This window comes from Oscillibacter valericigenes, from assembly GCF_021531915.1.
Classification (GTDB): Bacteria; Bacillota; Clostridia; order Oscillospirales; family Oscillospiraceae; genus Oscillibacter; species Oscillibacter valericigenes_A.
Window position 1 is genome coordinate 55814 of sequence record NZ_JAFBIV010000002.1, and the last position, 111474, is coordinate 167287.

General features: G+C 60.6%; 114 protein-coding genes, 6 tRNA genes and 1 riboswitch (2 of these 121 only partly in view). Of the genes, 37 read left to right on the forward strand and 83 right to left on the reverse strand.

Annotation, left to right across the window (positions count from 1 at the left end; translation table 11 throughout):
- The 9 genes in view from cobK to JQM66_RS01915 are tightly spaced (at most 33 nt apart) and all read right to left on the reverse strand, a layout consistent with a single transcriptional unit that may run on beyond the window.
- On the reverse strand, positions 1-625 hold the 5' portion of the coding sequence (gene cobK / locus JQM66_RS01875; RefSeq protein ID WP_235228113.1) for a precorrin-6A reductase. 122 nt of this gene lie to the left of the window's left edge; only the first 625 of its 747 coding nucleotides appear in the window; the start codon lies at positions 623-625; the stop codon falls past the left edge of the window.
- Entirely contained in the window at positions 622-1353 is a 732-nt protein-coding gene (gene cobJ, locus JQM66_RS01880) for a precorrin-3B C(17)-methyltransferase (RefSeq protein ID WP_235228114.1), read from the reverse strand. Before cobJ ends, cobK begins: the two co-directional genes overlap by 4 nt.
- A gap of 9 nt (positions 1354-1362) precedes the next feature.
- On the reverse strand, positions 1363-2376 hold the full coding sequence (locus JQM66_RS01885) for a cobalt-precorrin 5A hydrolase (protein WP_235228115.1): 1014 nt from the start codon (positions 2374-2376) through the stop codon (positions 1363-1365).
- Complete coding sequence (gene cobM, locus JQM66_RS01890) at positions 2373-3128, reverse strand: precorrin-4 C(11)-methyltransferase (protein ID WP_235228116.1); 756 nt, start codon at positions 3126-3128, stop codon at positions 2373-2375. Before cobM ends, JQM66_RS01885 begins: the two co-directional genes overlap by 4 nt.
- Before the next feature lie 33 nt (positions 3129-3161).
- Positions 3162-4295, reverse strand: a complete 1134-nt coding sequence (cbiD, locus tag JQM66_RS01895; protein WP_235228117.1) for a cobalt-precorrin-5B (C(1))-methyltransferase CbiD — start codon at positions 4293-4295, stop codon at positions 3162-3164.
- A gap of 24 nt (positions 4296-4319) precedes the next feature.
- Positions 4320-5144: an energy-coupling factor ABC transporter ATP-binding protein gene (locus JQM66_RS01900; RefSeq protein ID WP_235228118.1), complete on the reverse strand. Its 825-nt coding sequence runs from the start codon at positions 5142-5144 to the stop codon at positions 4320-4322.
- A complete protein-coding gene (gene cbiQ / locus JQM66_RS01905; protein ID WP_235228119.1) occupies positions 5141-5962 on the reverse strand; it encodes a cobalt ECF transporter T component CbiQ in 822 nt (273 codons plus the stop codon). Before cbiQ ends, JQM66_RS01900 begins: the two co-directional genes overlap by 4 nt.
- Positions 5962-6264 (reverse strand): energy-coupling factor ABC transporter substrate-binding protein, encoded by a 303-nt coding sequence (locus JQM66_RS01910; RefSeq protein ID WP_235228120.1) that lies wholly within the window; start codon positions 6262-6264, stop codon positions 5962-5964. The genes cbiQ and JQM66_RS01910 overlap by 1 nt, the downstream gene beginning before the upstream one ends.
- Positions 6261-7028 carry an energy-coupling factor ABC transporter permease gene (locus JQM66_RS01915; RefSeq protein ID WP_235228121.1) on the reverse strand — a complete coding sequence of 256 codons (768 nt, stop codon included), beginning with the start codon at positions 7026-7028 and terminating at the stop codon, positions 6261-6263. The genes JQM66_RS01910 and JQM66_RS01915 overlap by 4 nt, the downstream gene beginning before the upstream one ends.
- 95 nt (positions 7029-7123) lie before the next feature.
- Positions 7124-7301: riboswitch (cobalamin riboswitch) on the reverse strand.
- A gap of 153 nt (positions 7302-7454) precedes the next feature.
- On the opposite strand from JQM66_RS01915, the gene JQM66_RS01920 reads away from it, so the two are divergent.
- Positions 7455-9233: an ABC-F family ATP-binding cassette domain-containing protein gene (locus tag JQM66_RS01920; protein ID WP_235228122.1), complete on the forward strand. Its 1779-nt coding sequence runs from the start codon at positions 7455-7457 to the stop codon at positions 9231-9233.
- Positions 9234-9270: 37 nt separating this feature from the next.
- Here the strand turns inward: JQM66_RS01920 and JQM66_RS01925 are convergent, their stop codons facing one another.
- Positions 9271-10098, reverse strand: coding sequence for a TrmH family RNA methyltransferase (locus tag JQM66_RS01925; RefSeq protein WP_235228123.1), 828 nt, complete (start codon positions 10096-10098; stop codon positions 9271-9273).
- A gap of 114 nt (positions 10099-10212) precedes the next feature.
- Between JQM66_RS01925 and JQM66_RS01930 the strand changes: the two genes are divergently transcribed.
- From JQM66_RS01930 to JQM66_RS01970, 9 genes are all read left to right on the forward strand, one after another.
- The gene (locus tag JQM66_RS01930) at positions 10213-11139 is read left to right on the forward strand and encodes an RluA family pseudouridine synthase (RefSeq protein WP_235228124.1); all 927 of its coding nucleotides are present in this window, start codon (positions 10213-10215) and stop codon (positions 11137-11139) included.
- A gap of 21 nt (positions 11140-11160) precedes the next feature.
- The gene (locus tag JQM66_RS01935; protein ID WP_235228125.1) at positions 11161-11445 is read left to right on the forward strand and encodes a putative quinol monooxygenase; all 285 of its coding nucleotides are present in this window, start codon (positions 11161-11163) and stop codon (positions 11443-11445) included.
- Between the two features lie 118 nt (positions 11446-11563).
- Entirely contained in the window at positions 11564-12346 is a 783-nt protein-coding gene (locus tag JQM66_RS01940) for a sulfite exporter TauE/SafE family protein (RefSeq protein WP_235228126.1), read from the forward strand.
- A gap of 16 nt (positions 12347-12362) precedes the next feature.
- The gene (locus JQM66_RS01945; protein ID WP_235228127.1) at positions 12363-13148 is read left to right on the forward strand and encodes a hydroxypyruvate isomerase family protein; all 786 of its coding nucleotides are present in this window, start codon (positions 12363-12365) and stop codon (positions 13146-13148) included.
- 117 nt (positions 13149-13265) lie between these two features.
- Entirely contained in the window at positions 13266-15308 is a 2043-nt protein-coding gene (locus JQM66_RS01950) for a YgiQ family radical SAM protein (protein WP_235228128.1), read from the forward strand.
- Positions 15309-15519: 211 nt separating this feature from the next.
- Entirely contained in the window at positions 15520-17415 is a 1896-nt protein-coding gene (locus tag JQM66_RS01955) for an OPT family oligopeptide transporter (protein WP_235228129.1), read from the forward strand.
- Between the two features lie 75 nt (positions 17416-17490).
- Complete coding sequence (locus tag JQM66_RS01960; RefSeq protein ID WP_235228130.1) at positions 17491-17850, forward strand: PqqD family protein; 360 nt, start codon at positions 17491-17493, stop codon at positions 17848-17850.
- Positions 17847-18191, forward strand: a complete 345-nt coding sequence (locus JQM66_RS01965) for a hypothetical protein (RefSeq protein ID WP_235228131.1) — start codon at positions 17847-17849, stop codon at positions 18189-18191. Before JQM66_RS01960 ends, JQM66_RS01965 begins: the two co-directional genes overlap by 4 nt.
- A gap of 28 nt (positions 18192-18219) precedes the next feature.
- Positions 18220-19659, forward strand: coding sequence for an aminoacyl-histidine dipeptidase (locus JQM66_RS01970; RefSeq protein ID WP_235228132.1), 1440 nt, complete (start codon positions 18220-18222; stop codon positions 19657-19659).
- A gap of 43 nt (positions 19660-19702) precedes the next feature.
- Here JQM66_RS01970 and JQM66_RS01975 read toward each other — a convergent pair whose 3' ends face one another.
- The gene (locus JQM66_RS01975) at positions 19703-20698 is read right to left on the reverse strand and encodes a metal ABC transporter substrate-binding protein (protein ID WP_235228133.1); all 996 of its coding nucleotides are present in this window, start codon (positions 20696-20698) and stop codon (positions 19703-19705) included.
- A 167-nt stretch (positions 20699-20865) separates the two neighbouring features.
- Here JQM66_RS01975 and JQM66_RS01980 point away from each other — a divergent pair, with 167 nt between their 5' ends.
- Positions 20866-21474, forward strand: a complete 609-nt coding sequence (locus JQM66_RS01980; protein WP_235228134.1) for an HdeD family acid-resistance protein — start codon at positions 20866-20868, stop codon at positions 21472-21474.
- Between the two features lie 56 nt (positions 21475-21530).
- Here the strand turns inward: JQM66_RS01980 and JQM66_RS01985 are convergent, their stop codons facing one another.
- The 5 genes from JQM66_RS01985 to JQM66_RS02005 form a co-directional block, all read right to left on the reverse strand.
- On the reverse strand, positions 21531-22661 hold the full coding sequence (locus JQM66_RS01985) for a 5-bromo-4-chloroindolyl phosphate hydrolysis family protein (RefSeq protein ID WP_235228135.1): 1131 nt from the start codon (positions 22659-22661) through the stop codon (positions 21531-21533).
- Positions 22662-22664: 3 nt separating this feature from the next.
- Positions 22665-22874 carry a DUF896 domain-containing protein gene (locus JQM66_RS01990; RefSeq protein WP_235228136.1) on the reverse strand — a complete coding sequence of 70 codons (210 nt, stop codon included), beginning with the start codon at positions 22872-22874 and terminating at the stop codon, positions 22665-22667.
- Positions 22875-22886: 12 nt separating this feature from the next.
- Positions 22887-23684, reverse strand: coding sequence for a YlmH family RNA-binding protein (locus JQM66_RS01995; RefSeq protein WP_235228137.1), 798 nt, complete (start codon positions 23682-23684; stop codon positions 22887-22889).
- Positions 23677-25428, reverse strand: coding sequence for an ABC transporter ATP-binding protein (locus JQM66_RS02000; RefSeq protein ID WP_235228138.1), 1752 nt, complete (start codon positions 25426-25428; stop codon positions 23677-23679). Before JQM66_RS02000 ends, JQM66_RS01995 begins: the two co-directional genes overlap by 8 nt.
- A 111-nt stretch (positions 25429-25539) precedes the next feature.
- Positions 25540-26481, reverse strand: coding sequence for an SH3 domain-containing protein (locus JQM66_RS02005; protein WP_235228139.1), 942 nt, complete (start codon positions 26479-26481; stop codon positions 25540-25542).
- A 201-nt stretch (positions 26482-26682) separates the two neighbouring features.
- On the opposite strand from JQM66_RS02005, the gene udk reads away from it, so the two are divergent.
- Entirely contained in the window at positions 26683-27300 is a 618-nt protein-coding gene (udk, locus tag JQM66_RS02010; protein WP_235228140.1) for a uridine kinase, read from the forward strand.
- Between the two features lie 136 nt (positions 27301-27436).
- Here udk and JQM66_RS02015 read toward each other — a convergent pair whose 3' ends face one another.
- From JQM66_RS02015 to JQM66_RS02030, 4 genes are all read right to left on the reverse strand, one after another.
- Positions 27437-29083 (reverse strand): ABC transporter ATP-binding protein, encoded by a 1647-nt coding sequence (locus tag JQM66_RS02015; protein ID WP_235228141.1) that lies wholly within the window; start codon positions 29081-29083, stop codon positions 27437-27439.
- Positions 29070-30806 carry an ABC transporter ATP-binding protein gene (locus JQM66_RS02020; protein ID WP_235228142.1) on the reverse strand — a complete coding sequence of 579 codons (1737 nt, stop codon included), beginning with the start codon at positions 30804-30806 and terminating at the stop codon, positions 29070-29072. Before JQM66_RS02020 ends, JQM66_RS02015 begins: the two co-directional genes overlap by 14 nt.
- Positions 30803-31267 carry a MarR family winged helix-turn-helix transcriptional regulator gene (locus tag JQM66_RS02025; RefSeq protein ID WP_235228143.1) on the reverse strand — a complete coding sequence of 155 codons (465 nt, stop codon included), beginning with the start codon at positions 31265-31267 and terminating at the stop codon, positions 30803-30805. The genes JQM66_RS02020 and JQM66_RS02025 overlap by 4 nt, the downstream gene beginning before the upstream one ends.
- A gap of 116 nt (positions 31268-31383) precedes the next feature.
- Positions 31384-31749 (reverse strand): VOC family protein, encoded by a 366-nt coding sequence (locus tag JQM66_RS02030; RefSeq protein ID WP_235228144.1) that lies wholly within the window; start codon positions 31747-31749, stop codon positions 31384-31386.
- 199 nt (positions 31750-31948) lie between these two features.
- On the opposite strand from JQM66_RS02030, the gene JQM66_RS02035 reads away from it, so the two are divergent.
- The 12 genes from JQM66_RS02035 (at position 31949) to JQM66_RS02085 (ending at position 42105) form a co-directional block, all read left to right on the forward strand.
- Positions 31949-32179, forward strand: a complete 231-nt coding sequence (locus tag JQM66_RS02035; RefSeq protein ID WP_235228145.1) for a FeoA family protein — start codon at positions 31949-31951, stop codon at positions 32177-32179.
- Positions 32176-34182 (forward strand): ferrous iron transport protein B, encoded by a 2007-nt coding sequence (gene feoB / locus JQM66_RS02040; RefSeq protein WP_235228146.1) that lies wholly within the window; start codon positions 32176-32178, stop codon positions 34180-34182. The genes JQM66_RS02035 and feoB overlap by 4 nt, the downstream gene beginning before the upstream one ends.
- A 12-nt stretch (positions 34183-34194) precedes the next feature.
- Positions 34195-34317, forward strand: a complete 123-nt coding sequence (locus JQM66_RS12535; protein WP_268824283.1) for a FeoB-associated Cys-rich membrane protein — start codon at positions 34195-34197, stop codon at positions 34315-34317.
- A gap of 241 nt (positions 34318-34558) precedes the next feature.
- Complete coding sequence (locus JQM66_RS02045) at positions 34559-34825, forward strand: hypothetical protein (RefSeq protein WP_235228147.1); 267 nt, start codon at positions 34559-34561, stop codon at positions 34823-34825.
- Positions 34826-34910: 85 nt separating this feature from the next.
- Positions 34911-36107, forward strand: a complete 1197-nt coding sequence (locus tag JQM66_RS02050; RefSeq protein ID WP_235228148.1) for an ABC transporter substrate-binding protein — start codon at positions 34911-34913, stop codon at positions 36105-36107.
- A gap of 168 nt (positions 36108-36275) precedes the next feature.
- Positions 36276-37178 (forward strand): branched-chain amino acid ABC transporter permease, encoded by a 903-nt coding sequence (locus JQM66_RS02055; RefSeq protein ID WP_235228149.1) that lies wholly within the window; start codon positions 36276-36278, stop codon positions 37176-37178.
- A 10-nt stretch (positions 37179-37188) separates the two neighbouring features.
- Complete coding sequence (locus JQM66_RS02060) at positions 37189-38259, forward strand: branched-chain amino acid ABC transporter permease (RefSeq protein WP_235228150.1); 1071 nt, start codon at positions 37189-37191, stop codon at positions 38257-38259.
- Positions 38260-38281: 22 nt separating this feature from the next.
- On the forward strand, positions 38282-39094 hold the full coding sequence (locus JQM66_RS02065; protein ID WP_235228359.1) for an ABC transporter ATP-binding protein: 813 nt from the start codon (positions 38282-38284) through the stop codon (positions 39092-39094).
- A 12-nt stretch (positions 39095-39106) separates the two neighbouring features.
- A complete protein-coding gene (locus tag JQM66_RS02070; protein ID WP_407945997.1) occupies positions 39107-39808 on the forward strand; it encodes an ABC transporter ATP-binding protein in 702 nt (233 codons plus the stop codon).
- 99 nt (positions 39809-39907) lie between these two features.
- On the forward strand, positions 39908-40423 hold the full coding sequence (locus JQM66_RS02075; RefSeq protein ID WP_235228152.1) for a transcription repressor NadR: 516 nt from the start codon (positions 39908-39910) through the stop codon (positions 40421-40423).
- Positions 40424-40526: 103 nt separating this feature from the next.
- A complete protein-coding gene (locus JQM66_RS02080) occupies positions 40527-41627 on the forward strand; it encodes a PTS transporter subunit IIC (RefSeq protein ID WP_235228153.1) in 1101 nt (366 codons plus the stop codon).
- Between the two features lie 58 nt (positions 41628-41685).
- Positions 41686-42105, forward strand: a complete 420-nt coding sequence (locus tag JQM66_RS02085; RefSeq protein WP_235228154.1) for a PPC domain-containing DNA-binding protein — start codon at positions 41686-41688, stop codon at positions 42103-42105.
- Between the two features lie 36 nt (positions 42106-42141).
- Here JQM66_RS02085 and JQM66_RS02090 read toward each other — a convergent pair whose 3' ends face one another.
- The 13 genes from JQM66_RS02090 to JQM66_RS02150 all read right to left on the reverse strand — a co-directional run bounded on the left by JQM66_RS02090 (position 42142) and on the right by JQM66_RS02150 (position 47886).
- Positions 42142-42465 (reverse strand): hypothetical protein, encoded by a 324-nt coding sequence (locus tag JQM66_RS02090; protein WP_235228155.1) that lies wholly within the window; start codon positions 42463-42465, stop codon positions 42142-42144.
- Position 42466: 1 nt separating this feature from the next.
- Positions 42467-42760 carry a DUF2089 family protein gene (locus JQM66_RS02095; RefSeq protein WP_235228156.1) on the reverse strand — a complete coding sequence of 98 codons (294 nt, stop codon included), beginning with the start codon at positions 42758-42760 and terminating at the stop codon, positions 42467-42469.
- A 111-nt stretch (positions 42761-42871) separates the two neighbouring features.
- Entirely contained in the window at positions 42872-43837 is a 966-nt protein-coding gene (locus tag JQM66_RS02100) for a tRNA dihydrouridine synthase (protein ID WP_235228157.1), read from the reverse strand.
- Complete coding sequence (locus tag JQM66_RS02105; protein ID WP_235228158.1) at positions 43834-44184, reverse strand: arsenate reductase family protein; 351 nt, start codon at positions 44182-44184, stop codon at positions 43834-43836. The genes JQM66_RS02100 and JQM66_RS02105 overlap by 4 nt, the downstream gene beginning before the upstream one ends.
- Positions 44185-44205: 21 nt before the next feature.
- Positions 44206-45078 (reverse strand): SPL family radical SAM protein, encoded by an 873-nt coding sequence (locus tag JQM66_RS02110; RefSeq protein WP_235228159.1) that lies wholly within the window; start codon positions 45076-45078, stop codon positions 44206-44208.
- Between the two features lie 106 nt (positions 45079-45184).
- Positions 45185-45604, reverse strand: coding sequence for a YjdF family protein (locus JQM66_RS02115; RefSeq protein WP_235228160.1), 420 nt, complete (start codon positions 45602-45604; stop codon positions 45185-45187).
- Positions 45605-45785: 181 nt separating this feature from the next.
- Complete coding sequence (locus JQM66_RS02120) at positions 45786-46289, reverse strand: GreA/GreB family elongation factor (RefSeq protein WP_235228161.1); 504 nt, start codon at positions 46287-46289, stop codon at positions 45786-45788.
- A 386-nt stretch (positions 46290-46675) separates the two neighbouring features.
- Positions 46676-46751: transfer RNA gene (locus JQM66_RS02125), tRNA-Lys, on the reverse strand.
- 37 nt (positions 46752-46788) lie between these two features.
- A tRNA-Gln gene (locus JQM66_RS02130) sits at positions 46789-46863 on the reverse strand.
- Between the two features lie 50 nt (positions 46864-46913).
- Positions 46914-46989 (reverse strand) — tRNA-His (locus JQM66_RS02135).
- 46 nt (positions 46990-47035) lie between these two features.
- Positions 47036-47112: transfer RNA gene (locus tag JQM66_RS02140), tRNA-Arg, on the reverse strand.
- 9 nt (positions 47113-47121) lie between these two features.
- A tRNA-Gly gene (locus tag JQM66_RS02145) sits at positions 47122-47196 on the reverse strand.
- A gap of 93 nt (positions 47197-47289) precedes the next feature.
- Positions 47290-47886: a gamma-glutamyl-gamma-aminobutyrate hydrolase family protein gene (locus JQM66_RS02150; protein ID WP_235228162.1), complete on the reverse strand. Its 597-nt coding sequence runs from the start codon at positions 47884-47886 to the stop codon at positions 47290-47292.
- A 100-nt stretch (positions 47887-47986) separates the two neighbouring features.
- On the opposite strand from JQM66_RS02150, the gene JQM66_RS02155 reads away from it, so the two are divergent.
- Positions 47987-48077 (forward strand) — tRNA-Ser (locus JQM66_RS02155).
- A gap of 75 nt (positions 48078-48152) precedes the next feature.
- Here the strand turns inward: JQM66_RS02155 and JQM66_RS02160 are convergent.
- On the reverse strand, positions 48153-49046 hold the full coding sequence (locus JQM66_RS02160) for a DUF2935 domain-containing protein (protein WP_235228163.1): 894 nt from the start codon (positions 49044-49046) through the stop codon (positions 48153-48155).
- A 152-nt stretch (positions 49047-49198) separates the two neighbouring features.
- Positions 49199-49861 (reverse strand): acyltransferase, encoded by a 663-nt coding sequence (locus JQM66_RS02165; protein WP_235228164.1) that lies wholly within the window; start codon positions 49859-49861, stop codon positions 49199-49201.
- A 130-nt stretch (positions 49862-49991) separates the two neighbouring features.
- Between JQM66_RS02165 and yfcE the strand changes: the two genes are divergently transcribed.
- Positions 49992-50534 (forward strand): phosphodiesterase, encoded by a 543-nt coding sequence (yfcE, locus tag JQM66_RS02170; protein WP_235228165.1) that lies wholly within the window; start codon positions 49992-49994, stop codon positions 50532-50534.
- Between the two features lie 25 nt (positions 50535-50559).
- On the opposite strand, the gene JQM66_RS02175 is transcribed toward yfcE, so the two are convergent.
- Positions 50560-51468, reverse strand: coding sequence for a TIGR01212 family radical SAM protein (locus tag JQM66_RS02175; RefSeq protein WP_235228166.1), 909 nt, complete (start codon positions 51466-51468; stop codon positions 50560-50562).
- Complete coding sequence (locus tag JQM66_RS02180) at positions 51446-51763, reverse strand: hypothetical protein (RefSeq protein WP_235228167.1); 318 nt, start codon at positions 51761-51763, stop codon at positions 51446-51448. The genes JQM66_RS02175 and JQM66_RS02180 overlap by 23 nt, the downstream gene beginning before the upstream one ends.
- A gap of 99 nt (positions 51764-51862) precedes the next feature.
- Here JQM66_RS02180 and JQM66_RS02185 point away from each other — a divergent pair, with 99 nt between their 5' ends.
- Together JQM66_RS02185 and JQM66_RS02190 are read left to right on the forward strand one after the other, a co-directional pair.
- Positions 51863-53293 carry an FAD-dependent oxidoreductase gene (locus JQM66_RS02185; RefSeq protein WP_235228168.1) on the forward strand — a complete coding sequence of 477 codons (1431 nt, stop codon included), beginning with the start codon at positions 51863-51865 and terminating at the stop codon, positions 53291-53293.
- A 63-nt stretch (positions 53294-53356) separates the two neighbouring features.
- Complete coding sequence (locus JQM66_RS02190; protein ID WP_235228169.1) at positions 53357-53824, forward strand: metallophosphoesterase; 468 nt, start codon at positions 53357-53359, stop codon at positions 53822-53824.
- Between the two features lie 39 nt (positions 53825-53863).
- Here JQM66_RS02190 and nifU read toward each other — a convergent pair whose 3' ends face one another.
- The 6 genes from nifU to JQM66_RS02220 form a co-directional block, all read right to left on the reverse strand.
- Positions 53864-54310 (reverse strand): Fe-S cluster assembly scaffold protein NifU, encoded by a 447-nt coding sequence (gene nifU / locus JQM66_RS02195; protein WP_235228170.1) that lies wholly within the window; start codon positions 54308-54310, stop codon positions 53864-53866.
- A gap of 17 nt (positions 54311-54327) precedes the next feature.
- Positions 54328-55515: a cysteine desulfurase NifS gene (gene nifS, locus JQM66_RS02200; protein ID WP_235228171.1), complete on the reverse strand. Its 1188-nt coding sequence runs from the start codon at positions 55513-55515 to the stop codon at positions 54328-54330.
- Between the two features lie 114 nt (positions 55516-55629).
- Positions 55630-55911, reverse strand: a complete 282-nt coding sequence (locus JQM66_RS02205) for a Dabb family protein (protein WP_235228172.1) — start codon at positions 55909-55911, stop codon at positions 55630-55632.
- A 1-nt stretch (position 55912) separates the two neighbouring features.
- The gene (locus JQM66_RS02210; RefSeq protein ID WP_235228173.1) at positions 55913-57115 is read right to left on the reverse strand and encodes a pyridoxal phosphate-dependent aminotransferase; all 1203 of its coding nucleotides are present in this window, start codon (positions 57113-57115) and stop codon (positions 55913-55915) included.
- 329 nt (positions 57116-57444) lie between these two features.
- Positions 57445-60069 carry an FtsK/SpoIIIE family DNA translocase gene (locus tag JQM66_RS12650; protein WP_235228174.1) on the reverse strand — a complete coding sequence of 875 codons (2625 nt, stop codon included), beginning with the start codon at positions 60067-60069 and terminating at the stop codon, positions 57445-57447.
- A gap of 18 nt (positions 60070-60087) precedes the next feature.
- Complete coding sequence (locus JQM66_RS02220) at positions 60088-60927, reverse strand: undecaprenyl-diphosphate phosphatase (RefSeq protein ID WP_235228175.1); 840 nt, start codon at positions 60925-60927, stop codon at positions 60088-60090.
- Positions 60928-61049: 122 nt separating this feature from the next.
- Between JQM66_RS02220 and JQM66_RS02225 the strand changes: the two genes are divergently transcribed.
- Positions 61050-61586: a BUD32 family EKC/KEOPS complex subunit gene (locus JQM66_RS02225; protein WP_235228176.1), complete on the forward strand. Its 537-nt coding sequence runs from the start codon at positions 61050-61052 to the stop codon at positions 61584-61586.
- Positions 61587-61629: 43 nt separating this feature from the next.
- Here JQM66_RS02225 and rnc read toward each other — a convergent pair whose 3' ends face one another.
- The 15 genes from rnc to JQM66_RS02300 all read right to left on the reverse strand — a co-directional run bounded on the left by rnc (position 61630) and on the right by JQM66_RS02300 (position 77439).
- Positions 61630-62313, reverse strand: coding sequence for a ribonuclease III (gene rnc, locus JQM66_RS02230; protein WP_235228177.1), 684 nt, complete (start codon positions 62311-62313; stop codon positions 61630-61632).
- Positions 62314-62364: 51 nt separating this feature from the next.
- A complete protein-coding gene (acpP, locus tag JQM66_RS02235; protein WP_235228178.1) occupies positions 62365-62610 on the reverse strand; it encodes an acyl carrier protein in 246 nt (81 codons plus the stop codon).
- Positions 62611-62694: 84 nt separating this feature from the next.
- Positions 62695-63741 carry a phosphate acyltransferase PlsX gene (plsX, locus tag JQM66_RS02240; protein ID WP_235228179.1) on the reverse strand — a complete coding sequence of 349 codons (1047 nt, stop codon included), beginning with the start codon at positions 63739-63741 and terminating at the stop codon, positions 62695-62697.
- Positions 63738-65045 (reverse strand): methylenetetrahydrofolate--tRNA-(uracil(54)-C(5))-methyltransferase (FADH(2)-oxidizing) TrmFO, encoded by a 1308-nt coding sequence (gene trmFO, locus JQM66_RS02245; RefSeq protein WP_235228180.1) that lies wholly within the window; start codon positions 65043-65045, stop codon positions 63738-63740. The genes plsX and trmFO overlap by 4 nt, the downstream gene beginning before the upstream one ends.
- Before the next feature lie 50 nt (positions 65046-65095).
- Positions 65096-67444: a type I DNA topoisomerase gene (gene topA, locus JQM66_RS02250; protein WP_235228181.1), complete on the reverse strand. Its 2349-nt coding sequence runs from the start codon at positions 67442-67444 to the stop codon at positions 65096-65098.
- Between the two features lie 40 nt (positions 67445-67484).
- Complete coding sequence (dprA, locus tag JQM66_RS02255) at positions 67485-68672, reverse strand: DNA-processing protein DprA (RefSeq protein ID WP_235228182.1); 1188 nt, start codon at positions 68670-68672, stop codon at positions 67485-67487.
- 16 nt (positions 68673-68688) lie between these two features.
- Positions 68689-69450 carry a TrmH family RNA methyltransferase gene (locus JQM66_RS02260; protein WP_235228183.1) on the reverse strand — a complete coding sequence of 254 codons (762 nt, stop codon included), beginning with the start codon at positions 69448-69450 and terminating at the stop codon, positions 68689-68691.
- A gap of 64 nt (positions 69451-69514) precedes the next feature.
- On the reverse strand, positions 69515-71020 hold the full coding sequence (gene lysS, locus JQM66_RS02265; protein WP_235228184.1) for a lysine--tRNA ligase: 1506 nt from the start codon (positions 71018-71020) through the stop codon (positions 69515-69517).
- Between the two features lie 10 nt (positions 71021-71030).
- Positions 71031-71504: a transcription elongation factor GreA gene (gene greA / locus JQM66_RS02270; RefSeq protein WP_235228185.1), complete on the reverse strand. Its 474-nt coding sequence runs from the start codon at positions 71502-71504 to the stop codon at positions 71031-71033.
- 137 nt (positions 71505-71641) lie between these two features.
- Positions 71642-72385 carry a hypothetical protein gene (locus JQM66_RS02275; protein ID WP_235228364.1) on the reverse strand — a complete coding sequence of 248 codons (744 nt, stop codon included), beginning with the start codon at positions 72383-72385 and terminating at the stop codon, positions 71642-71644.
- A 53-nt stretch (positions 72386-72438) separates the two neighbouring features.
- Positions 72439-73662 (reverse strand): murein hydrolase activator EnvC family protein, encoded by a 1224-nt coding sequence (locus JQM66_RS02280; protein ID WP_235228186.1) that lies wholly within the window; start codon positions 73660-73662, stop codon positions 72439-72441.
- 10 nt (positions 73663-73672) lie between these two features.
- Positions 73673-74560 (reverse strand): permease-like cell division protein FtsX, encoded by an 888-nt coding sequence (gene ftsX / locus JQM66_RS02285; RefSeq protein ID WP_235228187.1) that lies wholly within the window; start codon positions 74558-74560, stop codon positions 73673-73675.
- Complete coding sequence (gene ftsE, locus JQM66_RS02290) at positions 74553-75245, reverse strand: cell division ATP-binding protein FtsE (protein WP_235228188.1); 693 nt, start codon at positions 75243-75245, stop codon at positions 74553-74555. Before ftsE ends, ftsX begins: the two co-directional genes overlap by 8 nt.
- A 224-nt stretch (positions 75246-75469) precedes the next feature.
- Positions 75470-76561 (reverse strand): PucR family transcriptional regulator, encoded by a 1092-nt coding sequence (locus tag JQM66_RS02295; RefSeq protein ID WP_235228189.1) that lies wholly within the window; start codon positions 76559-76561, stop codon positions 75470-75472.
- A 158-nt stretch (positions 76562-76719) separates the two neighbouring features.
- On the reverse strand, positions 76720-77439 hold the full coding sequence (locus tag JQM66_RS02300; protein WP_235228190.1) for a pseudouridine synthase: 720 nt from the start codon (positions 77437-77439) through the stop codon (positions 76720-76722).
- A gap of 76 nt (positions 77440-77515) precedes the next feature.
- Here JQM66_RS02300 and JQM66_RS02305 point away from each other — a divergent pair, with 76 nt between their 5' ends.
- Positions 77516-77986, forward strand: a complete 471-nt coding sequence (locus JQM66_RS02305) for a DUF4830 domain-containing protein (RefSeq protein ID WP_235228191.1) — start codon at positions 77516-77518, stop codon at positions 77984-77986.
- A 413-nt stretch (positions 77987-78399) separates the two neighbouring features.
- Here the strand turns inward: JQM66_RS02305 and tuf are convergent, their stop codons facing one another.
- The 12 genes from tuf to JQM66_RS02365 form a co-directional block, all read right to left on the reverse strand.
- The gene (gene tuf, locus JQM66_RS02310) at positions 78400-79602 is read right to left on the reverse strand and encodes an elongation factor Tu (RefSeq protein ID WP_235228192.1); all 1203 of its coding nucleotides are present in this window, start codon (positions 79600-79602) and stop codon (positions 78400-78402) included.
- A 143-nt stretch (positions 79603-79745) separates the two neighbouring features.
- On the reverse strand, positions 79746-81851 hold the full coding sequence (gene fusA, locus JQM66_RS02315; RefSeq protein WP_235228193.1) for an elongation factor G: 2106 nt from the start codon (positions 81849-81851) through the stop codon (positions 79746-79748).
- A gap of 15 nt (positions 81852-81866) precedes the next feature.
- A complete protein-coding gene (rpsG, locus tag JQM66_RS02320; RefSeq protein ID WP_235228194.1) occupies positions 81867-82337 on the reverse strand; it encodes a 30S ribosomal protein S7 in 471 nt (156 codons plus the stop codon).
- 148 nt (positions 82338-82485) lie between these two features.
- Entirely contained in the window at positions 82486-82902 is a 417-nt protein-coding gene (rpsL, locus tag JQM66_RS02325) for a 30S ribosomal protein S12 (RefSeq protein ID WP_235228195.1), read from the reverse strand.
- 97 nt (positions 82903-82999) lie between these two features.
- Positions 83000-83239, reverse strand: a complete 240-nt coding sequence (locus JQM66_RS02330) for a ribosomal L7Ae/L30e/S12e/Gadd45 family protein (RefSeq protein ID WP_235228196.1) — start codon at positions 83237-83239, stop codon at positions 83000-83002.
- A 242-nt stretch (positions 83240-83481) separates the two neighbouring features.
- Positions 83482-87264, reverse strand: coding sequence for a DNA-directed RNA polymerase subunit beta' (gene rpoC / locus JQM66_RS02335; protein WP_235228197.1), 3783 nt, complete (start codon positions 87262-87264; stop codon positions 83482-83484).
- A 55-nt stretch (positions 87265-87319) separates the two neighbouring features.
- Complete coding sequence (rpoB, locus tag JQM66_RS02340) at positions 87320-90997, reverse strand: DNA-directed RNA polymerase subunit beta (RefSeq protein ID WP_235228198.1); 3678 nt, start codon at positions 90995-90997, stop codon at positions 87320-87322.
- Positions 90998-91318: 321 nt separating this feature from the next.
- The gene (locus JQM66_RS02345) at positions 91319-91504 is read right to left on the reverse strand and encodes a hypothetical protein (RefSeq protein ID WP_235228199.1); all 186 of its coding nucleotides are present in this window, start codon (positions 91502-91504) and stop codon (positions 91319-91321) included.
- A gap of 58 nt (positions 91505-91562) precedes the next feature.
- Positions 91563-91808, reverse strand: a complete 246-nt coding sequence (locus tag JQM66_RS02350) for a permease of phosphate ABC transporter (RefSeq protein ID WP_235228200.1) — start codon at positions 91806-91808, stop codon at positions 91563-91565.
- A 189-nt stretch (positions 91809-91997) separates the two neighbouring features.
- On the reverse strand, positions 91998-93068 hold the full coding sequence (locus JQM66_RS02355) for a GGDEF domain-containing protein (RefSeq protein WP_235228201.1): 1071 nt from the start codon (positions 93066-93068) through the stop codon (positions 91998-92000).
- A 72-nt stretch (positions 93069-93140) separates the two neighbouring features.
- On the reverse strand, positions 93141-94502 hold the full coding sequence (gene rlmD, locus JQM66_RS02360) for a 23S rRNA (uracil(1939)-C(5))-methyltransferase RlmD (RefSeq protein ID WP_235228202.1): 1362 nt from the start codon (positions 94500-94502) through the stop codon (positions 93141-93143).
- A gap of 27 nt (positions 94503-94529) precedes the next feature.
- On the reverse strand, positions 94530-96134 hold the full coding sequence (locus tag JQM66_RS02365) for an MBL fold metallo-hydrolase RNA specificity domain-containing protein (protein ID WP_235228203.1): 1605 nt from the start codon (positions 96132-96134) through the stop codon (positions 94530-94532).
- 134 nt (positions 96135-96268) lie between these two features.
- Between JQM66_RS02365 and JQM66_RS02370 the strand changes: the two genes are divergently transcribed.
- The 5 genes from JQM66_RS02370 to JQM66_RS02390 all read left to right on the forward strand — a co-directional run bounded on the left by JQM66_RS02370 (position 96269) and on the right by JQM66_RS02390 (position 103371).
- Positions 96269-97474 (forward strand): hypothetical protein, encoded by a 1206-nt coding sequence (locus JQM66_RS02370; RefSeq protein WP_235228204.1) that lies wholly within the window; start codon positions 96269-96271, stop codon positions 97472-97474.
- 195 nt (positions 97475-97669) lie between these two features.
- Positions 97670-100423: a preprotein translocase subunit SecA gene (gene secA, locus JQM66_RS02375; RefSeq protein ID WP_235228360.1), complete on the forward strand. Its 2754-nt coding sequence runs from the start codon at positions 97670-97672 to the stop codon at positions 100421-100423.
- Positions 100424-100795: 372 nt separating this feature from the next.
- Entirely contained in the window at positions 100796-101017 is a 222-nt protein-coding gene (locus JQM66_RS02380) for a hypothetical protein (RefSeq protein WP_235228205.1), read from the forward strand.
- Positions 101018-101029: 12 nt separating this feature from the next.
- Positions 101030-101845 carry a peptidoglycan editing factor PgeF gene (gene pgeF / locus JQM66_RS02385; protein ID WP_235228206.1) on the forward strand — a complete coding sequence of 272 codons (816 nt, stop codon included), beginning with the start codon at positions 101030-101032 and terminating at the stop codon, positions 101843-101845.
- Positions 101842-103371: an ABC transporter substrate-binding protein gene (locus JQM66_RS02390; RefSeq protein ID WP_235228207.1), complete on the forward strand. Its 1530-nt coding sequence runs from the start codon at positions 101842-101844 to the stop codon at positions 103369-103371. The genes pgeF and JQM66_RS02390 overlap by 4 nt, the downstream gene beginning before the upstream one ends.
- Before the next feature lie 39 nt (positions 103372-103410).
- Here the strand turns inward: JQM66_RS02390 and JQM66_RS12655 are convergent, their stop codons facing one another.
- Positions 103411-104130, reverse strand: coding sequence for a pyridoxamine 5'-phosphate oxidase family protein (locus JQM66_RS12655; protein WP_328284102.1), 720 nt, complete (start codon positions 104128-104130; stop codon positions 103411-103413).
- Between the two features lie 112 nt (positions 104131-104242).
- On the opposite strand from JQM66_RS12655, the gene sigK reads away from it, so the two are divergent.
- Entirely contained in the window at positions 104243-104950 is a 708-nt protein-coding gene (gene sigK / locus JQM66_RS02405) for an RNA polymerase sporulation sigma factor SigK (RefSeq protein ID WP_235228208.1), read from the forward strand.
- A 44-nt stretch (positions 104951-104994) separates the two neighbouring features.
- On the opposite strand, the gene lexA is transcribed toward sigK, so the two are convergent.
- Complete coding sequence (gene lexA / locus JQM66_RS02410; RefSeq protein WP_235228209.1) at positions 104995-105585, reverse strand: transcriptional repressor LexA; 591 nt, start codon at positions 105583-105585, stop codon at positions 104995-104997.
- Between the two features lie 309 nt (positions 105586-105894).
- Here lexA and secG point away from each other — a divergent pair, with 309 nt between their 5' ends.
- Positions 105895-106134, forward strand: coding sequence for a preprotein translocase subunit SecG (secG, locus tag JQM66_RS02415; RefSeq protein WP_235228210.1), 240 nt, complete (start codon positions 105895-105897; stop codon positions 106132-106134).
- A 64-nt stretch (positions 106135-106198) separates the two neighbouring features.
- On the opposite strand, the gene JQM66_RS02420 is transcribed toward secG, so the two are convergent.
- From JQM66_RS02420 to map, 11 genes are all read right to left on the reverse strand, one after another.
- Positions 106199-106918, reverse strand: a complete 720-nt coding sequence (locus tag JQM66_RS02420; RefSeq protein WP_235228211.1) for a polysaccharide deacetylase family protein — start codon at positions 106916-106918, stop codon at positions 106199-106201.
- Between the two features lie 123 nt (positions 106919-107041).
- Positions 107042-107431, reverse strand: coding sequence for a hypothetical protein (locus JQM66_RS02425; RefSeq protein WP_235228212.1), 390 nt, complete (start codon positions 107429-107431; stop codon positions 107042-107044).
- A 151-nt stretch (positions 107432-107582) separates the two neighbouring features.
- Positions 107583-107927, reverse strand: a complete 345-nt coding sequence (gene rplQ, locus JQM66_RS02430; RefSeq protein WP_235228213.1) for a 50S ribosomal protein L17 — start codon at positions 107925-107927, stop codon at positions 107583-107585.
- A gap of 64 nt (positions 107928-107991) precedes the next feature.
- Entirely contained in the window at positions 107992-108942 is a 951-nt protein-coding gene (locus JQM66_RS02435) for a DNA-directed RNA polymerase subunit alpha (RefSeq protein WP_235228214.1), read from the reverse strand.
- An 84-nt stretch (positions 108943-109026) separates the two neighbouring features.
- On the reverse strand, positions 109027-109653 hold the full coding sequence (gene rpsD, locus JQM66_RS02440) for a 30S ribosomal protein S4 (protein WP_235228215.1): 627 nt from the start codon (positions 109651-109653) through the stop codon (positions 109027-109029).
- Positions 109654-109676: 23 nt separating this feature from the next.
- On the reverse strand, positions 109677-110084 hold the full coding sequence (rpsK, locus tag JQM66_RS02445; protein WP_235221237.1) for a 30S ribosomal protein S11: 408 nt from the start codon (positions 110082-110084) through the stop codon (positions 109677-109679).
- Positions 110085-110099: 15 nt separating this feature from the next.
- Positions 110100-110465, reverse strand: a complete 366-nt coding sequence (gene rpsM / locus JQM66_RS02450; RefSeq protein WP_235228216.1) for a 30S ribosomal protein S13 — start codon at positions 110463-110465, stop codon at positions 110100-110102.
- Positions 110466-110491: 26 nt separating this feature from the next.
- The gene (gene rpmJ / locus JQM66_RS02455; protein ID WP_014116882.1) at positions 110492-110605 is read right to left on the reverse strand and encodes a 50S ribosomal protein L36; all 114 of its coding nucleotides are present in this window, start codon (positions 110603-110605) and stop codon (positions 110492-110494) included.
- 54 nt (positions 110606-110659) lie between these two features.
- Positions 110660-110878, reverse strand: a complete 219-nt coding sequence (gene infA / locus JQM66_RS02460; RefSeq protein WP_235228217.1) for a translation initiation factor IF-1 — start codon at positions 110876-110878, stop codon at positions 110660-110662.
- A gap of 3 nt (positions 110879-110881) precedes the next feature.
- A complete protein-coding gene (locus JQM66_RS02465; protein WP_235228218.1) occupies positions 110882-111166 on the reverse strand; it encodes a KOW domain-containing RNA-binding protein in 285 nt (94 codons plus the stop codon).
- Positions 111167-111176: 10 nt separating this feature from the next.
- Positions 111177-111474 carry the final stretch of a type I methionyl aminopeptidase gene (map, locus tag JQM66_RS02470; protein WP_235228219.1) on the reverse strand. The gene runs 455 nt beyond the window's last position, so only the last 298 of its 753 coding nucleotides appear in the window; its start codon lies beyond the right edge, outside the window — the gene reads right to left on this strand; the stop codon is at positions 111177-111179.

Consider the following 111474-nt stretch of genomic DNA (forward strand, 5'->3'; position numbering starts at 1 on the left):
CAAAGCCGCCGGGACGGCCCGTATCCTTGGTCACCAGGACCTTGCCATCCATGACCCGCAGGGTGGCGGCGTTCATCTCCTGGGAAAAGGGGCCCTGCATGCAGATGATGTGAGCCGCGGGATACCCCAGGTCCAGAGCGGCCCGCAGGCTGTCCAGGCTGGGCAGCACCCGGACCCAGATGCGCTCCGCAAAACCGGGCACCTGGGCAAAGGTAGCCAGGTCCTTGCTGCCGGTGGTCAGCAGCACATTGCCCGGCAGGTCCGCCAGCAGTTCCGCCGCATGGACGGGGCTGTCAGCCCAGAGAACATCCTCCGCTTCCTCCCGGGGCCGCACCAGCCGCTCACAGGGCACACCCGCCCTCTGGGCCGCCGTCCGGATGCTGACGCTGACCTGGGCGGCATAGGGATGGGTGGCGTCCACCACCCAGTCGTAACCGTCCGCCATCTCCGCCGCCATGGCGTCCTGGCTCATACGGCCCATCCGTACCGTCAGATTGGGCTGGGGCTCCAGCACGTCCCGGCCGTAATCCGTAGCCACGCAGCAGGTCACCAGATGGCCCGCATCCGCCAGCCGCCGGGCCAGGGTGTGGCCCTCCGCCGTGCCGCCAAACAACAGAATTTTCATCGCTGCAAATACCCCCGGGGCGTCACCAGCCGTCCGCCGATGACCTGGGTCTGGCTGTTGCCCACAAAGACAGTGGTGAACATGTCCACCTGGGCCTCCCGCAGCTCCGCCAGGGTGAGAATGGTGCAAGCTTGGCCCTCCCGTCCGATCTGGCTCACATAGCCGCAGGGGGTCTCGGGGGCCTTGGCCTCCAGCAGGATGTCGCAGGCCTTCTGCAGGTAATCTCTCCGCTTGTGGCTGGAGGGGTTATACAGGCACAGGACGAAGTCCGCCTGGGCCGCCGCCCGGAGGCGGGCCTCGATCTTCTCCCAGGGGGTCATCAGGTCCGACAGGGAGACCAGGCAGAAGTCGTGCATCAGCGGTGCGCCCAGGACAGCCGCTCCGCCGCAGGCCGCCGTGATACCGGGGATCACCTCCAGCTCCACCTGGGGCCACTGGGGGGACAGCTCATAGCAAAGGCCCGCCATGCCGTAGACGCCGGGGTCCCCGGAGCAGACCATGGCCACGGTCTTGCCGGTGTCCGCCAGTTCCAGGGCCATCTTGCACCGCTCCGTCTCCTTCCGCATGGGGGTGGAGCGCAGTTCTTTATGGGAATAGGCCTCCCGGATCAGGTCGATATAGACCGTGTAGCCCACGATCACATCGGAGGCCTCCAGGGCCTCCGCCGCCCGGACCGTCAGGTCCCGGCCGCCGCCGGGGCCCAGGCCGATGATATATAATCTCTTCATGGGTTCCTCCTATTTCTCCCAGGACAGATGGACCGGGCCCATAGCCGCGGCAAAGGTCACGCCCTGGCAGACGGTTTTGGGAATCACGATGTGCCCGCCCGCCCGCTGGGCGGCCCGCTGGCACACATTGTCCACGCCGGTGGTCTTTTCCACAAAGGCGGAGGGGGGAAAGTCCCCCATCTCGGCGGCCAGCTCTTGGGCTGTAAAAAAGGTGATGGGCCAGTCGTGGGCCTGGGCCAATGCCAGCAGTCCCGGCTCGTCCCGCTTCAGATCAATGGTGGCAAGTCCCCGGACCGCTTCTGCCGGAATGGCCGCCCGATCCAGGAATTCCTCCAGCGCTGCTTCCAGCACCGCCTGCGTCGTGCCCCGGCGGCAGCCGATGCCCAGAGTCACGGCTCCGGGCACCAGATGCAGGGTTTGGGCAAAGGGCCGCTCCGCCGTGGTGGGACCGATGCAGATGCCGGTCTCCGCCATCTCCGCTCCCAGCCCCTGGGGCATGGTCCCGGAAATAGGCCAGACGGATCGAACGCCCACCGGCTTGCCCTCCAGCAGGGCCGCCGATACCGCCTTGGCCGCCGCCCGGCCGCACAGCACCAGGTCCTGTTCTCTGGCCCACTGGTCCACAGCGAACAGGCCGTTGACATCCGTGGCGGTGGAGACCGCTGCCTGTCCGCCAGTTATCACTGCCACACGGCGGGCCAGGTCGTTGGCGCCGCCCACATGGCCAGAGAGGAGCGGCACCGCAAACCGTCCCGCCTCGTCCACGGACACCACGGCGGGGTCGTAAAACTTGTCCTTCACAAAGGGGGCGATGGCCCGAACGGCAATGCCCGCCGCCGAGACGAACACCAGGGCCTCGCTGTCAGCAAACCGACCTTCCGCCCAGTCCTGCAGTTTCCCGCAGGCAGGCAACCCTGTCTCCGGCGCCAGCCGGTCCGTGGTCCACAGCCGTCCACCCAACTCTTCCGCCAGACGCTCCCCCAGCAGGCAGCCCCGGCGGGTAAAGGCGATCAGGGCGATCACTTGGAAGCCTCCCGGCAGCCATGAGAGAAGCCCGGATCATACAGCAGGGAGCGGTCATACCGGTCCCCCAGGAAGCCGCCCACGGTGACGAGGGCCGTCTTGGTGATGTGGTTCTCCCGGGCGGTCTGGGCCAGGGTGGACACCGTACAGCGGAACACCTTCTCGTCGGGCCAAGTGGCCTTGTAGACGATGGCCGCCGGGGTATCCGGGCTGTAACCGCCCTCCATCAGGTCCTGCTGGGCCTTTTCCAGCAAACTGGAGGACAGGAACAGCACCATGGTGCTGCCGTGGGCGGCCAGCTTTTTCAACTGCTCCCGCTCGGGGACCGGCGTGCGGCCCTCCGCCCGGGTGATGATGACCGTCTGGCTCACATTGGGCAGGGTGTACTCCGCCTTCAACGCCGCCGCGGCGCCGCAGAAGGAGGAGACACCGGGTGTCACGTCATAGGCATAGCCCCGGGCTTCCAGAGCGTCCATCTGCTCCCGGATGGCGCCGTAGATGGAGGGGTCACCGGTGTGCAGGCGGACGGTAGTCTTGCCCGCCGCCTCCGCCCGGTCCATGACCGCCAGAACTTCCTCCAGGGTCATGGAAGCGGAATCGTGGATCTTGCAGTCCGCCCGACAGTTTTTCAGCAGGGCGGGATTCACCAGGGAACCAGCGTAGATCACCACGTCCGCCTCCGCCAGATATCTTGCGCCCCGCAGGGTGATCAGGTCCTCCGCACCGGAACCGGCGCCAACAAAATGGATCATAGAAACCTCCTGAATCAGGTTGAACTTTCAAAGTCAAAGATATTCTATCCTGTGCTTTTCCAACAGCTCCGCCGCGCCGTCCGTCATGGCGCTGAGGCCGACGGCCTGGGAAAAGAGGATGGCCTGGGTGTTCATGGCCCCCGTCCGGTGCCGCAGGTTCTCTCCCACGGCCCGGGCGATGGAGTCCAGTACCGTCTCAGCCAGACCCGCCTGGGTCAGCAGCTCCAGGGCGGCGTCGGTGGTGACAGCTTCATAAAGTTTTTTCAGCAGGGGCCCAGACCCGCCGCACAGGGCGGCGTGGGTCACAAAGACCTCCCGGCGGCCGTCGGCGGTGCGGGAATGGGTGTCCATGACTCCGGCGGCCAGCTTGCACAGCTTGCCGATATGGCCCACCAGCAGCACTGAGGAAAAGCCCAGGTTCACCGCATGGTCCAGGGCTTCCCCGATGAAGTTGGAGCACTGGACCGCCCGGCCCATGTCCAGTCCCAGCTGGTGGGCTGCAAAATCCGCCCCGTAGTTGCCGGGGGTCATCAGCAGATCGGTAATGCCCTCGGCCCGGTGGACCTCCATCTCCACCCGGGTGGTGTCCACCAGGGCCTGACGGCTCATGGGCCGCACGATGCCGGTGGAACCCAGGATGGAGATGCCGCCTTCGATACCCAGCCGGGGGTTGAAGGTCTTTGCGGCCAGCAGGGACCCCTCCGGCACGGAGATCACCGCCTCCAGGCCCCCCTGTTCCCCCGTCTCGTCCAACGCCTGCCGCAGTTGGTCCCTGATCATCTGCCGCGGGCCAGAATTGATGGCAGCAGCCCCTACCGGCTGGTTCAGGCCCGGTCGGGTCACCCGGCCCACGCCCTGCCCGCCGTCAATGCGGATGTCTGTTTCGGTCCTGCGGACCGTGGCTACCACCAACGCGCCGTTGGTCACGTCGCAGTCGTCACCGCCGTCCTTCCGGATACCGCAGGAGGCCCAGTCCGGCCCCCGCCGCATGTCCTCCGGCTCCAGCAGTACCGGAATGCCCGCCGGGGTCTCCACCCGGACCTGGGCCGGGAAGTCGCCCCGCAGCAGGGCTTCCGCCGCCGCCCGGGCCGCACCTGCGGCGCAGGTGCCCGTGGTATAGCCGCAGCGCAGCCGCTGCTGCCCCACAGAAATATAGTGTTCCAGCATGGACGGCTCCTTTCCTGACGCAGCTCAGCCGACGGTCTCCCGCCAGTGGGAAAACTGCTCCATGGTCATGGGATACGATGCTTCTCCGGGCCGCAGCGTCTCCGCCGCCTGCCAGAGCCAGGGCTTCCGCAGCCCCGCCTCCTCCAGCAACTCCTGCCGGGAGAAGATGGACTCCAGAGAACCGTCGGCCACCAATTTGCCCCGGGAGAACACCAGTCCCCGCCGGGCAAACCGGGCCGCGAAATCCACATCGTGGGTGCTGACCACCAGGGCGATACCCGCCCGGGTCAGCTGGTCCAGCGTCTCCTCCAACCGAGCCACATTTTCCGGGTCCAGAGACGCCGTGGGTTCATCCAGCAAGATCACATCCGGCTCCATGGCCAGGATGTCCGCAATGGTCACCCGCTTCTTCTCTCCGCCGGAGAGATATTGGGGAGAACGGTCGCCGTACTCCCCCAGGCCCATGCGGTCCAGGGCCTCAACCGTTCTGCGCTCCACCTCTTCCATAGGCAGTCCCAGGTTCATGGGGCCGAAGGACACCTCGCCCTCCACGGTGACAGCCAAAATCTGGTTCTCCGCCTCCTGGAACACGATGCCCACCCGGCGGCGCAGCTCCGTCAGGTCCTTCTTTTTCCGGGTCAGCGGTTTGCCGCCGCAGCGGATGGTGCCCTCCGAGGGCTCCAGAATGCCATTGCACAGCAGGAAGAAGGTGGATTTTCCGGCGCCGTTGCGGCCCAGCACCGTCACCCGCTCTCCCTTTTCGATGGAGACGCTCAAGTCCTCCACAGCCAGGGGACCATCGGGGTACGTATAAGAGATATGCTCCAGTTGCAGGATCGGTTCTGTCACAGGGCGATCCCCCTTTTTCGAATCAAAATCAGCAATCCCAGCAGCAGAAGATAGGCCGTCGCAGCCAGCACATGGCAAAGGCGCAGCTTGGGCGTGCGGCACAGAAAGGCCAGCCTGCCCTCGTAGCCCCTGGCCTCCATGGCGTCGTAGCAGGCGCTGCTGCGGCGGAAAGAGGAGGCCAGCAGTCCTCCGCTGATCTTCCCCGCCGTGGTCAGGGACCGCCGCCAGCCGTCATAACCCAGCCGGGCCGAAGCCGCCACGGTCATCTGCCGCTGGACCTCCAGCAGCACGAACAAATACCGGTAAATGAGATACATCAGCTCGATCATCAGCTCCGGCAGACGGCATTTCCGCAGCACCTCGATCAGCTGGGGCATGGGGGTGGAGGTGCTGAGGAAAAACAAGCAGCACACGGCGCCCATGGCCTGGAAAAACAGCGTGGCCGCCCGGTTCAGGCTCTGTGCCGTCACGCACAGCCATAGGCTGCCCAGGCGCAGCTGCCACAGGCCCATGGGGACTCTGGTGCATTCCAGCAGGATCACCAGACAGCTGACTGCCAGAAACAGAAGGGGAAGACGAAGCAGCCGCAGCAGATGGTCCAGCGGGACTTTGCCCAGCAGCCAGATGATGACCGCCATAGAGCAGGCTGCCGCCGCGCCCACAACGGCGTCGGCGGCGCCCACACACAGCACTAAACTTCCCGCGCTGAAAACCATCTTCAATCCGGGGCTGACGCCCCGGAGCCCCGAGCAGGCCGCCAGGGCGTCCAGCGTCAATATCCCTCCGGTATGCGTATGATGGTGATGTCCGTGGGCCATTATGCCGCTTCCTCGCCGCGGAACTTCTTCCTGGCTACCAGATACCCGAAGCCGAAGCCGATCACCACGGCGCCCAGCGCCGTCTGCAGGCAGAACAGCAGAGACTCCGTCTCGCCGCCGGGCAACTCCACGATGCTCTCCGCCCAAGGCTCGTAATCCGGGTCCACCTGGGCGATGAGCTCCTCCGCCGCGCCGTCGGCACCGCCGAATTCGCTGTCACGGATGGTCATCAGCGGGAAGATCAGGATCGCAGCGCAAACCAATACCAGAACCAAAATGGTCGTTACCTGTTTCTTGCTCATACCTTGGCAGCCTCCTTATTCAAAAAGCCGATCTCCCGCAGCTCGGGCTTGGCAAAGGATTCCAGCATCATGATGACGATGGCAGACAAAATGCCCTCCACGATCGCCAGAGGCACCTGGGTCAGGGCAAAGACGCCCATGAACTGCGCCATGGAGGAAAGGACTCCCTCCTGTCCCGGATGGGCCAGGGCCAGCTGGACGGAGGTGACGCAATAGGTGAACAGGTCGCCCAGGGCGCAGGCCACGCCCACGGACACCATGCGGTTCACTTTCAGCTTCTGGCAGAGCTGATACACGCCAAAGCTGACAAAGGGTCCGGCGATAGCCATGGAGAAGGTATTGGCGCCCAGGGTGGTCAGGCCGCCGTGGGCCAGCAGGATGGCCTGGAACAGCAAAACGATCATGCCCAGAACCGCCATGGGGGCAGGTCCGAACAGCACGGCCCCCAGGCCGGTGCCGGTGGGATGGCTGGAGGAACCGGTGACGCTGGGCATCTTCAGGGCGGACAGAACGAAGGCATAGGCCCCCATCATGGCCAGCAGCAGCACGGCCTTACGGTGCTGAGAAACGATTTTCTTCATAGAGAGCAGACCCCAGACTACAAAGGGAACACAGACCGCACCCCAGACGATGGCATGGCCCTGGGGAAGGAAACCCTCCATAATGTGCATGGCCCCGGCGGGAATACATAGTGCCGCCGTCAGCGGCACAGTGCAGGACACAGCCAATATCCTGCGCTCCAGTTGGGTAAATTCGGTTTTCATAAAAACCTCCTGAAATAAAAAATGAGCAGCCTTCTGGCTGCCCGACAATAGGACATTTCTGTCCGATCATCCATGGACTGAACACCGCAGCCTTGATTCAAAAAGCGACATGAGCAGGTTTCCTGGCTCCAGATCACAGCTTGGCGCGCCTTCTCAGGATCATCATCCCAATGGCATACCGCGCCTTACTCCCTGTTACAGTGACGGGTTCGCTTCGGACTTGCACCGAATTCCCTTTATCCCCTCGAGGGGACTCACGCCGATACAAGATTTGATATAATATAAATAAAATATGCCTTTTTTTGCGGTATGTCAATGACTTTCCCCTGCTTTTCCCCTCATATTGTCCCATGTGATATGGCTTGTATATGGAAAGGAACCGTGGTATATTATATTTGTTATACCGTCTGTCATCAGGAGGCTTTTATGCTGTTATCCGCGGAACATCTTTCCATCAACTTCGGCAGCCGCCAGCTGCTGGACGATGTCAATTTCTATCTGAACGAAGGGGACAAGACCGGCATCATCGGCATCAACGGCACCGGCAAATCCACCTTTCTGAAGGTCCTGGCCGGGGTCATTGAGCCGGATGCCGGAGTCATCTCCCGGAACCCCAATGTGCAGGTGAGCCTCCTGTCCCAGAACCCGGCCATGGACGATGACGCCACGGTGCTGGAGCAGGTGTTCCTCCACTTCCCCGCAGAGTTCCGGGAATTGAATGACTACGAGGCCAAGTCCATGCTGAATAAGCTGGGCATCACGGACCACAGCCAGAAGGTGGGCACCCTCTCCGGCGGCCAGCGAAAGCGGGTGGCCCTGGCGGCGGCCCTGATCCACCCGGCGGACGTGCTGGTGCTGGACGAGCCCACCAACCACCTGGACGCTGAGATGACCGCCTGGCTGGAGGACTGGCTCCGCCGGTTCAAGGGCGGCCTGGTGATGGTGACCCACGACCGCTACTTCCTGGAGCGGGTGGTGAATCACATCACGGAGCTGAGCCGTGGTAAGCTGTACCACTACGAGGCCAACTACTCCAAGTATCTGGAGCTGAAATCCCAGCGGGCGGAGATGGCGGAGGCCAGTGAGCGCAAGCGTCAGTCCATTCTGCGGGTGGAACGGGAGTGGATCATGCGGGGCTGCCGGGCCCGGACCACCAAGTCCAAAGACCGCATTGAGCGCTATGAAGCTCTGAAAAGCCAGGACGCCCCGGAGACCGACGACACGGTGCAGCTGGCGGCAGCCTCCAGCCGACTGGGCAAGAAGATCATCGAGCTGCAGGACGTATCCAAGTCCTTTGACGGCCATGCTATCATTAGTCACTTTTCCTACAACCTGCTGCGGAACGACCGCATCGGCATCGTAGGCCGCAACGGCGCGGGCAAATCCACCCTGCTGCATACCATCGCCGGGGAGCTGACTCCGGATTCCGGCACTGTGGAGATTGGCGCCACGGTGAAGATTGGTCACTTCTCCCAGGAAGGCCGGGAGCTGGACCTGAACCAGCGGGTCTACGACTTCATCCACGACATCGCCGACGAGGTGCGGACCGACGAGGGCACCTTCACCGCCAACCAGATGATGGAGCGGTTCCTGTTCCCCGGCGACTTGCAGTCCGTGCCCATCGGGCGGCTGTCCGGCGGAGAGCGGCGGCGGCTGTACCTGCTGTCGGTGCTGATGGAGGCCCCCAATGTGCTGCTGCTGGACGAACCCACCAATGACCTGGATGTCATGACCCTGTCTATTCTGGAGGACTACCTCCAGAGCTTCCCCGGCCCCATCCTGACGGTGTCCCACGACCGTTTCTTCCTGGACAAGCTGGCGGAGTCCATCTTCGAGGTCCGGGGCAATGGCGAGATCCTGCGCTACACCGGCAACTGGACGGACTGGCAGCGGAAGCGGCAGGAGGAGGAAGCCCCCGCCAGGGCGGAAAAGCCCAAAACGGCGACAGAGCGGCCCCGGGAGCGGAAGCTGAAATTCTCCTACAAGGAGCAGTTGGAGTTCGAGACCATCGACAGTGAGCTGGCCGCCCTGGAAGAGCAGATCGCGGCTTGCGAGGCAGCCCAGGCCCAGTGCGGCAGTGACTACGTGAAGCTCCAGGAGCTGCAGGCCCAGCAGGCGGAGCTGGAGGCAAAGCTGGAGGAAAAAACCGAGCGCTGGATGTATCTCACGGAACTGAAAGAGAAGATCGACGCGCAGAACGGATAATCGAATGCCGTCCCCGCACACAGGGGACGGCATTCTTTTATCTTGCTCTCAATTCCCAGAAGGCCACCGCGCTGGCAGCCGCCACATTCAGGGAGTCCACCCCGTGGGTCATGGGGATGCGGACGGTATAGTCGCAGTCCGCGATGGTGGCGGACGCCAGGCCGTCCCCCTCGGTGCCCAGGACGATGGCCAGCTTCTCCTCCACCCGGAGTTGGGGATCGTCAATGCTGACAGAATCATCCCGGAGGGCCATGGCAGCGGTTTTGAAGCCCAGTTCCCGCAGCCGCTCCAATCCCGGCTGGGGCCACGCCTCCGGTGTATCGCCGATGCGGGTCCAGGGTACCTGAAAAACCGTACCCATGCTGACCCGCACCGCCCGTCGGTACAGAGGATCACCACAGGTAGGCGTAACCAGCACGGCGTCAATGCCCAGGGCCGCAGCGGAACGGAAAATGGCCCCTATGTTGGTGGAGTCCACGATGCCCTCCAGCACGGCTACCCGCCGGGCATTGGCGCACAGGTCCTCCACCGACGGCAGCCGGGGACGCCGCATGGCGCACAGCACGCCCCGGGTCAGGGTATACCCGGTGAGATCCGCCAGCAGCTCCCGGTCCGCTGTATAAACCGGGAGCCCTTCGCACCGGACGATGATGTCCCGGCCCTGGCCCTCCAGGTGCTTCCGCTCCATCAGCAGGGAAAGGGGCTCATACCCCGCATCCAGGGCCCGCTCAATGACCTTGGGGCTCTCCGCGATGAAGATGCCCTTCTCAGTCTCCGCCCGGTTTCGCAACTGGGCCTCCGTCAGGCGGGCGAATACATCCAGTTCCGGCGCCGCCAGGTCCGTGATCTCCACAATGTTAGCCATCACGCCCTCCTTGTATTTCCACGATCATAAAATCCTGGACCCAGTTTACCACGAACCGCAGTCCTGCACAAGCGTTCCGCTATTCCCACGGTCCATCTATGCAAACGCCGATTTTTGTGCTATGCTGAAAACCGAAAGGGGGCCAAGCCTCTGGAAACCGTTTCTTACACCGTCTCCCCCCAGGAGGACGGCGCCACCGTCCGCCATATTCTGAAAGCCAAGCTGCATTTCTCTTCCCACGCCATCTCCCGTCTGACCCGGGCGGAAAACGGCATTCTGGTGAACGGGCAGCACACCCGGACCACCTTCGTTCTCCACACCGGGGACGTGGTAACGGCGGAAGCCGGGGACCACCGGCCGCCCAAGGTCCTGCCCACGCCCGGTGACTGGCCTCTGCCCATCGTGTGGGAGGACGGCTACCTGCTGGTGGTAAACAAGCCCGCCGGCATGACGGCCCACGCCTCCAACTTCCTGCCGGATACCCCCACCGTGGCAGGGGCCCTGGCCTGGAGCCGGGGCACGGACTTCATCTTCCATTCGGTGAACCGGCTGGACAAGGGCACCACCGGATTGATGGTGGTAGCCAAAAGCGGCTACGTCCACGACCTGCTGCGCCGCAGCCTTCATACGGACCGCTTCCGCCGGGAGTACCGGGCCGTCTGCTTGGGCTGTCCGGAGCCGGAGATCGGCACCATCGATGCCCCCATCGGCCGGGACGAGACCTCCACCGTGGCCCGGATGGTGCGGCCCGACGGCCTGCCCGCCGTGTCCCACTACGAGGTGCTGTCCAAACGAGGAGGCTTGTCCCTGGTGAAGCTGCTCCCGGAGACGGGACGCACCCACCAGCTGCGGGTCCATATGGCCTCCATCGGCCACCCCCTGGCGGGGGACTGGCTCTACGGCACCGAGGACCCGGCCCTGATTCCCCGTCCCGCTCTTCATTCCTATGCCCTGACCCTGACCCACCCCGTCACCGGGGAGGTACTGCGCCTGACGGCCCCCCTCCCGGAGGACATGGCTCAACTGGTACCGGAACCCTAAACTACAAAAAGGAGTTTTGTTATGTTAACTTGGAATGTCACCTATCACTGCAAGCCCGGTCAGCGGGAAGACTTCTACCACGCTCTGTGCGATCTGGGCGTCCGGGAAAACTCCATCCACGAGGAGGGCAATCTGAAATACGATTACTTCTTTGCCGCCGAGGCGCCGGATGACCTGCTGCTGGTGGAGACCTGGACGGAGCAGCGTTTACAGGACGCCCATTGCAGCACGGAGATCTTTGCCCAACTGCAGGCTTTGAAGGCCCGGTACTGCGACTCCGTCAGCATCGACAAGTTCAACTACTGAATCAGAGCTGTCGGCGCCGTCTCCCCTGTTCCCGTCGGCGATTGACCCCATCCCCAAACTCTGCTATGATAATGCAAGCGTTATGAACTGTCATTCTATCTGAAAAGAGGTCCTTCCCATGGGCGTTCTCATTTTTATCATCTGTCTGGCCGCCTCCGTCATCGGCGGCATCTGCGGCATCGGCGGCGGCGTCATCATCAAGCCGGTGCTGGACGCCATGAACATCATGAGCGTCAGCGCCATCAGCTTCCTGTCCGGCCTGACAGTGCTGTCCATGTCCGTCATCTCCGTCTTCCGTCAGCGGAAGGCCCATCTGGTGGAGCTGCGGACCGGCAGCCTGCTGGCCATAGGCGCCGTGGTGGGCGGCATCGTGGGCAACGCCCTGTTCCAGGCGGTGAAGGCCGCCGCGGGCCAGGACGATCTGGTGGGCATGGTGCAGGCCATCGTGCTGGCCATTGTGACCCTGCTGACTCTGGTATACAGCGCCTTCCTCCGCCAGCGCATCCCCTCCTATCAGGTGAAGAATCCCGTGGCCTGCGCCGCCATCGGCGGCGTCATGGGCATCCTCTCCTCCTTCCTGGGAATCGGCGGCGGGCCCATCAACCTGGCAGTGCTGTACTTCGCATTTTCCATGGACACCAAGAAGGCCGCTGCCAACTCCCTGTACATCATTATGTTCTCCCAGCTCGCCAGCTTCCTGACCTCCTGCGTCAAGGGCACCATCCCGGAGTTCCCCTGGGCCTACTTGCTGCTGATGGTCCCGGCGGGGGTGCTGGGCGGCATCATCGGCTCCAAGGTCAACAGAAAGATCTCCGCCGCCACCACGGACAAGCTGTTTGCCGGCCTGCTGTGCCTTATCATCGCCATCTGCATCTACAACGCCTGCCGCTTCGCGGGCTGATTCGGGAGGAACTATCATGTCTTTGCAAAAATGTGCCTGCATTGAAACCCTGTATACCGAGCTGCCCTTCCTGGAGCGCTTCGGAGCCGCCAAGGCGGACGGCTTTGCCTTTGTGGAATTCTGGAGCTGGGAGGACAAGGACCTGGACGCCCTCCGGGCCGCCGCCCGGCAGGCGGGCATCGGCATTGCCGGCTTCAACGGCGACGCCGCACTCTCCCTGGTGGACCCCGCTCAGAAAAAGGACTATCTGGCCTTTCTGCGCCGTTCCGTGGATGCCGCCAAGCGGGTGGGCGCCCGGTCCCTCACCATCCACTCCAACGGTCTGGGTGAGGGCGGCGTGGTGCTGAACGCCTATTCGGAGCTGAGTCACACGGTCAAGCTCTGCGCCATGTTCGATACCCTGCGGAACTGCGCCAGGCTGGCGGAGGAAAGCGGCATCCGCATGAACCTGGAGGCTCTGAACATCGTCACGGACCACCCGGGCAATTTCCTCCAAACCACTCAAATGGCCGCCGAACTGACCCGCCTTATCGGCTCCCCCATGCTGAAAATTCTGTACGACGCCTATCACATGCAGCTGAACGAAGGTGATCTCTGCGGCAATATCCAGGCCTACGGCGACCAGATCGGCCATGTCCACATCGCCGATGCCCCGGGCCGCCACGAGCCGGGCACCGGCGAGATCAACTACCGGACCGTGTACACCTGCCTGGAGGAGACCGGCTACACCGGCCTGCTGGGCTACGAGCTGTTCCCCAAGACGGACACCGCCTCCGCAGTCCGGGCCATCATGGCAGACTGACGGTTACCGCATTTCCATAAGGCCGCTCCGGCATTTGCCGGAGCGCCCTTTTCTTGGATATCGACATTTTTCGCGTCATCTGTTATACTGTTTCCATCAACCCGAAGAGGTAGTGCTATGGAACGAGATTTTCTTCCCATTTCCCGGTCGGACATGAAGCGCCGGGGCTGGGACCAATGTGATTTTGTATATGTGATCGGAGACGCCTATGTGGACCACCCCACCTTCGGCCACGCCATCATCTCCCGGGTGCTGGAGGACGCGGGCTATAAGGTGGGCATCATCTCCCAGCCAGACTGGAAGAACCCCGCCAGCATCCAGGCCCTGGGGGAGCCCCGTCTTGCCTTTTTGGTGATGGGCGGCAACATGGACTCCATGGTGAACCACTACTCTGTGTCCAAGAAGCGCCGCAAAACCGACGCCTTTACCCCCGGCGGCGTCACTGGCAAGCGGCCGGACCACGCCGCCACTGTCTACTGCAACCTGATCCGCCAGCGGTATCCCCACAAGCCCATTGTGGTGGGCGGCATTGAGGCCAGCCTCCGCCGCCTGGCCCACTACGACTACTGGTCCGACGCCATGAAGCGCTCCCTGCTGCTGGACGCCCAGGCGGACCTGCTGCTCTACGGTATGGGCGAGCGCAGTATTCTGGAGGTGGCGGAGGCCCTGGACAGCGGTCTGGCGGTGTCTGACATCACCTACATCCGGGGTTCTGTCTACAAGACCGACAGCCTGGAAAGCGTGTACGACGCCCTGACCCTCCCCTCCTGGGAGGCCCTGAACGCCAGCCGCCGCACCTATGCCGAGAGCTTCTACAAGCAATACTGCAACACGGACCCCTTCGTAGCCAAGCGACTGGTGGAACCCTACGAACAGGCGCACTGCTATGTGGTGCAGAACCCACCCCAGGAGCCCCTCTCCACCGGAGAGATGGACCATGTCTACGCCCTGCCCTACATGCGGACCTACCACCCCTCCTATGAAAAGGCCGGGGGCGTCCCCGCCATTGAGGAGGTCAAGTTCAGTCTGACCTCCAACCGGGGCTGCTTCGGCGGCTGCTCCTTCTGCGCCCTGACCTTCCACCAGGGCCGCATCATCCAGGTCCGCAGCCACGAGGCCATCATGGACGAGGCCAAGCAGGTCATCGCGGAGCCGGACTTCAAGGGCTACATCCACGACGTGGGTGGTCCCACCGCCAACTTCCGCCATCCCAGCTGCCAGAAGCAGCTGACGAAAGGCGTTTGTCCCAACCGCCAGTGCCTGTTCCCCACCCCCTGCAAAAACCTCCAGGTGGATCACATGGACTATCTGGAGCTGCTTCGGAAGCTCCGGGCGCTGCCGGGGGTGAAAAAAGTGTTCATCCGCAGCGGCATCCGTTTCGACTATCTGCTGTGCGACAAAAACGAGACCTTCCTGCGTGAGATGGTGGAGCACCACATCTCCGGTCAGCTGAAGGTGGCCCCGGAGCACATCGCGGACCCGGTGCTGAAGATGATGGGCAAACCCCCCAACGCCGTCTACGAAAAATTTCTCACCAAGTACCAGCGGCTCAATGAGCGGCTGGGCAAAAAGCAGTTCGTGGTGCCCTACCTCATGAGCAGCCACCCCGGCTCCACGCTGAAGGAAGCCGTGGCCCTGGCGGAGTACCTGCGGGACCTGGGCTACATGCCGGAGCAGGTGCAGGACTTCTATCCCACCCCCTCCACCATCTCCACCGTCATGTACTACACCGGTCTGGACCCCCGGACCATGAAGCCCGTGTATGTGGCCACAGACCCCCACGAGAAGGCCATGCAGCGGGCCCTGATTCAATACCGAAACCCCAAGAACTACTATCTGGTGCGGGAGGCCCTGGAAAAGGCCGGACGGGAGGACCTGATCGGCTTCGGAAAAGAGTGCCTGATCCGGCCCCCGGGTGGGAACCGTCCCTACGCCGGACAGAAGTCCGTTTCCGGCGGCGGAAAGCCAGGCAAAAAGGTCTCCTCAGGGCAGAAGAATGTCCGGGGAAAGGACCGCAAGCCCGCAGGCGGTAAAACCGGGAAAACCCCTGTCTCCAAAGAACGCCGCCCCACCTCCGGTCAAAAGGGACGTGGGTCCGCCTCCGGAGGGCATTCCTCTCCCCGGAAACCCTCCACCCCCTCCCGCCGGGGCAAACGCTGACAGAAAAAGGAACGTTCCTTGCGGACGTTCCTTTTTTTCGCAAATAACACAAAAACACCCGGGAAAATATCTGAAAATCATGTCGTTTTTCCTTGACTTCGGTGTGCTTTTCCCGTATAATGCCCTTTGTGTGCGTCTATGGTGGACACATATGCGGCAGTATCACGGTAAAGCGCTGCCGCAGGAAAGAAAAAGAAAGAGGAGAAAAAACGTGGAAGAGAAGAAATTCCAACCCTACATTCCGGCGGACAAGGTCGTGCCTGAATTCACCGTGTTCTCTGTGATCCTCGGTGCATTGCTGGCTGTCCTGTTCGGCGGCGCCAACGCCTATCTGGGTCTGCGCGTTGGCATGACCGTTTCCGCATCCATCCCCGCGGCGGTCATCTCCATGGGCGTCATCCGTTTCATTTTCAAGCGGGACTCCATTCTGGAGAACAACATGGTCCAGACCATCGGCTCCGCCGGTGAGTCCCTGGCAGCCGGTGCCATTTTCACCATGCCCGCCCTGTTCATGTGGGCTGCCGAGGGCCTGTGCGACGTGCCCTCCATGGTGGAGATCGGCCTGATCGCCCTGTGCGGCGGCGTGCTGGGCATCATGATGATGATCCCCCTGCGCTCTGCTCTGATCGTCAAGGAGCACGGCACCCTGGGCTATCCCGAGGGCAAGGCCTGCGCCGAGGTCCTGATGGCCGGCGAAGAGGGCGGCGCCAAGGCCTCCACCGTGTTCTGGGGCCTGGGCATTGCCGCCATCTACAAGTTCGTGGCCGACGGCCTGAAGCTGTTCCCCAGCGAGGTGGACTACACCATCGACGCCTATAAGGGCTCCGGCTTTGGCGTGGATGTACTGCCCGCCCTGGCCGGCGTGGGCTACATCTGCGGCCCCCGCATTTCCTCCTACATGTTCGCGGGCAGCACCATTGCCTGGTTCGTGCTGATGCCCATGATCGCCCTGTTCGGCAGTGACCTGGTCATCTATCCCGCCACCATGAGCGTGGCCGAGCTGTGGGCCGACGGCGGCACCTGGAACCTGTGGAGCAAGTTCATCCGCTACATCGGCGCCGGCGCTCTGGCGGCCGGCGGCATCATCAGCCTGATCAAGTCCCTGCCTATGATCGTCCGTACCTTCGTGGCGGCCTTCAAAGATTACGGCAAGGGCAGCGCCGGTGTGCTGCGCACGGAGCAGGACATCTCCATGAAGGTGGTCCTGGTGGTGTGCCTGGCCATCGCCGTGTTCATGTGGCTGTTCCCCAGCATCCCCGTCAGCTTCATCGGTGCCCTGATCGTCCTGATCTTCGGCTTCTTCTTCGCAACCGTTTCCTCCCGCATGGTGGGCCTGATCGGCTCCTCCAACAACCCCGTCTCCGGCATGGCCATCGCCACCCTGCTGATCGCCACCATCATCCTGAAGGCCACCGGCTCCACCGGTGCTTCCGGCATGGTGGGCGCCATCGCCATCGGCTCCGTGATCTGCATCATCGCCGCTATTGCGGGCGATACCTCTCAGGACCTGAAGACCGGCTTCCTGCTGGGCGCCACCCCCAAGAAGCAGCAGTACGGTGAGCTGATCGGTGTCTGCGTCTCCGCCGTCGCCATCGGTGCCATCCTGTACCTGCTGAACGCCGCCTGGGGCTTTGGCTCCGAGGAACTGGGCGCTCCCCAGGCCATGATGATGAAGATGGTCATCGAGGGCGTCATGGGCGGCGAGATGCCCTGGGCTCTGGTGTTCACCGGCGTATTCATCGCTGTGGCCATCGAGATCCTGGGCCTGCCTGTTCTGCCCGTGGCCATCGGCATCTACCTGCCCATCCACCTGAACGCCGGCATCATGCTGGGCGGCCTGGTGCGGCTGTTTGTGGAGAAGCGAAAGTACGCCTCTGAGAAGGAGAAGAACGACAGCATCCAGTCCGGCATCCTGTACACCTCCGGCATGATCGCCGGTGAGGGCGTGGTGGGCATCCTGCTGGCTGTCTTCGCCGTGCTGAACATCAACACCGATATCTCCGGCATCATCAGCCTGGGCAACATCGGTGGTCTGGCGTTCTTCGCCGTGCTGCTGGCATCCATCATCTTCTTCTGCAACAAGGGCAAGAAAGCCGCCAAAAATTGATGGAATATTCATTGTAAAATGAAGAACTGGGCTATATACTATGGTATATAGCCCAGTTTTTACAGGAGGGCCGTTATGGCGAAAAAACAGGAAAACTATTTGGACTTCATCCCGGCCATCTCTGAGAAAAACAGCTGGGACAGGGATGAAACCGGCAAAGTCACCATCCACATGGTCCACCGGGGCTTTTACGCCTGGATCGCCCAGAAGTTCTTCCACCGCCCCCGGGTCAGCCACATCGACCTGGACACCATGGGCAGCTTCATCTTCCCCCTGATCGACGGCAGGCGGACGGTGGGCGACATCGCGGAGCTGGTGAAGGCGGAGTTCGGCAAGGACGCCGAGCCCCTGTACGAACGGCTGGCGAAGTATATGCAGATCCTGCGGAACAACGGGTTCATCTATTATGCCGGAAAGGACAGGATGCCGAAATGACCACGGGACAAATCATTCTTGGCATCCTCCTGTTTGCCGTGGCCGCTGCCATCCTCTACGCCTGGGGCCTGAAAAAATCCATGGACCAGCGGGAAGACCTGCAGCGGAGCCTCATGAGTGCCTGCGGCAGCCGGGTGGTAAAGCATCTGAAAAAGCACGGCACCGTCACGAAAGCCGAGATCGCGGCGCTGGTGGATGGCATAACGGTGGGCCCCTTTTGGTCCCGCCACAAGGTCCGGGTGCAGGACGGCAACAAAGTGGCCGGTCAGGTCATCGACTTTCTGCTGGATCAGCAGTATATGGAGCCTATTAACGGCGGAAGCTACCGCCTGAAGAAATAAATCATCAACCTGTAAAGGAGCAATTACCATGTCGATTTTGGAAAACCTGGAGCCCAAGGGCGTATTCCGCTTCTTCGAAGAGATGTGTGCTATCCCCCACGGCTCCGGCAATACCAAGGCCGCTAGCGACTGGCTGATGGCCTTCGCCCGGGAACGGAAGCTGGAGGCCTATCAGGACCAGCTGAATAACGTCATCATCATCAAGAAAGCCACGCCCGGCTACGAGGACGCGGAGCCGGTCATCCTCCAGGGCCACATGGACATGGTCTGCGAAAAGGCCCCCGACTGTGCCAAGGATATGGATATGGAAGGGCTGGACCTGGCCGTAGAGGGCGACACCGTCTATGCCAGGGGCACCACTCTGGGCGGCGATGACGGCATTGCGGTCGCCATGGCCCTGGCGATCCTGGACGCGAACGATATCCCCCATCCCCGGCTGGAGGCGGTCTTTACCGTGGACGAGGAGATCGGCATGCTGGGTGCCGTGGGTATGGAGGACGTTTCCATGCTCCATGGCCGGCGGATGCTGAATCTGGACTCCGAGGTGGAGGGGGTCTTTACCGTCAGCTGTGCCGGCGGCAATGTGACCCGCTGCACCCTTCCCGTCCGCCGGGAAGATTTCGGCGGCGAAAACCTCACCATTACCGTAGGTGGCCTGCGGGGCGGCCATTCCGGTGTGGAGATCGACAAGGGGCTGGGCAACGCCTGCATGCTGCTGGGCCGTGTGCTGAATGCCTGCGGTCTGGAGAGCGAGCTGCGCCTGATCTCCGCTGACGGCGGCCTGAAGGACAACGCCATCCCCCGGGAGGCCTCTGCCGTGGTGTCCGCCGCGGACGCCCAGGAGGCAAAGGCCGTCTGCGCCCGGTTGGACGCCGAGCTGAAAAACGAGTACCGGACCACGGACCCGGCGGTGTTCGTCTCCGTTACTGACGGCGGTGCCGGTTTGCCCATGGACGAAGATTCCTCCCGCCGTATGCTGGCCTTCCTCACCTGCGCCCCCAACGGCATCCAGGCCATGAGCGCCGACATTTCCGGTCTTGTGCAGACCTCTCTGAATCTGGGCATCCTGACCACGGAGGAGAGCACTGTGTACGCCTCCTTCTGTGTCCGCAGCAGCGTGGACAGTCAGAAGCAGATGCTGGTGGAACGACTGGTTTGTCTGACAGAGACCCTGGGCGGCACCGTGGAGGTCTTCGGTGATTACTCCGGCTGGGAGTACCGCCCCGACTCTCCCCTGCGTGAACTGCTGGTGGAGGTCTTCACCCAGCAGTACGGCCACGAGCCCAAGATCGAGGCCATCCACGCCGGTGTGGAGTGCGGCATCTTCGCCGGGAAACTCCCCGGCCTGGACTGCGTCTCCATGGGCCCAGACCTGACGGAGATCCACACCTGCCGGGAACGGCTGCACATCGCCTCCGTGCAGCGCCTGTGGACCATGGTGCTGGAGACCCTGAAGCGCATGAAATAAGCCAAAACTCCCCACAGCCAAAGGGCTGTGGGGAGTTTGTATATCAGGTAAAGTATTGTTGAAGCGTCTCCAGATTTCCCTCCATCAGGGAGAGATAGGTGGCGCCGCTTTCGATCTCCGCCTTGGATACGTTGTGGCAGGTGTGGAACATGGCGGTCCGGGTTTCGGTGGCCTCCGCGATGCAGTCCGCCACCAGATGGTTGGAAAACTCGATATACCAGACGGTAGGGAGCTGTTCCGTCCGCACCTTCTCCGTCAGGTAGGCAATGGTGGCCGCAGAAGGCTCCGTCTGGGTCCCACAGCCGGGGAAAGCCGCGTAATAGTCCAGGTCATACCGCTCCGCGAAGTACCGCAGGGGGAAACGGTCGCCGAAGACGATGGTCCGGCTGGGCTGAGCATCGAAAAACACCTCAAACTGCCGGTCCAGGTCCATCAGCTCCGCCGCATATCCTTCGGCATTCTTCCGGTATGTCTCCCCGTGGGTGCCGTCCAGTTCCGCTAATTTTTCGCCGATGGACAAAGTGATTGCCGCCGCATTGGCAGGGGAGGTCCAGACATGTTCGTCCATACCCGTCACCTCTCCCAGACCGTGGCCGTCCTCCAGTTCCTCATGGGGTTCGTGTTCGTCCTCGTGGTGGTCATGATCGTGTCCCCGCTCCTCCTGCATGCCCTCCACATGCTCCTCCTCCAGCAGGTCCACGCAGTCCACCATCCGCAGGGTCTCTCCCCTGGGCTGGACCGCCGTCAGGATGGTGTCCACCCAGGCGTCGCTCTCGCCGCCGAGGTAAATGAACAGGTCGCAGTTCTGCACCGCCAGGATATCCGCCGGAGTGGGCTCGTAGGAGTGGCTCTCCACGCCCGGGGGCAGCAGCAGCGTCACATCCGCCCGGTCTCCGGCGGCGGCACGGGCAAAATCATAGGCCGGAAATACCGTGGCCACAATCCGGAGCCGCCCGTCGTCCCTCTCCGGGGCGGGCTCCGTCGGGGCGCAGCCCGCCAGCAACAACATACAGCAAATACACAGCAAAAGCTTTTTCACAGAATGGTCCTCTTTCAATTTGAGAATGATTTTCAGATGTACATGATACCACGGGGCGGTGCAAAATGCAACCTTTGAAAATTCCGCAGTTTTTGGCGGGAAACCCTTTCAAAACCACAAAAACAGGCGTATACTAATGATACTTATAACAGTTAGGAGCGGTGACCATGACAAATCTGCTGAAACGCATCAAGGCAAACGCTCTCTTCTCCGCCATCCTGTATATCCTGCTGGGCCTGGTACTGCTGCTGTGGCCGGAGCGCTCCACCAGCGCCCTGTGTCTGCTGCTTGGGGCAGTGCTGGTGCTGTGCGGTCTGTCGGATATCTTCAAGTTCCTCCGCAACCGGGACGGCACCCTCTACTCCGCTGCCCATCTTCTGACCGGCGTCATTCTGGCCGCTGTTGGCGTCTGGCTCATGGCCCGCCCCACTTTGATCGCCGTCATCATTCCCCGGATCATCGGCGTGCTGATCTGCTTCCACGGCATCAGCAATCTGGGCGGTGCCCTGACCCTGCGGAAAAACCAGTCCGCCCGTTGGGGAGCCGCTGCCATCCTGGGCGCCGTCACCCTGGCGTTGGGCCTGCTGCTGGTGCTGGCACCCTTCCAGGCCTTCACCACCGTGGTCCGCATCATCGGCGCCGTGCTGATCTACGACGGCGTCAGCGACATCTGGATCTCCACCCAGGTCACCCAGGCCATCAGGCAGGCTGAAAAGGCCGCCGATGTCCAGCAGGACGCTGTGGATGTGGACTTCCGGGACGCTTCGGAGCAGTAAATATTCTAAAAGAAAACGACTCTCGTTACTCTACGGTAATGGGAGTCGTTCTTTTTTCACTTTTCCGGCATTTTTTCGTTCAGATGGAAGTCCTCCGCAGTGCTGGCGGTGTCCCATCGCAGCATGGTCTCCAGCACCCGGATGTCACTGTCCACGTCCAGGGCGTCGGGCTTGTACAGTTCGTCCAGCTGATGCTCAAAGCCCTTGACGATGGTGTCCATGGTGGTCTCGATCCGCTGCTTGGCCTGCCGCAGGTTCTCTCCCTCCACCCCGGCCTGCTCAAACTGGGCGTAGGAGTCTAGCAGCTTCTGGGTGGTGGGCAGATAATAATTCAGGAAGGTATCGATGCGGGTTCGCTTTTTGGGGTCCGCCTCCACCACCTGAAAAATTCTGGCGGTGATCTCCTCGATGCGGTCAATCTTGGCGGACAGCACCGGGTCCGCAATGCGGTCATTGGCCCGCCGGATATTCCGCAAGATGCCGGAATAGCCCTCCTCCGTCTCCTTGGGCGGCTCTATTGGAGTCTGTGCCGCCTGCCGCTGCCGCAGCAGGGCCTCGGCGCCATCCTTGCCCCGCAGCAGATATCCCAGTTCCGCGTGAAGGTACGCCTTCCCGCCGAAATATCCCTTGTCGATCATCTTCTGCAGGTCCTTCTCCACCCGGCGTCTGGGATAGCCCAGAGTCCGGGCCAGTTCCTCCACCGGAACGGCGTCCCGGTCGCCCATCACCGTCAGATATTTGCCGTAGCGCTTCACAGCCTTATCCATGGAGGTACCGGCACCAAACAGCGCCCCGCCGGCAGCAGCGACGCACAGAGCCTGCACCAGGTCCCCGATCCAGCCGGCCACGTAGCCCGACAGGATCATGTCCAGCGGGGACATGGCGCTCATAAGACCCAGGGCGAAGATCACGGCACCGGCGATCTCCAGCTTTCTGGCGTTGGATTTCTTCACCGCCGGGGAGCGGGTCACCTTGCTGACCGCCTGTCGTGCCCGACTGGCCTGTCCCGAGTCCACCCGCTCCGGCTCACGGGACTTTTTCTCCGGCAGTTCCTTCTTTTTATCGTCGCCCTTGAAGAGCTTCAAAAACAGCAGCAACAGCGCCAGCGGGGAAAGCCCCACCGCAAACAGGAAGACGATGAGCGCCCAGGCGACCCAGTCGTTGTCCTTTTTGGGTCTTTCCGCCATGGCTCACTCCCCCTTTTTGCCCAGCTTCCGCTTGTTGCCCTTTTCGTCCACAAGATAGGTGTTGTCCAGCTGTCCCCGCAGGCTGCCCAGTACGGAATCCACATATTCCCGGCGCAGGGCGGCCCGTTCGGCCTCCTCCCACTCTGTCAGGCCCTCCGGGCTCTTGGCCTTCCGGGCCAGCTCGTTGATGCGGTCGATCTGCTTCTGATCCATTGGTATCACTCCTCAAACGTATCGTTTCAGCACAATGGCGGTACGGCCCTTTTTGGTGACGCCGCCCACCTCGGTCAGTTCAAATTTGCCAAAGCCCCGGGCGGAGACCGCGTCCCCCGCCGAGAGCAGCTTGTCCGGCTTGGTACACTCCCGCCAATTCACCTGGACCCGGCCGGAGGTGATCAGGTCCGCCGCCTTGCCCCGGGCCATTTTGAAGCCCGAAGACACCACCGCGTCCAGCCGCAGGGAGGAGACGGTGTCCCGCACCTCCTGACATTGGACCTGGGGGATGTGGATGTGGGCAGGGTCGATCTCCTTGACGGTCAGCTTCGCCCGTCCGGCGGAGGTCCAGCTCTGTAACAGGAAATCAGCCACGCTGTCCAGCACCACCAGGTCCGCGCTGTCAGGGCCCACCAGGATATCTCCCAGCTTCTCCCGGACGATTCCCATGCCCATGAGGCTGCCCAGGAAGTCCCGGTGCGTCAGCTTTTCCTCCGCCCGGAAGGCTGCCCGCAGGCAGCGGATGGGGCTCTGGGAGGCGGCATCCTCCGGCTCCAGCCAGTCCGGGAGAAACAGAAACAGGTTTCGTTCCGCTCCCTCATAGCCCCCCAGGCGAACATATCCCGTCTCCGGGATGCCCGCCAGCCGCAGCAGATCAAAGGTCTGCATCTGCTGCTGAGGGCTCAGGAAATCCGTGGCCGCCGGGATATTGCGGTCACTGGCCTGCCGGGCCCGATCCAGGACCTTGGCCAGCAGCAGCCGGTCCTCTCCCACGGCCCCTAGCCGGTCCAGCAGCGTTGTTTTATCCATGGCGCAGCTCCTGTGTCCGGACCAGTGCGGCGTAGGCGCCGTCCTTTGCCATCAGCTCCTCGTGGCTGCCCAGCTCCGCAATGCGGCCATCCTCCACCACAGCGATGCGATCAGCATTGCGGACGGTGGAAAGCCGGTGGGCGATGATGATGGTGGTACGCCCCTGGGACAGCTTTTCAAAGGTCTCCTGGAGCTTGGCCTCCGTCACGCTGTCCAGGGCAGAGGTAGCCTCGTCCAGGATCAGCACCGGGGGATTTTTCAGGAAGATACGGGCGATGGAGATGCGCTGCTTCTGGCCGCCGGAGAGCAGGGTGCCCCGCTCACCCACATAGGTGTTGAAACCGTCGGGCATGGCGACGATATCATCATAAATTTCAGCCAGCTTCGCGGCCTCCGCCACCTCTTCCTCAGTGGCCCCGGGACGGCCGTAGCGGATATTCTCCAGAATGCTGGCGGCAAACAGGAACACATCCTGCTGCACCACACCCACATTCTGCCGCAGGGACTCCTGCGTCACGTCCCGCACATCGTTCCCATCAATGCGAATAGCGCCCTTCGACACATCGTAAAAACGGGGGATCAGCTGACAGAGGGTGGACTTGCCGCCGCCGGAAGGGCCCACCACCGCCACGGTCTCACCGGGCTGAATATGCAGGTCCACGTCGTGGAGCACCGCCAGGTCATCCTGGTAGGCAAAGCTGACGTGGTCCACGTCGATGCGGCCCTCCACCTTGGAGAGCATTCTGGCGTCAGGGGCGTCCTGCATGGCAGGCTCCGTCCGCATCAGTTCAATGAACCGGCCCAGGCCTGCCGTGCCGTTGGCGAACATCTCCGCAAAGTTGGACAGCTTGCGGACCGGGTTGACGAAAGCGGTGATATACAGGCTGAAGGTGATCAGGTCCACGGTGGTCATCCTGTTCTTCATGATCAGGAATCCGCCCACCGCGATCACCACCGCGGACAGGGCGCACAAAAAGAACTCCATGGTGGCATTGAAGCGGCCCATGGCCTTGTGAAACTGGCGCTTGGAGGTTTTGAAGCTGTCATTGGAGGACTCGAACTTCTTCAGTTCCGCCCGCTCGTTGGCGAAAGCCTTGGCAGTCCGGATGCCGGAGAGGCCGGACTCGATGTCGGCATTGATGGTGGCGGTTTTCTGTTTCACCCGCCGGGAGGCCTCCTGCATGGAGGCGCGGCACTTCCACACCACCAGGAAGAAGATGGGCAGGATGCAGGCGATCACCAGTGCCAGCCGCCACTGGATGGTGAACATCACAACCAGCGCACCTACAATGGTAACGCCGGAGATGAAGATGTCCTCCGGGCCGTGGTGGGCCAGCTCTGTAATGTCAAAGAGGTCCGCTGTCAGGCGGCTCATGAGCTGGCCGGTGCGGTTGCGGTCAAAGTAGTCAAAGGACAACTCCTGCATGTGGCGGAACAGGTCCCGGCGGATATCCGCCTCCACCAGGATACCGAAGGTATGGCCCCAGTAGCAGATGATATAGGTCAGCAGCGCCCGCAGCGCAAAGGCTGCCAGCACCACCGCCATGACGGCGAAGAAGGTCTTGTAGGCGCTTTGGGGAAGCAGCTCATACATGCACCAGCGGGATACCGCCGGGAACGCCAGATCGATGACCGAGATCATCAGGGCGCAGCACAGGTCCATGAGAAAGAGTTTTTTGTGGGGCCTGAAATAGGACAGGAAAATCTGCAGAGCCGATTTTTCCTGAAATTCTCTGGTGGTCATAAGGGCTCTCCTTTATCTTCATAACGATCCAGGGTATATGATACCACGTTTTCCGCCGCCGCGCAACGAAATATCCCCGGATGCCGTGCATCCGGGGATATGGGATCATCGTCAGCTGTTTTTCAGGAAGTCGCCCTTCATGTAACCGGTGGTCGCTTTACCGCCCACGCCGGAGAAGGTGATCTTGTACCAGCCGTTTCCGGCGCTTTCCACAATTTGGATATCCGCGCCGTTGGGCACCGTAGCCAGGATCTCATGGTCCGTGCTGGGACCGGAGCGCACGCGGACACCGTTGCCGCCGTTGACGACCACCGCGGGTCCCGCTTTCAGGGAGCCGCTCTCCGCAGGAGCAGTCGGCGTGGTGGCCGTGGTACCGCCGGGAGCATTCACCCGGACGATGCAGACGGCCTTCTTGCTGCCGTCCGTCACCAGCACGTTGACGGTGCCGTTGGAGACAGCCACCACCTTGCCGCTCTGGTCCACGGAGGCGATGCCATCGTCCTGGCTGATCCATTGATAGGTGCTGCTGCCGCCGGAGACCCGGATGGTGTGGCTCTCGCCCAGGGATTTCAGCGTAAAGTCCTTGGTGCTCAGGCTCAGGCCGTCAGGCAGCTTGGCCGCCGTCTCATAGTCGCTGGACTCCTGCTCCGCCGGCTGTTCCGGCTCCTGGACCGGGGCATCCGGTTCGTCCGGAGTCTCGGGCATGACGCCGCTCTGGCTGTCATCCGGCTCCTGGGTGTCCGGTTCCTCGGGCATGGTCCCGGGTGTCACGTCCTCCACAGGGGTTTCCGGGGTCTTTTCCCCGCCGAATTTCTCCGACAGCTTGTCTCCATACAGCAGGTAGATCAAAAGGCCCGCCATCAGAAGGATCAGGACGATCAGGGTGGGGGTGATCAGATTGAATTGCCGGCTGTGGGCCGCCCGTCTGCCCCGTCTGGGGCTGCGGCGGATCTCCTCTCCGTCCAGCAGGGCCTCCTCCTCTTCACAGAAGGGACATTCTCTATATGTATCGGAGTATTTCTCCCCGCACTTGGGGCAGTGGATCATGGCCATGACATATCCTCCCGTGTTTATTCTATACTTTACATAATATCGGTTTTTTCCCATGCCGTCAAGACCGCACCGTCGAATTTTCGGGAAATTCACACTTTGCCTACCCTGTCTCTTGCTTTTGCTCTTTTCCGCTTTTATAATGAGGTCAAAAAGAGGCCCGTATCTTCACATCCGGGCAGAAGCATGGGAGGAAAGCGACCTATGGGCACGATTCTGATCGGCATCGCCGGCGGCACCGGTTCCGGCAAAACCACTCTGACCCGGCACTTGAAAGAACACTTCGGGGACAGCGTCACCGTCATCGGCCATGACAGCTATTACAAGCGCCAGGAGGGCAAGACCTACGAAGAGCGGGCCAAGGTGAATTACGACCACCCCAATGCTTTCGATACGGAGCTGCTGATCCATCATCTGCAGGAGCTGAAGGAAGGCCGCTCCATCCAGTGCCCGGTATACTCCTACTCCGATCATAACCGCACCGACGAAACCATGACGGTCTGGCCCAACAAGGTCATCATCGTGGAGGGCATCCTGATCTTCCAGAATCCCACCTTACGGGATATGTTCGACATCAAGATCTTCGTGGAGACTGACGCGGACGTTCGCATCCTCCGCCGGGCACTGCGGGACGTGGAAGAGCGGGGCCGGACTCTGCAGTCCGTGGTGACTCAGTATCTCACCACGGTCAAGCCCATGCATGAGCAGTATGTGGAGCCCTCCCGGAAATACGCGGATATCGTGGTGCTGGAGGGCGGTCACAATCTGGTGGCCCTGGAGATGATCATGCAGCGCATCCAGAACCATATTGACCTCGATTGAGCCCTGCGGCGTCCCCCAATTTCAAAAATGCAAAAATGCCAGGCACGACTGTGCCTGGCATTTTTGCTGCACTTTCCGTGATCCATTTCAGAGAGATGATATTACAGATACATCTCCTCGTTTTTTCTGCGCTCCATTATGTCAGGCTGAACTGGCGGCCGCCGGTCTCCCGGTACAGCCGATGGGAAATAGAGAGCACCGTCCGGTGGGCAGCGGCCCGCCGCAGAGCCTCCAGCACCCGGGCCTCCGTGGCCGTATCCAGGCTGGCGGTGATCTCGTCCAGCAGCAAAATGGCGGGGTCGGCAGCCACCGCCCGGGCGATAGCCAGCAGCTGAAGCTGCCCTTGAGAGAACAGTCCCTCGGCGCAGGGGGTGTCGTATCCCCGGTCCAGGGCCAAAATGGTGTCGTGCAGGCCCACCATTCTGGCGGCGTTCTCCATCTGCTCCCGGCTGATGGCCGCATCCCAAAGGGTGATCTGGTCCGCCACCGTGCCGGGCACCAGACGGAAGGACTGCTCCACATAGCCGAACAGCCGTCGCCGGACAGCAGGTGGTAGATCTGCCGCCTTTGTGCCGAAGATCCGGACGCTGCCGTCTCCCGGCGGGTACAGTCCCAGCACCAGCCGGAACAGGGTTGTCTTGCCCGCACCGGTACGGCCGGTAACGGTCACGGTCTCCCCCGGTTCCACCGTCAGGTCACAGCCGGACACCACCGGATGCTGGCCGTCATAGCTGAAGGACACATCCTTCAGCTCCACTGCCGGCTGGCCGCTGGACAACAGCGCCTCCAGCGTCACCCGCTCGTCAGCGGGCGGCTGCTCCGGCTCCGCCAGGAAGGCCTGGATGCGGCGCACACCGGCCACGGCGGACTGGATACTCTGGATCTCCATGCCGATGCTCTCCAGCGGCTCGAAGACCTTGGATATGTACGCAATGATAGCCACAGCAGTGCCCACAGACATGCCGAAGAACTCCCGCAGGCCGCCGCCCATGGCGGACAGGGTCATCACCAGCGCCACCATGACGGCGCTGACCGTCACGATGATGGGAGAATACAGGGCCTGATAAAAGTTGGTGCGCTCCATGGCCCAGTAGCCTGCCTGGATGGCATCATCATAGCGCCGGGCCATGTACCGCTCCTTTCGCAGAGTATGGACCGTGCGGATGCTGCGGATGGTCTCCGGCACCTGCTGGCTGGCCTTGGCCACTGCCGCCCGGTGCTCCAGCTGAGCCCGCAGCATCCGCTTCTGGAACACCCGGGTCATGATGAACAGCAAGGGTGTTACCAGCAGCATCAGGATCCCCAGGCCCCGGCTCTTTACCCAGATCACCGCCAGGATGCCCACGATCTTGCAGATATCCGCCGCCATGCTGACCACGCCGGAGGCAAACAGAGCCTCCACCGTGTCCACATCGCCCACGAAGCGGGAGGCGATGGCACCGGGGTCCTGTCTGGAGAACCAGGCCGCCGGCATCCGGGACAGCTTGGCGCACATGGCATGGCGCAGTCCACGGGTCAGCTTCTGGCCCAGAACCGTGATGAGAGTCTCCTTTCCCGCGTCCACAATGCCGGACAAGGCCAGAGTCAGGAAATAGAGCAGGGCCAATGCAAAGGACACCATCTCCCCGTTGGTGAGCCGGTCCACCACCCGCTCCAGCACCAGAGGCGGCACCAGAGCCAGGACCACGGAACCGGCCACCGCCAGCAGCAGGCCGGCGGTCAGCAGCCGCTGATGCCACAGTACCCGGCCCAGAATACCCAGCAAGGTCTCATTCCGCTTCATGGCTGCCTCCCTTCTGCGCCCGGAACGCCTGGGCGTATGCATCACAGGTCTTCAGCAGTTCCCTGTGGGTGCCCACCCGGCACCGCCCCTCCTCCATCCAGATCACCTGGTCGCACCGGTCAAACAGGTCCAGCCGGTGGGACAGCAGAAGGATGATACCGTCCCCCGCCAGAGTTTCCAGATGGTCCATGATCTGTGCTTCTGTGGCCTTGTCCACGGCGGAGAAGGGATCGTCCAGGATCAGCACCGGCCGCCGGTGGCACAGGGTCCGGGCCAGAGCCAGTCGGGCCTGCTGTCCGCCGGAGAGTCGGATGCCGCCGCTGCCCACCTGGGTGTCCGCCCCATCGGGCATCGCAGCCACTTCCTCCTCCAGGCAAACTGCCCTGAGCCAGGGGTCCGGACTGCCGGAGCTGCCCAGCAGCACATTTTCCCGGACACTGTCTCCCAACAGCTCCGGCTGGTGGCCCAGATAGCCCACCACTCCGGTGCGCTCCGCCGCCGTCATGTCCCGCAGTTCTTTTCCGCCGAAGCGAATGCTGCCCTGGTAGGGATATTCACAGAGAAATGCCTTGCCCAGAGTGGACTTCCCGCAGGCCACCGGCCCCGTGACGCCCACGATCTGGCCGGGAGCGGCAGTAAAATTCACATCCCGCAGCACCGTCTCCCCCTGGGGATAGGCGAAGGTCAGTCCCTCCACCTCCAATGCAGCCGGGGCGGCGGGGGCCGTCTCCTCCGGCAGGCTGCCGCTCTTCAGCAGGGGTTTGACCCGCACCCAGGAGACCTGGGCCTTCTGAACGGCGTTGAACAGCTTTGCCGCCTTGGACACCTTCACCGACAATTTTGTAAAGCAGGCCAGGAAGGTGGTGAACGCCGCGATATCCCAGGACACCCAGCCGGTGCCCATGACGTTGCGGCTGCCCAGCCAGACGATCATCAGCGCACCGGCCATGCTCAAGGCGCGGTACAGCGGCTGCATGATGCCCTCCCACAGGTGGGCCGCCACGGCCCGGTGCTCATAGTCTGCCAGCCGCTCCTCGTAGGCCTCGTTCCGCTTCTCCTCCAAACCGAAGACCCGGTAGGTCACGGCGCCGGAGACCCGGTCCAGCGTGGCCTCGTTCAGCCGCCCCGCACTCTCCTTCCAGGCTGCCGCGCACCGGGCAACAGGCTTTTTCATCCGGCTTGCCAGGAAAAAGGCCGCAGGCGGAAACAGGCAGGCCAGAATGGTCAGCCGCCAGTCATAGGACGCCAGCAGCCCCACATATGCCACCATGGCCACACCGGTATCAAAGATCTCAGTGGTGAATTTCCGCATACCCTCGGCACAGGCGTCCACATCGGAGATGGCCCGGGTCAGCAGGCTGCCCACGCTTTCTTCCTGAAGCTCCGGCCGCTGCCGCCGCAGCAGGCCGGCGTAAAGCACCGCCTTCATCCGGCGGTTCACGTTGTTGGCGAAGCGGCGAATGAAAAATCGTTTTCCATACCGGAGCGCCTGGACCACTGCCGTCACCACCGCGTACAGCGCCGCCAGCTTCGCCATGACGGGCCAGACAGTCTCTCCCCGCAGGACCTCCAGCAGGCACTGGGCCAATCTGCCCTCGAATAGCGGTCCGGTCACCAGGCCCACATTAAATAAGACACCTGTCACCGTTACCAGGACCAGCGGCCTCCACTCCCGGCGGAAGTAGAAGGTCACCTGGTCCGGCCGGTCTCCGCCGGGCCTCACAGAAGTCCCTCCAGCCGGGAAGACATGCTGGGAAAGCCGCTGCGGCTCTCCGTCTTGGTCCGGCGGTACAGCCGGTCCAGCAAATCGGCGCAAGTCTCCCGCTCTTCCTCCGTCAGTTCCTCCAGCAGCCACTCGTAAAAAGCGGTCTCCACGGCGGCCTTGGAGCACTTCAGGCTCTCTGCCTTCTCCGTGGCATACAGCATCTGGACCCGGCCATCCTCGGGGCTGGAACGGCGAATCAGATACCCCTTGCTCTCCAGGCTGGCCACCCGGCGGGCCACCGCCCCCTTGTCCATGTTCAGCTGCTCCCCGATCTCCCGCTGGGACGCCCCGGGACTGTGTCGGACTGCGTGAAGCAGATCCAGTTCCCCGGAGCCGATGCCGGTCTCCTTCATGGTCCGGATGACCAGCTTGTTTACCTCCCGGGCGATCTTGGTAATCCGCCGATTCGTCACATCCATGTTGCACCTCCAAATAGTTGTATCATCAACTAATTAGAGAATAATCTCCTGTCCTGCTCCTGTCAAGACCAAAAACAGGAAAAACCTCCCGGACAAACTCCGGGAGGTTTCCAGATTTACCGGGTGGGGATGACCTCGATCCAGTAGCCGTCGGGGTCACTGATGAAGTAGATGCCCATTTTGGGATTTTCGAAGCAGATGCAGCCCATCTCCTCATGCTTTTTGTGAGCGGCCTCATAATCCTCCGCCTGCATGGCCAGGTGGAACTCACATTCGCCCAGGTCGTACTTCTGGGGATGGTCCCGCAGCCAGGTCAGCTCCAGACGGAAATCCGTCTTACCGTCCCCCAGGAACATGATGATGAAGCTGTCGTCCTCGGCGTCCTTCCGGCGCACCGGCTCCAAGCCCAGGGCCTCCTTATAAAAGGCCAGGGATTTGTCCAGATCGGATACATTAAAATTGAAATGGTTGAATGTCAGCATAAAAAATCACCTCGGACTCAGTATACCATGTCCGGCTTGCCGGAGCAAGCCGAGAAGTCTGCCCGCTGCTCTCTGCGACTTATACAATCCGCACCCTGTTTTTTTCTGCAGATTTTTGTCAGTTTTGCATTTGACGCCAGGAGTTAGTTGTGTTAAACTCTCGATAGTTAGAAGAGGCTAACTCTTGGAGGTAACTGATATGACACTAGACACTTTACCCATCGGCCAGCAGGCCGTTATCACCGCCGTGGGGGGCGAGGGTGCCCTCCGCTGCCGTCTTCTGGATATGGGGCTGATCCCCAAGACCACCGTCCGGGTGGAGAAGATCGCGCCACTGGGGGACCCCATTGAGCTGCGGGTACGGGGCTACGCCCTGTCCCTGCGAAAAGAGGACGCCCGCAATATCTCTGTGGAGGTGAAGGACCTATGATCTTTGCACTGGTCGGCAATCAGAACTGCGGCAAGACCACGCTGTTCAACCAGCTCACCGGCTCCAACCAGCATGTGGGCAACTTTCCCGGCGTGACCGTGGATCAGAAGTCCGGTGCCGTCCGGGGCCAGAAGGACTGTACAGTGGTGGACCTGCCGGGCATCTACTCCATCCGGCCCTACACGCCGGAGGAGATCGTCACGCGGGACTTCATCATCAATCAGAAGCCCGACGGCATCATCAACATCGTGGACGCCACCAACATCGAGCGGAACCTGTACCTGACCCTGCAGCTCCTGGAAATGCGCGTCCCCATGGTGCTGGCCCTGAACATGATGGATGAGGTGAGCGCCAACGGCGGAACCATCGACATCAAGGGCATGAGCAAAGCGCTGGGCATCCCGGTGGTGCCCATCTCCGCTGTGAAGAACCAGGGTGTGGACGAGCTGATCCGCATTGCCGTGACCACCGCCAGAAGCCGGACCTATCCCACGGTCTACGACTTCTGCTCCCCCGGTCCCGTTCACCGCTGCATCCACGCGGTAGTCCACCAGATTGAAGACCACGCAGAGGCCGCCGGTCTGCCGGTACGCTTCGCCGCCACCAAGCTCATTGAGGACGACCAGGATATCCGGGAGCGGTTGGAGCTGGACCAGAACGAGCTGGAGCTGATCGAGCACAGCGTTCAGGAGATGGAGACCGAGCACGGCATGGACCGCAACGCTGCCCTGGCGGACATGCGGTACGACTTTATCGAGGGTGTCTGCCGGGACACGGTGGTGAAATGCCGGGAATCCAAAGAACGTGCCCGCAGCGAGGCCATTGACCGGGTGGTCACCAACAAGTATCTGGCTCTCCCTCTGTTCTTCGGCATCATGCTAGGCATCTTCTATCTGACCTTCAACGTGATCGGCGCCTTTCTGTCCGACCTCCTGGCGGCGGGCATCGACGCCCTCACTGCCACTGTGGACGCGGGCCTGACAGCCTACGGCCTGAACCCGGTGGTCCACAGTCTGGTCATCGACGGTATCTTCGCCGGTGTGGGCAGCGTGTTGAGCTTCCTGCCCATCATCGTGGTGCTGTTCTTCTTCCTGTCCATTCTGGAGGATACCGGATACATGGCCCGGGTGGCCTTCTTCATGGACCAGCTGCTGCGGAAAATGGGCCTGTCCGGCCGCAGTATCGTGCCCCTGCTGATCGGTTTCGGCTGTTCCGTGCCCGCCATCATGGCCACCCGGACCCTGGCCTCGGAGCGGGACCGCCGCATGACCATTCTGCTGACGCCCTTTATGAGCTGCTCCGCCAAGATCCCCATTTACGGCGTGTTCACCGCCGCCTTCTTCCCGGAGCATGCGGCCCTGGTGATGATCACCCTGTATCTGGGCGGTATCCTGGTGGGCATCATCGCCGCCAAGGTCCTGGGCGCCACGGCTTATAAGGGCAACCCGGTCCCCTTCGTCATGGAGCTGCCCAACTATCGCTTCCCCTCCGCCCGCAGCGTGGGGCAGCTGTGCTGGGACAAGGCCAAGGACTTCCTGACCCGGGCCTTTACCGTCATTTTCGTGGCTACCATCATCGTCTGGTTCCTCCAGACCTTTGATACCCGGCTGAATCTGGTGACGGACAGTGCCAACAGCCTGCTGGCCACCGTGGGTGCCTGGATCGCGCCCCTGTTTGCCCCTCTGGGCTTCGGAGACTGGCGGGTATCCACCGCCCTCATCACCGGCTTCATTGCCAAGGAATCCGTCATTTCCACCCTGGGTATCCTCACCGGCGCCGGGGCCGATGTATCCGCAGCAGCTCTGGGCACCCTGTTCACTCCTGTCACCGCCGCCAGCTTTCTGGTATTCACGCTGCTGTACACCCCCTGTGTGGCTGCCATCTCCGCCGTCAAGCGGGAATTGGGCTCCGGCTGGAAGGCCGCCGGTGTGGCACTCAGCCAGTGCGCCATTGCCTGGGTGGCAGCTCTATTGGTCCACCAGATCGCCCTGCTGCTGGCGTAAGGAGGTGCCGCCATGCTGGAACTGCTGATTCTGCTGCTGGTGGGCAGCTGGCTGGTATTGGCTCTGCGCTTCTGCCGCCGTCGCAAGAGTGGCTGCTGCGGCGACTGCGCCAACTGCTCAAAACACTGCTCCTGAACCGCTGCTCCCCGGCTTGCTGCCGGGGAGCCTTTACGTGGTCTGGTCTTTTTTTCAGACAACGCAGGCCCATTATTCTCCCGTATTTTGGGCACTTTTGTATGTATCCGACAGTTGCTTACGTTTTAACAAGTCATTTCTGTTGATTTTACCGTCAATGTGACGGTTGACTTTTCGACACTAAACCGCTAGAATTAAAAACAATCAAAGGCGGGCAACCCGCGGAAAGGAGCTGAACACCATGATGAAGTCCATGTATACCACTCAGATGTCTCACGGTGCGTCCGCTCCCTGCGCGAACGCCGCTTCTTCCTGCGCCCAGGCCGCTTCCATGCGGTCTGCCAATATTGCTCTGATTCTGGACGCCATTATCATGGCGTCCATTATTATTTGCGGCCTGAACGTGCGCCTGTCCATTCTGGCCGGCTCCCTGCTGGTACTGGTACTGCTGGTAGTCCTGCTGGTATGCGAAAACATGAACGCGCCAAGGATGCGAAAGTCCGCCTGACTGTTTGATACAGCAAAGCGGCTCCGCTTCATGGCGGAGCCGCTTTTTTGTATGATATACCCTATTTCAAAAAGGAGAAATCAAGATGAAAAAGAAGTTTTTCGCACTCATGATGGCCATGGTCATGGTCCTCAGCCTGGCTGCCTGCGGCGGCAAGTCCGAAACCTCTGCCCCCGCCAACAACGACGCCCCCGCCCAGAGCGGTGAGACCGCCGAAGGCGGCAGCACCTTCAAGCTGGGTACCATCGGCCCCCTGACCGGTGACGCCGCCATCTACGGCCAGGCCGTGGCCAACGGCGCCAAGATCGCCGTGGACGAGATCAACGCCAGCGACAGCGCCATCAAGTTCGAGTTCCAGTCCGAGGACGACGTGGCTGACGGCGAGACCTCCGTCAACGCCTACAACACCCTGATGGACTGGGGCATGCAGGTCATGGTCGGCCCCACCACCACCGGCGCCTCCATCGCCGTTGCCGCCAAGGCCGCTGAGGAGCGCACCTTCATGCTGACTCCCTCCGCCTCCTCCACCGACGTCATCGCCCCCGGCGACAACGTCTTCCAGGTCTGCTTCACCGACCCCAACCAGGGCATCGCCTCCGCCGACTACATGGCTGCCAACATGGCCGGTGCCAAGATCGCTGTGATCTACCGCAACGACGACGCCTATTCCCAGGGTATCCGCGACACCTTCGTCTCTCAGGCCAAGGCCAACAGCCTGGAGCTCGTCTATGAGGGCACCTTCACCGCTGACACCGCCACCGACTTCTCCGTGCAGCTGACCGCTGCCCAGGCCGCCGGCGCCGACACCGTGTTCCTGCCCATCTACTATCAGCCCGCCTCCGTCATCCTGACCCAGGCCGCCGCCATGAACTATGCTCCCACCTTCTTCGGCGTGGACGGCATGGACGGCATCCTGACCATGGAGGGCTTCGACACCGCTCTGGCTGAGGGCGTTATGCTGCTGACCCCCTTCTCCGCCGACGCCACTGACGAGCGCACCCAGAACTTCGTGAAGGCCTATCAGGCCGCTTACGGCGAGATCCCCAACCAGTTTGCCGCCGACGCCTATGACGGCGTGTACATCGTCAAGGCCGCTCTGGAAGCCGCCGGCTGCACCGGCGACATGTCCTCCGCCGACATCTGCGAGGCTCTGGTGGGCGTCATGTCCTCCATCTCCGTGGATGGCCTGACCGGCCAGGGCATGACCTGGTCCGCCAATGGCGAGGTCTCCAAGGCCCCCATGGCCGTTGTCATCGAGAACGGCACCTACGTTCTGCCCTGAGTTTTCTGTTCCAGACAACAGCGATCCGCCGGAGGGGGGCAGCCCCCTTCCGGCGGTCCCCCGCGTTCCGCGTTCTATGGCGGAAACAGGGGCAGAAGGACGCTTTCTGTCCGTTTTTCTGCCATAGAAATTCAGAAGATCGAATGAAAGAAAAAGAGGTGTGTCCCTATGGAATTTCTCTCCTATCTGATCAGCGGCATCAGCCTGGGGAGCGTATACGCCATCATCGCCCTGGGCTACACCATGGTGTACGGCATTGCCAAAATGCTGAACTTCGCCCACGGCGATGTCATCATGGTGGGTGGCTATATCTCCTTCTGCGCCATCAGCTATCTGGGCCTGCCCGGCTGGCTGGCTCTCATTCTGGCCATGGTGGTCTGCACGGTGCTGGGCATCGTCATTGAGGGCCTTGCCTACAAGCCCCTCCGCAGCGCCCCCTCCCTGGCCGTGCTGATCACCGCCATCGGCGTCAGCTATTTCCTGCAGAACACTGCCCTGCTGATCTGGAAGGCGGCCCCCAAGGTCTATCCCTCCCTGATCCCCACCACCAACGCCCAGGGCGAGTCCAACGCCCTGCAGCTGTTTGGCGGTCAGCTCTCCATCTCCTACATCTCTCTGCTGACCATGGCCTCCTGCATCGTCATCATGATCGCCCTGACCCTCTTCACCAGCAAGACCAAGATGGGCAAGGCCATGCGGGCCTGCTCCGAGGATAAGGGCGCTGCCCAGCTCATGGGCATCAACGTCAACGCCACCATCTCCACCACCTTCGCCATCGGCTCCGCTCTGGCGGCCATCGCCGGCGTGCTGCTGTGCTCCTCCTATCCCACGCTGCAGCCCACCACCGGCTCCATGCCCGGCATCAAGGCCTTCACTGCCGCCGTGTTCGGCGGCATCGGCTCCATCCCCGGCGCTTTCCTGGGCGGTTTGCTGCTGGGCGTCATCGAGGCCATGGCCAAGGCCTACATCTCCACCAACCTGGCCAACACCATCGTGTTCGCCGTGTTGATCATCGTCCTGCTGGTGAAACCCGCAGGCCTGCTGGGCAAGTATGTCCCGGAGAAAGTGTAAGGTGAGGGACATGAAAAAACTGCGTATCAAACAGCACACCCGCACGGATTTCCTGACATATCTGGGGGTCATCATCCTCTTTGTGGTGATGAACGTCCTCAAGTCCAACGGCAGCCTGAGCCGCTCTCTCACCGGCCAGCTGGTCCCCATCTGCTGCTATATGTCCATGGCCGTGTCCCTGAACCTGACGGTGGGCATCCTGGGCGAGCTGAGCCTGGGCCACGCGGGCTTTATGAGCGTGGGCGCCTTCTCCGGCATCGTGGCCGCCATGAGCCTGCAGAACATCATTCCCGCCGCGCCGCTGCGTCTGGCGGTAGCCATGGTCATCGGTGCCGCCGCCGCTGCCATCGCCGGTGCCATCGTGGGCACCCCTGTGCTGCGTCTGCGGGGCGACTATCTGGCCATCGTGACCCTGGCCTTCGGCGAGATCATCAAGGACCTGGTGAACTGCCTGCTGGTGGGCTATGATGCCAAGGGCCTCCACATGGCCTTCAACCTCACCGGCAGCAAGACCATCGACGACCTGGGCATGAAGGAAGGCGGCATCGCCATCATCAAGGGCGCCCAGGGCGCTACCGGCACCACCACCATCGCCAGCTTCACCGCCGGCTTCATCCTGGTGATGGTGACCCTGTTCGTGGTGCTGAACCTGAAGCACAGCCGTGCCGGCCGGGCCATCATGGCCCTTCGGGACAACGCCATCGCCGCCGAGAGCGTGGGCATCAACATCACCAAGTACAAGATGATGGCCTTCGTCACCTCCGCCGCCCTGGCCGGTGCCGCCGGTGCCCTGTACGGCCTGAACTTCTCCTCCCTGCAGGCCACCAAGTTCAACTTCAACACCTCCATCCTGATCCTGGTGTTCGTGGTGCTGGGCGGCCTGGGCAACCTGTGGGGCTCCCTGATCGCGGCCGCCGCCCTGACGGTCCTGCCGGAGCTGCTGCGTGCCTTCTCCGACTACCGGATGCTGGTGTACGCCATCGTGCTGATCCTGGTGATGCTGGCCACCAACAACCCCACCCTCAAGACATTCTTCAGCCGCTTCAAGCTGCACAAGCCCACCGGAAAGGAGGCCGTCTGACATGTTCCCGAAACTGGTTCCCATGCCCTCTCCCAACCTGCTGACGGAGCGGGACGCTGACAAGACGCCCATCCTGGAGTGCATCAACCTGGGCATCAACTTCGGCGGTCTGGCCGCCGTGGAAAACTTCAACATGGCCATCGGCCGCACGGAGATCACCGGCCTCATCGGCCCCAACGGCGCCGGCAAGACCACCGTCTTCAACCTGCTGACCAAGGTCTACCAGCCCACCAAGGGCACCATCCTGCTGGACGGCAACGACACCCACAACATGACCACCGCCCAGGTGAACCGGGCCGGTATCGCCCGTACCTTCCAGAACATCCGCCTGTTCAACGACCTGACGGTGGAGGAGAACGTCACCGTTGCCATGAACGCCCACATGCGCTACAACATGTGGACCGGCATCTTCCGCCTCCCCGCCTTCTGGAAGGAGGAACGGGTGGCCCACGAGCGCGCTCTGGAGCTGCTGTCCATCTTCAACATGGCGGACCTGGCGGACACCAAGGCCGGCTCCCTCCCCTACGGCGCCCAGCGCCGTCTGGAGATCGTCCGTGCCCTGGCCACCAATCCCAGCCTGCTGCTGCTGGACGAGCCCGCCGCCGGCATGAACCCCTCCGAGACCGCCGAGCTGATGGAAAACATCCGCAAGATCCGGGATACCTTCCAGATCGCCATTCTGCTGATCGAGCACGACATGAACCTGGTCATGAACATCTGCGAGGGCATCGCCGTGCTGAACTTCGGCCGTATCATCGCCAAGGGCACCCCCGAGGACATTCAGTCCAACCCGGCGGTCATCGAGGCGTATCTGGGCAAACAAAAGGAGGCGTGATCCATGGCATCTATTCTGAAAGTTGACGACATCAACGTCTATTACGGCAGCATCCATGCCATCAAGGGCATCTCCTTCGAGGTGAACGAGGGTGAGATCGTCACTCTGATCGGCGCCAACGGCGCCGGCAAGTCCACCACCCTGAACACCATCTCCGGCCTGCTGCACAGCCGCACTGGCTCCGTCACCTTCATGGACGAGAACCTGGGTAAGATCCCCTGCCACAAAATCGTCTCCAAGGGTCTGGCCCTGGTCCCCGAGGGACGCCGGGTGTTCTTGCAGATGACCGTCCAGGAGAATCTGGAAATGGGTGCCTACACCCAGAGCGGCAAGGCCATCGACCAGGACCTGGCGCATGTCTATGAGCTGTTCCCCCGGCTGAAGGAGCGTATGAAGCAGGTGGCCGGTACCCTCTCCGGCGGTGAGCAGCAGATGCTGGCCATGGGCCGCGCCCTCATGAGCCACCCCAAGCTGCTGATGCTGGACGAGCCCTCCATGGGCCTGGCCCCTATCCTGGTGGAGCAGATCTTCGAGATCATCCAGAACCTCCACAAGGAGGGCACCACCATCCTGCTGGTGGAGCAGAATGCTGCCGCGGCCCTGAGCGTAGCTGACCGTGGCTACGTGCTGGAGACCGGCAAAATCGTCACCTCTGGCTCCGGCAAGGAGCTTCTGGCCTCCCCTGCCATCAAAAAAGCATATCTGGGCGGCTAAAGCCCTGCGAAAAGGAGAGCGCAGTACGCTCTCCTTTTTGTTTGCAATTTCCCCGCAATGTGGTATACTGCTGACATGACACAAAGGAGGGATCTGCCCATGCGCGCCGAGGAACGCCGCCAAGCCATTCTGGACATTCTGAATCAATCCGGCCTTCCGGTCAGCGCCGCATCCCTGGCCCGGCAGTTCTCCGTCAGCCGGCAGATCATTGTGGGGGACATTGCCCTCCTGCGGGCCGCAGGAGCGGACATCTCTGCCACGCCCAGGGGCTATGTGGCGCACCAGCCCTCCCCGGCAGGTCTGGTGCGGCAGGTGGCCTGCCGCCACGACGCCCTTGGCATGGAGACGGAGCTGAACGCCATGGTGGACCAGGGCTGCACCGTGTTGGACGTGATCGTAGAGCATCCCATCTACGGCCAGCTTACCGGCCCTCTCCAGCTTTCCAGCCGGTACGATGTGACCCAGTTCATCGTCCGCTGCACCCAGGCAGATGCCCGGCCCCTGTCGGACTTGACGGAGGGCATCCACCTCCACACCCTATCCTGCCCCAGTGAAGACGCTTTCCAGCGGGTCCGGACGGCCCTCCGGGATATGGGGGTTCTGGTAGAAGGCTGAAAATCCCTGTTGACAATCCCAATATTTCCATGTATAGTGTGGTAGACAGGTGTCAAGACACCTGTCTACCACTTTTATTTAACAAAGGAAACAGGTGCTCTCCATGGAAAATGTCAAAACTTTTCTGAAACGCAAAAACATCATTTTCTCTGCCAAGCGGTACGGCATCGACGCTCTGGGCGCCATGGCCCAGGGCCTGTTCTGCTCTCTGCTGATCGGCACGATCCTGAACACCATCGGCGCTCAGTTCCACATTGGCTTCCTCACTGCCCAGATTGCTGAAAAGGTCCCCTACACCGTAGGCGGTCTGGCTTCCTTCATGAGCGGTCCCGCCATGGCTATCGCCATCGGCTACGCCCTCCAGGCTCCGCCGCTGGTGCTGTTCTCCCTGGCCGCCGTGGGCTATGCCTGCAACCTGCTGGGCGGTGCGGGCGGTCCCCTGGCAGTGCTGTTCGTAGCCATTATCGCCTCCGAGTGCGGCAAGGCCATCAGCAAAGAGACCAAAATTGACATTCTGGTGACACCCATCGTCACCACCCTCATCGGCGTTGGCGCCGCCTATATCATCGCACCTCCCATCGGCAAGGTGGCCAGCGCCTTCGGCCAGCTCATCATGCACGCCACGGAGCTGCAGCCCTTCCTGATGGGGATTCTGGTATCCGTACTGGTAGGCGTGGCTCTGACGCTGCCCATCTCCTCCGCCGCCATCTGCTCCGTGCTGGGCTTGACGGGTCTGGCGGGCGGTGCCGCTGTGGCGGGCTGCTGTGCCCAGATGGTGGGCTTCGCCGTCATGAGCTTCAAGGAGAACGGCTGGGGCGGCCTGGTGAGCCAGGGCCTGGGCACCTCCATGCTGCAGATGCCCAACATCGTGAAAAATCCCCGGATCTGGATCGCTCCCACGCTGGTCTCTGCCATCACCGGCCCCATCGCCACCTGCTTGTTCAAGCTGGAAATGAACGGAGCCGCCATCAACTCCGGCATGGGCACCTGCGGTCTGTGCGGCCAGTTGGGCGTGTGGACCGGCTGGGTGGCCCCCAGCGAACAGGCCATTTCCAACGGCGCTGCTGCTCTGTCCCCCACAGCCTTTGACTGGGTGGGCCTGATTCTGATCTCCTTCATTCTCCCTGCCATCCTGGCCCCTGCCATCAACCAGGTGTGCCGCAAGCTGGGCTGGGTGAAAGACGGAGACCTGACTCTGTCTTGAGTTTTCTCTGGAGTTGTGGTATCTTAATGGAAAATCTGCCCTCAAAAAGGAGAAGACTATGGAATACCGCAAGTTTGACAATACCTACATCGTCCGGCTGGACCCGGGCGAAGAAATATTGGAGCAGGTGAAGGTCCTGTCCCTCAAGGAGGGCATCCAGCTGGCTACCGTGCAAGGGCTGGGTGCGGTCAACGACCTGACCCTGGGCATCTTTAAGCCCGACGAGAAGAAATACTACGCCAATAGCTTCCAAGGCTATTATGAGATCGTCTCCCTCACCGGCACCGTCAGCACCATGGACGGCGAATTCTACTGCCACCTGCACCTGAGCGCCGGGGACGCGACCGGCCATGTGGTGGGCGGTCATCTGAACAAGGCCGTCATCAGCGCCACCGCCGAGCTGGTAGTAACGGTCATCCCCAGCACCGTGGACCGGGCATACAGCCCGGAGATCGGCCTGAATCTACTGAAGTTCTAAAGAAAAGACATCCACCGACCCGGTGGATGTCTTTTTTCACAGGTCTTTGATCTGCATTTTATCCAGTTCGCCCCGCTTGCGGCGCTTTTCCCGGCATGCTGCATAGATAGCCAGCAGGATCACCGTGGGGATATTGCCAAGAATCAGGGACGCCAGAATAGGCCCCCAGATGGTTTTCTCGCTGTAGGCTACCGCGCTGCACGCCATCAGCAGGGAGTACAAAAAGGGCAACAGCGGCAGAATGAGCCCCGGCCACTTGCTCTCCCGTTTGGAGAGGAAAATCTGCAAAAGAATGCCGCCTGCTACAAAAACGATTAAAAAGATAAATAACATGATGGTGATATTAGCTGTAATTTCCATCTCACTCCGCCTCCTTCGTTTTCCGGTATTCCGTGATCAAACGCTTGGCCGTGTCAAAGTCCAGCTTGTCATCCACCGCCAGCCGCTTCACCAGAGACACATAGGGGTCCGCTTCCACCGTCGCACTGAGGTGTATCTTCTGGATGAGCCGATCCAGCCGCAGCCGCACCGTGGGGTAGCTGACGCCGTATACCGACGCCATTTCTTTCAGGGATCCGGAGGCCAGGATAAACTTTTTCACGAAAGCCAGGTCCTCGTCCTCCAGCTCCGCCACCCAGGGAGGGATATTGGTCATAGCGTCGCGCCTCCTTTCATAAAATAAATATAAATTTTAATTTTATGAAAGTTAAGTTGAATTTTATTTTAAATAAAATTACCCATGTCCATTGGACATGGGTAATTTCTCTCATATCAAATCTCCCTCGGAATGGTCCCGCAGGGGCAGCTCCGCGAAGATGGCGGCCTCAATGGCCTCGTACTCGCCAGGATTTTTGAAGCGCCGCAGCTTTTTATTTAGCCGCTCCGCGTCGTCAAAGAGATGGATCAGATAGAACCAGACCTCCCGCATCCGCTGGGCGGCGGTGCCCACCTGACCGTAAAAGGCCTGGTACTCCCGGTACAGGTCCTGCATAAAAGCCTGCAGCTCCTCCCGGGTGGCGGCGGGACCGCCCCGGAGCTTCCGCAGCAGCGCCGGGTCCGCCACGGCGCCCCGGCCAATCATCACGGACTCCACACCGGGAAACCGCTCCTCAAGAGTCCGCACCTCCGCCACGGTCCGTAGGTCGCCGTTATAGCAGACCGGGTTACGGCTGTTCTCCAGCGCCCGGCCGAACTCCTCCAGATGGACCGGCCCCCGGTACTTCTCCTTCTGCACCCTGGCGTGGATGGTGAGGCAGGCAATGGGATAGCGGTTATAAATTTCCAGCAGCCGCTCAAATTCCGCCGGGTCCGAGATGCCCAGCCGGGTCTTGACGGACACCGGCAGCTTCACCTGGGAGAACACCTCGTCAAAAAAGCGGTCCAGTTCTTCGGGCTTTGCCAGGAATCCGGCCCCCTTTCCCTTGGCGGTAACGGTGCCGGAAGGGCAGCCCAGGTTCAGATTCACCTCAGTGTAGCCCAGGTCCCCCAGCACCTCCGTTGCCCATACAAAATCCGGCGCCTTGCAGCTCATGACCTGGGGCACCGAGGGCAGGTCCCGGTTCTGGGCAGGGTCCAACTCCCGGAAGTCCCGGGCCGTCATCACATGGTGGTCCGTAGGTGAGAAAAAGGGGATGAAGCAACGGTCCGCGCCGCCGAAGTGCCGGTTCCACACCCGGCGGAACACCACCTTGGTGATGCCGTCCAAAGGCGCAAGGTCGTATCGTTGGATCATTTCAGCTTCTCATCCCACTCCGCCTGACGGAAGCCGGTCAGCACGAAGCCGTCCCCCACCAGGATGGGCCGCTTCACCAACATTCCGTCGGTGGCCAGCAGCGCCAGCTGCTCCTCCTCACTCATGGCGGGCAGCTTGTCCTTCAGATTCAGCGCTTTATACTGCAATCCGCTGGTGTTGAAAAATTTCTTCAGGGGCAGGCCGCTGGCCTTCCACCAGGTCGTCAGCTCCTCCAGCGTGGGGTTCTCCAATTTGATGTCCCGGAATTCATAGGCAATGCTGTTGGCGTCCAGATAGGCCTTGGCCTTCTGGCAGGTGGTGCACTTGGGATAACAGAGAAATAACATATCCGTTCCTCCTTAATCATTTTATGTAAACAAGTTCAGCTGTTGTCCGGCCTGTCGGTCCTCAAATTTCATCAGCCAGGCCATGGCCTTCTCTGGCTCCCAGATCACACCCCTGTCTTCACACTCTGCCCGGAAAATCTTCCATAGAGCCGCATGGTTGGGACTGGAGCACTGATAGCTGTCCCCAAATTGTCGTATATATTGGTCTTTTAGGCCGAGAAAGTGTTTATCCAGCTGCTGATAAAAGTACTGCCGGTCCCCGTCCCGCAGGGTGACGCCAAAGCCGAAGTTCACAATGACCTCCACCCCTGCTGCGAAGCAATAGTCCAATAGCCCCCGAAGGTTTTCCTCCGTGTCGTTGATGAATGGCAAGATGGGACACAGCCACATGCCGGTGTGGATGCCGTTTTCCCGCATGGTCCGCAGCATCTCAAAGCGCTTTCGGGTGGTGCAGACGTTAGGCTCCAGAATGCGGCACAGGTCCTCGTCAAAGGTGGTCAGGGTGGTGCAAATCACCGTCTTTGTTTTCTCATTGATGCGTTTCAGCACATCCAGGTCCCGTAGGATCAGGTCCGACTTGGTGAGAATGGACACGCCAAAGTCATACCGGTCGATGATCTCCAGACACTGCCGTGTCAGCCGCAGGTCCTTTTCCAGCGGCAGATAGGGGTCGCACATGGAGCCGGTGCCGATCATACACCGCCGCCGCTTTCGCCGCAGGGCTTCCTCCAGCAGCTCCGGGGCGTTGTTCTTCACCGCCACATCCTCAAAGGGGTGGTCCATCTGGTAGCAGGTGCTGCGGGAGTCGCAGTAGATGCAGCCGTGGGTACAGCCCCGGTAGAGATTCATGCCGTTCTGGGCAGAGAGAATACTCTTGGCCTGGATGAAATGCATGCGCACCGCCCCCTCTCCCAACGTACCGCCAGTATAACAAAAATCAGGGCATCGGACAAGCCTGGAAACAGGAAAATCCCCGGAGCGTGACGCTCCGGGGCTCGGCTCAATGGCCCTTATGCTTCTCCCGCCGTTTTTCCCGGCGCAGGGCAAACTGGCGATCCGCTTCCGCCTCCCGTTCCTCCCGGGAGGTCTTTTTGCGGGCCTCCTTCCCCTGCTCCCGCTGAAGCTGCAGCGCCTGCTGGGCCTTGGTTCCGATCCCAGTGTTCTGCAGCGACTTTTGGATCTGCCGCTGCATCCGCTTGGGATTGATCCGCCGCTCCTCCGGCGCTGCCGCCTCCATGGATGGGCTGAATGGCAAATGCCGCCAATGTTCCAGTAGAAGGGCATAGACCTCATAGTCCTTCGGCTCAGCGCCGAAGGTGATCTTGCAGACCTGGTAGGTCCGACCCTCCCTCCGTTCGTAGATCCCCACCCAAAAGGGGTCCTCAAACAAGACGGTCAACTCTGCGTATCCCTGTTCCATGTGCGTGTCCTCCTTAAAAAAGCATCCGGAGAACGGACAACCAAGGAGGCAGGTTACTGATCCCCTTCCGGGGACGCCCGGACTACCAACCGGGCCGTGTTTTTATCTCCGCTCTTTCATCATAGCGGGCCTTTATCGCAACGTCAAGAAAAACCGCCGGACTTCGGTCCGGCGGTGGTACTTAATATGCGCTGATCTCCAGGGATTCGTCGTCCTGGCCCTTCTCGATGGCCCGGATCTCCACAAAATACTTCAGAGCGGGGTTCACCTCCACCTGGACCCGGTCACCCACCTGATGACCTATCAGTGCCTTGCCCACCGGGGATTCCTTGCTGATCAGGCCCTTCAAAGCGTCCTGCCGCAGAGTGGTGACGATCTGGATGGTCATCTCCTTCTTCACCATCTCATTGAAAATAGTCACCTTGTCAAACAGGCCCACCGTATCTTCCTGTTCCTTCACCTCGATGACCTTGGCGGTGCGGATCATCCGCTCCAGGTAGCGGATACGGCTCTCGTTGCGGTTCTTGGCCTGCTTGGCACACTTATATTCAAAGTTCTCGCTGAGATCGCCAAAGGCCCGGGCGGTCTGCACCTCCTCGATCAGCTGAGGCCGCAGGACCCGTATCCGGTGGTCGATCTCCTCCTGCATTTTCCTGATATCAACTTCCGTCAGTTCGTCGTACATGAACAGCACCTCTCGCGTTTGAATTCTTCCTTATCATACCACAATTCCGCCGCCTGGTACAGTTTTTTGATTCTGCCGCAGTTCTTCACCTCTAAAACAGCCGCAGAAATCAGGAGAAGTGAATCCTGTTCGGAAGCGAGGAGCAGCAGGATGTGCGCTGAATGTGTTTTTAACGCGGAGCATAAAAAATGCGTCGCAAGCGATATGGCGCTTGCGACGAGCTGGAAAGCGTGAACGCTTTCCAGGCAGAGGCTTCCAAATCTGCACAAAAAACCGAATCGAAGCCTAGCGCAGCGGGTTCGATTCGGAAAGGAGGAGCAGCGGAATGTGCGCGCTCTGACTTTTGTAAAAAAGTCGGAGCAAGCGATATGCAGCTTGCTCCGACGTGGTGACCCGGCGGGGATTCGAACCCCGGACCCACTGCTTAAAAGGCAGTTGCTCTGCCGACTGAGCTACCGGATCGGGTATTTTATGGTAACGTCCGTGACGAAAAAGGGCGTGGCTGGGACGGCTGGACTCGAACCAGCGGATGAGGGAGTCAAAGTCCCTTGCCTTACCACTTGGCGACGCCCCAATGTGGAAAGAAGCAGGGGACCGGGGCAACCCCGATCCCCTACCATTGTCTGGGGTGGGTGATGGGACTCGAACCCACAACGCCCGGAACCACAATCCGGTGCTCTGCCAATTGAACTACACCCACCACATATGACGCGGATTACAGGCTGACTATCGCTCCAAAAGAGAGCTGGTACGCCAGAAGGGACTCGAACCCCTGGCCTACTGCTTAGAAGGCAGTTGCTCTATCCAGCTGAGCTACTGGCGCGAATAAAAATGGAGCAGGTGACGGGAATCGAACCCGCATCCCCAGCTTGGAAGGCTGGTGCCCTGACCATTGTGCTACACCTGCGTATGCCCTCCGTGGAAATCGTCAGCTTTGTTATGATAGCATGAAACCGCATATCTGTCAAGGCGTTTTATTTCAATTTTTCACAATTTTCTCCTATTGAGATAAAAACGCCCGCAGTAGCGTCTCGCCAACGGTGCTATCCAGTCTCTCCGGATGCCACTGAACCCCCCAGACCGGCAGTGTTTCATGGCAAACCGCCTCCGGGACCCCATCCGGTGCCCACTGGATGACCCGCAGGCCCACCCCGATGCGGTCCAGAATCTGGTGGTGGGCGCTGTTCACTATGCACCGGTCTCCGCAGATATCCCGCAGTGGAGAGGCGGTGGTGCAAACGCTGTGACAGCGGTCCGCCCTGGAAACTGCGCTGTGCCCCGGCCAATCCTGGACCAACGTGCCGCCGAAATAAACGTTGATGGTCTGGATTCCCCGACAGATACCCAGAACCGGCCTTTTCCAGGCCAGGAAACGGTCCAGCAGTTCCAGTTCCGCTGCGTCCCGGTCAGGCTCCAGGCCCCGGGAGGCGATGTTCGCCTGCCCGTACCTCCAGGGTTCCACATCTCCGCCGCCCGGAAGCAGCAGCGCACCGCACTCCGCGGGGTCACCATGAAACTGTACGGTTCCTCCGGCAGCCTCCACCGCCCGCCGATAGTTTCCGTATCGCTCCGGCTCTCCCCAAATGTATACCCGCATATCTCTCCCGCCTCCCTGCATTTTCTGCACCGCAAACGCGGATTGCGCTTGCAACCAAGGAAAAACTATGGCATAATAGCTGTCGTAACCGTTGCTGTATGGAGATGTACCCAAGTGGCTGAAGGGTCCGGATTCGAAATCCGGTAGGCGCCGCAAGGCGTGCGGGGGTTCAAATCCCTCCATCTCCGCCAAATCGCCGCAAGCGTCCTATCGCTTGCGGCGATCTTTTATTTTGCAGAAGCATACGCTCTGCGCCCGCTCTTTTTCTAAGCACGCAGCAGGCGGATATAGTGGTTGGCCTCCCGCAGAACGTGGTCTGCCAACAGGGGAAGGATGACAGACCGAATCTCGCAGTCTGCGATTCCCTGGACCCCGGCGGTCTTGAACTCCCGGAAACGCAGAGTCTCCTTCAGCGCCTCCTGCCGCATCAGCGCCGCGTTGTTCACCTCTCTGGTCCTGGCCAACAGCGTAGCATACTCCTGGGCAAAAGTATCCGAAGTCCTGATGAGAGTATCCTCCACCGGATCCAGCAGTCCCCGGATGAACTGGGCATGCTCCATCATGATCCGGTTCCAGAAGATCTCCGTCTCCCGCATGGACTGGCCGTCTAGGTCGCCCTTTTCCAGGTCCCGTACAAAGCTCCGGTAGAGCTTTGCCTCCCGGATGATATGCTCGATCAGCAGGGGATAGTTCATAGTGAACATCCGGCAGCTGAGTACGCCTTTCAAAATGCGCTCCTTGAAGCCGATCAGGCCATCCAGCAGCCGGATAGCCGCCCGGTTCAGCTGCCGGACCTGCCGCCACAGCGCCGGCGGGACGCAGCAGGGTGTCCCGCAGCGCAGGCCTGCTTCCATTATGGTAATGGCCTGGTCGATCTGGATGCCGGTGAAGCATTGGGTCTGCCGCTCCGCATTGGCGGTGAATTCCGTGAAAAGTTCGCCGGAATCCAGCACGCACCGGTCCAGCAAACCGTTGCTCAGGCAGATAGCCCGGCGCAGAATCGCCTCAAATTCCCGTTTATAAAGCTCCGCTTCCCTGGCAAAGTCCCCATTCACAGGCGTAAAGCCCGCCTCCAGGAACAGTGCATGCTCCTTCATGATGCGGGCAAAAAACAGGTGCAGCTCCAGGGACAGGGAGACATATTTTGTCTCTTCAGCCAAAATGATCTCTCCTCTCATGGTACTGCACCAGTATATGCTTCCGGACTTTTCCCGGTGCGGACTTTTGCTTTCCAAATAAGGGTGTACACACGCAAACAGGCCCCTCTTTTCGAACATCCTGCCGAAAAGAGGGGCCCGCTGTGGTCCGTTTCTTATGTCCGGATCACGATATCTCCCGTCTTTTTGAAAATGCTGCCCGCCGGAATGGCGCCCCGGACGCAGGAGGTGGGATAGACGCTGGTGCCCCGGCCCAGGATGGTGCCCGGATTCAGCACGCTGTTACAGCCGACTTCCACATGGTCTCCCAGAATGGCGCCGAATTTCTTCCGGCCGGTCTCGATGCGCTCGTCGCCATTCTTTACCACCACCAGGGTCTTGTCGGACTTTACATTGGAGGTGATGGAACCGGCGCCCATGTGGCTCTTGTAGCCCAGGATGGAATCGCCCACATAATTGTAGTGGGGCGTCTGGACATTGTCGAAGAGAATGACGTTCTTCAGCTCCACGGAGTTGCCCACCACGCAGTTGGCCCCCACCAGGGCGCTGCCCCGGATAAAGGCGCAGTGACGGACCTCCGTCTCCGGTCCGATGATGCAGGGGGCACCCAGGTAGGCGGATGGGAACACCTTGGCCGTCTTGTGGACCCAGACATTGGGGGACGGCTGGTCATACTCCTCCGGGGAAAGGCCGGCGCCCAGCTCCAGGATCAGGTCCTTAATGCCGTCCAGGGCCTGCCAGGGATATTCAAATCGTGCCAGATACTCTCCCGCCAGGGTGTGGGACAGGTCCAGCAGCTCAGTTACCTTCAATTCCATTGCTGTCAGCTCCTCAATAAAATGATCGTACCGCATTATATACCAGAATGTACGCCGTTGCAAGATTCCTCGTTGCTTTTGCGGCCCCGGCGCGGTACAATGGGGATACTTCAACAAAGGAGACCCTGCCATGAAACTGCTGATCGCGTCGGACCTCCACGGGTCCGCCTATAACTGCCGCTTGCTGCTGGAGGCCTTTGCCCGGGAACAGGCGGACCGCCTGGTGCTGCTGGGGGACCTGCTGTACCACGGTCCCCGGAATCCCCTGCCTCAGGAATATGACACCAAAGCTGTCACTGCCCTGCTGAACGGCATGGCGGACAAGCTGCTGTGCGTCCGGGGCAACTGCGACTCCGAGGTGGACCAGATGGTGCTGACCTTCCCTATGCTGGCGGACTATGCCTTTTTGTCGACGGACGGCGTCAACCTCTGTGCCACCCACGGCCACACTTACGGTCCGGACAACCCGCCGCCCCTGCGGCCCGGGGATTACCTGCTTTGCGGGCATATTCACCTGCCTGTCCGCCGCCCCATCGGGCAAATCACTTATGTAAACCCCGGTTCCCTGGCACTTCCCAAGGAGAATACGCCCCGGAGCTACATGACTCTGGAGCAAGGCGTGTTCACCTGGCATGAATTAGAGACCGGCGCAGAGTTCCAGCCACTCCCCTGAAATAAAACCGTGATGCCGCATGGCATCACGGTTTTTTCGATTCCAGAGCGCTGCCCTGCTCCACGTCATCCCGGAGGAAAGCATGGTGGATGGCGTTCAGCACCCGTTTTTTATCGCCGCTCCACAGGGGCGCCAGCAGGTCCCGCTTGGCGCCGTCCCCGGTGAGGCGATGGATCACCAACTCCCGGGGGATGTGGCGAACACACTCCTCCAGCACCCGGATATAAGCCTCCAGGGTCATGGTCTCCACCCGGCCCGCCTCCCACTCCCGGGCCAGCTCCGTGTTCCGCAGGACGTGCAGCAGGTGAAATTTGACACCATTTGCGCCGGAATTGCCAATATATTGTGCGGTTTTCGTCATCATCTCCGGAGTCTCCCCCGGCAGGCCCAAAATCTGATGGACCACCACGGTCAATCCACGGGCCCGCAGGTCCTTCACCGCCCGGTCGAATACCGGCAGGTCATAGCCCCGGCGGATGCGCGCTACCGTAGCGGGATGGATGGTCTGGAGCCCCAGCTCCACCCACACCGGCTTCACGGCGTTCAGCTCCGTCAACAGATTCAGCACCTCCGGGCCCAGGCAGTCCGGACGGGTGGCGATGGAGAGAGCCACCACCTCCTCCGGCTCCAGGGCCGCCAGGTACAGCGACCGCAAGCGGTCAATGGGGCCGTATGTGTTGGTGAAGGACTGGAAATAGGCAATATACCGGGCGTCCGGACCGGTCTTGGACACCACCCGGGCTTTGGCCGCCGCCAACTGCTCTGGGATATCCCCCGATGCCGCGAAAGCCCCTGCCCCATCGCAGAACAGGCACCCCCGCTCTCCCAGGGTGCCGTCCCGGTTGGGGCAGGAGCAGCCGGAGGACAGGGCCAGCTTGTATACCTTGGTGCCGTACTGCTCCCGCAGCCGGTCATTCAGGCTGTTCCAGTACATGCTGTTTGGGGGTGTAGGGGATGCGGTAGGGTTCGGTCCCCCGCTCCGCCAGTTTCTGCTCCAGCCAGGCCTTAATGGCCTCCACGCCCTCCTCCGTCCAGGGGAAAGTCTCCGTCTCCACGTCCTGCGCCAGCTCGAAGCTGGTGTTCTCATAGACCCAGACCTGGATGGTGGAGCCCTCCTTGTTCAGCCAGCCGTTCCGCTGAAAGCGGTACCGGAAGGTGCCCAGGCTGCCGGGATATACAGATGCCTTGGTGAAAAAGCTCATATTCAGAAAATCAAAATGCTGCTCCATGCTCGTTCCTCACTTTCTGTTCGGGTACAGGATATCAAATCCGCCGCCTGCTGTCAAATGGCGGAAACGGGGCATACTACCGGAAAAGGAGGCGCTTCCATGGAATCGATCTGGACCAAAACCGTTACCCTTCCTTCTTATCCAAGGCTGGAGGGGCATATCCAGGCCGACGCCGCCGTCATCGGCGGCGGCATCACCGGGCTTCTCACCGCCCATCTGCTGCGCCGGGAGGGCGTCAGCGTGGTCCTGCTGGAGGCGGACCGCTTGGGCGGCGGCCAGACCTTTGGAACCACCGCCAAGCTGACCGCCCAGCATGGCCTGAAATACCACTCCCTGATTCAAAACATCGGCATCAAGGCCGCCGGACAATACGCCCGAGCCAATCTGGAAGCCGTGGAGCGGCTGCGGCGGCTGGTGCGGGAGTGGGAGATCGACTGTGACTTTCAGGACTGTACGTCCTATCTGTACACCCAAGGTCCCCCGGCGGCTCTGGTGGCAGAATACAACGCCTGCCGTCGCCTTGGCATGGATGTCTTTCTCACCAAGGATACCCCGCTTCCCTTTCCGGTCCAGGCTCTGGGTCTGCGGGACCAGGCCATGTTCCATCCCATGAAGCTGCTGGCAAGTCTGGCTGACGGGCTGACCATCTTTGAGCACAGCCGGGTCCTGGAGGTAAACGGCCATACCCTGCGGACCAGTCAGGGGTCCGTCACCGCCGGGACAATCCTCTTCGCCTGCCACTACCCCTTCGTCAACTTCCCCGGCTGGTACTTTCTCCGGCAGCATCAGGAGCGGAGCTATGTGCTGGCACTGGAAGGCACGGGGACCATGGGTGACTGCTATCTGGGCGTGGATGGAGCGGGCCTGTCCTTCCGTCCCTGGGGAGACCTGCTCCTGCTGGGAGGCAGCGGCCACCGCACCGGCGAAAACCGGCAGGGCGGAAAATACGAGGAGCTGGCCCGGTCAGCCGAAGCGTTCTGGCCCGGGTGCCGGGTGGTCTCCCGTTGGTCCGCTCAAGACTGTATACCCATGGACGGTATTCCCTATATCGGTCCCTTTTCCAAAAGCCGCCCAGACTGGCTGGTGGCCACCGGCTTCCAGAAATGGGGCATGACCTCCTCTGTGATCGCCGCGGAAATTCTCAGCAGTCTGGTGCTGGGGCGAAAGTTCTCTCCGGACTACGCGGTGTTCTCTCCCCAGCGTTTTCACGGAAAAGCCTCTGTCAAACAGTTGGCCGGAGATACCATCCAGGCCGTCCGGGGGCTCAGCCGCCGCGTCCTGGCGCCGGGCCGCATCCCTGTGGAGACTCTTCCGGCCGGCCATGGCGGCATCGTCAAGCTGAATGGGGAAAAAGTGGGTGTCTATCGGACCGAAGATGGAACTTTGCTGGCGGTATCGGTGAAGTGCCCCCACCTGGGCTGTCAGTTGGAGTGGAATCCCGATGAAAAAAGCTGGGATTGCCCCTGCCACGGCTCCCGCTTTGATGTGTACGGCCATCTTTTGGACGGCCCTGCCCAGAAAGATTTGTAAAGAGTTGCCAACCGGCGGAAAACGCGCTATACTGTTGCATATTTCCGCAGAGAGGTGCGTTTTATGAAGATCCTGGTCCTTTCGGACTCCCACGGCAAGGTGGGCAATATGGAACAGGCGGTGGAAGCGGAGTCCCCCCGCATGATCCTGCACCTGGGGGACTGCTGGCGGGACGGCGAGAAGCTCCATGAGCTGTTTCCCCAGATTCCTTTCCATCAGGTGCCCGGCAACTGCGACTTCCGCCCCGCGGAACCGGCAGAGCAGCTGCTGTTCCTGAAGGACAAGCGGATACTGATGTGTCACGGCCACACCTACGGCGTGAAGCAGTCCCTGCTGACGGCAGGTTATACCGCCGAGGAGCAGAACCTGGACCTGTTCCTGTTCGGCCACACCCACAAGCCCCTGGTGGACATGCGGGGCAAAACGTTGTTCCTGAACCCCGGCAGCATCGGGGACTCCCGCCGCCCCACCTATGGCGTGGTGACACTGGAAAATGGCCGTCTGGACGGCCGTATCGTCCCGTTGGAGTAAACGAAACACCCGGAACCAACAGGTTCCGGGTGTTTGATTTCATTCGTGGGGATGTCCGCAGCTCTCACAGTGGCCGTCACAGGCCTTCAACTCGTCGCCGTAGGGAATGTCATTGCGGTCGAAGTAGTCCTTCACCGCCGCCCGCACGGCTTCCTCCGCCAGCACGGAACAGTGGATCTTCTGGGCGGGCAGACCGTCCAGAGCCTCCACCACCGCCTTGTTGGAAAGCTGCAGGGCCTCGGAGACGGGCTTGCCCTTGATCATTTCCGTAGCCATGGAGCTGGTGGCGATGGCGCTGCCGCAGCCGAAGGTGTTGAACTTCACGTCGGTGATGACCTGGGTCTCCGGGTCCACCTTGATATACATGCGCATGATGTCACCGCACTTGGCGTTGCCCACCTCACCGATGCCGTCGGCGTCCTCCATCTTCCCCACGTTCCGGGGATTCTGGAAATGGTCCATGACCTTATCACTATATAATGCCATATCAAAATGCTCCTTTCTTAAATGAGATGAGGCCGCTGGCCCTTCTCCAGTTCGTCCCATACAGGGGACATATCCCGCAGGTAGTGGATGATGCCCGGCAGCTCCGCCAGGATATAGTCCATCTCCTCGGGGGTGTTGTACTCGCAGATGCTGAGCCGCAGGGAGCCGTGGGCCACCTCATGGGGCCGCCCCAGAGCCAGCAGCACGTGGCTGGGGTCCAGAGACCCGGAGGTACAGGCGCTGCCGGAGGAGGCCGCAATGCCCTTGGCGTCCAGCAGCAGGAGGAGGGATTCGCCCTCGATGCCCTCAAAGCACAGGTTCACGTTGCCCGGCAGGCGGCGCTTGGCGTCACCGTTGAGGATGGAGTGAGGAATCTTGGTCAGGCCCTCGATCAGCTTGTCCCGCATGGCCGCCACATAGGCCGCGTTCTTCTCCATGTTGGCGCAGGCCTCCTCAAAGGCCGCCGCGGCACCGCAGATACCGGGGATATTTTCCGTACCGGCTCGCTTGCCCCGCTCCTGGGCGCCGCCGTAGATGACGTTGGTCAGAGCAATGCCCCGGCGGGCGTACAGGACACCCACGCCCTTGGGGCCGTGGAACTTGTGGGCGGAGAGGGACATCAGGTCAATGTGCATGGCCTGCACGTCGATGGGCAGATGGCCCGCCGCCTGGACCGCGTCCGTGTGGAACAGGACCCCCGCCTCATGGCACACCGCGCCGATCTCCGGGATGGGCTGGATGGTGCCGATCTCGTTGTTGGCGAACATAACGCTCACCAGGCAGGTATCCGGCCGCAGGGCCGCCTTCACCTGCTCCGCCGTCACGATGCCATCCGGGGGGATGTCCAGCAGCGTGACCTCATAGCCCTCCTTCTCCAGGGCCTCCAGGGTGTGCAGAATGGCGTGGTGCTCAAACTTGGTGGAGATGATGTGCTTCTTCCCCTTCCGGGCGCCCAGAGCCGCCGCGGAGCGGAGGGCCTGGTTGTCGGCCTCGCTGCCGCCGGAGGTAAAGGTGATCTCCCGGGGATCGGCGTTCAGGTACCTGGCAAAGGTCTCCCGGGCCGCAGCCAGTTTTTCCGCCGCCCGCTGTCCGGGACTGTGGAGGCTGGAGGGGTTTCCGTAGACCTCCTGGAAACAGGGCAGCATGGCCGCCAGAGCGGTGTCGCTGACAGCGGTGGTGGCTGCGTTGTCGGCATATATTTTCATGGGATTTCCTCCTATTCCTATCTATTTACTATGATATGATACTAACATATAATATCCCAGTTGTCAAGTAGGATATGCAAAAGAAAAAATCGGACTGCTGTGCAGTCCGGTTTTTTAAAATTCGTAATCCACAGCCACCCGGTCTTCCCGGATGGACTTGCACAGGGCGGAGACAGCCTTGTGACGGGGATCGTTCTTGTAGGTCTCCAGCGCCTCCATGCTCTCAAACTCGCTGACCAGGACGGCGTCGTAGTTGCCCTCCCCCACGTTGACAGCCACCTCGGACTTCAGCAGCTGGGGAATGACGCCCTGCAGACCCCGCAGACCCTCCAGAAACTGTGCCTGTTCCGCCTCCGTACCGGGGCGGAATTTCCACATAACGATATGGCGGATCATATCAACCCTCCCGCTTGGCGTTGTAGGCCGCGATGCCCAGACCCAGCAGCTCCACGGAACGGCGCAGCTCGTCGGGGTTGGTGACGTAGGCAATGCGGATCTCATTGCGGCCCTTGCCGGGGGTGGCGTAGAAGCCCTCGCCGGGGGCGTACATGACGGTCTGGCCCTGGTCCTCGAACTCCTCCAGCAGGAAGTACTGCAGTTTTTCTGCGTCATCCACCGGCAGGGTCGCCATCAGGTAGAAGGCGCCCTCGGGGACACGGAACTGCACGCCGGGGATCTTGCCCAGCCCCTCCACCACCGCGTCCCGGCGGCGGCGGTACTCCGCCCGAATGGCAGCGTAATAGTCATCGGACAGGCTGTTGTACATGGCGGCGGCGCCGATCTGGTCCAGGGTAGCGGCACACAGGCGGCCCTGGCAGATCTTCATGGCGTGGCCCATCAGTTCCCGATTGCGGGAGACGATGACGCCCACCCGGGAGCCGGTGGCGGAGAACCGCTTGGACACGGAGTCCACCACCACCACATTTTCAGCGGCATCCTCAAATTCCAGCATGGAGCTGAGCCGCTGGCCGTCATAGACCAGTTCCCGGTAGACCTCGTCGCTGATGAGGAACAGGTCGTGCTCCCTGGCGATATCCGCCATGGTCCGCATCTCCTCCCGGCTCAGCACCACGCCGGTGGGATTGCCGGGGTTGGTCATCAGGATGGCACGGGTGCGGTCGGTGATGTAGGGCTCGATCTGCTCCCGGGTGGCAAAGCGGTAGCCGTGCTCCGGGTCCGTGGGCACGGGCCTGATGACCGCGCCGGTGACCTTCACAAAGGTGTCGTAGTTGGGATAGTAGGGCTCCGGCACCAGGACCTCGTCCCCCTCCTCCAGGATGCAGGAGAAAATGATCTGCAAAGCCTCGCTGCCGCCGTAGGTGGCCAGGATGTCCTCTTCAGCCAGGGAGATGCCCAACTTCCCGTAATACTTGCGGACGGCCTCCACAAAGACCTCCACGCCGGGAGAGGGGGCGTACTCCAGGACCTTTTCCCGGAAATCATGGATGGCGTCAAAAAAAGCGGTGGGGGTCTCCACATCCGGCTGGCCGATGTTCAGGTGGAGGACCTTCCGGCCCTTGGCCTCCGCCGCTACCATGTAGGGACGGAACTTGCGGATGGGAGATAAGGAACAGGACTCGATTCTGCTGGAAAACTTCATGGCAAATGCCTCCTTGGCACAATTCATACAAATTCAATGGCGCTCCGGCACATAAAAAAACGCCCCTGACTGCTGTCAGGGGCGAAAAAACTCCGCGGTACCACCCTGATCTGTCCCCTTGCAGGGACATCTCATGTCATCCGGTAACAGGGATGAATCGTTCCGCTCCTCGCGGACTGCTCCAAAGTGGCTGCTTCCCGGCGTGGGCTGAGGGTTTGCACTGGTTCCCTCTCACTGAGAGCCGGTTTCAGGAAGCTGGCTTTTTCACCGCATTTCTCTGTACATTATACGCATTTCAAAGTTTTTGTCAACCTGGGTATTAAAAAGTTTCATACCTCTTCTTCCGGAAACGGACATTCTTCATTGGTCCCTTCCGTCGCAGGCGCACTGCCCATCTGCATCTCCTGCCACTGGGCACGGGTGATCAGCAGCTGACGGGGCTTGGAGCCCTCGAAGGGACCCACGATGCCCCGCTCCTCCATCTGATCCACCAGACGGGCGGCCCGGGAGTACCCCAGCTTCAGCCGGCGCTGCAGCATGGAAACGGAGGCCTGTCCGGTCTCCAGCACCACATCCACGGCGGCGGGCAGCAGCTCGTCGCCCTCCTCGTCGGCGGGCTCGGCGGAGGCGGCAGCGCCCTTGGCGCCGCCTTTTTCCTTCTCCTGCATGGTCTCCTCGATCTTGGCGATGACCTCGTCGGAATACTGGGCCTCGCCGGACTGCTTAACAAAGGTCACCACTTCCTCGATCTCCTCCGGAGAGATGAAGCAGCCCTGGACCCGCTGGGGCTTGCCGCCGCCCAAGGGAGCGTACAGCATGTCGCCCTTGCCCACCAGCTTTTCCGCGCCGGTATTGTCCAGAATGATGCGGGACTCCAGAGAGGAAGCCACGGCGAAGGCGATGCGGCTGGGGATATTGGCCTTCATCAGGCCGGTGATGACGTCGGCAGAGGGCCGCTGGGTGGCGATGACCAGGTGGACACCCGCGGCACGGCCCATCTGGGCCACACGGCAGATGGATTCCTCCACTTCCTTCGCCGCCACCAGCATCAGGTCGGCCAGCTCGTCGATGACCACCACCACACTGGGCAGGGGTTCCAGGTCCTCGCTGGCCCGGGCCAGGCGGTTGAACTCCTCCAGCTTCTTGACGCCGTGCTCGGAGAAGGTCTTGTACCGCTTCATCATCTCAAACACCGCCCACTGGAGGGCACCGGCGGCCTTCTTGGGGTCCGTCACCACCGGGATCAGCAGGTGGGGAATGCCGTTGTAGGGCGCCAGCTCCACCATCTTGGGGTCCACCATGATGAAGCGTACCTCGTCGGGGGTGGACTTGTACAGCAGGGAGATAATGAGGGAGTTGGTGCACACGGACTTACCGGAGCCGGTGGTACCGGCGATCAGCACATGGGGCAGCTTTTCGATGTCCCCGATGACGTTCCGGCCGCCGATGTCCCGTCCCAGAGCGAAAGCCGTCTTGGACTTGTGCTGGGTGAAATCCCGGGACTCGATGACATCCCGGATCAGGACAGGCGTCACCCGCTTGTTAGGCACCTCAATGCCCACCACGGAGCTCTTGTCCGGAATGGGTGCAATGCGGACGCCGGTGGCACCCAATGCCAGGGCAATATCGTCCGCCAGGTTGGTGATCTTGCTGAGCTTCACACCCTGGTCCAGCACGAACTCATACCGGGTGACGGAGGGGCCGTGGACCACGTCGGCAGGGGTGGCGTCCACGCCGAAGCTGGTGAGGGTGTCCGCCAGACGGCGGGAATTGTTCCGCAGCTCCGCGCCGGCCTCCACGTGGTTTTCGCCCTGGCTGGCCTTCAGCAGGGTGATGGGCGGGAACTGATAGGCTTCCTCCTCTGTGGCCAGCTTCTGCTCGATCTCCGCCGTCACAGCGGCGGTCTGGGCCGCCACCTCCTTGGCGGTGGTGGCCTTCTCCTTCCGGGCAGAGGCAGGCTCCTCCTGAATGGGCACGGGTGCGGGAGCCTGGACCTGCTTCGGGGTCTCCGCCGTCATCACAGGGGCCGCCGGGGCCACAGGCTGGACGGGCTTTACCGGCTCCGCCGCAGAAGCGGGCGCGGCGGGAATGGCGGGAGTAAACGCAGGCTTCTTCTCCGCTTTTTCACGCAGGACCTGGTCGGGGGTCTGCTGCTGATCGGACTTATGGCGGAAGAAGCTGGTAAAACGGCCCTCCTTCTGGGCCGTGGCCTGGAGAGCCGTCTTGTTTACCGGCTCGTCGTCCAGAGGAATGTCGATCTGGGGCTTGGGCTCCTCTGTACGGCGGCGGGGCGTCTCCAGCGGCACCACGCGGACATGGGGCTGCTCCGGCTCCTCCTCATAGCGGGGCCGCTCCCGGTGCTTTTCGATAAGGGCGCCTACCGTCAGCCGCAGAGCCACCATCAACAGCACCACGAACAGCACCGTGAAGATAATGATGGAAGCCAGGCGCGAGAACACCGCCGCGGAGCCTACCGCCAAGGCACCGGAAACAGCGCCGCCGGAAGAAACGGAGAGGCCGGACTTCCAGAGGTTTTTCAAAATGCCAAAGCCGGACTCAAACTTCTCTTTGCACAGCACCATATGCGTCAGGGAACCCAGCAGCACCGGCAACAGCAGGGCGCAGGTCACCCGCAGCTGGACGGGGCGGCCATGGTGGAACAGCAGGATCAGGCTGGCCAGCAGCATGGCGGGAGCTGCCAGCCAGTAGCCATAGCCGAACAGGCCCTTCAGCAGGGCCGCGAACCAGTCGATAAAGATGGCGCTGACGCCGAAATAGCTGACGGCGGCAAACAGCGCCAGCACCAGCAGCACCACGCCGCCCACCTCACGGCGGATGGGCCGCTTTTGGGGCTGGGCGGGCTTTTTGGAGCGATTAGCGCCGCTTTTGGAAGCGCTGCTTTTGGAAGCGCCGCTCTTTTGTGTCGTTGTTTTCTTCTGTGTCGTGGAAGCCACGGTATGTACCTCCAATGGTTAATTCTGAATGACTGTCAGGACCAGGGTGATGGCGCCGACGATCCAGCAGTAATAGGCAAAGAAACCGAACTTGCCCTTGTCGGCGATCATCTTCAGCAGGCGGATGCAGGCGTAACCCACTGCAGCGGCCACCGCCACGCCTACTAGATACACCGGCACCTCGCTCCACACCACGGTAGCCAATGCGTCCTTGATGCTGAGGACGTTGGCGCCCAGGATGGCGGGGATGGACAGCAGGAAGGAAAAGCGGACGGCGAACTTCCGGTCAAAGCCCACAAAGCATCCGGCGGTGATAGTGGTACCGGAGCGGGAGATACCGGGGCAGGTGGCGATAGCCTGGGCCGCGCCCACCAGTAACACATCCACCAAGGCGGCATTCTTCTCCGTTTTGCGGCCCTTCTTCACCCGGTCGCTGGCAAACAGCAAAAATCCGGTGACGATCAAGGCCCCGCCCACGAAGTACATGTTGTCGGCCAGGCCCTCCACCAAATCTTTAATGGGCAGCACCACAAGCAGCGGCAGGGTGCCCACAATGATCAGCAGGATCAGCCGCCGGGCAGGGGGCACCGGCGTGGGAGTGGTGCGGTGGGCCAGGTCCCGGACGCCGCAGAAAAACTCCACCACCATGTCCCGGATATCCTCCCAGTAGGCGGCGAACACCGCCACCAGGGTGCCCAGGTGCAGCAGCACGTCAAAAAACTCGGGAATCTCCAGGCCGGTCATGCCCAGCAGATGCTCGGCGATGGCCAGATGGCCGGAGCTGGAAATGGGCAGAAACTCCGCCACGCCCTGGATCAGGCCCAGAATGATGGATGACAGCAGTGACAACAGGCTCACGCTCCTTGCTCTTGAAATCTCATACAAAGACAGTATAGCACGGACAAGCCGTAAATTCCAGTCATATTTACAGACCGCCCTCTCTGTGCTATCATCAAAATAAAACGCAGAGGAGGCAGGCCATGGATACCCGGTATGTCAACGACAGGCCCTTTGCGCTGCAGCGGCTGCTGGGTAAGGGAAAGGGCGGCTATTCCTATCTGGTGACCGGCGGAGGACGACAGTATGTGCTGAAACAGATTCACCACGAGCCCTGCGCCTACTATCAATTCGGTGATAAAATCCAATCAGAGCTCCGGGACTATCAGCGACTCCGGTCCATCGGCATCCGGATGCCGGAGCTGCTGGATGTGGACGTGGCCCGGGAACGGGTCCTGAAGGAGTATATTGCGGGCGACACCATTTATGACCTGGTGCTGCGGGACGAAATGCGCCCGGAATATCTGGAGCAGGTGTCGGCCATGTGCGCCCTGCTGTACCCCGCCCATACCAACATCGACTACTTCCCCACCAATTTTGTGGTGCGGGACGGTCTGCTGTACTACATTGACTTCGAGTGCAACGACTACATGGCGGAGTGGGATTTTGAACACTGGGGCATACAGTACTGGTCCAAAACCCCTGCGTTTCTGAAATACGCAGAGGAACACAGCAAATAGCCAACAAAACGTCCGGGGACAACTGTCCCCGGACACCTTTTTCTTATTCTCCGCCCAGCAGCTTCAGGGCTGCTTTGGCTGCGGCCTGCTCGGCCTCCTTTTTGCTGCGGCCCTCGCCGCGGCCGGACACCTGTCCGTCCACAGAGACCTCCATGACGAACACGCGGCAGTGGTCCGGACCGGTCTCCTCCACCAGCTGGTAGGTGATGGTACGGCCCGGCGTCCGCTGGACCAGCTCCTGCAGAGCAGTCTTGTAGTCCCGGCGGCGCTCTTCCACCGCCTCCTCTTTTTCCGCATCCAGCAGGACACGGTGGATCAGCTGGGAGGCGGCGCCGATGCCGCCATCCAGGTAGACCGCCGCGAACACGGCCTCCGTGGCATCCGCCAGAATGGAGGTGCGCTCCCGGCCGCCGCCGGCCTCTTCGCCCCGGCCCAGCTTCAGGTACTTGCCCAGCTCCAACTTCCGGGCCACCTCATAGAGACTCTGCTCGCAGACCAGGGCCGCCCGGATACGGGTCAGATCTCCCTCCGGAAGGTCCGGGTGCTGGACAAACAGAAACTCCGCCGTCACAAAGCCCAGCACGGAGTCCCCCAGGAACTCCAGCCGCTCGTTGCTGTTGAGATGAGCCGCCCGGTGCTCATTGGCATAGGAGCTGTGGCTCAGAGCCTCGCTCAGCAGGGCGGGATCACGGAAGGTGTAATTCAGTTTTTTCTCCAGTTCCTTCATGTCGACCTCTCCAAAAGGAAGCCCCGCGCTGTCGGCGGGGCGGTTCCTGCATTATTTCAGCTTTCCGGCGATGTAATTCACGGCGTCGCCCACGGTCTTCAGGGAACTCAGATCCTCTTCCTGGGTCTCGCCCACCTCGAATTCCTCTTCCATGGCCATGACCAGCTCCACCAGATCCACGGAGTCAGCGCCCAGGTCCTCCTCAAAGGAGGTCTCCATAGTCACTTCCGCGGGCTCCATAGCAAACTGCTCAGCCACCAGTTCCTTCATCGTCTGAAAAATTTCCTCAATAGACATGCCTTTTCACCCCTTACGGTATGATGGAAGTCCCATCATTTGGTTATTGCTTGAGGCAATCATACGGCAAGTGCCGCTATGCTGTCAAGAGGGAGAACCTACTTTTTCCGCGGTGCGCTCGACTTTCATCAGCTCGATGTCCCGCTGGATGTCCTCAATAAAGCCGCTCTCGGCGTATTCCTTGGCCCGCAGGATGGCGTTGCAGATGGCCCGGGCGTCGGAGGAGCCATGGGCCTTGATGACGGGCTTGGAGATGCCCAGGAAGGCCGTGCCGCCCACCTCGCTGGGGTCCAGCAGCTTCTTCATGTCTGCCAGGTTTCCCTTCACCATGGCCGCCGCCAGCTTGGTCTTGGTGCTGGTGTAGAACATCTTCTTCAATTCCTTCAACAGGAATTTGGCGGTGCCCTCCACGCCCTTCAGCAGGATGTTTCCGGAGAAGCCGTCCGCCACGATGACGTCGGCGGCGCCCAGAATGGCGTCGTTGGCCTCCACGTTGCCGATAAAGTTGATGCGGCCCGCGTCCCCGGCGGCCTTCAGCAGCGGATAGGCCTCATGGCGCAGGCTGTCGCCCTTGGCTTCCTCGGCGCCGATGTTCAGCAGACCCACCCTGGGGTTTTCCACACCGCAGACCCGCTTGGCGTAATAGCTGCCCAGATACGCGAACTGCAGCAAGTACTCCGGCGTGCAGTCGGCGTTGGCACCGCAGTCGCACAGGATGGCGCGGCCGACGGCAGTGGGGATCACAGGCCCCATGGCGGCCCGGCGGATGCCCCGGATGCGCTTCACCAGCAGGGTGGCTCCCGCCAAAAGGGCACCGGTGGAACCGGCGGAGACAAAAGCGTCGCCCTCGCCGTTTTTCAGCAGGGTCATGCCCACCGTCAGGGAGGAGTCCTTTTTCACCTTAAAAGCGGTGGCGGGGTCGTCCTCGATCTCCACCACCTCGCTGGCATCCCGGATCTCCACGCCCGCAGGCAGGGTCTTTTGGCCGCAGGTCTCCAGGGCCTTCAGAATCTCCGCCATGCGGCCTACCAGGAGGATGTCCACGCCGTGCTGCTGATGGGCATCCAAAGCGCCTTGCACGATGGCCTGAGGGGCGTTGTCGCCGCCCATGGCGTCTACGATGATCTTCATTTCAGGACCTCCTCCTTGATTTGCTCAATGATGGCCAGAGACCGCTGGGACAGCTCGGCGTTCTTGTTCCGCTTACCCTTCACCCGGTGGTCCAGGGGCGGGATAATGCCGAAGTTGATGTTCATGGGCTGGAACTGGGTGATGGACTGATTGCTGACATACAGCCCCAGGGCGCCGATAGCGGTCTCCCGTGGGAAGTCCACCGGATTCATGCCCCGCAGCCGCCGGGCAATCTCCACGCCCACCAGGAAGCCGCTGGCGGCGGATTCCACGTAGCCCTCCACGCCGGTCATCTGTCCGGCGAAGGAGATGCGGGGCTCCGCTTTCAGCCGGTAATAGCGGTCCAGCAGTCTGGGAGAGTTCAGGAAGGTATTGCGGTGCATGACGCCGTAGCGCAAAAACTCCGCATCATGGAGGGCAGGGATCATGGAGAACACCCGCTTCTGCTCCGGGAACCGCAGGTGGGTCTGGAAGCCCACTAGGTTATAGACCGTGCCGTCGGCATTGTCCCGCCGCAGCTGCACCACGGCATAGGGCCACCGACCCGTGCGGGGGTCGTCCAGTCCCCGGGATTTCAGGGGGCCGTACAGCAGGGTATCGTGTCCCCGGCGGGCCATGACCTCCACGGGCATACAGCCCTCGAAGACCTGGCTGTCCTCAAATCCGTGGACCTCCGCCTCCTGGGCGGTGGTCAGGGCCTGCCAGAAGGCGTCATATTCTTCTTCATTCATTGGACAGTTGACATAATCCAGTCCGCCCTTGTCATACCGGGAGCCGAACCAGGCCTTGTCCATATCCACGCTCTCGGCGGACACCAGGGGCGCCGCCGCGTCGTAGAAATGGAGGTCGCTGTCCTCTCCCAGCAATTTCTGCAGGCGCTCCGCCAGGGCGTCGGAGGTCAGGGGGCCGGAGGCGATCACCACTTCCCCGTTGGGGATGTCAGTGACCTCCCCGGGGACCACGGTGATGTTGGGGTGGCTTTTGACCTTCTCCGTCACCATGGCGGCAAAGCCGTGGCGGTCCACCGCCAGGGCGCCGCCGGCCTCCACACGGGTGGCGTCGGCGCAGGAGAGGATCAGGCTGTCCAGGCGGCGCATCTCCTCCTTCAGGAGGCCCACCGCGTTTTCCAGCTGATCGCTGCGCAGAGAGTTGGAGCAGCACAGCTCCGCAAAATTGTCCGTCAGGTGGGCAGGGGTCTTTTTCTCCGGCTTCATCTCCCGGAGAGTCACATGGACGCCCCGCTGGGCCAACTGCCAGGCGCATTCACTGCCCGCCAGGCCCGCACCGATGACTGTTACTTCCATAGGGGATTCTCCTTTGTTAGGATGTCCCCGGCAAGGGGACAGGTGCTGTTTTAAGCCTTTTCCGCCGCCTTCTTGGCGGTGGGCTTCTTCGCCGCAGTCTTTTTGCCCGTGGTAGTTTTCTTGGCGGCGGTGGTCTTTTTGGCTGCGGTAGTCTTCTTGGCCGCAGTGGTTTTCTTGGCCGCTGTCTTTTTGGTGGGTTTCTTCTCTGCCTGGGTCTCAGGGACCGGCTCTTCCCCCTCCTTCTTTTCCGCGGGCTTCCTGGGATAGCCCCGCTTCTCCTCGGGCAGGAAGTTGGAGCAGGCCTCGTTGATGCAGAAGGGCTTCTTGAAGCCCTTGCCGGCCTTCTTGAACATGGTGTGGCCGCAGACCGGGCAGTCGTCCTTCACCGGCACATCCCAGGTCATGAAGTCGCACTTCTCGGCCTCGTCCTTGCTGTTGGTATGCTCACAGCAGTAATAGGTGTACTGCTTGTTGGTCTTTTTGCTGGTGCCGGTGCGCTTCATGATGCGCCCGCCGCACTTGGGGCAGCGGCCCGGCATCTCCACCACCAGAGGCATGGTGAAGCTGCACTCGGGGTAGCCGGGGCATGCCAGGAAGCGGCCAAACCGACCAGACTTCACCACCAGGTTCCGTCCGCACTCGGGGCAGACCTCCTCGCTGACCTCGTCGGGCACCTTGATGCGGACGCCCTCCAGGTCCTGCTCGGCCTGCTTCAGATGCTCCTCAAAATCGCCGTAGAAGTCCCGCAGGACGCCCTTCCAGGGGGTAGTCCCCTCCTCCACGGAGTCCAGGCGCTGCTCCATGTGGGCGGTGAATTTCGTGTCGGCGATGTCGGTGAATTTGTCCTTCATCAGCTCCGTCACCACCCGGCCCAGGTTGGTGATGCGCAGGTACTTGCCCTCCTTGATGACGTACTCCCGGTCCAGGATGGTGGACACAGTGGGGGCATAGGTGGAGGGACGGCCGATGCCCTGCTCCTCCATGGCCCGGATGAGGGTGGCGTCGGTATAGTGGGCAGGGGGCTGGGTGAAGTGCTGGTCCCTGGAGAAGTCCTTCAGGGTCAGGGTCTCTCCCTCCTGCAGGGCGGGCAGGGGAGATTCCTTCTCCTCCTTTTCCTCGTCCTTGCCCTCCTCGTACACAGCGGTGTAGCCGGAGAATTTCAGACTGGAGGAGCTGGCCCGGAAGCTGTGGCTGTTGGCCTCGATCTCCACGGCCACGCTGTCATAGACGGCGTTGGCCATCTGACAGGCCACATAGCGGCTCCAGATCAGGCGGTACAGCCGGTACTGCTCGCCGGTCAGGTCTTTTTTGAGCATCTCCGGCGTCCAGTTCACGTTGCTGGGGCGAATGGCCTCATGGGCGTCCTGGGCATTGGCCTTGGCCTTGTAGCGGTGGGTCTGGGCGGGGTAATACGCCGCGCCGTAGCGGCCCAGAATGAAAGTCTTGGCGTCCGCCAGGGCCTCCTCGCTGATGCGGAGGGAGTCGGTACGCATATAGGTGATCAGGCCCACGGTGCCCTCGCCCTCAATGTCCACGCCCTCGTACAGTTGCTGGGCGATGGCCATGGTGCGGCGGGGAGTCATGCTGAGCTTGCGGGAGGCCTCCTGCTGCATGGTGGAGGTGGTGAAAGGCGGAGAGGGGCTGCGCTGCTTGTCGGTGCGCTTGACGCTCTTGACGGTGAAGACGGCGTTTTTCGTCTCCTCCACCACAGCCTCCACCTCTTCGGCGGACTTCAGCTCCGCCTTTTTGCCGTTCTTGCCGTGATACCGGGCGGCGAAGGGCACTTTCTTCACGTCGCTGCCCAGAAGATTGGCGTCCAGGGTCCAGTATTCCTCGGGCTGGAAGGCCTCGATCTCCCGCTCCCGGTCGTCCACCATGCGGGTGGCCACGGACTGGACCCGGCCTGCGGACAGGCCCCGGCGGATCTTCTTCCACAGCAGGGGGCTCAACTCATAACCCACCAGGCGGTCCAGGATGCGGCGGGCCTGCTGGGCGTCCACCAGGTTCTGGTCGATCTCCCGGGGCTCCCGGATGCTCTCCTGCACCACCTTCTTGGTGATCTCGTTGAAGGTGACCCGCTTCGCCTTGTCGTCCGGCAGGTTCAGAAGCTGCTTCAAATGCCAGGAAATGGCCTCGCCCTCGCGGTCCGGGTCGGTTGCCAGATACACGGTGTCCGCCGCCTTGGCGGATTTTTTCAAATCGCTGATAATATCCTCTTTGCCCTTGATGGGCTTGTAGACCGGCTCAAAGTCCTTCTCCACATCCACACCGATGGTGCTTTTGGGCAGGTCCCGCAGGTGGCCCATGCAGGCCTTCACCTCGAAGTCCTTGCCCAGGTATTTGCCGATGGTCTTTGCCTTCGCGGGAGACTCCACGATGACCAGGCTGTGATTTGCCATAGTTACCTCCAGGCGCTTCTCTCAGAAGAAGCGCGCAAATTTATTCTGTCAGCGTCACGGCACGGGTGTAATGCTTTCCACTGTGCTGTTGGACGTATTGTTCGATCTCAAGTAAAGTCAGGGCGGACAGCACCCGCCGGGTGGGGATGCCGGTCTGCTCGATCAGGTCGTCGACCTGGATGGGTTCTTCGTCGGAGAGGGCCCGCAGCAGGGCGATCTGGTCGTCCGTCAGGCTGACCGCCGGGTCCGACAGCCGCAGGGACGGCGGCACCGGCCTGGGCTCCTCCTTCTGCCGGGCCTCATAGCCCAGCTTCTCCGGCTCCTTCCGGGCTTCCTCACGGCGCAGCTTGTCCGGAAACCGGGCCTCGTATTCCTGCAGCAGGTCCCAGGCGTCCGCCGTCAGGACCGCGCCTTCACGGATCAGGCGGTTGCAGCCCACACTGTTGGGGGCGTCGATGGGGCCGGGAACGGCAAACACGTCCCGTCCCTGCTCCACGGCGGTGTCTGCTGTGATGAGGGCGCCGCTGCGCTCCGGGGCCTCCACCACCAGCGTGGCAAGCGAAAGACCGGAGATGATGCGGTTGCGCACAGGGAAATTGGTCTTGAAGGGCTCCGTGCCCGGTGGATATTCGGACAGCAGCACGCCCGCGGCGGCCACGTCCTCGTAGAGATAGCGGTTTTCCCAGGGATAGCGGACATCCAGTCCGTTGGCTGCCACGCCCACAGTGACACCGCCGGCCCGGAGAGCTCCCCGGGTGGCTGCGGCATCGATGCCCTTGGCAAGGCCGCTGACCACCACAGCGCCGCCCCTGGCAAGGCCATAGCCCAGCTTCTCGGCGCTGGAAATGCCGTAAGGCGTGGCGTCCCGGGTTCCCACCACCGCCACGGCTACCTCCTCGTCAAAGGCGGGCAGGCGGCCCTTCACATACAGCAGGCAGGGCGGGTCATAAATGTTTTTCAGTCGCCCCGGATACTCCGCGTCCTGGATGGTCAGGAGCCGCAGGTCCAGCCGCTGGCAGTCTGCCAGAATGCGGTCCGCCGCGTCCAGGCGGTGGTCCTCCAGGATGGCGGCCTGCTCCCGGGTCATGCCCTCAGTCAGCAAAATTTCCCCGGCGTCGGCGTAAAACACGTCCTCCGGGGTTCCAAAATGGCGCAGCAGCGCCAGCCGGGTCTGATTTTTCAGGCCCCGCAGCTCTGTCAGCCACAGCCAGTATTTCAATGCCGACATGGCGCCGCCTCCTCACTCAGTCGTTCCGGGCCATCTCCCACAGCAGCACCGTGGCGGCAGCCGCCGCATTCAGGGATTCGCAGTGGGCCCGCATGGGGATCAGGACCGTCCGGTCGCAGCACTCCAGCAGTTCCCTGGAAAGGCCTTTTCCCTCGCTGCCGATGGCCACGGCGCAGCGCGTGTAATCCACCTTCCGGGCGTCCACGGTGTCGGTCCGCAGGGCGGCGCCGTACAGGGGCAGTCCGGAGGCCGTCAGCAGTGCCCGCAGGACGGGCACATCGCAGGTCCACACCGGGCAGCGGAACACCGCGCCCATGGTGGCCCGTACCGTCTTGGGATTGTAGAGGTCCGCGCAGGCGTTCACCAGCAGCAGACCGTCGGCGGAAAAGGCGTCAGCGGTGCGGAGGATGGTCCCCACATTGCCGGGGTCCTGGACGCCGTCCAGCACCACATAGCGTTTGCCCTCCAGCTTCTCCGGCAGCGCCGGGGGCCGCATGCCGCAGACAGACAGGACGCCCTGGGGCGTCTGGGCCGGGGACAGGGTCTTCATCACGTCAGCGGGCACCTGGACCAGCCGCACCCCCGCCGGAATGGGCGGCAGGGCTGCGTCGGCGGTGCACACCACCGTGTGCAGGTCCGCCTGGCGGAGCAGGGCCTCCTCCAGCAGCTTGGGGCTGTCGCAGAGGAACTCGCCCTTCTGACGGCGGTAGGAGGCGGAGGACGCCAGCTTACGGATATGGGTGCAGAGGGGATTGGTACGGCTGGTGATGATCTCCATAGGCTGGCTCCTTTCCGTGAGTAGTCATCGGCGGGCGGCTTCCGCCGCCCGCTTGATGGGTGTATCAGTCCAGAGGCTTCATGGTGGGGAAGAGGATGACTTCCCGAATGGTGTCGGCGCCGGTCAGGAGCATGACGCAGCGATCGATGCCCATGCCCATGCCGCCCGTGGGAGGCATGCCGTATTCCAGGGCGTTCAGGAAATCCTCGTCCAGCATCTCGGTCTCGTCATCGCCACGCTCCCGCTGCTCCACCTGCTTCTCGAAGCGCTGGCGCTGGTCGATGGGGTCGTTCAGCTCGGAATAGGCGTTGGCCAGCTCACTGTGGCACACGAACAGCTCGAACCGCTCGGTGAGCCGGGGATCGGCAGGGCTGCGCTTAGTCAGGGGGCTGACCTCCACGGGATACATGGTGATGAAGGTGGGCTGGATCAGCTTCTCCTCCACCCGCTGGTCAAAGCATGCGTACAGGGCGTTGCCCCAGGTCTTCTCGGCGGCGTCCGCCAGCTCCACGCCCTTGGCCTTCGCGGCGGCCACAGCCTCGGCGTCGTCGGTGATGGCGCCGAAGTCGATGCCCAGGTACTCCTTCACGGCGTCCACCATGGTCAGGCGGCGCCAGCCGGGGGTCAGGTCGATCTTCTCGCCCATCCACTCCACCTCATAGGTGCCCAGGATCTTCTGGGCGGCACCGGAGATGATGCCCTCGGCAATGTCCATCATACCGTGGAAATCGGTGTAGGCCTGGTACAGCTCCACCGTGGTGAACTCGGGGTTGTGCTTGGGGTCCATGCCCTCGTTGCGGAAGATGCGGCCGATCTCATACACCCGGTCCATGCCGCCCACGATCAGCCGCTTCAGGGGCAGCTCCGTGGCGATGCGCATGTACATATCGATGTCCAGGGTGTTGTGGTGGGTGATGAAGGGCCGGGCGGCGGCGCCGCCGGCGATGGTGTTCAGGACAGGGGTCTCCACCTCAATATAGCCCATGTTGTCCAGGTAGTCCCGCATGAACTTGATGAACTGGGAGCGAATGACGAAGTTGCGCTTCACATCGGGGTTCACCATCAGGTCCACATACCGCTGCCGGAACCGCAGTTCCTTGTCCTGCAGACCGTGGAACTTCTCCGGCAGGGGCAGCAGGGACTTGGAGAGCAGGGTGATGTCCTTGGCCCGGACGCTCATCTCGCCCCGCTGGGTGCGGAAGACCTCGCCGTCCACGCCCACGATATCGCCGATGTCGTACTTCTTGAACTTCTTATAGACAGCCTCGTCCATCTCGTCCTGCCGGGCGTACAGCTGGATGCGGCCATCCCGGTCCTGCAGGTCGCAGAAGCTGACCTTGCCCATGCCGCGCTTGCTCATGAGACGGCCGGCCACCTTCACGGCCTGGCCCTCCATAGCGTCGAAGTTGTCCTTGATCTGCTGGCTGGTGGCATTCCAGTCAAAGCGGGTCTGCTGGAAAGGGTCCTGGCCCTCAGCCTGGAGCGCGGCCAGCTTCTCCCGGCGAATCTTTGTCTGCTGACCCAGATCCTGTTCGGGGGAGGCCTGCTGGTTGTTCTTCTGTTCAGCCATGTCGTTCTCCTTATCTCTCGATCTTCTTCACCGTGTACACGATGGCGCCCCGGGGAGCCTCCACGGTGACGGTGTCGCCTTCCTTGGCGCCCAGCAGGGCCTTGCCGAAGGGGGATTCCTCGGAGATGATGCCGTGCATGGGATCGGCCTCCTGGGAGCCCACGATCTTGTAAGCGGGCATTTCCTTGCCATTGGCGTCAGTCACCGTGACGGTGCAGCCGATGGTCACCTCATTGGTGGTACCGGCGTTCTCGTCCACGATCACCACATGCTGCAGGATCTCCTCCAGTTCGGCGATGCGGGAATACAGCTTGCCCTGCTCGTTCTTGGCCTCATCGTACTCGCTGTTCTCGCTGAGGTCGCCGAAGCCGCGGGCGATCTTGATCTGCTCAGCCACCTCGTCGGAGCGGGTAGTCTTCAGGTAATTCAGTTCCTCCTGCAGCTCCTGGGCGCGGGCAGCACTCATTTTGTATTCTTTTTCCATGTCAACGATCCTTTCATATCTTTTGAAGGGAAATATGATTTTCCCTATGCATACTTATTCTATTATACTATGACAGTCTAGTATTATAGAGGTTGGTTTTCAGAATGTCAAGGGGGCGGGGAAGGCAAAAAACGCCCTTATTTTGCGGAAATCCCACCTCCCACAGTGATCTGACCCGGCCGCAGAGCCCCCTGCTCCCGGAGCGTCGCCAGCAGCTGTCCCCGGTCGCAGCCCTTGGGCAGCTTTTCCTCCAGAGCCGGCGGCAGCAGCAAAGGCGGCAGCGACGCCGTCTCGTCGTACAGCGCCAGCGTCCGGCGGCTGTGGCAGTCCTCCCTGGGGTCAAACAGCACCAGGACCTCTGCCTCCTCCAGCTGTTCTTTGGAGGGCCCCAGCAGCAGGGACACGCCGTACTCCCGCCGCAGCTGGCGGCACAGGTCCTCTCCGCCCCGGGACAGGTCCAGCAGCACATACCGGTGCCGCAGGGACAGCTCCGTCACCGTCCGCACCACCTCACCCGTCAGCTGCTCGGCGGAGACAGCCACTCTGGCCCCCGCTGCCGGGGCTCCCTGCTCTGTCAGGAGCCAGCGGACCCAATCCGCGGCGATGCCCCGCCGCAAGCCTAACGTGGACACCGGACGCAGGTCCCATTTTTCCAGCTGCGAACCATAGGAAAAGTCCTCCGGCAGCACCACCCGGGTGACGCCCTGCTTCCGCAGGCGCTTCCCCGCTGCCGCCACCCGCCGCCGGAGAACAGCCTCCGGCGTTCTGGGCCCCCGTAGCACCTCCGCGCACCAAAAGCGCATCCGAAGGACGCTCCGCTCTTTCACGGCCACGGTCTTTTCCCGCTTTCCCGGCTCCTTCCAACTCAGCATTCCGATCATAAAACATCATCCTCCCGCTCCATGGTATGGAACGGGAGGATGAAATATGTGCATTACGCAGTAGCGGACAGGGTGTAACCCGTCAGATAGCCCTTTTTCAGAGGGTCAATGCGGACGCCGTTCTCCGTCACCTCAAAGTGCAGATGGGGACCGGTGGAATGGCCCGTGGAGCCGGTGATGCCCAACACGTCGCCCTGGTTCACATACTGTCCAACGGACACGCTGCGGCTGCTCATATGGCCGTACAGCGTGGTGTTGCCCGCGCCATGGGAGACCACCACATAGTTACCGTAGGAGCTGGAATACTGGGACACGATGACAGTGCCGGCCTTGGCGGCGTAAATCCTGGAGGTGTAGCCCACCCGGCCGATATCTGTACCCTTGTGGTTGGTGGAACCCACGCCGCCGGGAGAGGCCCGGCCGCCCACTGTGGAGGTGATGTAGCGGCTGTCCACCGGCCAGATGTATCCGCCGGGATTAGACTGCTGGGGCTTACCTTGAGCCGCCTGCTCCTCCGCCAGCTTTTTGGACAGGCGGAGGGCCTCCGCCAGGATGTCCTCCTCTTCCTGAGCCAGCTGGTCAATGGTGGACTTGTACTCCTTCTCGTTGGCCTCGATCTCTTTCACCAGAGCGATGGCCTGCTGGCGCTGCTGGTCCAGTTCCTTCTTCTTGCTGACCAGATCGGCCTTGGCCGCCTCCGATTCCGCCTTGCTGGTCTCCAGAGAGGTCTTTTTCTCCGTGATCTCCACCTGCAGTGCCTTCAGATCGTCAATGACCTTCTGGTCGGCGTCCATGACCTCGTTGATATCGTTGAGACGGGTCAGCATGTCAGAGAAACTGGTGGCGCCGAAGAGGACGGACCAGTAGCTGATCTCGCCCCGCTCCTCCATGGACCGGACCCGGTGGCAGAACAACTCATACTGTGCCGCCTCCCGCTGCTCCGCGTCCACCAGCTCCGCTTCTGTCTGGACGATCAGCTCCTCATAAGCGCTGATCTGTGCCTCCACATTCCGGATCTGAGCGCTGGTGTTATTGATCTGCTCGTCCAGCTTCTTCTGCCGGGACAGCACCGCCGCCTTGTCATTGGCCAGGCCGTCCAGCTGCTTCTGCAGATCCTTCTTCTGTGTCTTCAGGTCCGCCGCTTCGTTTTTCAGCTTGTCGATCTCCGCCTGGGTGACGGCCAGGGCCGGTGCCAGCTCCGCTGTCACCAGACACAGGGCCAGGGCCAGCATCAGCAGAGAGCGGCCCAACCGGCGCAAGGGGTACTTTTTCTTCATAGACGCCTCCTTAAACCTGCAGGAACTTCCGAATGGCAGACAGACTGCCGCCTACGCCGATCAGGATGCCCGCTATGGCGAAGACCACGGCCACCGGCACCCACAGTTCCTGGAAGGGGATCACATGGATCAGCTGCAGGGTGTCGTTGTTGTCCACGCCCCTGGTCACCGCCTCATACAGTCCCCACTGGGAGAAGAAGGCGATGACAGCGCCCAGCAGACCCATCATGAAGCCCTCGTACACGAAGGGCCAGCGGATGAAGCCGTTGGTGGCGCCCACCATCCGCATAATGGCGATCTCGTCCCGGCGGTCAAAGGTGGTCAGCTTGATGGTGTTGGAGATGATGAACACCGACACCACGAACAAAATGGCGATCAGCGCCACACAGATGACGGTGGCCACGTTCCGCACGGTGATAAAGCCGCCGGCGATCTCCTCGTAGGCGTTGACCCTGGCAATGCCGGGAATGCTCTGCACCGCCTCCTTGGTCTGGCGGATCTGTTCAAGGTCCGTGATCTTGATGGCATACCGGTCCCGCAGGATCTCCGGGTCCAGGTCCTGGAACATATCCTCGTCCGGATACTGGGCCACGAAGTCCTCCATGGCCTGCTCCTTGCTGATGTAAGTGGCGGATGCCACATTGGGGACAGTCTCCAGCTTTTTCTGCAGGGCTTTGGACTCAGCCTCTGTGCAGCTGTCGTCTACGTAGGCCAGGATCTCATTCTCCTGCTCCAGGTCCCGCAGCAGCTCGTTGGCGTTCACCGCCACCAGGGTGAAGGTGCCCATGATCAGCAGGCAGGCCACGGTGATGCCCACCGCAGCGAAGGACATGAAGCCGTGGCTGAACATATTGGAAAGGCCCTCATGGGCAAAATAGCCGATATCATGCTTAGCCATGGATGTTTCCTCCCACATAGCCGCCCACGCTGTCGTTGACCACATGGCCGGAATCGATGGTGACCACCCGCTTGCCGAAGCGGTCCACCAGGTCCTTTTCGTGGGTCACCACCACCACGGTGGTGCCCAGCTGGTTGATCTTCACCAGCAGGCTCATGAGCTCCAGGGACCGCTCCGGGTCCAGGTTTCCGGTGGGCTCGTCCGCGATGATGGTGTTGGGATTGTTCACCAGCGCCCGGGCGATGGCCACACGCTGCTGCTCGCCGCCGGAGAGCTCCGTGGGATAGCTGTCGGCCTTCTTCTCCAGGCCCACCAGCTGCAGCACGTAGGGAATGCGGTTTTTGATCTCCTTGGGGCTGGCGCCCACGGCCCGCATGACGAAAGACAGGTTGTCGTACACCGTCTTTTTCTCAATCAGGCGGAAATCCTGGAAAATGATGCCCAGTGTCCGCCGCATCAGCGGGATCTGCTTTTCGGAAATATTGCTGACGGAGAAGCCGTTGATCATGATACGGCCCCGGCAGGGCTCCACCTCGCCGGTCAGCAGCTTGATGATGGTAGACTTGCCGGAACCGGAGGGCCCCACCAGAAAGACGAACTCGCCGTCCTCAATGGTCAGGCTGATGCCCTTGATCGCCCTGGTCCCGTTTTCATATTCCATCTCCACATCTTTTAAACGGATCATGCCGCCACCTCACACGTTTCTATATCAAACACGACCGACCTTACCAAAATGTTCCCTATTTTGTAGCAAGGTCGACATAATTCCAAAGATAGTTACATTATATACGATTTTTTGATGCAATGCAACAGCAGTTTGCAATTGTTTGCAAAAAGGAAGGGTGGAAAGTTTTAGAAGAAAACCGGCGGACTTTCGTCCGCCGGTCTCTTTTTGTCGGATATGGATTCTCAGGAATCGATCCCCCGGGAGGTCAGGTACTTCTTGACCATCAGGGCCACCTTAAATGTAATGGCATCGTCAAACTCCCGCAGGTCCAGGCCGGTGAGCTTCTTGATCTTTTCCAGCCGGTACACCAGGGTGTTGCGGTGGACAAACAGCTTCCGGGCCGTCTCGGACACGTTCAGGTTGTTTTCAAAGAACTTGTGGATGGTAAACAGGGTCTCCTTGTCCAGAGCGTCAATGGGGTTCTTCTTGAAGACCTCCTGGAGGAACATTTCGCACAAAGTAGTGGGCAGCTGATAGATCAGACGGCCGATACCCAGGTTTTCATAGTTGATGACATACTTCTCGGTATCAAAGACCTTGCCGACCTCAATGGCGATCTGAGCCTCCTTATAGCTCTTGGCCAGGTCCCGCAGATGGATGGCCACGGTACCAATGCCCACCACCACGGTGCTCTCTCCGCCGGAGCAGAGGGTCTCCTCAATGGAAGCGGCGATCTTATTCAGCTCCTTGATCCCGGCGCCCTCGGACAACTGGCGGATCAGCACCACATCGCCCTCGCCCACGCTGAGAACAAAGTCGTTCTGGCGGTCAGGGAACAGGGTCTGGAGCACATCGGTGGGGACAGAATCGCCCTTTTTCAGGGAACGGACCACAAACACCCCCCGGGGCACGTCGGCGGTGACCCGCAGCTCCTTGGCCCGCATGTAGATGTCACCCAGCATGATATTGTCGGAGATAATGTCCTTGATGAAGGAGCCCCGGTCATGCTTTTCCTCATAGTAAGCCTTGGCGGCATTCAGGGCCACCGTGGCCATAGAGCAGACCGTTTTGCTGATCTCATTGTCGCCAAAGCTGAAAGCGGCATAGTCAAACTGGTTGCCCCAGCCGTTCAGCGCCTTGAAGGTCTTGCCGTCGGAGGAGATCATACTGCCGGCGGCGTTGTTCACCACAGGCACATATTCCGCCCAGCGCTGGCCGATCATGGAAAGTTCACTGCAGGCGATGACGATACCCTCGCCGTCGATCACGCCAACAGTTCGGTCGGTGTTTTCCTTCAGTTGCAGGACCACATTTTGAAAAATTCTTCCAGACATGGCTGTCCTCCTCACCACTCGTCACACGAAAATCTTTGTGCAATTTGTCAATGATAATATTATATCGGCAGTTTCGGCAAAATGCAAGATGTTTTTTCTTTTTTCAACAAAAAACTTATTGGCTTTTTGTTGAAGATTTGCTCTTTTCCAAAGATATGTCAAATCTTTCGAAGCATCTCCACTTCGCTTTCCGTCAAAAGCCGGTATTTTCCCCGGTCAAGTGCCGGATCCAGGGTCAAATTGCCCATCTGAATGCGCTCCAGATACAGCACCGGCTTTCCCAGGAAAGCCAGCATTCGCTTCACCTGATGGAATTTTCCCTCCCGCAGTGTGACGTGCGCCTCGCTCTCCTCTCCGGCTTTCAGGATCTTCAATCCCGCCGGCTGACACACCAGTCCGTCACCCAGCGTCATGCCGGCGGCAAAAGCCCGGCAGTCCTCCTCTGTCAGCCGCCCGGCCACCCGGGTATAGTACACCTTGTCCACATGATGCCGTGGAGACAGCAGGTCATGGGCCAGGCCGCCCTCGTTGGTCAGCAGCAGCAGTCCCTCTGTGTCCTTGTCCAGCCGCCCCACAGGAAACAATCCCTGCTTCTTCAACTCCGGCGGCAGCAGGTCCAGCACCGTGGGCCCCCATCCGTCCTCCGTGGCGGATAGATAGCCTGCAGGCTTGTTCAGCATCACCCAGGTGTATTTACGATAGCACAAGGTCTCCCCATTCACCGTGATCTCCACGGCCTGCGGGTCAAACTTCTCCTCGCCGGACCTGGCGGGGACACCGTCTACCAGGACTCTCCCCTGCCGCACCAGCAGCTTCACCTCCCGCCGGGAAAATTTTCCGGTAGATGCAATGATCTTGTCCAGTCGCTGCTTCTCCATGTCTCCACGCTCCTTTTATAGATATTTTATCATAAACTATCTCGAAAATGAATAGGAACAAGCAGGAGGGATGGATATGCTGATCTGGACCACGCGGTTTTCACGAAAAAAAGCGGTTTTGACTGTGATCGCCATGGGGATCGTCATGGCGGTACTGATTCTTTTGACCGGGCGCACAGAGTCCGGGAACTCCTCTGCCCGGCCCGAACTGGCGGACAACAGCCAGCGGGTGGAATACCTTCGGTCCCTTGGGTGGGAAGTGGACACAGAACCGGTAGAAACTCTGCAATTCCTGCTGCCCGAAAAGCTGGAGGAGCCTTATCTCTCTTACAATGAACTGCAGCTCAGCCAGGGCCTTGACCTGACCGCCTGTCTGGGAAAACAGGTAGAGCGCTATACCTACACAGTCACCAACTATCCGGAGCGCCCGGAGGGGGTGCAGGCCAATCTCTACATCTGCGAGGACTATCCGGTGGCTGGAGACATCTGCTGTCCCGGTGCAGGCGGCTTCCAAACAGGTCTGGCCTTTCCGGAGGAAAACGCATGACGGCGGATTTCTCTCTGCCAGGACAACGGTGGACGACATCCGCCCTGCGGCTCTTCCGCCAGCCCCTGCATCTCCTATGCCCCCCGCCCTGCGGGGCCCGGGCGGCCGCTGTATATGCGAAAAAGGACTGCCGCAATGCGGCAGTCCTTTTCATCAGTCAGGAATTACTCCTCGATCTCGATAACGACACCGGAACCAACGGTACGGCCGTTTCCCATTTGGCTTTGCCAAACGGGAACCCTTGTGATTCCACTTGCGCGGGCGAAATAAATTCGCCCTTGCGCCAAGGTTTTGCTCCGCAAAACGCTTGTACGGGCCTTCGGCCCGCCCCGCTCTGCGGGGCCCCGGGCGGCCGCCTCCCATACAGCAAAAAGGACTGCCGCATTGCGGCAGCCCTTTTTATCAATCAGGAATTATTCCTCGATGTCGATGACAACACCGGAACCAACGGTACGGCCGCCCTCGCGGATAGCGAAACGCAGGCCCTTCTCGATGGCGATGGGGGTGATCAGCTCGACCTTCATGTCGACGTTATCGCCGGGCATGCACATCTCGGTGCCCTCGGGCAGGGTGATGACGCCGGTCACGTCGGTGGTACGGAAGTAGAACTGAGGACGATAGTTGTTGAAGAAGGGGGTGTGACGGCCGCCCTCGTCCTTGGACAGGACGTAGACCTGGCCAACGAACTTAGTGTGGGGATGAATGGAGCCGGGCTTGGCCAGAACCTGACCACGCTCGATGCCCTGACGGTCGATACCACGCAGCAGAGCGCCGATGTTGTCGCCGGCCTCAGCGAAGTCCAGCAGCTTGTGGAACATCTCGATACCGGTAACGACGGTCTTCTTCTTCTCGTCGGACAGACCAACGATCTCGACTTCCTCAGACAGCTTCAGCTGGCCACGCTCCACACGGCCGGTAGCAACGGTACCACGGCCGGAGATGGTGAAGACGTCCTCGACGGGCATCAGGAAGGGCAGAGAATCGTCGCGGGGAGGAGTGGGGATATAGGAGTCAACAGCGTCCATCAGTTCCTTGATGCAGGCATACTCGGGAGCGGCAGGATCGGTGGACTCGGACACCAGGGCGTTCAGAGCGGAACCCTTGATGATGGGGATATCATCGCCGGGGAACTCATAGGTGCTCAGCAGCTCGCGGACTTCCATCTCGACCAGCTCCAGCAGCTCCTCGTCGTCGACCTGATCGCACTTGTTCAGGAACACGACCATGGCGGGCACGCCGACCTGACGGGCCAGCAGGATATGCTCACGAGTCTGAGCCATGGGGCCGTCGGTAGCAGCGATGACCAGGATGGCGCCGTCCATCTGAGCAGCACCGGTGATCATGTTCTTGATATAGTCGGCGTGGCCCGGGCAGTCAACGTGGGCATAGTGACGAGCCTCGGTCTCATACTCGACGTGAGCGGTGTTGATGGTGATACCACGCTCGCGCTCCTCGGGAGCCTTATCGATGCTGGCATAATCCTCGAACTCGGCCTTGCCCTGCATGGCCAGGTACTTGGTGATGGCAGCGGTCAGAGTGGTCTTGCCGTGGTCGACGTGACCGATGGTGCCGATGTTAACATGGGGCTTGGTTCTTTCAAATTTCTGCTTAGCCATTTGAAAATCCTCCTGTCAAAGTTTCAAAATACATTTGTTGCAATGCACGTAATCAGCATTGCTTATTTTACAGTATCTCAGGGAAAAAATCAACAGCGAATATTGAAAATCCGCTATTCATGTCTTTTCGCCCTCAGACCGTCTCAGTCCTGAGGCTTGGTGCGGGTCTCGATGATCTTGTCCCGGATGCTCTTGGGCAGCTCACAATAGCTGTGGGGCTCCATGGTATACTGACCGCGGCCCTGGGTGGCAGAGCGCAGGTCGGTGGCATAGCCAAACATATTGGCCAGAGGCACCAGAGCGTCCACCTGCTGAGCGCCGGAACGGGCCTCCTGGCCCAGGATCTGACCGCGGCGGGCGGTCAGGTCGCCGATCACGGTGCCCAGATAGTCATCGGGAGCAATGACAGAGACCTTCATGATGGGCTCCAGCAGGATAGGATCAGCCTTCCGCATAGCCTCCTTGAAAGCCATGGAACCGGCGATCTTAAACGCCATTTCAGAGGAGTCGACCTCGTGATAGGAGCCGTCATACAGGGTGACCTTGACATCCACGACGGGGAAACCGGCCAAAACGCCAGCCTGCAAAGCGCCCTTGATACCGGCGTCGACAGCGGGGATATACTCCTTGGGAATGGAGCCGCCCACAACGGCGTTGATAAACTCATAACCCTTGCCGGACTCGTTGGGCTCGACCTTGATCTTGACATGACCGTACTGGCCGGAGCCGCCGCTCTGGCGCTTGTACTTGGTGTCCTGATCCACGGCCTTTTTGATGGTCTCCTTGTAGGCGACCTGGGGAGCACCAACGTTGGCTTCCACCTTGAACTCGCGCAACAGGCGGTCCACGATGATCTCCAGGTGCAGCTCGCCCATACCGGCGATGATGGTCTGACCAGTCTCCTCGTCGGTGTAGGTCTTGAAGGTGGGGTCCTCCTCAGCCAGTTTGATCAGGCCGATGGTCATCTTCTCCTGACCGGCCTTGGTCTTGGGCTCGATAGCCACGCGGATAACGGGCTCGGGGAACTCCATGGACTCCAGAATAACAGGAGCCTTCTCGTCGCACAGGGTATCACCGGTAGTGGTGTTCTTCAGACCCACAGCAGCGGCGATATCACCGGACCAGACCTCTTCCAGGTCCTCGCGGTGGTTAGCGTGCATCTGCAGAATACGGCCAATACGCTCCTTGACGTTCTTGGTGGCATTCAGCACGGAAGAACCGGTGGTCAGATGGCCGGAATACACGCGGAAGAAGCTCAGACGGCCCACATAGGGGTCGGTCATGATCTTGAAAGCCAGAGCGGAGAAGGGAGCGTTATCGTCAGAGGGACGCTCTTCCTCTTCGTCAGTCTTGGGATTGACGCCCTTGATGTGGGGGATATCCAGGGGAGAGGGCATATAATCCACGATGGCATCCAGCATCTTCTGCACGCCCTTGTTCTTGTAAGAGGTGCCGCAGACCACGGGGACCATCTCGTTGTCGATGGTGGCCTTGCGGATGACAGCACGGATCTTGTCCAGGGGGATCTCCTCACCGCCCAGATAAGCCTCCATGATCTCATCGTCGAACATGGAAACGGCGTCCATCAGCTTCTCGTGATACTCGTTGGCCAGGTCCACCATGTCCTCGGGGATGTCCTCGACACGCATGTCCTTGCCCAGGTCATCATAATAGATGTCAGCCTTCATCTCCAGCAGGTCGATGATGCCGCGGAAGGACTCCTCGGAACCGATGGGCAGCTGGATGGGCACGGCATTGCACTTCAGACGCTCGTCGATCATGCGCAGCACGTTGTAGAAGTCGGCGCCCATGATGTCCATCTTGTTGACGTAGATCATGCGGGGGACCTTGTAGTTATCAGCCTGGCGCCACACAGTCTCGGACTGGGGCTCCACGCCGCCCTTGGCGCACAGCACGGTCACAGAGCCGTCCAGCACGCGCAGGGAACGCTGGACCTCGACAGTGAAGTCCACGTGGCCCGGGGTGTCGATGATGTTGATACGGGTCTGGGGATACTGATGAGCGGAACCGGACCAGAAACAGGTGGTAGCGGCGGAGGTGATAGTGATACCACGCTCCTGCTCCTGAGCCATCCAGTCCATGGTGGCGGTACCGTCATGGGTCTCACCGATCTTATAGTTCACACCGGTATAGAACAGGATACGCTCGGTAGTGGTCGTCTTACCTGCATCGATGTGAGCCATAATGCCGATATTTCTGGTATTTTCAAGAGATGTTTTTCTCGGCATACTGTTTCTCCTAACTTACCAGCGGAAGTGTGCGAAAGCCTTGTTGGCCTCGGCAGCCTTGTGCACTTCCTCGCGCTTCTTCACGGCAGCGCCGGTGTTGTTGGCGGCGTCCATGATCTCGCCGGCCAGACGCTCGGCCATGGTGCGCTCGCTGCGGGCCCGGGAGTAAGCGGTCAGCCAGCGCAGACCCAGGGTCTGACGACGGGCGGGGCGCACTTCCATGGGCACCTGATAGTTGGCACCGCCCACGCGGCGGGCCTTGACTTCCAGGCTGGGCATGATATTCTCCATAGCCTGGGTGAACACTTCAACGGGGTCCTTCTCGGTCTTCTCCTTGATCTGGTCGAAAGCCGCGTAGACCACCTTCTGGGCAACGCCCTTCTTGCCGTCCAGCATGACGCTGTTGACCAGCTTGGTCACCAGAACAGAGCCATATACGGGATCGGGCAGAACTTCTCTCTTGGGAACATTACCTCTTCTGGGCACTATGCTTCCCTCCTTCATAATAATTCTATGATCTCATAGGTACTCAAAAGGCGATATTTCAGCCTTCCGTAGAATGCCTGCCGAAGCGGTAACATGTTCACACATATATATAAACCTATTCGGCAAAGCTTTCAGTGTTTTGCAGATCTTACTTCTGCTTGGGACGCTTGGCGCCGTACTTGGAACGGCTCTGCATACGGCCCTGAACACCCTGGGTATCCAGAGTACCACGGATGATGTGGTAACGGACGCCGGGGAGGTCCTTGACACGGCCGCCGCGGATCATGACCACAGAGTGCTCCTGCAGGGAGTGGCCGACACCGGGGATATAGGCGGTGACCTCGTAGCCGTTGGTCAGACGCACACGGGCGATCTTACGCAGAGCGGAGTTGGGCTTCTTGGGGGTCGCAGTTCTCACGGCGGTGCAGACGCCTCTCTTCTGGGGAGAAGGCAGATCGGTGGTCTTGGTCTTCAGGGTGTTCAGACCGAACTGCAGAGCGGGAGAAGTGGACTTGTAGGTAGCCTGTTCTCTTCCTTTACGGACCAGCTGGTTAAAAGTAGGCATTGATGTTCTCCTTTCTTACATATTTTTGGCAGCCGCTTTTTGCGGACAACCAATATTTTTTGCGGAAAACCTTGCGGTTATTCCGAAAAAAACGATTTTACAGGACAGCCACCACAGAGGCCCCCACCGTGATGCGGCAGGCCTGGCCCAGCTGGGCCATGGTGTGTCCATCCTCCAGGGGGATGCCGGCCGCCGCGCAGCTCTCAGCCACAGGGTCGGTGATGGCAGGATCAGCGTCGCAGGCCACATAGACCCGCTTCGCGCGCCCATCCCGGATCGCCTTGCGGGACTGCTTCACGCCGATGACCTTTTCCTGAGAAGCAAGCTCCGTGATCACGGGAAATTCCTCCTGGTATGCATGGCAAAATTCGCAGAATATATCCGCGCAATTTGGAATTATACCATGAGGAGACGCAATCGTCAAGCATTTCCGAAAAATGGATTTTTATTTTTCCTCTTTTACAAATACCGGGGATTATATACGCCATTTTTTCATTTTTTTATCAATTTATCCATAAAAAGGAGGGCTGTGATGATACACAGCCCTCCTTTTTATATGGTATGGTCAAGCAAAAACGCTCAGCCCTCGAACACGGGGACCTCTTCCGTCTCGGCGGGGGCCTCGTCAGGCACAAGCTCCTTGGCGAAGGTGTGGTAAGCCTGCAGGCCGGTACCGGCGGGGATCAGCTTACCGATGATGACGTTCTCCTTCAGACCCACCAGGCGGTCAGCCTTGCCCTTGATGGCAGCCTCGGTCAGGACCTTGGTGGTCTCCTGGAAGGAGGCGGCGGACAGGAAGGAGTCGGTGGCCAGAGAGGCCTTGGTGATACCCATCAGCAACTGGGTGCCAACAGCCTTCCGCAGAGGCTCGCCCAGCTCATTGGTCTCACCGGCGGCGTTGCGGCGCTCGATTTCCTCGTTGGCGTCGTCCAGCTCCAGGACGTCCACCATGGAGCCGTCCAGCAGCTTGGTGTCGCCGGCGTCTTCCAGACGGACCTTGCGCATCATCTGACGGACGATGACCTCGATGTGCTTATCGTTGATGTCAACGCCCTGCTGACGGTACACGCGCAGAACTTCCTGGATCAGATAGTTGTACACAGCGTCGGCGCCGCGGATGCGCAGCACGTCGTGGGGGTTCAGAGCGCCGTAGGTCAGCTGGGTGCCGGCCTCGATGGTATCGCCGTCCTTCACCTGCAGACCGGTATGAGGCACCGCGTAGGTGCGGGTGTCGCCGTCATCGGCGGTGACGATGATGTTCAGAAGGCTGCCCTTGCTGGCCTCCTCGAAACGGACCTTACCGCCGATCTCGGCCAGGGTGGCCATACGCTTGGGCTTCCGGGCCTCGAACAGCTCCTCCACTCGGGGAAGACCCTGGGTGATGTCGCCGCCGGCCAGACCGCCAGTATGGAACGTACGCATGGTCAGCTGGGTACCAGGCTCGCCGATGGACTGGGCGGCAATGATGCCGACCGCCTCGCCGGGGCCGACGGGCTGCTGGGTGGCCAGGTTCATGCCGTAGCACTTGGCGCAGACACCGCTGTGGGCCTTACAGGTCAGAACGGTGCGGATCATAACGGTGGGATGCTCGTCGACAGCGGGATCGAAGGCGCAGCGGTCTTCCTCCCGGGCAGTCTTCTGGACCCAGGTACGGCTCTCCAGAATCTTGGCGTCCTTGGCGTCCATCATCTTGGTGTCGGGCACCAGGACCTCGCCGGTCTGGGCGTCCACCACGTCGGCCACCAGGAAGCGGCCCCGGACACGGTCGGAGAACTTCTCAATGACCTGGCCGTTCTCGCTGATCTCAGAGACCTTGATGCCGTGGGTGACATGGCAGTCCTCCTCCCGGATGATGACATCCTGGGAAACATCCACCATTCGGCGGGTCAGGTAACCGGAGTCGGCGGTACGCAGAGCGGTATCCGCCAGGCCCTTACGGGCACCACGGCTGGAGATGAAGTATTCCAGAGCGGTCAGGCCCTCGCGGTAGTTTGCCTTGATGGGGATCTCGATGGTCTTACCGGCGGTATTGGCGATCAGGCCGCGCATACCGGCCAGCTGACGGATCTGCTTCATGGAGCCACGGGCGCCGGAGTCCGCCATCATGAAGATGGGGTTGTAGCGATCCAGGTTCTTCTGCAGGGCGTCGGAGACGTCGTTGGTGGTCTTCTCCCAGACCTGCACCACCTGCTTGTAACGCTCGTGGTCGGTCATGAAGCCCATCTTGTACTGGTTTTCGATGTCCAGCACCGCCTGCTCGGAGGCGGCGACCATCTCGTATTTCTTGGGGGGGATGGTCATATCCGCGATGGAAACGGTGATGGCGGCCAGGGTGGAGTGGTGGTAACCGGTGGCCTTGATGGCGTCCAGCACTTCGGCAGCCACGGTGAAGCCGTGCTTGTTGATGGCGCGGTCCACGATCTGGCCCAGCTGCTTCTTGCCGCAGGTGAAGGTGATCTCGTAATCGCAGATATGAGCGGGATCGGTGCGGTCCACAAAGCCCAGATCCTGGGGAATGTTGTGGTTGAAGATGATGCGGCCGGGAGTGGCTTCCACCACGCGGGTGTACTCCACGCCGTCCACCGTCAGGCTCCGGCGCACCAGAACGGGACAGTGGGGACCGATGGCGCCCTCGTTGTAGGCCATCAGGGCCTCGTTCTCGTTGGCATAGAAGTGCAGGGGCTTGTAGGTGGCCTTCTTCTGCTCCTTGGACAGGGCGGCGTTGGCGGCCAGGAACTCGTCGGCGTCCACCACAGACTGGGCGGTCAGACCGGTGTCGCCGGCGTCCTCGCACCAGATGGTCTCAGCGCCCTTCTCGGCCTTGCCCATGCGGTCCATGGTCAGGTAGTAGGAGCCCAGCACCATATCCTGGGTAGGCACGGTGACGGGGCCGCCGTCCTGGGGACGCAGCAGGTTGTTGGCGGAGAGCATCAGGATGCGGGCCTCGGCCTGGGCCTCGGCGGACAGAGGCACGTGAATGGCCATCTGGTCGCCGTCGAAGTCGGCGTTAAAGGCGGTACAGGTCAGGGGATGCAGCTTCAGGGCGCGGCCGTCCACCAGCACGGGCTCGAAGGCCTGGATGCCCAGGCGGTGCAGGGTCGGGGCGCGGTTCAGCATGACGGGGTGGTCCTTGATGATGACGTCCAGAGCGTCCCACACCTCGGTGACACCCTTATCCACCATCTTCTTGGCGGACTTGATGTTGTTGGCAGTGCCGTCCTCCACCAGCTTCTTCATGATGAAGGGCCGGAACAGCTCCACAGCCATCTCCTTGGGCACACCGCACTGATAGATCTTCAGCTCGGGGCCGACCACGATAACGGAACGGCCGGAGTAGTCCACGCGCTTGCCCAGCAGGTTCTGGCGGAAACGGCCCTGCTTGCCCTTCAGCAGGTCGGACAGGGACTTCAGCGCACGGTTGTTGGCGCCGGTGACGGCGCGGCCGCGGCGGCCATTGTCGATCAGGGCGTCCACGGCCTCCTGCAGCATCCGCTTCTCATTGCGGACGATGATGTCGGGGGCGTTCAGCTGGATCAGGCGCTTCAGGCGGTTGTTGCGGTTGATGACCCGGCGGTACAGGTCGTTCAGGTCAGAGGTGGCGAACCGGCCGCCGTCCAACTGCACCATGGGGCGCAGCTCGGGGGGGATGACGGGCAGCACATCAATGACCATCCACTCGGGCTTGTTGCCGGAGATGCGGAAGGCGTCCACAACCTCCAGGCGCTTGACGATGCGGGCCTTCTTCTGGCCGCTGGCGTCCTTCAGCTCGGCGTGGAGCTGGGCGGACAGGGCCTCCAGGTCCACGTCCTGCAGCAGCTTTTTCACGGCCTCGGCGCCCATGCCGGCCTGGAAGTCATCCTCATATTTCTCGCGGTAGTCCCGGTACTCCTTCTCGGAGAGGATCTGATTCTTGGTCAGGGGCGTCTCACCGGGATCGGTGACGATATAGTTGGCGAAGTACAGCACCTTCTCCAGGATGCGGGGACTGATGTCCAGCAGCAGGCCCATCCGGGAGGGAATGCCCTTAAAGTACCAGATGTGGGAGACGGGGGTGGCCAGCTCGATGTGGCCCATGCGCTCACGGCGGACCTTGGCACGGGTGACCTCCACGCCGCAGCGGTCGCAGATCTTGCCCTTGTAGCGGATCTTCTTGTACTTGCCGCAGTGGCACTCCCAGTCCTTGGTGGGTCCGAAGATACGCTCGCAGAACAGGCCGTCCCGCTCGGGCTTCAGGGTGCGGTAGTTGATGGTCTCGGGCTTCTTGACTTCGCCGTAAGACCAGGCGAGGACCTGCTCCGGGGAGGCCATGCCGATCTTGATGGCGTCAAAGGCAATGTTGTTGCCGGTATTGTTATCGATCATCTTTCGATTTCCTCCTTCAATGATTCAGAATTTCAGCGGCTGACGAATTTCTGAATCATTCGTCGTCGAAGTCGGCGTCGATGTCCGCGCCGGCATCCTCGGGGGCGTCCTCAATGTCGAAGCCGGACTCCTGGAAGTCCGCTTCCTCGGCGAAGGCACGGTGCCGGTCATCGTCGGCGTCCATGCGGGCCAGGTTGAAGGTATCCATGGCGTCCTCGTCTTCCTTCAGCTCGATGACGTTGCCGTCGGCGTCCAGGACCTGAATGTCCAGGCACAGGGACTGCAGCTCCTTCACCAGAACCTTGAAGGACTCGGGCACGCCGGGCTGAGGCACGTTGTGGCCCTTGACGATAGCCTCGTAGGTGCGGACACGGCCCGTCACGTCGTCGGACTTGACGGTCAGGATCTCCTGCAGGATATAAGCAGCACCGTAAGCCTCCAGGGCCCAGACTTCCATCTCGCCGAAGCGCTGGCCGCCGAACTGGGCCTTGCCGCCCAGAGGCTGCTGGGTGACCAGGGAGTAGGGGCCGGTGGAACGGGCATGAATCTTATCGTCGACCAGGTGGTGCAGCTTGAGGAAGTAGACGTAACCAACGGTGACCTTGTTGTCGAAAGGCTCGCCGGTACGGCCATCGTACAGGACGCTCTTGCCCTCGGGGTCCAGGCCGGCTTCCTTCAGCATATCCTGGATGTCGCCGTAGGTGGCGCCGTCGAAGATGGGGGTGGCCACCTTGCAGCCCAGGGCCTGGGCGGCATAGCCCAGATGGACCTCTAGCACCTGGCCGATGTTCATACGGGAGGGAACGCCCAGGGGGTTCAGCACGATGTCCAGCGGCGTACCGTCGGGCAGGAAGGGCATATCCTCCTGGGGCAGAACACGGGAGACAACGCCCTTGTTGCCGTGACGGCCTGCCATCTTGTCGCCCACCTGGATCTTGCGGCGCTGGGCGATATAGACGCGAACCACCATGTTCACGCCGGGCCCCAGCTCGTCGCCATTCTCACGGGTGAAGACCTTGGTATCCAGCACGATGCCGCTCTCGCCGTGAGGCACCTTCAGGGAGGTGTCACGGACCTCGCGGGCCTTCTCACCGAAGATGGCCCGCAGCAGGCGCTCCTCGGCGGTGAGGTCGGTCTCACCCTTGGGGGTGACCTTGCCCACCAGGATGTCGCCGGACTTGACCTCGGCACCCACGCGGATGATGCCGTTCTCGTCCAGGTCCTTCAGGGCGTCCTCGCCCACGTTGGGGATATCCCGGGTGATCTCCTCGGGGCCCAGTTTGGTGTCGCGGGCGTCGATCTCAAATTCCTCGATATGGATGGAGGTGTACAGGTCCTCCCGCACCAGACGCTCGTTCAGCAGAACGGCGTCCTCGTAGTTGTAGCCTTCCCAGGTCATGAAGCCCACCAGGATGTTCTGGCCCAGGGCGATCTCGCCCTGATCAGTGGCGGGGCCGTCCGCCAGGACGGTGGGATCATCGCCGCCGTGGACGCGCTCACCCACGGAGACGATGGGCTTCTGGTTGATGCAGGTAGTGTGGTTGGACCGCAGGAATTTGGTCAGCTTATAATCCTTGGTCTCGCCGTTGTCGTACTTGACAGTGACATGGCGGGCATCCACGGAGGTGACCACGCCGTCGCCCTCGGCCAGAACCACGATCTCGGAGTCGATGCAGATCTTGTGCTCCATGCCGGTGCCGACGATGGGAGCGTGGGGCCGGAGCAGAGGCACGGCCTGACGCTGCATGTTGGCGCCCATCAGGGCACGGTTGGCGTCGTCGTTGGGCAGGAAGGGGATCATGGCGGTGGCGATGGAGACCATCATACGGGGGCTGACGTCGATATAATCCACGTTCTCCCGGTCCACTTCCACGATCTCATCCCGGTGACGGGCGGTGATACGGGCGTTGATCAGGCAGTCGTTCTCGTCCACGGGCTCCACGGCCTGACCGACGATGTAGTTGTCCTCCTCGTCGGCGGTCATGTAGGTGATGGTATCGGCCAGCTTGCCGGTGGCCTTGTCCACAGCGCGGTAGGGAGCCTCGATGAAGCCGTACTCGTTGATGCGGGCATAGGTTGCCAGGTAGGAGATCAGGCCGATGTTGGGACCTTCAGGAGTCTCAATGGGGCACATACGGCCGTAGTGGCTGTAGTGAACGTCACGGACCTCCATGTTGGCGCGCTCACGGGAGAGGCCGCCGGGGCCCAGGGCGGACAGACGGCGCTTGTGGGTCAGCTCGGCCAGAGGGTTGGTCTGGTCCATGAACTGAGACAGGGGGCTGGAGCCGAAGAACTCCTTGATGGCAGCGGTGACGGGCCGGATGTTGATCAGACTCTGGGGGGTGACGATGTCCAGGTCCTGAATGGTCATGCGCTCCCGGATGACGCGCTCCATACGGCTGAAGCCGATGCGGAACTGGTTCTGCAGCAGCTCGCCCACGCAGCGCAGACGGCGGTTGCCCAGGTGGTCGATATCGTCCTTCACGGAGATGCCCATGGCCAGGCCGTTCATATAGTTGATGGAGGTCAGAATATCGTCGATGATGATGTGCTTGGGCACCAGATCATCCTTATGCAGCTTGATCTGCTCCTTCAGCTCCTCGCCGGAGTACTGACCCAGCAGCTCCTGCAGCACCTCGAACCGGACCCGCTCCTTGATGCCGCACTCGGCCAGAGGATCGAAGTCCACATAGTGCTTCAGGTCGCACATGCGGTTAGACATGACCCGCAGGGGGGTGCCGTCCACATCGATGGTGACCTCTGCCACACCCACGGTATCCAGCAAACGGGCGTCCTCCTTGCTCAGCAGGTGGCCCTCGTCGAACAGGATCTCGCCGGTGGCGGGATCAGCCACGGGGTACACCAGCTTGTAGCCGGTGACACGCTGCCACAGGGACAGCTTCTTGTTGAACTTGTAGCGGCCCACGACGGACAGATCGTAGCGCCGGGGATCGAAGAACAGGTTGTTCATCAGGGTTTCGGCAGCCTCCACCGTGGGGGGCTCGCCGGGACGCAGCTTGCGGTAGATCTCCAGCATGGCGTCCTCATAGTTCTTGCAGGGGTCCTTTTCCAGAGTGGCCACGATACGGGGATCGTCGCCGAAGCGGTCCAGAATCTCCGCGTCGGTCTTGAGACCCAGAGCGCGGATCAGGCAGGTGATGGGCAGCTTGCGGTTCTTGTCAATGCGGACCCAGAACACCTCGTTGGTGTCGGTCTCATACTCCAGCCAGGCGCCCCGGTAGGGGATGACGGTGGAGGTCAGCAGTGGCAGGTCGGTCTTCAGGTCGATCTCCTTGCCGTAGTACACGCCGGGAGAACGGACGATCTGGGAGACCACCACGCGCTCTGCGCCGTTGATGACGAAGGTGCCGGAGTGGGTCATCAGGGGGAAGTCGCCCATGAAGATCTCCTGCTCCTTGATCTCCTCGGTCTCCTTGTTGCGCAGGCGGACCTTCACCTTCAGAGGGGCGGCGTACGTGGCGTCACGGGCCTTGCACTCCTCCACGTCGTACTTGGGTGCCTCGTCCATCTTGTAGTCGATAAAGGTCAGCTCCAGGTTGCCCTGATAGTCCGTGATCGCGCCCACGTCGGTAAAGACCTCACGCAGGCCGGTGTCCAAAAACTCCTGGTAAGACGTCTTCTGGATCTCCAGAAGATTGGGCATGGGGACGACCTCCTCATACCGGGCGAAGTTCTTACGAAGGGTCTTTCCGTAATACTTGTCTTTGGCCATCTTCTCATTCACCTTTCTTCCGTCCCCCGCCGCCCTGTCCGGCGGCGATGACGGGTAGTTTGTTTCATCGGTATGACACGCTAGGATACGTTGTTAAAAATACTTTAACACACTCTTGCATTGCCATGGGAAATATGCTATCTTAAGTGCAGGCACAGGAATGGTCTTCCAATCCTCCACAATTTATAAGCGACTTATTTTATCATGTGATTCCCTTGGTGTCAAGGGAATTTTCTCATTTCCGGGCGATGCCCGGCTTTTTTATCGGCAAATAAAAGGCGGCCCCATCCCGTTGGATGGGGCCGCCTTTTGCGCTTCATGTCAGTCGTATAAATCCTCGTCGGCGTAATCGTCATATTCAGAGCCGAATTTCTGCGTCAGGCGCTTTTTCACGCCGGCGCAGCCCACGGACAGGTCGTGCCAGCCACCGATCAGCAGGCACACGAATGCCGCGAAGGCCAGACTGGCGCCGATGATCTTCATCACCATGCTTGCGGTCTTGCTCATAAAAAACCTCCTGTTTCAGATGTGTTTCAAAGAATATGATATACCAGCGGTCTGTTTTTTACAACCATTTTTCCTCTGCCGTCTCACGACCATTCAGCAAATATGGCAGGAATTTGGTCATCAGCGGCACATAGGTGCCCACGAACACCAGTGACGCCAGCCAGGCGGAGGCCCTTTTCTTCCGGGCAGGCACCGCGATACCCAGCATGACGCCCAGGGCCAGCAGGCAGAATTTCAAAACCGCAATGTCCTTCCAGGTGCAGTCCCTCAAATACCGGTCCGCCGCGTCCATCAGCCGCTTCATGGCAGTCTCCTCCTTTTGATAATCAGATAGTTGATTATACCATAAAAGCGAGTGGAAGAAAAGTCCCGGCCCGGGAAAAGTTTCATATCCGTTCCCGGAAGCATATCCACGAATCTTTTCACGGTCATCCTTCTATCATGGTTTTTATCACGCAGGCACAAGTCACTTTTGCGCCTTAACTTTTGCGCCTTAATTTGCCTGCTTTTTATGTGCTTTCTTGAATTGATACATATTATTATCGGCGGCTTCTTTGACCCTCAGAACATTGTCACCAGCCACAAAGGATGCCGAACCGACAGACACATAGGGCAGGATATCCAGTTCTTTTCTTCTGAAATTCAATCCCTCGATCAGTCTTCTGTAACAACTCTCTTGATCTGCACTTGGATTTAACAAAACGCAGAACTCATCACCGCCAATCCGATAGCAAAATCCATCTTTCGAATAGGCTTTTTTGATACAAGCCGCTACTTCCTCCAGGCACTTATCCCCCAATAAATGACCGTAATGATCATTGATATGCTTAAAATCGTCGATATCAAAGACAACCAACGTGCCGTCTTGTGCCAACGAGGCAGTTTGATTCAGGTAGCTTTTCTGATTCAGCAGCCCGGTGAGTTCATCCAATTGCTGCCACATTCCGTTGCAATACGTGAAATAAAGAATAGCCAGCAGGGATACGCATAGCCAGGTGACATGAACTTGCGGAAAGATCACCTGCACCATGGCACCCAGCAGCAGAAATGCAGCAATCAGGTAAATGCTGGTCCTACTTTTGTTCTGGTACCTTGCAGCGACCCGCAGAGTCATAACGAGGAGATAAAGTGTTCCGGCAAAATAAACCGCAAGAAATATTCCGAAAAATTCTCCCCGCATATATTGATTGTTCTGATCAACGTAAAAAATCGGCTTAAGGGGAAATGTCACCGCCAAAAGCACCAGATATACGCCCTCCGCGATAATGGCATATGCGATGCTTCGGTTTTTTTCCAAAGCCAACGCGAGAAAAATGGAAACCGCCGGTGTCAGCCCAAATCCCAGGTAATTTGCAAGAATATTGATCCACCTGAATGATGCCGGTCCATGATCTACAACAATTGTGATGACCTCTAAAATCGAAATAACAATGATCAAAGCGAATGACCTGATAAACCATTGCCGTTTCTCTTGGCTGAGCGTTTCGCTGAATTTTGTAAGAATACACATGATCCCCAGGACAAAGACATCTATAATTGTGATAACCAAAAAGTAGTAATCCATTTGAGCACTGGCCCCTTATCTACAATCATTCGGTGTCAACAGGGCGGGTTTCTTGACAGTTTTTCCCCGATCTCAATGCTTTTCAGCATGGTCTCGCATCATCAATACCACCGTCTCCACATGTCTTGTTCCCGGGAACATGTCCACGGCGCAGGCGCGGACCGCCTTGTAGCCAAGATTCTCAAAAATCTTCACATCCCGGCCCAGGGTGGCGGGATCACAGGAGACATACACCACTCGTTTGGGCCCCATGCCCGCCACGGAGGCGATCACCTCCGACGCCAGGCCCTTCCGGGGCGGGTCCACGGTGATGACGTCAGGCCGCAGGCCCTCCGCCTCCAGCTTCGCCGCGATATCCGCCGCGTCGCCGCAGAAAAACTCCGCGTTTTCGATGCCGTTCCGGGCGGCGTTCTCCCTGGCGTCCTCAATGGCAGGCGGTACGATCTCCGCGCCGATGGCCCGCTTGGCCTGCTTGGCAAGGCAGAGCGTGATGGTTCCGGTGCCGCAGTACAGGTCGAGAACGGTCTCCTCCCCCGTCAGTCCGGCGAATTCCAGGGCCTTTCCGTACAGCACCTCCGCCTGGTCCCGGTTCACCTGGTAGAAAGAGGGGACCGACAGCTTGAAGGTCAGGCCGCAGAGGGTGTCCATCAGGAAGTCCTGGCCCCAAATGGTGCGGTACCTGTCCCCCAGGATCACATTGCCTTTGGCGGTGTTGGTGTTCAGCACCACGCCCACCGTCCTGGGCGCCGCCGCCCGGATGAATGCCGCCAGCTCCGGCTCCCGGGGAAGCTGCTTGCCGTTGGCGATGACGCAGCAGAGGCTCTCACCTTTTTTGTTCACCCGGACGTAGATGTGCCGAATGAGCCCCTTGCCGGTACGCTCGTCGTAGGCCATCACTTTGTACCGCTTCATCCAGTCCCCCACGGCCTTGGCCGTCCTGTCGGAGACCTCCGACTGGATCAGGCAGCGGTCGATGGGCACCACCTTGTGAGTCCGGGCCTGGAAAAATCCGATGGCGCCGTCAGTCCCCACGGGATACTGGCTCTTGTTGCGGTAATGGGCAGGGTCCTTGGCCCCCAGGATCTCCTCCACCTGGAGGTCTGTCCCGCCCAGGCGGGTCAGGGCATCCTGGACCCGCTGGCGCTTGGCCCACAACTCCTCGGTGTAGCTCATGTGCTGGAAATCGCAGCCGCCGCACTTTCCGAAATAAGGGCACTCCGGCTTGGCCCGCTCAGGAGAGGGATGTTTGATTTTGACGATCTTTCCCGCGGCACAGGTCTTCATGACCTTGGTGATCTTCAGGTCGACGGTCTCCCCCCGGATGGCCTGGGGCACAAAGACCACGGCGCCCTCCAGGCGCACGATGCCCAGGCCCTCGCTGGAGTAGCCCTCCACAGTGCCGGTGTAGATGTGGTTTTCAAGCAGTTTTTCCATAATAACCTCGGTGGGACAAATTTTTTCTCACGCCTCCCACTTCTCCAGCAGCTGCCGCAGCTGGTCGGCGAACCGGGCCAGACTCTTGTTGTCCCGGCCCTTGGAGCGCTTGATGCTCTCCATGAGCATATTGCCCACAGCCACCAGCCGCTCGTAGGCGGAGGAGGTGCGGACGCCGGTGACGGCGGACTTGGTCTTCCGCTCCGGCAGATAGCCGGGCTCCAGCACCTTGTCGGCAATCAGGTCATAGACCTCGGTGTACTGGGGCGCATGGGCGGTGAAGCCCAGGTTGGTGATGCTCTGGGCAAAGAAGGGCGCCACCTCCCGGTCACCGTGGACCACAAAGACATGCTGGGGCTTGGGCGCCTTAAAATTCTGGATCCAGGCCAGCAGGTGGTCCCGGTCGGCATGGGAGCTGAGTCCCTTGAAATTCACGATCTGGGCGTTGACGGCGATCTCCTCGCCGAAAAGCTTGACGCTCTTGGCGCCCTCCAGCAGGGTCCGGCCCAGGGTACCCTCGCCCTGGTAGCCCACGAATACCACGGAGCTCTCCTTCCGCCACAAATTGTGCTTCAGGTGGTGGCGGATACGGCCCGCGTCACACATACCGGAGGCGGAGATAATGACCTTCGGGGTGGGGTCCATGTTCAGCAGCTTGGATTCCTCGCTGGTCTCCGTCATCCGCAGGTTGGTGAAGTTGAACATGTGGGTGCCGTCCTGCACCAGCTCCAGTGCATCCTTGTCCAGATAGCCGTGGAGGTCGCCGGTAAAAATGGTGGTGGCCTTTTTGGCCAGAGGCGAATCGATATAGACCGGGAAGTCCGGGTTGGACTTTACCAGACCGGCGTCCTTGATCTCCCGGATGAAGTACAGCAGCTCCTGGGTTCGACCCACAGCAAAGGAGGGAATCACCACGTTGCCGCCCCGGCCGATGGTCTCGTCGATGATCTTCGCCAGGTCGTCGGTGTAGCTCCAGACCTCCGTATGGTTGCGGTCACCGTAGGTGGACTCCATGACCACATAGTCGGCACCGTCCAGATAGGTCGGATCCCGGATGATAGGCTGCTTGATGTTGCCCAGGTCGCCGGAGAACACCAGATTCTTGGTGACGCCGTCCTCCGTGGCGTGGACGATGATGCTGGCGCTGCCCAGCAGGTGTCCGGCGTCCACAAACTCCACCGTCACGCCCTCGCACAGGGGCACGGTCTGGCCGTACTCGCAGGTAGTGACGAACTCCCGGACACGCTGCGCGTCCTCGATGGTATAGAGCGGCTCCACCTTGGGGGCGCCGGAGCGCTCCGCCTTGCGGTTCTTCCACTCGGCGTCCGATTCCTGGATATGAGCGGAGTCCATCAGCATGATGTCCAGCAGGTCCGCCGTCAGGCGGGTGGTCACAATACGGCCCTGGAAGCCCTGCTTGATGAGCATGGGTACCCGGCCGGAATGGTCGATATGGGCATGGGTGATGAGAACGAAATCAATGCGGCCAGCCGCGAAGGGCAAGGCTTCATTGTCCACCTCGTCTCTCCCCTGCTGCAGGCCGCAGTCCACCAGAATGCGCTTGCCGCCTACCTCCAGGCAGTGACAACTGCCGGTGACGCACTGATCGGCACCGTAAAAACTGAGCTTCATACGCGGGACCTCCTTCAGATATTCGATACAAATATTGTAGCACGTTCTTTGAAAAAGTACAACGGAAAAGCACAGTCTGCCCGGGGGAGCACATTGTAACCGCTTTGTTCTTGTTTTTCGGGAAGCTTTTCGGTATGCTGAGCACAAGAGGTGATGGTATGGCGCCCCGCACATTGCTGATCCCGTCCTTGCTGGACGACTGGTTCCCCCTGCTGCAATACGCCTTCGCGTCAGACCGCTGGACTCCGGTGATGCTGACAGAGGACGGCCCCCACCTGGCCCACCTGGGCCTGCGGTACATCCACAGCGACATGTGCTATCCCGCTCATCTGGTGGCGGGACAGGTTCTGGCCGCCCTGGGCTCCGGGAAGTACGACACCGCCCGCTGCGGCGTTCTCATCGGCCAGGCTGGAGACGAATGCCGGGGCTCCTGCTTCATCCGCCTGATGCGGGGCGTCCTGGACCGGGCGGGCTATCCCCAGGTGGCCCTGGTGTCCCTGAACGTCCGGGACATTGACCGGGAAAACGGACTCGCCATCCGCCCGTCCATGGTCTGGCAGGCCCTGGCCGCCGCCGTGTGGGGCGATGCCCTGGCCATTCTCCGGGACCAGACCCGGCCCTTTGAGGCCGTTCCCGGTTCCGCGGAGGCCCTGTGGCATCAATGGATGGAGGACTTAGGCCGAGACCTGCAAAGCGGGAAATTTCTGTCCCGGCGGGCCATCCTGGCCCGGTGCCGGGAGATGGCGGACAGCTTCTGCCGCCTGGACACCGTGGAGCGGGAGGTGCAGACCGTTGCCGTCGTGGGCGAGGTCTATACCCGGCACTGCCGGCTGGGCAACTGGGATTTGAAGCGCTATCTGGCGGCGGAGCACGTCCGGGTGTGTGCCGGAGGGCTGACCTGGCAGGCGCTGTATTATATGGACTCCCACGCCCTGAAAGGCCCTGCTGTTCAGCGGATTTTCTACCAGGCGGTGCGGAGCTATACCGCCGCCGTCCAGCGGGAGTTGGTGGGCATCCTCCGCGGAGCCGGATACATGACCCTGCCGCCCCTGCCGGAGCTGAAACGTCAGGCGGAAGGCTATGCCCCGCTGAACGTCACGGTGGCGGACGGCTGGCTGGTGGCCGCCGAGGTCGTGGGCTGGGCTGGACAAGGCGTCCGCAAAGTCCTCTGCATCCAGCCTTTTGCTTGCCTGCCGGGACACATCTTCGGCAAGGGGCAGTACGCCGCCCTCCAGCGGAAGCTGCCGGATATTCGGCTGGTCAGTGTGGACTACGACGCCAGCACCGGCGAGGGCTCAGTCCAGAGCCGGGTGCGGATGCTGCTGGACGAAAAATTGTAAAAAAGGCGCTGTTAGCCCCTTCATCACCGGGACCGCCCCGCAAGGGTCGTCTTTTCATCGTCCAAATCGTAAACTTTTTTCGCAGACGCCTGATTTTCTTTGCATTTCACATCGGTTTGTGGTATGCTAGCATAGATTTATTATGAATATGCTGATATTCCTGATACAGGCAAAATCAGAAAGGATGTTTCAAATATCATGGGTCTGTTGAAAACACTGTTTGGCGATTCCAGCTCCCGGGAGCTGAAGTCCATCTACCCCATTGTGGACAAAATCGAGGCCATGGCCGACGAGTACAAGGCCATGACCGATGCCCAGCTCCAGGCGAAGACGCCAGAGTTCAAGGAGCGTCTGGCAAACGGCGAGACGCTGGACGATATCCTGCCGGAGGCCTTCGCCACCGTGCGGGAGGCCGCTGACCGCGTGCTGGGCATGCGTCCCTACCGGGTCCAGCTGGTGGGCGGCATCGTGCTGCACCAGGGCCGCATCGCCGAGATGAAGACCGGTGAAGGCAAGACCCTGGTAGCCACCCTGCCCGCCTATCTGAACGCCCTGACGGGCCGCGGCGTCCACATCGTCACCGTCAACGACTATCTGGCCAAGCGTGACTCCGAGTGGATGGGTAAGGTCCACCGCTTCCTGGGGCTGAAGGTAGGCCTGATCGTCCACGGTCTGACCTCCCAGCAGCGGCAGGCCGCCTACGCTGCCGACGTGACCTACGGCACCAACAACGAGATGGGCTTCGACTACCTCCGTGACAATATGTGCATCTACTCCAGTGAGCTGGTGCAGCGGGGCCACGCCTTCGCCATCGTGGACGAGGTGGACTCCATCCTGATCGACGAGGCCCGTACCCCCCTGATCATCTCCGGCCAGGGCGAAAAGTCCACCCAGATGTACGACATGGCGGAGATGTTCGTCTCCCGCCTGAAAAAGCGCGTTGTGGTCCAGGTGGACGACAAGGAGGAAGAGGACACCACTGTCGACGCTGACTACATCGTGGACGAGAAGGCCAAGTCCGCCACCCTCACTGCCCGGGGCATTTCCAAGGCGGAGGAGTTCTTCCATGTGGAGAACCTGTCCGACCCCAGCAACGCCACCCTGAACCACCACATCAACCAGGCCCTGAAGGCCCACGGCACCATGAAGCGGGACACCGACTACGTGGTGAAGGACGGCGAGGTCATCATCGTGGATGAGTTCACCGGCCGTCTCATGTTCGGCCGCCGGTATTCCAACGGCCTGCATCAGGCCATCGAGGCCAAGGAGCACGTCAGCGTCCAGAGCGAAAACAAGACCCTGGCCACCATCACCTTCCAGAACTACTTCCGCCTGTACGACAAGCTGTCCGGTATGACCGGTACCGCCATGACGGAGCAGGAGGAATTCGGCACCATCTACAACCTGGACATCGTGGAGATCCCCACCAACCGTCCCAACCAGCGGCAGGATCACCACGACGTGGTGTACAAGACCGAGGCCGGCAAGTTCCGGGCCGTCATCCAGCAGGTGAAGGAGTGCCATGAAAAGGGCCAGCCCGTGCTGGTGGGCACCGTGTCCATTGAGAAGAACGAGCTGCTCAGCAAGCTGCTGGCCCGGGAGGGCATCAGCCACAACCTGCTGAACGCCAAGAACCACGAGAAGGAAGCCGAGATCGTGGCCCAGGCCGGTAAGTTCGGTGCCGTCACCGTGGCCACCAACATGGCCGGCCGTGGTACCGATATCATGCTGGGCGGCAACGCCGAGTATCTGGCCAAGGCCGACCTGGTGAAGGCCGGTTATTCCGAAGAGGTCATCGTGGACGCCACCGGCTACGCCGACACCGACAATCAGGAAATTCTGGACGCCCGCAAGCTGTTTGCGGAGCGGATGGCCCATCACAAGGCCATCATCTCCCAGGAGGCGGAAAAGGTCCGTGCCGCCGGCGGCCTGTTCATCATCGGCACCGAGCGCCATGAGTCCCGCCGGATCGACAATCAGCTGCGCGGCCGCGCCGGCCGTCAGGGCGACCCCGGCGAGACCCGGTTCTATATCTCCCTGGAGGACGACCTGATGCGCCTCTTCGGCGGCGAGCGCATCAACAACATGATGGAGCGCTTCGACCTGGACGAGGATACCCCCATCGAGAACAAGATGCTGACCAAGGCCATTGAGAACGCCCAGACCACCGTGGAGAGCCGCAACTTCCAGTCCCGGAAATCCGTGCTGGAATACGACGACGTCATGAACAAGCAGCGAGAGATCATCTATGCCCAGCGCCGTCAGGTACTGGACGGCATGGACATCAAGGAGACTGTGCTGAACATGATGCACACCTCCATCTCCAACCATGTGGCTCTGGCCTTCGGCGAGAGCCAGCATCTGGACGCCGCCGGCTACCGGGATATGATGCGTGGCCTGGAGGGCATCTACTTCCTGCCCAGCGCCATCTGCATCCCCTCCTCCGAGATCCCCGGCAAGACTCAGGAGGAATTCACGGACCTGTTCATTCAGGCCGCCGAGAAGACCTACGAGGCCAAGGAGACCGAAATTACCAGCCCCATCATGCGGGAGCTGGAGCGGGTCATCATGCTGCGTGTGGTGGATGAGTACTGGATGGACCATATCAGCGCCATGGACGATCTGAAGCAGGGCGTCCGCCTGCAGTCCTGGGGCAACAACAACCCCGTGGATGTCTATAAGCGGGAGTCCCTGGAGATGTTTGAAGAGATGATCTCCGCCATTCAGGACGAGACCGTCCGCCGCCTGTACTCCGTCCGTCTGAAGAAGGACGAGGAGGTCAAGCGGGAGCGGGTGGCCAAGGGCATGGTGGAGAATGTGGGCGGCGACGGTACTACGCCGAAAAAGCAGCCCATGAAGAAAACCGTAAAGATCGGCCGCAACGATCCCTGCCCCTGCGGCAGCGGGTTGAAGTGGAAGAAGTGCACTTGCAAAGAATATCACGACTGACGTCTTCTAGGAGGAGCAGGCTCCCCCTCAACCTCCCCCAACACAGTCGCGGCATAACGATTCCCGGATACTTCGTATCCGCCAATCGTGCCGCTTCCTCGAAACAGCCTCGCTTCATCCGCCACTGGCGGCGCTTCGGCTGTTTCCACCAGTGACGTCGGTCACTGGTGTGTGCGCCCCAAGGGCGCACTGGTCAAGGCATTTTCGCCACGCACATGTCGCAGCGAAAATGATGAAATGTCCTTGATTTGCCGCTGGCAAATCAACTGGGGAACCCACCGGTTTCCCCTAGTCCCCTTCCTAAATCCAAGCACGCCCCCTGTTCTCCTGCCGGAGGGCAGGGGGCGCTTTGCTACCAGAAAGGAGTCTGCCATGAAAGACAACGACGGCGTCCTGGCTCTTTTGCAGGACATCAAAGACATCCTTTACGGCATCGCCCTGCTGCTGACAGGCGGGCTGTTGTGCGTGGCAGGCATCCTGCTGGGCGGATGGGGCATCTTGCTGTCCGCCGCAGGCGTCGTTTTCCTGCTGGCCGGACTGATTTATGCCCGTCATGGCTACAACCACCACGAAGTCGTGGAAAAGCAAGATTGAACGGAGGTCCTTATGCCTTTTGAAACCCATGAACAAACCGGTCTGATCTGGTTGACCTCTCCCCTGCTGGGCGGCATCGGCCACGGTTTTTCTACCCGGCAGGGCGGCGTGTCCGCCGCCCCCTGGGATTCCCTGAATCTGGGGGTGGGCCGGGGGGACGATCCCGCCGCTGTGGTGGAAAATTACCGCCGGTTCTGCGGCGCCGCCGGTATGGACGAAAACCGGGTAGTCCTCAGCAAGCAGGTCCACGAGACCACCGTCCGGGTCTGCACCGCCGCCGACGCTGGGAAGGGCCTGTGGTCCTCCCGGGACTACACCGCCGACGCCCTTGTCACCAACCAGCCGGACCTGCCCCTGGTGGTCTTTTCCGCCGACTGCGGCATTATCCTGCTGTACGATCCTATCCAGCAGGCCGTTAGCGCCGTCCACGCCGGGTGGCGGGGCTGCGCCGCTGGGATTGTGGAAAAAACCGTCCGGACTATGACCGAAGTATTCGCCTCTGATCCAAGCCATATATTAGCCGCCATCGGCCCCTGTATCGGTCAGTGCTGCTTTGAGACTGACGGGGACGTGCCCGCCGCCATGGAGGCCGCTCTGGGCGATGACGCCGCGCCCTATATGGAGCGCCGTGGCCCCAAGTGGCACGTGGATCTGGCGGGACTCAACCGCCAGTGGCTGCTGCGCTCCGGTCTGACACTGGGCCACATCGACACCTGCGGTCTCTGCACCGCCTGCCATCCTGACCTGTTCTGGTCCCACCGGAAAATGGGCGAGGCCCGGGGCGCCCAGGTGGCCATGATCGCCCTGTCCAAGGAAGGTTCTTTATGAAACAACGCCTGCTGAAAACCATATGCTTCCTGCTTCTCCCAGTCCTGCTGCTGACCGGCTGCTGGCAGGAGGAGCCATCCCTCCTCGGAGAGGGCGAACTGCTCCAGACCGATCAACAGGAGACAGAGCCTTCCGGCTCCCGGGTGATCCTGCCAGAGCTGTTCTCCCTGCCTTACGCACCGGAGCTGACCCTGGACCCCGTTACCTGCCCCGACGGAATGCAGCAGGTGGTGGCCTCCCTGATCTGTGAGGGGCTGTTCCGCCTGGGGACCGCTCTGGAGCCGGAACCCTGCCTCTGCCAGAACTACACCTATGACGAGACTACGTACACTTATGTCTTTACTCTGCGAAGCGGTGTCACCTTCTCCGACGGTACGCCTCTGACCTCTGATGACGTGAAGGCCACCCTGGACAGAGCCGGAAAATCCGAACGTTACGGCAGCCGCCTTTCCGGTATCTCCCAGGTTATTGCCGGAGACACCACCGTGACTGTGGTTCTTTCCGCTCCCAACACCGGCTTCCCCGCCCTGCTGGACGTGCCTGTCGTCAAAGCAGGCACGGAGTCCTCCCCTATCGGCACCGGGCCGTACCTGCTCTCCACAGAGAGTACCGGGACCTATCTGGTATCCAATCAGTCCTGGTGGCGTGGCAGCCAGCCCACTGACCGCATTGCTCTGGTGGAGGCCATCGATCAGGACACCATGCTCTACCGCTTTACCTCCCACGATGTCCAGCTGATAACCGCCGACCTGACAGGAACAGACCCCATCAGCGCCACCGGCAGCATCAGCTACTGTGACGCAAACACCACCATTCTGCAGTATCTGGGCTGCAACGTGACCCGGGAACCGCTGGACACCCCCGCCTTCCGGCGTGCCCTTTCCCTGGGGATCTCCCGTCAGACCCTGGTCAGCGCTTTTCTCTCCGGCCACGGCACCGCCGCCCAGTTCCCGGTCTCCCCGGTCTCTCCTCTCTATCCGGAGGACCTGGAGGAAACCGAAAACCACGAAACCTTTTTCGCCGCTCTGAAGGAAAGTGGTTATACTCCCGATCGCACTTTGACGCTGCTGGTGAATGAGGAAAACAGCTTCAAGGTCTCCGTGGCTGAGGCCATCGCCGACAGCTTCTCCTCTGACGGTGTGCCTATGACAGTCAAGGCCCTGCCCTGGGAGGAATACACGGCTACTCTGGCCGCCGGAGATTTCGACCTCTATTACGGTGAAGTCAAGCTCACCGCCGACTGGGACCTGCGCTCCCTGCTGTCCACAGAGGGTACTTTGAATATGGGTGGTTGGACTGATTTCCAGACGGATCAGCTGCTGTCCGCCTTCGTCTCCTCCGCCGACCGCCCCGCCGCCATGAAGCAGTTGTGCACTCGTCTGCGGGAACAGGCTCCCATTCTGCCCATCTGCTTCAAATCCACCTCCGTGCTGATGCAAACAGATGTGCTGACCGGGCTGACGCCCACCATGGCGGAGCCCTTTTACAATCTGTCCGACTGCACCATCCAGCTCCGGGAATCCTGAAGATGAACAAGCCGCTGTCGGCCGACAGCGGCTTGGTGCTTATTGTTTAGCTTTTCCAGTGATCTCCTCTACAGTGATTCGCCAAATCCCAGTCCGTGCCAGACTCCGCCGGACGGCGTCGTCAAAGCCCGCCATGTTGTCCGGCGTATGGCGCTGGCAGAGAAGCCGCAGCGCTTCGATCCTCTCCTCGTCCTCCGTTACTTCAGTGGCGCTGCCGAAGGCCACAGCAGACTCGTACAGCGTAGTGAAGCGGTCCTGCTGGATGGCGGTGTCACCCACGCAAGTGATGCAAACCCTGGGGTTCGCCCGCAGGCATCGGGCCTTCCGCCCCTCCATGGCACTGTGAAAATACACCTGCTTGCCTTTCCGGACAATGGTGATCGGTAATCCGTAGGGTGTGCCGTCCTCCGCCGTCATGGACAGGAAGGCGTATTCGCACTTGTCCACCACTTCCCATGCAAACTCCTCCGACATCTGCCGGTCCTTTCTCCGCATCTCCGTCATGGTTTTCTTCTCCTTTTCCGCTATCAGCGCTAACTTCTCGCGCCGGGTCAACTGCTTGATGGCTGCTTCCCGTCGCAAGGCCGATGACTTGTCCGGCAGTTCCTCCCAATAGGCCAACCCTACCGGCAAGTGGCTGCGGGTGTATTTGGCACCCTTCCCGCTCTGGTGAACCGCCAGACGTCTGGGAATGTTGTCTGTATAGCCCGTGTACAGGGAGCCGTCCCCGCAGCGCAGCATATAGACATACCAGCTCACAGCCAGACCCCCTTCCCAATCTGGCCATCAGTATACCACAGTTTTCCTTAGAATGCAAAGACACATAGGGACTTCCTCCTTCCGCATAGATAGAAGGGAGAGGAGGCGTTCTATGCTGTCTGCCGCACTGCTGCTGTTTGCCAATACCCTGCTATTTTCCCTCCGTCTGTCAGGGAGCGGTTCTTTCCCCAAGCCGCTGTCTGCCGCCGAGGAGCGGGAATGGCTGGACCGCTATGCCAAAGGAGACCCCGAGGCGCGGAATGTTCTGATTGAGCGGAATCTTCGCCTGGTGGCCCATATCATCAAGAAGTACTACACCCAAAACGGAGACCAGGAGGACCTGATCTCCATTGGAACCATCGGGCTCATCAAGGGTATCTCCAGTTTTGACCCTTCCAAAGGCGCCCGCTTGGCCACCTACGCCGCCCGCTGCATTGAAAACGAAATTCTGATGTACTTTCGCGGCCAGAAAAAGCTCCAGGGTGAAGTATCCCTGTCAGACTCTATTGAATCCGATAAGGAGGGAAACGCCCTGCAGCTGATGGACGTGGTTGGGGTGGACGACACCATGCTGGAGGACATCCACGACCGGGACAGTGCACTGAAGCTGCGTCAGCTAGTACAGGAGTGTCTCACGCAGCGGGAATCCGAGATCATTCGCCTGCGTTACGGTCTGGGCGGGACCGTCCCTCTGACCCAGCGTGAAGTTGCAGTTTCCTTCGGCATCTCCCGCAGCTATGTATCCCGCATTGAAAAGCGGGCATTGGAAAAACTGCGGGCAGAACTGGAGCGGCCACAAAGTCATCTTCCCCAAACATAAAGGGACTGCGGCATCCCGCAGTCCCTTTTCTTTCTCTCAATCTCTCAATAGCGGCGCACAACAGCGGCTACTTTGCCCAAAATCTGAGCATAGGTACCATCAATGGGAGAATACGCCTCGTTCTCCGGCAACAGCCAGATATGCCCGTTCTGCTTGGAAAATCGCTTGACTGTAGCCTCGTCTTCGATCATGGCGACCACGATCTCACCGTTGCTGCAGGTCTGCTGGCGGCGTACTACCACCAGATCATCCGGCAGGATACCAGCGTTCAGCATGGACTCACCTCGGACACGAAGGGCAAAATACTCGTCCCCATGGCCACCGGTGTCAAAAGTGAGATAATCCTCAATGCACTCCTCCGCCAGGATCGGGCTGCCTGCCGCCACGTTGCCCACAATCGGAATCTTATCCTCCGGCACAGCGGGCGCCGTCAATGTAATGGCCCGGCCCTTACCCGCGCCTTTTTCGATGACTCCCGCTTCCTCCAAATGCTTCAGATGGAAATGTACTGTGGACGGGGATTTCAGCCCAACCGCCTCGCCGATCTCCCGCACAGAGGGTGGATAACCCTGTTCCCGGATGCAGGATGCGATGTATTCATAGATCCTCTGCTGCATATTGGTCAGTTCCGCCATAATGGACCTCCTGTTCTCTTTGCAGCTTCGCAAATACTTTACCTGTATTCTATCACACCATTTCCTTAAATGCAAACATTTGTTCCATATTTTGCAGATTTTTTAGAAACCCGTCCTGCGGGAAATTCCTTTCATGATCTGTTCACCCTTTTTATTTATGCATGATGACGCTGTAAACCGCTCTTCCCGCAAAATGGACTTCTTTTTTGAAAAAAGCCCTTGAAAACACAGAAAAACTATGGTAACATGGACATCTGTGAAGCGACTAAATATGTATCGCGTAAGCGTGAATTTTGGAGGTTATCTGTTATGTCTGCTTTGAAGCTCGTTGTCACCATTCTGCAGCTGCTGTGCGGCCTGGCCATCATTGTCGCCGTTCTGTTCCAGTCCGGCAAGAGCGCCGGCCTGTCCGGTGCCATTGGTGGTGTTGCCGATTCTTTCCTGGCCAAGAACAAGGCCAAGACCCTGGATGCCAAGCTGGCCCGTGCCACCAAATGGGTTGGCGCCGTCTTCCTGATCCTGACCCTGATCCTGCTGATCATGGGCTGATTCCCTTTTGCGGCAATCATCAACGTTCAAAAAGGAACTCCCCGAACATTCGGGGAGTTCCTTTTTATGTTGTTCCAGTGCCGGTGCGGTACAGCTCTCCCGCCTCCGGCGTCACGCCATTCAGACACAAAAGCTCCTCCACGGTCACAAAGCAGTAGCCCTGCGCCTCCAGGGTATCCACCACCTTCAGGGCGGCGTCCACGGAGGTGTCATAGATATCGTGGAGCAGGATGATACTGTTGGGCTTCACATGCTTCAGAATCGCCTGAACCACTTTGTCCGTATTCTTGTTCTCCCAGTCCCGCGGGTCCACGGACCACTTGACCATGGGAACCCGGACCAGCTTTTCCGTGCCCGGCGTGATCAGCCCATAAGGCGGCCGCAGCCAGTATCCGCTGCCTCCCAAAAGCGTTTCCAGCAGTTCTTCTGTTTTCCCCACCTCTTCCTGAATGACGGCTGTTGAAGCACCCTCCAGCCGCACGTGGCTCCAGGTGTGGTTTCCTACCTGATGGCCCTCCGCCTGCATCCGCCTTACCAGCTCGGGATACCGCTCCGCTTCTTCGCCTACCAGGAAGAACGTAGCGCTAGCGCCCCGTTCTTTGAGCCCCTCCAGCAGGCGGTCTGTGGTGCCCCGGCGGGGGCCGTCATCAAAGGTCAGGGCAACGTAGTTCGTCTCTGCGGGGATCTGGGCCGCACCGTCTGCGGCAAGGTTCGCCGGCGCTTCTTCCACCCGCAGGAGCAGCAGGCTTATGCAGAGGCCCAAAAATATCCAGTGTTTTCGCATCCGCTTTCATTCCCTCCGTTTTTTCAAAGGTAGGTTATGCAGTTGCGAAAAAAATACCGCTGTCAAAAATTTGTTGAAAATCGCAGAACCGTCCCGGGTCCAATATGGCCCGGGACGGTTACTTTACAGGAATATATAAAAGATCTGGCTCAAAATATTCAATGCGATCACAGCGAAAATGATCCAGAATACCAGGCCCACGGGGTTCTTTTTTCCCGCTGCGCGCTGGGACTTCCGGGCAGGCTGGCGGGTGGCCGCCTGCGCCCTTCGCCAGGGCAGCTCCTCTGCTTCCAGATTGGTCCCACGGCGCTTCCGGTTCTCCGCATGCAGTTCCGCATGGACAAAGGAATTGCGATGGTTCTCTTCGTTGATGCCCTCCACCCGGATCACGGTCCCGTCCACGCCGATATCCAATGTCTTGGCAGGCTGCGTAAAGGCACCGCAGCGGGGGCAGAAATCATCCACATCGTAGTTATACCGCTTTCCGCATTCGTGGCATCGAACCCGTCTCATAGGACCGCCTCCTTTTCTCTGGAAAGCATTATAGCACAGTGTACTCTGTTTGGAAAGCCCTGTGCTTTCTTTCCCGGGAAAACTCAAAAAGCCCTTTGCAACGTGCCTAGGTACACATTGCAAAGGGCTTTTGAATCCGGGGAAATGAGACTTATTTCACCAGTTCGATGATGGCAGTCTCAGCGGCGTCACCGCGGCGGACGCCGGTGCGCACGATGCGGGTGTAGCCGCCGTTGCGCTCAGCATAGCTGGGAGCGATCTCCTTGAACAGCTTCTTGCAGACGTCCTCACGGGTGATGAAGCTCATAGCCTGACGATAAGCGGCCAGGTCGTTCTTCTTGCCGAGGGTGATCATCTTCTCAGCCATGGGCTTGATCTCCTTGGCACGGGTGACGGTGGTCTCCATCTTCCCGTTGTCCAGGAAATCCGTGACCTGCTGACGCAGCATCGCCATGCGCTGGTCAGTGGTCTTGCCAAGTTTCCGAGTTCCGGGCATTTCGGTTTCCTCCTTATCAGGATTTTGGTCAGCCGGTGGGTTCTGTCCGCCGGCGTAGAATCAATTAGTTGTTTTCTTCGTCGGCCAGATGCAGGCCCATCATAGCCAGCTTGTTGATGACCTCTTCCAGGGACTTACGGCCCAGGTTGCGGACCTTCATCATCTCGTCCTCGGTCTTGGAGATCAAGTCCTCAACGGTGTTGATGTTGGCGCGCTTCAGGCAGTTGAAGCTGCGGACGGAGAGGTCCAGCTCCTCAATGGTCATCTCCAGGACCTTGTCCCGCTGGGCTTCGGCCTTCTCCACCACGGTGGGCTTGCTGCCCACGTTCTCAGAGAGATCGGTAAAGAGGGTGAAGTGGTCACACAGGATCTTGGCGCCCAGGGACACAGCGTCACGGGCGGAGATGGTACCGTCGGTCCAGACTTCCAGGGTCAGCTTGTCGAAGTCGCTGGAGGCTCCCACGCGGGTGGGCTCCACGGTGTAGTTCACCTTGTACACAGGGGTGTAGATGGAGTCCACGGCGATGGTGCCGATCACGTTCTGCTGAGGCTTGTTGCGGTCAGCGGGCACATAACCGCGGCCGTGGGACAGGGTGATCTCCATGTTCAGAGTGGCACCGTTGTCCAGGGTGGCAATGTGCATATCGGGGTTCAGGACCTCCACCTCACCGTCGGCCTTAATGTCGCCGGCAGTGACTTCGCAGGGACCCACAGCCTCGATATAAACGGTCTTGACCGTTTCACTGTGCAGCTTGGTCAGGAGGCCTTTTACATTCAGGACGATCTCCGTCACGTCTTCCTTCACACCGGGGATGGTGGAAAACTCATGCTGGACACCGGCGATCTTGATGGTGGTCGGAGCGGTGCCGGGCAGAGAGGAAAGCATAATGCGGCGGAGCGCATTGCCCAGAGTCGTGCCGTATCCGCGCTCCAGGGGCTCCACCACGTACTTGCCGTACGTCACGTCGCCGGGCGCCTCGATACATTCGATCTGGGGCTTTTCAATTTCGATCATGCAGTTACCCTCCTTCATCTTCTCATTGCGGCCATGCGCAGCAGGCCGCAGGCAGTTCCTATCATCTTCGAGGGTATCCTCCAATTACTTGGAGTACAACTCGACGATGAGATGCTCCTCGATGGGAAGATCGATGTCCTCACGGGCGGGTTCTGCGATGACCTTGGCCACGTTGTTCTTGTCCATTTCCAGCCACTTGGGGACCACGCGGGAAGCGTTGGCCTCCAGAGAGCCCTTGAACTTATCCAGGCTGCGGGAGCCTTCCTTCAGCTCCACCACATCGCCGGTCTTCACCAGGTAGGAAGGAATGTTGACCTTCTTGCCGTTGACGGTGAAGTGGCCGTGCAGCACCAGCTGACGGGCCTCAGCGCGGCTCATGGCGAAGCCCAGACGATACACCACGTTGTCCAGACGGGTCTCCAGGATGGACAGCAGGTTCTCGCCGGTCATGCCGGCCTTCTTGTTGGCCATCTCGAAGTAGTCATGGAACTGGCTCTCCAGGACGCCGTAGTAGCGCTTGGCCTTCTGCTTCTCACGCAGCTGCAGGCCATACTCGCTGAGCTTCTTGTTTCTTGCATTGCCGTGCATGCCGGGAGCGTAACCACGACGCTCGATGGAGCACTTATCCGTGTAGCAGCGGTCGCCCTTCAGGAAGAGCTTCTGGCCTTCTCTGCGGCAAAGGCGGCAGACTGCGCCGGTATATCTTGCCATATTGCTTGTTACCTCCTCTTTTATTACACGCGGCGACGCTTCGGGGGACGGCAGCCGTTGTGGGGGATGGGAGTGACGTCCTTGATCATGGTCACTTCCAGACCCACGGCCTGCAGTGCGCGGATCGCAGCCTCGCGGCCCTGGCCGGGGCCCTTGACGAAGACCTCAACGGTCTTCAGGCCATGCTCCATCGCGGCGCGGGCAGCGGTCTCAGCCGCGGTCTGGGCAGCGAAGGGAGTGGACTTCTTGCTGCCGCGGAAACCCAGTCCGCCGGAGGAAGCCCAGGAAATGGCGTTGCCCTGGGTATCAGTGACAGTCACCATGGTGTTGTTGAAAGAAGAACGGATATGGACCTGACCACGCTCGATGTTCTTCTTCTCGCGGCGGCGGCGAATGACTTTCTTGCCGCCGGAAGCTTTAGCAGTTGCCATGTTCGATCTCCTTCCTTACTTCTTCTTGTTAGCAATGGTCTTCTTGGGACCCTTGCGGGTTCTTGCGTTGGTCTTGCTGCGCTGGCCGCGGACGGGCAGGCCCTTGCGATGACGCAGGCCGCGATAGCAGCCGATCTCGCTCAGACGCTTGATGTCCAGTGCGGTCTGGCGGCGCAGGTCACCCTCGACAACATACTCGTCGATGGCGTCACGGAGCTTCTGCTCGTCAGCGTCGGACAGATCCTTCACGCGGGTGTCGGGGTCGACGCCAGTCTTCGCCAGGATATCCTTGGCGCTCTTTCTGCCAATGCCGTAGATATAGGTGAGGCCGATCTCGATACGCTTATCCTTCGGCAGGTCAATACCGGCAATACGTGCCATACTCTTAAAGCACCTCCAATTAAATGTTAGCCCTGTCTCTGCTTATGCTTGGGGTTCTCGCAAATGACCATGACACGGCCTTTGCGGCGAATGACCTTGCACTTTTCGCACATGGGCTTCACGGACGGTCTTACTTTCATAGTTCTAAACCATTCCTTTCAGCGGTTTCAAGTCATTGATTTCGCCTGGTCAGCTTACTTGCTGCGCCAGGTGATCCGGCCGCGGGTCAGGTCGTACGGGGAGAGCTCCACCGTAACCTTGTCGCCGGGCAGAATCCTGATGAAATTCATTCTGAGTTTTCCGGAAATATGCGCCAGAATCGTGTGTCCATTTCCAATGTCAACCTGGAACGTCGTGTTGGGCAGGGCTTCCACCACAACACCTTCCACTTCGATCATATCGGATTTTGCCAAACGTTATCCCTCCTGGTCCGGTTGGACTTCCTCACGATATCCCGCGAGGGTCCGTCGAAGTTCACTGTTGGTGATCTTCTCATTGCTTTTGATCTTTTCAGAAAGCCGGGTCTCCTCTGCCGACACAAACAGCACATGTCTGCGCTTTTTGCGCTTGGGGTTCTCCACCTTTCTGGATTTACCGTCCGCCAGCAGGAGGTACTCCCCCTCTGCGGCTAAAACGACAAAGAGTTTGCCCTTGTCCCTGCCGGCGTCGGATCGGACGATATGTGATTTTGCAATTTCCATACGTTTCCTCTCAAATGGCGGGGGCCGTCAGGATCTCGGGCTCGCCGTCGGTGATCAGGACCGTATTCTCATAGTGTGCCGCCCACTTGCCGTCCAGCGTCCGGACGGTCCAGCCGTCGGGCATCAGCTTGATGGCAGCGCTGCCGGCGTTCACCATGGGTTCGATTGCAAGGGTCATGCCCCGCAGAAGCCGCGGTCCCCGGCCAGGATGGCCGTAGTTGGGGATCTCCGGCGACTCATGCATCTCGGCGCCGACACCGTGGCCGACGTATTCCCGGACAATAGAGCAGCCGTGGCTTTCCGCATAG

What these genes read in the sequence shown, in the direction of transcription:
- cobJ (WP_235228114.1), bottom strand. Translation starts at nt 1,353, where the DNA reads ATGAAGAGATTATATATCATCGGCCTGGGCCCCGGCGGCGGCCGGGAC.
- cobM (WP_235228116.1), bottom strand. Translation starts at nt 3,128, where the DNA reads ATGATCCATTTTGTTGGCGCCGGTTCCGGTGCGGAGGACCTGATCACC.
- cbiD (WP_235228117.1), bottom strand. Translation starts at nt 4,295, where the DNA reads ATGCTGGAACACTATATTTCTGTGGGGCAGCAGCGGCTGCGCTGCGGC.
- cbiQ (WP_235228119.1), bottom strand. Translation starts at nt 5,962, where the DNA reads ATGGCCCACGGACATCACCATCATACGCATACCGGAGGGATATTGACG.
- JQM66_RS01910 (WP_235228120.1), bottom strand. Translation starts at nt 6,264, where the DNA reads ATGAGCAAGAAACAGGTAACGACCATTTTGGTTCTGGTATTGGTTTGC.
- JQM66_RS01915 (WP_235228121.1), bottom strand. Translation starts at nt 7,028, where the DNA reads ATGAAAACCGAATTTACCCAACTGGAGCGCAGGATATTGGCTGTGTCC.
- JQM66_RS01920 (WP_235228122.1), top strand. Translation starts at nt 7,455, where the DNA reads ATGCTGTTATCCGCGGAACATCTTTCCATCAACTTCGGCAGCCGCCAG.
- JQM66_RS01925 (WP_235228123.1), bottom strand. Translation starts at nt 10,098, where the DNA reads ATGGCTAACATTGTGGAGATCACGGACCTGGCGGCGCCGGAACTGGAT.
- JQM66_RS01935 (WP_235228125.1), top strand. Translation starts at nt 11,161, where the DNA reads ATGTTAACTTGGAATGTCACCTATCACTGCAAGCCCGGTCAGCGGGAA.
- JQM66_RS01940 (WP_235228126.1), top strand. Translation starts at nt 11,564, where the DNA reads ATGGGCGTTCTCATTTTTATCATCTGTCTGGCCGCCTCCGTCATCGGC.
- JQM66_RS01945 (WP_235228127.1), top strand. Translation starts at nt 12,363, where the DNA reads ATGTCTTTGCAAAAATGTGCCTGCATTGAAACCCTGTATACCGAGCTG.
- JQM66_RS01950 (WP_235228128.1), top strand. Translation starts at nt 13,266, where the DNA reads ATGGAACGAGATTTTCTTCCCATTTCCCGGTCGGACATGAAGCGCCGG.
- JQM66_RS01960 (WP_235228130.1), top strand. Translation starts at nt 17,491, where the DNA reads ATGGCGAAAAAACAGGAAAACTATTTGGACTTCATCCCGGCCATCTCT.
- JQM66_RS01965 (WP_235228131.1), top strand. Translation starts at nt 17,847, where the DNA reads ATGACCACGGGACAAATCATTCTTGGCATCCTCCTGTTTGCCGTGGCC.
- JQM66_RS01970 (WP_235228132.1), top strand. Translation starts at nt 18,220, where the DNA reads ATGTCGATTTTGGAAAACCTGGAGCCCAAGGGCGTATTCCGCTTCTTC.
- JQM66_RS01980 (WP_235228134.1), top strand. Translation starts at nt 20,866, where the DNA reads ATGACAAATCTGCTGAAACGCATCAAGGCAAACGCTCTCTTCTCCGCC.
- JQM66_RS01985 (WP_235228135.1), bottom strand. Translation starts at nt 22,661, where the DNA reads ATGGCGGAAAGACCCAAAAAGGACAACGACTGGGTCGCCTGGGCGCTC.
- JQM66_RS01990 (WP_235228136.1), bottom strand. Translation starts at nt 22,874, where the DNA reads ATGGATCAGAAGCAGATCGACCGCATCAACGAGCTGGCCCGGAAGGCC.
- JQM66_RS01995 (WP_235228137.1), bottom strand. Translation starts at nt 23,684, where the DNA reads ATGGATAAAACAACGCTGCTGGACCGGCTAGGGGCCGTGGGAGAGGAC.
- JQM66_RS02000 (WP_235228138.1), bottom strand. Translation starts at nt 25,428, where the DNA reads ATGACCACCAGAGAATTTCAGGAAAAATCGGCTCTGCAGATTTTCCTG.
- JQM66_RS02005 (WP_235228139.1), bottom strand. Translation starts at nt 26,481, where the DNA reads ATGGCCATGATCCACTGCCCCAAGTGCGGGGAGAAATACTCCGATACA.
- udk (WP_235228140.1), top strand. Translation starts at nt 26,683, where the DNA reads ATGGGCACGATTCTGATCGGCATCGCCGGCGGCACCGGTTCCGGCAAA.
- JQM66_RS02015 (WP_235228141.1), bottom strand. Translation starts at nt 29,083, where the DNA reads ATGAAGCGGAATGAGACCTTGCTGGGTATTCTGGGCCGGGTACTGTGG.
- JQM66_RS02025 (WP_235228143.1), bottom strand. Translation starts at nt 31,267, where the DNA reads ATGGATGTGACGAATCGGCGGATTACCAAGATCGCCCGGGAGGTAAAC.
- JQM66_RS02030 (WP_235228144.1), bottom strand. Translation starts at nt 31,749, where the DNA reads ATGCTGACATTCAACCATTTCAATTTTAATGTATCCGATCTGGACAAA.
- JQM66_RS02035 (WP_235228145.1), top strand. Translation starts at nt 31,949, where the DNA reads ATGACACTAGACACTTTACCCATCGGCCAGCAGGCCGTTATCACCGCC.
- feoB (WP_235228146.1), top strand. Translation starts at nt 32,176, where the DNA reads ATGATCTTTGCACTGGTCGGCAATCAGAACTGCGGCAAGACCACGCTG.
- JQM66_RS12535 (WP_268824283.1), top strand. Translation starts at nt 34,195, where the DNA reads ATGCTGGAACTGCTGATTCTGCTGCTGGTGGGCAGCTGGCTGGTATTG.
- JQM66_RS02045 (WP_235228147.1), top strand. Translation starts at nt 34,559, where the DNA reads ATGATGAAGTCCATGTATACCACTCAGATGTCTCACGGTGCGTCCGCT.
- JQM66_RS02050 (WP_235228148.1), top strand. Translation starts at nt 34,911, where the DNA reads ATGAAAAAGAAGTTTTTCGCACTCATGATGGCCATGGTCATGGTCCTC.
- JQM66_RS02055 (WP_235228149.1), top strand. Translation starts at nt 36,276, where the DNA reads ATGGAATTTCTCTCCTATCTGATCAGCGGCATCAGCCTGGGGAGCGTA.
- JQM66_RS02060 (WP_235228150.1), top strand. Translation starts at nt 37,189, where the DNA reads ATGAAAAAACTGCGTATCAAACAGCACACCCGCACGGATTTCCTGACA.
- JQM66_RS02065 (WP_235228359.1), top strand. Translation starts at nt 38,282, where the DNA reads ATGCCCTCTCCCAACCTGCTGACGGAGCGGGACGCTGACAAGACGCCC.
- JQM66_RS02075 (WP_235228152.1), top strand. Translation starts at nt 39,908, where the DNA reads ATGCGCGCCGAGGAACGCCGCCAAGCCATTCTGGACATTCTGAATCAA.
- JQM66_RS02080 (WP_235228153.1), top strand. Translation starts at nt 40,527, where the DNA reads ATGGAAAATGTCAAAACTTTTCTGAAACGCAAAAACATCATTTTCTCT.
- JQM66_RS02085 (WP_235228154.1), top strand. Translation starts at nt 41,686, where the DNA reads ATGGAATACCGCAAGTTTGACAATACCTACATCGTCCGGCTGGACCCG.
- JQM66_RS02090 (WP_235228155.1), bottom strand. Translation starts at nt 42,465, where the DNA reads ATGGAAATTACAGCTAATATCACCATCATGTTATTTATCTTTTTAATC.
- JQM66_RS02095 (WP_235228156.1), bottom strand. Translation starts at nt 42,760, where the DNA reads ATGACCAATATCCCTCCCTGGGTGGCGGAGCTGGAGGACGAGGACCTG.
- JQM66_RS02100 (WP_235228157.1), bottom strand. Translation starts at nt 43,837, where the DNA reads ATGATCCAACGATACGACCTTGCGCCTTTGGACGGCATCACCAAGGTG.
- JQM66_RS02105 (WP_235228158.1), bottom strand. Translation starts at nt 44,184, where the DNA reads ATGTTATTTCTCTGTTATCCCAAGTGCACCACCTGCCAGAAGGCCAAG.
- JQM66_RS02110 (WP_235228159.1), bottom strand. Translation starts at nt 45,078, where the DNA reads ATGCATTTCATCCAGGCCAAGAGTATTCTCTCTGCCCAGAACGGCATG.
- JQM66_RS02115 (WP_235228160.1), bottom strand. Translation starts at nt 45,604, where the DNA reads ATGGAACAGGGATACGCAGAGTTGACCGTCTTGTTTGAGGACCCCTTT.
- JQM66_RS02120 (WP_235228161.1), bottom strand. Translation starts at nt 46,289, where the DNA reads ATGTACGACGAACTGACGGAAGTTGATATCAGGAAAATGCAGGAGGAG.
- JQM66_RS02150 (WP_235228162.1), bottom strand. Translation starts at nt 47,886, where the DNA reads ATGCGGGTATACATTTGGGGAGAGCCGGAGCGATACGGAAACTATCGG.
- JQM66_RS02165 (WP_235228164.1), bottom strand. Translation starts at nt 49,861, where the DNA reads ATGGAATTGAAGGTAACTGAGCTGCTGGACCTGTCCCACACCCTGGCG.
- yfcE (WP_235228165.1), top strand. Translation starts at nt 49,992, where the DNA reads ATGAAACTGCTGATCGCGTCGGACCTCCACGGGTCCGCCTATAACTGC.
- JQM66_RS02175 (WP_235228166.1), bottom strand. Translation starts at nt 51,468, where the DNA reads ATGTACTGGAACAGCCTGAATGACCGGCTGCGGGAGCAGTACGGCACC.
- JQM66_RS02180 (WP_235228167.1), bottom strand. Translation starts at nt 51,763, where the DNA reads ATGGAGCAGCATTTTGATTTTCTGAATATGAGCTTTTTCACCAAGGCA.
- JQM66_RS02185 (WP_235228168.1), top strand. Translation starts at nt 51,863, where the DNA reads ATGGAATCGATCTGGACCAAAACCGTTACCCTTCCTTCTTATCCAAGG.
- JQM66_RS02190 (WP_235228169.1), top strand. Translation starts at nt 53,357, where the DNA reads ATGAAGATCCTGGTCCTTTCGGACTCCCACGGCAAGGTGGGCAATATG.
- nifU (WP_235228170.1), bottom strand. Translation starts at nt 54,310, where the DNA reads ATGGCATTATATAGTGATAAGGTCATGGACCATTTCCAGAATCCCCGG.
- nifS (WP_235228171.1), bottom strand. Translation starts at nt 55,515, where the DNA reads ATGAAAATATATGCCGACAACGCAGCCACCACCGCTGTCAGCGACACC.
- JQM66_RS02205 (WP_235228172.1), bottom strand. Translation starts at nt 55,911, where the DNA reads ATGATCCGCCATATCGTTATGTGGAAATTCCGCCCCGGTACGGAGGCG.
- JQM66_RS02210 (WP_235228173.1), bottom strand. Translation starts at nt 57,115, where the DNA reads ATGAAGTTTTCCAGCAGAATCGAGTCCTGTTCCTTATCTCCCATCCGC.
- JQM66_RS02225 (WP_235228176.1), top strand. Translation starts at nt 61,050, where the DNA reads ATGGATACCCGGTATGTCAACGACAGGCCCTTTGCGCTGCAGCGGCTG.
- rnc (WP_235228177.1), bottom strand. Translation starts at nt 62,313, where the DNA reads ATGAAGGAACTGGAGAAAAAACTGAATTACACCTTCCGTGATCCCGCC.
- acpP (WP_235228178.1), bottom strand. Translation starts at nt 62,610, where the DNA reads ATGTCTATTGAGGAAATTTTTCAGACGATGAAGGAACTGGTGGCTGAG.
- plsX (WP_235228179.1), bottom strand. Translation starts at nt 63,741, where the DNA reads ATGAAGATCATCGTAGACGCCATGGGCGGCGACAACGCCCCTCAGGCC.
- trmFO (WP_235228180.1), bottom strand. Translation starts at nt 65,045, where the DNA reads ATGGAAGTAACAGTCATCGGTGCGGGCCTGGCGGGCAGTGAATGCGCC.
- topA (WP_235228181.1), bottom strand. Translation starts at nt 67,444, where the DNA reads ATGGCAAATCACAGCCTGGTCATCGTGGAGTCTCCCGCGAAGGCAAAG.
- dprA (WP_235228182.1), bottom strand. Translation starts at nt 68,672, where the DNA reads ATGTCGGCATTGAAATACTGGCTGTGGCTGACAGAGCTGCGGGGCCTG.
- JQM66_RS02260 (WP_235228183.1), bottom strand. Translation starts at nt 69,450, where the DNA reads ATGGAGATCATCACCAGCCGTACCAATCCCCTCTGCACCCATATCCGT.
- lysS (WP_235228184.1), bottom strand. Translation starts at nt 71,020, where the DNA reads ATGGCTGAACAGAAGAACAACCAGCAGGCCTCCCCCGAACAGGATCTG.
- greA (WP_235228185.1), bottom strand. Translation starts at nt 71,504, where the DNA reads ATGGAAAAAGAATACAAAATGAGTGCTGCCCGCGCCCAGGAGCTGCAG.
- JQM66_RS02275 (WP_235228364.1), bottom strand. Translation starts at nt 72,385, where the DNA reads ATGATCGGAATGCTGAGTTGGAAGGAGCCGGGAAAGCGGGAAAAGACC.
- JQM66_RS02280 (WP_235228186.1), bottom strand. Translation starts at nt 73,662, where the DNA reads ATGAAGAAAAAGTACCCCTTGCGCCGGTTGGGCCGCTCTCTGCTGATG.
- ftsX (WP_235228187.1), bottom strand. Translation starts at nt 74,560, where the DNA reads ATGGCTAAGCATGATATCGGCTATTTTGCCCATGAGGGCCTTTCCAAT.
- ftsE (WP_235228188.1), bottom strand. Translation starts at nt 75,245, where the DNA reads ATGATCCGTTTAAAAGATGTGGAGATGGAATATGAAAACGGGACCAGG.
- JQM66_RS02295 (WP_235228189.1), bottom strand. Translation starts at nt 76,561, where the DNA reads ATGTCTGGAAGAATTTTTCAAAATGTGGTCCTGCAACTGAAGGAAAAC.
- JQM66_RS02300 (WP_235228190.1), bottom strand. Translation starts at nt 77,439, where the DNA reads ATGGAGAAGCAGCGACTGGACAAGATCATTGCATCTACCGGAAAATTT.
- JQM66_RS02305 (WP_235228191.1), top strand. Translation starts at nt 77,516, where the DNA reads ATGCTGATCTGGACCACGCGGTTTTCACGAAAAAAAGCGGTTTTGACT.
- tuf (WP_235228192.1), bottom strand. Translation starts at nt 79,602, where the DNA reads ATGGCTAAGCAGAAATTTGAAAGAACCAAGCCCCATGTTAACATCGGC.
- fusA (WP_235228193.1), bottom strand. Translation starts at nt 81,851, where the DNA reads ATGCCGAGAAAAACATCTCTTGAAAATACCAGAAATATCGGCATTATG.
- rpsL (WP_235228195.1), bottom strand. Translation starts at nt 82,902, where the DNA reads ATGCCTACTTTTAACCAGCTGGTCCGTAAAGGAAGAGAACAGGCTACC.
- rpoC (WP_235228197.1), bottom strand. Translation starts at nt 87,264, where the DNA reads ATGATCGATAACAATACCGGCAACAACATTGCCTTTGACGCCATCAAG.
- rpoB (WP_235228198.1), bottom strand. Translation starts at nt 90,997, where the DNA reads ATGGCCAAAGACAAGTATTACGGAAAGACCCTTCGTAAGAACTTCGCC.
- JQM66_RS02345 (WP_235228199.1), bottom strand. Translation starts at nt 91,504, where the DNA reads ATGAGCAAGACCGCAAGCATGGTGATGAAGATCATCGGCGCCAGTCTG.
- JQM66_RS02350 (WP_235228200.1), bottom strand. Translation starts at nt 91,808, where the DNA reads ATGAAGCGGCTGATGGACGCGGCGGACCGGTATTTGAGGGACTGCACC.
- JQM66_RS02355 (WP_235228201.1), bottom strand. Translation starts at nt 93,068, where the DNA reads ATGGATTACTACTTTTTGGTTATCACAATTATAGATGTCTTTGTCCTG.
- rlmD (WP_235228202.1), bottom strand. Translation starts at nt 94,502, where the DNA reads ATGGAAAAACTGCTTGAAAACCACATCTACACCGGCACTGTGGAGGGC.
- JQM66_RS02365 (WP_235228203.1), bottom strand. Translation starts at nt 96,134, where the DNA reads ATGAAGCTCAGTTTTTACGGTGCCGATCAGTGCGTCACCGGCAGTTGT.
- JQM66_RS02370 (WP_235228204.1), top strand. Translation starts at nt 96,269, where the DNA reads ATGCTGAGCACAAGAGGTGATGGTATGGCGCCCCGCACATTGCTGATC.
- JQM66_RS02380 (WP_235228205.1), top strand. Translation starts at nt 100,796, where the DNA reads ATGAAAGACAACGACGGCGTCCTGGCTCTTTTGCAGGACATCAAAGAC.
- pgeF (WP_235228206.1), top strand. Translation starts at nt 101,030, where the DNA reads ATGCCTTTTGAAACCCATGAACAAACCGGTCTGATCTGGTTGACCTCT.
- JQM66_RS02390 (WP_235228207.1), top strand. Translation starts at nt 101,842, where the DNA reads ATGAAACAACGCCTGCTGAAAACCATATGCTTCCTGCTTCTCCCAGTC.
- sigK (WP_235228208.1), top strand. Translation starts at nt 104,243, where the DNA reads ATGCTGTCTGCCGCACTGCTGCTGTTTGCCAATACCCTGCTATTTTCC.
- lexA (WP_235228209.1), bottom strand. Translation starts at nt 105,585, where the DNA reads ATGGCGGAACTGACCAATATGCAGCAGAGGATCTATGAATACATCGCA.
- secG (WP_235228210.1), top strand. Translation starts at nt 105,895, where the DNA reads ATGTCTGCTTTGAAGCTCGTTGTCACCATTCTGCAGCTGCTGTGCGGC.
- JQM66_RS02420 (WP_235228211.1), bottom strand. Translation starts at nt 106,918, where the DNA reads ATGCGAAAACACTGGATATTTTTGGGCCTCTGCATAAGCCTGCTGCTC.
- JQM66_RS02425 (WP_235228212.1), bottom strand. Translation starts at nt 107,431, where the DNA reads ATGAGACGGGTTCGATGCCACGAATGCGGAAAGCGGTATAACTACGAT.
- rplQ (WP_235228213.1), bottom strand. Translation starts at nt 107,927, where the DNA reads ATGCCCGGAACTCGGAAACTTGGCAAGACCACTGACCAGCGCATGGCG.
- JQM66_RS02435 (WP_235228214.1), bottom strand. Translation starts at nt 108,942, where the DNA reads ATGATCGAAATTGAAAAGCCCCAGATCGAATGTATCGAGGCGCCCGGC.
- rpsD (WP_235228215.1), bottom strand. Translation starts at nt 109,653, where the DNA reads ATGGCAAGATATACCGGCGCAGTCTGCCGCCTTTGCCGCAGAGAAGGC.
- rpsK (WP_235221237.1), bottom strand. Translation starts at nt 110,084, where the DNA reads ATGGCAACTGCTAAAGCTTCCGGCGGCAAGAAAGTCATTCGCCGCCGC.
- rpsM (WP_235228216.1), bottom strand. Translation starts at nt 110,465, where the DNA reads ATGGCACGTATTGCCGGTATTGACCTGCCGAAGGATAAGCGTATCGAG.
- rpmJ (WP_014116882.1), bottom strand. Translation starts at nt 110,605, where the DNA reads ATGAAAGTAAGACCGTCCGTGAAGCCCATGTGCGAAAAGTGCAAGGTC.
- JQM66_RS02465 (WP_235228218.1), bottom strand. Translation starts at nt 111,166, where the DNA reads ATGGAAATTGCAAAATCACATATCGTCCGATCCGACGCCGGCAGGGAC.